The organism is Pedobacter sp. 22163 (assembly GCF_052045595.1).
Taxonomy (GTDB): Bacteria; Bacteroidota; Bacteroidia; order Sphingobacteriales; family Sphingobacteriaceae; genus Pedobacter.
This window is the reverse complement of sequence record NZ_JBQEPM010000002.1, coordinates 1-115,343: the sequence shown is the minus strand read 5'-3', so window position 1 is coordinate 115,343 and position 115,343 is coordinate 1. Positions and strand designations below refer to the sequence as shown.

The window sequence follows — 115,343 nt, the reverse complement described above, 5'->3', positions numbered from 1 at the left end:
GGAAAATTAGGTGGCGCAGCGATCGATTTGTATCAAAAACTGTTGGAACATTCGCCTATGATTAAACTGATTGCATCAGGTGGTGTAAGTTCAATGCAGGATATTTACGATCTGGCCAAGTACCCAATTAGAAGTGTAGTGGTTGGGAAAGCGATTTATGAAGACCGCATTACCATCGAAGAAATAAAAGAGTGGAACTTGAAAGCTTTGAGTTCGATCTAATTCAATAAATATTTATGTCATCCTGAAGAATGAAGGATCTGCCTACGACGAAAAAGATGCTTCGTTCCTCAGCATGACAACCAAACAAAATATGCTTTCGAAGAGAATAATCCCTTGTTTAGACGTTAAAGACGGTCGGACGGTAAAAGGTGTAAACTTTGTTGATTTACGCGATGCAGGTGACCCTGTTGAACTGGCGGCACAATATGCACAACAGGGTGCCGACGAATTGGTTTTTCTGGATATTACGGCTACCCATGAGCGTCGGAAAACGATGATTGAAATGGTTAAATCGGTTGCTCGTCAATTAAATATTCCTTTTACCATTGGTGGTGGAATAACCGAAATTGCCGATGCCGAAGCGTTATTAAATGCAGGAGCGGACAAAATCAGCATCAATTCTGCAGCAGTTCGGAATCCGAAATTAATTGAAGACCTGGCTAAAACCTTTGGGGTGCAGTTTGTAGTTTTGGCAGTCGACACCAAATATGTAAACGGTAAAAATATGGTCCACCTAAACGGAGGAAGACTAATTACCGAACTGGAAACCGAAAACTGGATTAAACAGGCAGAAGATTTAGGTGCAGGAGAGATTTTGTTAACTTCGATGGATCACGATGGCACCAAAGCAGGTTTTGATTGTGGATTGCTCAGTAAAGTAAACCAAATGATCAATATCCCAATTATAGCATCAGGCGGAGCGGGTAGTATGGCGCATTTTACAGAGGTTTTTCAAAAGGCCAATGTTGATGCCGCACTGGCAGCTTCAGTATTTCATTATGGCGAAATCCTGATCCCTGATTTAAAGCAAGAGCTGAAAAGGAATAATATTCCGGTAAGAATTTAATATAAGTCCGGAGTCGGCAGTCCCAAGTCATGAGTCTGTTTTTCCGAAATAAAAAAAATAAAATGACAATTGATACCAATTCCCTTGATTGGGAGAAAACAGAAGGTTTAATTCCTGTAATTATTCAGGATTACAAAACTTTAGAGGTTTTAATGCTGGGTTATATGAATGCTGAAGCACTGGAAAAAACGCAGGCAGAAGGCAAAGTAACTTTCTTTTCTCGCTCCAAAAACCGCCTTTGGACAAAAGGTGAAACCAGCAATAACTTTTTGTTTGTTAAAGAACTTTTTGTAGACTGTGATAACGACACCATTCTAATCAAAGCCGACGCTGTTGGTCCAACCTGCCATACCGGTAGTCGCAGCTGTTTTAAAACAGATTTTAACCAAAACTTCATTTTCGAACTAGAAAACATCATTAATGATCGATATGAAAACCCGGTTGAGGGTTCTTACATCAACAAAATGCGTAGCAAGGGGCTAAATAAAATTGCCCAAAAAGTTGGGGAAGAAGGTGTAGAAACTGTAATTGCTGCACTTGCTGAAACGGAAGAAGAACTCATTGGAGAAGCATCAGACCTTGTTTTCCACCTATTATTTTTATTGAAAGAAAAAGGTCTATCGATACAGGATATTGCGAAAAATTTAGAGAAAAGACATCAATAAGGTTTGAGGTAAAAGGCGTAAGGTTTAAGGTGCCAGATGCCTAACCTTACATCACAAATCCTAAACCCCTAAATCTCAAGAAATGCTTAAACACCTACAAACCCTTCCCGGTCACCAAAACCCTGTATATGCTTTAGCCAATTCGGGTGAAGATGATGTGTTTTTTAGCGCGGGTAACGATAAAGGTGTTGTAGAATGGTCGTTAAATACGATGGCTTTTGTAAAGGTTAAAATGCCGGTACAAAGTTCAGTTTATTGTCTGCATTATTACAACAATCAATTATTTGTTGGGGAAAGGAGTGGCGCTTTTAGTGTTTACGATTTCAAAGATCAGAAAGTAATTGCAAGGATCAATGCCCATACCAAACCCATTTTTAACATACAAACTGTAAAGGGTAAAAATGAGCTTTTAACCACTGGTGAAGATGGAACTGTTGCAGTTTGGTCACTGCGTGACTTTACAGAGATTTATCGTTTTCAGGTGGCTTATGATACGGTTAGGGCTATTGCAATTGCACCTAACGAAAGTGAAGTGGCCTTTGGTTGTAAGGATCACTTGATCAGGATTTATAACCTGGCTGATTATAGCCTCAAACAATCTCTGGAAGGCCATTCATTACCTGTAACTTCTTTGGCATATCATCCAACTGGTAAATACTTAATCTCGGGTAGCAGGGATGCGCAATTAAAAATATGGGATCTTCCAAGTTATGAGCTTAGGGAAACGGTTCCGGCGCATATGTTTACTGTTTACGATATTGCCTTTCACCCTAGCCTGCCTTATTTTGCTACGAGCAGTCAGGATAAAAGCATTAAACTCTGGGATGCAGAGAACTTTAAACTGTATAAAATATTAAGCTTAGAGAAAGCTGGAACCGGCCATACCCATTCGATAAATAAAATTATATGGAGCCATGATGGTAAATACCTCATTTCTACAGGAGATGATCGACAGGTAATAGTTTGGGAGATTGAACAGATTTAGTCTATCCATTTAACAGCTGGGCAATACGCTCTAAAAATGTAGGCTGATTAATAATGGCAAATCCACCTAAAATAGATTGATCCATCTTCATTTTCACAAAAATAACATCATTTTTATTGAGATTTACTTTTAGCTCTTTACTTTCAAATCCAATATACCTGATATCCAGAATTACTTTATCCTTAAACTGTTTTCTGTCCAACCTCAATTCAAACTCTCCATTTCGATCAGTAGTTGTTCCAATCTTTGAATTTTTAACCCTGATACTCACGGCAATTAACGGTAATTTATCACCTTTATCAATAACTTTACCTCGTATGGTAACAAAATCATCTTCAACGTTTTCTTTTAAAACATCATCTTTTAGAGATTTCTTATTATCCGTCTGAAAGGTTGGATATGAGGAAGAAATATTTGCACTAGCCAATTTTGGAAAGCTCAAAAAAGCCAGCAAAGATGCGGCAATCAGGTTTGGTTTAAATCTACTTAGTGTATAATTCTCTTTCACAAGGATTAAACGATCAAGCTGCTCAGGCTTAAATCTTCCACAACTATCTCCTTGATTCTGGTTAAACCAACGTTTCAGTTCAGTATCAGTAAAGCTTGTAAAGTCTATTACAGATTTCTGGCAGGAGCCGCAAAATTTCCCACCTGAATGGACTTGCATCCGTTCCCACTCTTCATGACAAGGATTTGAGATTTGAATTTTAAATTTAGATGGCATAAAAAATGTATCCTTTTATAATAGGATACATTTCCGGTTACTATTCCACAAAACGTTTAATAATTCTCAGCTTGTGCGAATATTTACCCAATTCTTTATTAAAAATCCCCTGATCATCAATCGGATCGATTTTCACTTTTGCTGAGGAATGGATAATTTCATTTGGACTCAGCATGATACCGACATGCGTAATTCTGCCTTCATCATTATCAAAAAAAGCAACGTCACCAGCCTTACATTCTGCCAGAAAGCCAACCAATTCACCTTGCTCAGCCTGTTGTGAGGCATCGCGGTTTAACTTAATGCCTAACATTTTAAATACGGTTTGTACAAAACCAGAGCAATCTAAGCCAAACAAATTCCTTCCTCCCCATAGGTACGGGATATTTTGAAAAAACTTTGCCGTTTCGGTAACTTTATCAGTAAAATCTACAGCACTATTGTCGTACGCTTCGAAATTCAGTTTAAATTTTTCCTCGCCAGCATAACAGAATCCATCTTTTAAAAAAGGAAGGTTGCTTGCCGGACTTAAATGATACGAACTTCCATCGGCCGCTGTTAGCACATTATTGAAACTTAATGGTGCAAGCAATTTACAATCGTGCATTGCTGTAAACTGGCTTTGGGTAATCGGGGCCAATTGCCTGAAATCCATCCAGCCTTGGTAACTATCGTAGCCATTTTGAATGAGCCACCAGCGTTCTTCCTTCTGAATAATTTCTACATGATCGCCGAATAAAAGTTGCGAAACAATTTCTGCTTTATCAGATGCATCAGCTCTTAAGGATGCTACAGCAACCCTACAAATACCGTATTGATTTTCCATTTAAATATGCTCGTGAAACTATTGTAAAACTAATAAAATACATCCATTGCCTAACATTTTACACACAAATTTGTTATTTTTATGATGATCACCCTTAAATATGCCCGCCATGAATTTTAAAAAAATATTAATTGCCGTTGATAACAGTACCTGCTCAGAAAAAGCGGCAAAAGCCGGTTACGACATGGCTGAAAAATTTGGAGCAGAAGTAGCATTAGTTAACATTATCGAGCCTATTCCGGCTAATGTAAATCCCGATTTAACCTTGGCGCCAGTGTTTTTAGAAACATATGACAATAGCGAAGAAAACAGCCACATTTTGCTCAAAGAAATGGAAACGAAATATAGCAAAGGTACAAAAACCACCTACTTAAGTGTTGTTGATACCGCAGCGCATGGAATTATCCAACAATCAGATGAATGGGGGTCTGATTTAATTGTAATAGGCACTTACGGCCGGACCGGATTATATCACTTTTTAATGGGAAGCGTTGCCGAACATGTGGCAAGAAAATCTGCTTGTCCGGTTTTGATTATTCCTAATAAATGTGATGTAGATTAGTTTAGGGTTTAGGGTTTAGGGTTTAGGGTTTAGGGTTTAGGGTTTAGGAGAAACTGAAGCCCGTAATAATCGTTTTCAGAAAATATATCGGACACTGATTTAAAGGTCCAATCTTTTCGAAAAGTAAATTCTTTTGTGCCCTTTAGGAAAGTTTTGTATTTCTCCGATTGATATATATCCATTTCTTAAATAAAACTCTTCTGCCTGAAAATCAAATGTATCAAGCATAGCAACAGTTGCTCCTTTGGCTTTTGCAATGTCTTCAACATATTTTAAGATGTGGCTACCTATTCCTTTCTTTCTATATTCATCTTTTACCCAAATAATATTAATTTCCAGCCCATTCCAATAACCTATACCAGCAAGAACCCCTCCTATTTCTTCTCCATTCTCATTTTTAGCTATATATTCCAATGGTGTCCATATATCTGAAAGGGCAGGAACCCTGTCTAAGTTATATTGGTTTATTCCATCAACAATTTTGCTTATGCTCTCCCTTCCACAAGGAACTATTGTGATTTTATCGGTCACGATTATATTTTTAGTCTATAAAAACTTCCTATAACTAAAAAAGTCCCACTTTAAGTAGGACTTTTTGTAAATATCTAATAAAGGCTTATCCTTCCTGGTGTAACCAAGCTTTCTTCGCTAATAATTCTTCTTCTGTTTCGCGGATATCTTCGTCATCTACGCAACAATCTACCGGACACACTGCCGCACATTGAGGTTCATCATGAAAACCCTTACACTCTGTACACTTATCGGATACAATGTAATAAACTTCGTCCGAAACTGCTTCCTGAGCTGCATCAGCTTCAATTTGTTGATTACCAAAATCAATGATACCATTTAAATTTGTACCATCAGAAAAACGCCATGCAGTACCGGCATCGTAAATTGCGTTATTAGGACATTCTGGTTCGCAAGCCCCACAATTTATACACTCATCTGTTATTTTAATCGCCATGTTTTCGTCTAATTCTTTTGCTTAGTTTACCTTTGCGCTGCAAATATAAGATATAATCACTTAATAATAATTCTAAATATGTCAGCATTAACTCAAGAAAAAGTAATAATCGCCTTCAACAAACTGGGTAAATTGCTTACAAACCCTACTGACATACTAGGAAATGCATTTTATACCGCTGAAAGCACTAATGCATGGTTTACTGCAGAAAACATAAAAAAATCTATTTTATCTTTTGCCGAAATGTTAAATGAGGTTGATTTGGCCATTTGGTTCGAATTGGTTAAGTTTAGTACAGCTCCAAAAAAGGTGGGTTTAATCCTGGCAGGGAATATCCCACTGGTGGGTTTACATGATGTTTTAAGTGTAATGGCCACAGGTAATATTGCTTTAATCAAACTTTCTTCGGCTGATGATAAATTAATTAAAGCTGTAATTGCTGAACTCGTTAAAATAGAACCTGCTTTTAAGGATAAAATAGAATATGTAGAGCGCTTAAAAGATTTTGATGCTGTTATCGCAACCGGAAGCAACAATTCATCTCGCTATTTCGACTATTATTTCAGTAAAGTGCCCAACATTATCAGAAAAAACAGGAATAGTATTGCAGTTTTAGATGGTTCTGAAAGTTTCGAGGATATCCGAAACCTAGGCAACGATATTTTCGATTATTTTGGCTTAGGCTGTAGAAATGTTTCTAAAATCTATTTTCCAAAAGGTTACGATATTGCAAATTTTTACGAAGGCATAGAAAGTTTTCAACCTATTATCAACCATTTTAAATACAATAATAATTACGATTACAACAAATCTATCTATCTGGTTAATGCGGCTAAACACTTCGACAATGGTTTCTTGTTATTGAAAGAAGATGAGCGCCTGACATCACCTTTGGCTGTTCTTTTTTATGAAGAATACGAGCAGCTGCAAGCGCTTGAAGATAAACTGAAAAAACAATCAGAAAACATTCAATGTGTGATAAGCAAATCGCCTTTAAGTTTAAACACTTTCGGTTTTGGCCAAAGCCAGCATCCCAAACTTTGGGACTATGCAGATAATGTAAATACAATTGAGTTCTTAAACAACCTAGATTGAATTTCTCTCCTTTAGTCTTTCAGCTTTCTCCTTTGGTCTTTCAGCTTAAATAGCTATTTTTGGGCACAATGTATATCGTTAAAGTTAAAGGCATAGCCAAAATTCCAGATTACGTACAGTTAAGAGATGACAAGTTTACACTTTTAGCTTATTTTAGGGTTGATAGGCCTGATAAATCGTTGGAAAAACTCGGACTTGGAGACAAGCAAGAATACATTATGGAAATGGTTAAAGATTTGCCTTTCGGGCAGATTGCAAAATTAGAAATATAATATGGCAGGCAACTCAGTAATTCATTTAAGCAACGTTGATGTTTTTCAACAGAAACATCTAGTCCTCTCAAACGTAAATTTACACATCGAAAAGGACGAATTTGTCTTTCTGATTGGTCAAACAGGTTCGGGTAAGAGCAGTTTGCTTAAAATATTATATGGCGACTTACATATTGGTAATGGCGAAGGCAATATTGCTGGTTTCGACCTTAAAAACCTAAAAGAAAGTCAGGTGCCGTTTTTACGTCGTAAATTGGGGGTAGTTTTTCAGGATTTTCAATTGCTTACCGATAGAACGATTGAAAAAAACCTTGAATTTGTGCTCAAAGCAACAGGTTGGAAAGACGAAAAACTAATTAACGAACGCATTAAAGATGTTTTAGACAAAGTTGGTTTGCGTTCGAAAATCAAAAAAATGCCACACGAAATTTCTGGTGGCGAGCAACAGCGTATTGTTATTGCAAGAGCTTTGTTAAATGATCCGGAGATTATTCTTGCTGATGAGCCTACAGGGAATTTAGATCCGGAAACATCAGAAGAAATTGTAACCCTTTTAAAACAAATTAGCCAGGCCGGAACTGCGGTTTTAATGGCAACACACGATTACCATATCATCCGTACTTTCCCTTCGCGTATTATTAAATGCGAGAATGGAGTTGTACACGAAGATGCACAAATCGTATAAAAAATTCTGACATCCGTCAGCTAATCAGCCAATCTGTTCAGATAAATACAAATAAATCTGACAGCTTGGCTGATTTCCGTTTATGGCAAAATAGTTGAGATTAACACAAAAAATTCAGCCCAGTATTATGTTTAATAAGAAGAAAAATAACGATAAAGAAGAAAATATAATGAATCCTGAAAATACATCAGAAAATACTGCTGAGAATGTAGAGAATACTGATGCTCCTATTGCTGAAACTGAGCAGGCGCCTGAATTATCTGCAGAAGAAAAATTGCAAGCGGAAGTTCAACAACTTAACGACAAATATTTACGTTTATACGCTGAGTTCGATAATTATAAACGTCGTACACAAAAAGAACGCGTAGAATTATTGCAAACGGCTGGTAAAGATGTAATTGTTTCACTTTTACCTGTTTTAGATGATTTCGACCGTGCATTAAAAGCAATGGAAACTGCTGCTGATGTTGCACCGGTTAAAGAAGGCATTTTATTGGTAAGCACAAAGCTAAAAAACACTTTGGCACAAAAAGGATTGAAAGATGTAGAAAGTATCAGTCAGCCTTTCAATACTGATTTCCATGAAGCAATTACCAATATCCCTGCTCCTAGCGATGATCTTAAAGGGAAAGTGATAGACGAAGTTGAAAAAGGTTATACCTTAAATGATAATGTAATCCGCTTTGCTAAAGTTGTAGTTGGAGCGTAAGAAATAATTATTGAATGATTGAATTTTGAATGATTGAATTAATATTCGCTCATTCCATCACTCAATCATTTAATCATTTTATAAAGAAGATGAGTAAAAGAGATTATTACGACGTATTAGGCGTAACTAGGGGCGCGGCCGCTGATGAGATAAAGAAAGCTTATCGCAAGATGGCGATTAAATATCACCCAGATAAAAATCCAGGAGATAAAGCTGCTGAAGATAAATTTAAGGAAGCTGCCGAAGCTTACGAAGTTTTAAGCAGTCCCGATAAAAAACAACGTTATGATCAATACGGTCATGCGGGTGTTGGAGGCGCAAGTGGTGGTGGCTATGGCGGTGGCGGCATGAACATGGACGATATTTTTAGCAATTTCGGTGATGTATTTGGCGGTCATAATCCTTTCGAAAGCTTTTTTGGTGGTGGTGGCGGTCAGCAACGTGGCGGTCGTCGTGTAGCCAAAGGCTCCAACCTACGTATAAAAGTTAAATTAACACTTGAAGAAATTGCACATGGTGCAGAAAAGAAAATCAAGGTTAATAAACTAATTGTTTGTAAAACCTGCGATGGCTCTGGTGCAAAAGATAAATCATCGGTAAGTACCTGTGGTACCTGCGGTGGCAGCGGCCAGGTACGTAGAGTAACCAATACAATTTTAGGCCAGATGCAAACAGCATCTACCTGCCCTACCTGTAACGGTAGCGGTCAGCAAATCACCTCAAAATGTACCGTTTGTCATGGAGACGGTGTTGTACGTGGCGAAGAAACCATTACTATCAATATTCCTGCTGGTGTAAGTGAAGGTATGCAGTTAAGCATGAGTGGAAAAGGAAATGCGGCACCTAATGGCGGCATCCCAGGCGATTTAATTATCTTAATTGAAGAAACACCACACGAAACCTTAAAACGCGAAGGCAACAATATCGTTTACGATTTACATTTAAGCTTCGTTGATGCTGCTTTAGGAATGAGCATTGAAGTACCAACCATTGATGGTAAAGCAAAAATCAAAATCGATCCGGGTACACAAAGCGGAAAATTATTACGCTTAAAAGGTAAAGGTTTACCAGAAGTGAATTCTTACCATAGAGGTGATGAGATTATTCACATCAATATCTGGACACCAAAAGCTTTAAGTAGCGACGAACGTAATGCTTTAGAGAAATTACGTGAATCGCCGAACTTTAAGCCTCAACCGGGTAAAAATGATAAGAGTTTCTTCGAAAGAATGAAAGAATACTTCGAGTAATTAATTAAATATAAATTGGAAAACCGATGTCGCAAGCATCGGTTTTTTTGTTTTATAAAGCATCATACCAAAAATCTATTTTAGCGAATCAGATGTTCCATCTGATTATAAGAACTTCCAATCTCACTAAATTATTTTTAGCGGCATGTATAACGGATAATAAACCTTTTTATTTATAGTCTGTTTTCTATGTATGAAATGGAGAATTGGTTGCTCAGGCTTCTATTACCGCGAATGGAAAGAGATTTTCTATCCTAAAGGTTTGGCACAAAAAGATTGGTTTAAATATTATTGCGAGCATTTTAATACAATAGAGATTAATTCTACTTTTTATAAAATGCCAACTCAAAAATCGTTTGATAAATGGTATAATGAAAGTCCGGCTGATTTTTTATTTACCATTAAGGCACCGCGGTTAATTACACATTACAAACAGTTCAATGAATGCGAACAACTCATAAATGATTTTTACGAGGCCATTCAAATCGGACTAAAAGAGAAATTGGGATGTGTACTGTTTCAGTTTCCACCAAAGTTCGATTATAGTGCAGAACGGTTAAACCTGTTGATCGAAAATTTAAGACCTGATTTTAAAAATGTAGAATTTCGCCATATCAGTTGGTTTGATGAAGAAATTTATAAAAACCTCGCTCAAAACAACATCACATTTAGCGGACAAAGCTATCCTTCTTCTCTACCTGATGATGCAATTCAGAATACAGAGACTCTGTATTACCGTTTTCACGGAAAGCCCGTATTGTATAAATCAGAATATGAAATAAATGCGATTACGGACTTCAAAAATCAAATTAAAGATGATGTTAATGACGTTTTTGTTTATTTTAATAATACATGGGGAGTTGGAGCATTGCATAACGCGAAACAATTGCAGGACTTATCAGTGCAGTCTGATGTTACCATCTGACTGCTTCGATCATATGGCAAATGAATACTGCTGAATGATTTTCGCTGTGACAGATGGTAACATCCGACACCACGAGAAAATAAAATAAACCTGATAGCAATGGTATTTCGCTCTACTACCCTTAATTTAGCACCCACAATAACGAGATTTAATGGATAGCAGAATACAGTTATAAAAGAACCACTGCAGAGCTTTCCAAACACCAAAATATAGACTATGCGCATTGCAGTTATCGACCTGGGTACGAATACCTTCCACTTGCTTATTGCTGAAAAAACAGAAAATCAGCCTGAAATTTTATATAAAACCAATGTGCCTGTTAAATTGGGTGAAGGAAGAATTAACGACAATATTATCATTCCTGCAGCCTTTGAAAGAGGTGTGAACTGCCTTGAAACGTTTAGCCATACAATGGCTGAATATCAGGTTAGAGAGGTGAGGGCTACTGCTACTTCGGCGGTTAGAAGCGCAGAAAACGGACAAGATTTTGTTGATGCTGTAAAAGAAAGAACCGGAATAAGCATCGAAACGATTAGTGGTGATGAAGAAGCTGAATTAATCTACCAAGGTGTAAAACTGAGTAAAGCCATTACAGAGATATCTTTGATTATGGATATTGGTGGTGGAAGCGTTGAATTTATCCTGTGTGATCCCGAAAAACTAATCTGGAAAAAAAGTTATAACATTGGGGCAGCGCGTTTAATGCAACAGTTCTTTAAATCAGATCCCATAGCCGACGATGAAAAGAATGCCATTTTATTTCACATTCAAAATCAACTGGCAGATCTTTTCGAAATCTGTGAAAAATATCATCCTGAAATTTTAATCGGATCTGCTGGGGCATTCGAAACATTTGCCGAGCTTATTATTAGAAAAAACAAGTTAAAAGCAGATATTAACACTGCCAAAACTTTCGCATTCAATTTCGACGACTACATTGCAACTTCGATCAAACTACTCAATGCTACGCATAAAGAACGGGCTGAAATGCCAGGTATGATTCCATTAAGGATAGATATGATTGTGATTGCCGCTCTAATTACCAACTATGTATTGGGCAGAGCAAAAATAAACCGGTTAACACTCTCTACCTATGATTTGAAAATGGGCGTTTTGGCCAGGCTGATATAAAAAATGATCCATACAGGATATGGATCATTGAGCGTTTAGCGTATATTAATTTAGGATTATTTCTTCTTAATTGAGGGAATTACCAATCCCATGATCATGGGCTCGGCCTTATTAAGCTTAAGGTTGCTTTGTTTTTCCTTAGAAAAATCAATGGTCAAAAAAGCCCTGTACCTCATGCTTTCAACCACTAATTTATTATTGTTTAGATCAAATTTGTTATCTAAAGCGATTTCATACCGTCCATTTTTATCGGTCAATGCAAAAAATTTGGTATCAAGAATGGCTAACCTTATTCCTGCTGCAGGTTTATTATCTGCGCCAATAACATAGCCATATATTTTTTTTTGTACAACTGCTTTTTTATCGTCCGTTTTGTTGTTTATACTTTTTGTTATTTCAATCGGCGTTTTCAAATTTTCTGCCCTGGCATCCATCACAAAAATGCTCATTCCTATAGCCAGTACGCCCAAATATTTCATCCAATTCCTATTTGTTGTTGGCACAATTGATAAGTGGTAGTTGAGCTGATTTAATTGAGTTTCGCTTAAGCGGCCACATACAGAAGAACTGGCGCCAGCCAATACGCTGATGATTTCGGCATTGGTATAACCCGAAAAGTCAATTACATTTTTGCTACAGGCTCTACAGAAATTAAAGCCTTCTCCTTTATCCATTTCATCCCAGTTCTGTAAACATGGCTCGGCTATGGTAACTTCGTTAATTCTCGTTTTCATCGTGGTTGTTTTTAGAGATGATGAAACTTTAAAGAGAATTCCACAAGGAGTTTTAAATAAACTTCAATAGTTCATTATATAGCATTTCTGTTGGCAAGCCCATTACATTAGTATACGAGCCTTCAATGCGTTGTACCACTACAATACCCCACCAATCTTGCACGCCATAACTTCCGGCCTTATCAAACGGTTTATAATTATCAATGTAGAAATCAATTTCGTCAGCTGTAACAGACTTACAGTAAACTTCTGTCCTATCGTGAAACGAATGAATTTTATCGCCTTTAACAAGTGTTACACCTGTAAAAACTTCATGTCTGCTTCCCGATAGTTTTTTTAACATTTCTTGTGCATGCGACCTATCTTCAGGTTTACCCAAAATTTCTCCGTTTAAAGCCACAATGGTATCAGCTGTAATCACTATTTCACCATTAGCAGTAAAAGCCTTAGCCTTCTGTTCTGAAATGTAAACAGCAATTTCTGCGGGGCTTAAATCCGATGGGTAGCTTTCATCTACATCTTTCAGTTCGACTTTAAAATTTAAGCCCATAAGCGTTAAAAGCTCTTGTCTACGTGGCGATTTAGATGCTAAAATAATGGGAGGGAAATTGGCAGGCATATTTTATTTTTCTGCTAAAATAAGAAAAGCGACATAAAGCCGCTTTTCTTATTTAATATTTTACCAAGATTAGTTATTTCCACCACCTTGTCTACGTTTTTCCATTTCAGCACGTTGCTCTTTTTGCCAGGCTTCGTAAGTTTTTTTCTGATCGTCTGTTAATACTGCTGTTACTTTTGCATCATTGTCAGCACGCATTTTTTGCATTTTCTCTCTCATCGCATCTCTATCGCCACCACCTTGCATTTCTTCACGCATTTTTTTCATGGTTTCTGCCTGCTCAGTAAATACAGTGGTTAACTTTGTTTTTTGATCATCAGATAACTTTAATTTTTCGTCTAACTGTTTTACACGTTCTTCAGGCTTCATCATCATTCTGCCTTGTCCACCACCTTGCTGCGCGTTAGCGAAACCAGCTATACCTAGCATTAATCCGCAAATCATCATTAATTTTTTCATGTTGTTTTTGTTGTTTTGGTTGAAAATTGAGCATGTTGGAGTGTGCAAAATGACGAAAGTTTAATCTGTAAATGTAACTTAGCTGTTGCAGATTAAACAGTTAATCTTTTAACAATAGAATAGGTGCATGTGATTTAATGGTTAACTTTTGAGATGCATTTTCATGCTATAAACCTAATCAGATATATTCCAAATTTTAATATCAGAGATTTATAGTGGTAAGATCATTCTAATATTTTGTCATTCTAAATGTAGTGAAGAATCTTTTGTAGCAGGAAAGATCCTGAAACAAGTTCAGGAAGACGGCTCTTGGTAGCTGTCGATTTGTTTAGAAAGACAATTCGCTTCGAGACTTCCTTCCAATGAACGAATGACTAATGAACTATTGAACTGATTTACATACCCGAATCGGCAGCATTTGGATTTTCATCGTGCCATCTGCCCTGTACTTTCATTACTTTTTCAATAATATCGCGAACAGCAGTTTTGCCTCCATTGTAAGGAGAAATGAATGTAGCTATCGTTTTTATTTCTTCTACGGCATCAGCCGGGCAGGTTGGGAGCCCTACCAGTTTCATTACTTTTAAATCAGGAATATCGTCGCCCATGTAAAGCACTTCTCCTGCAGTAATGTTTTTATTCTGAAGATATTGGTTAAAAATGGCCACCTTATCTCCTGCTCCGAGGAAAACATCGGTTACACCCAGATTGAAAAAACGCTTTCCCATGGCAATCCCATCTCCACCAGATATAATACAGATGTTATATCCTTTTTTAACCGCCAACTGCATGGCGTAACCATCTTTAATATTAAAAGTACGCAACGACTGACCATTATCAGTAACCTGAACGGATCCATCGGTAAGCACACCATCTACATCAAAAATGAAAGTGGTGATCTCTTTTAGTTTCTGTAAAAACATTCGCGCGTTTGGCGTTTAGGGTTAAGCACTCGGTGCTGAATCTGGGACTGAAGACTCCGAACTCAAGACTAATTACTGATTATCTCTCCACTCGTAAACCCAGGCAGATTGAATTTGCTCTAAATGGCCTTCACTGCTTTCTTCGCGGGTGCCTTTAAAATTTGGCAACGCTAAAACCCATTCTAAAAGTTCGGTAAAGCGGATACGGTAGATTTTGGCTTCTGTAAAATCATCACCAAATTTCTCGTATAAAGACATTGCAATATCTTCGTAATCGTTCCAATAAAAAGGTAAAGCAAATTTATCGTTATTCATGTTGTTTTGTTGGTTAATTGTTGAAATTGGTTAATCGGTTAACTGTTAAATCGGCTAATCGACTCCAGACTAACTAGTGTCCCATAAAGTCAGACTGATCTGGGATTGTAACTTCGATATCGCCGTTAATTACCACACATTGGCAACCTAAGCGGGAAGTAATTTTCGGACGAACAGCTCTATCGATAAAGTCTTCTTCTTTATCAGAAATCTCTTCGATATTATCCATACCTTTTGTTACGTATACATGGCAGGTACTGCAACCACAAACACCACCACAGTTGTGCTGTAATTCGATTCCGTTATCCAGACAAACATCTAAAACAGATTCGCCGGCTGCTATTGGTAATTCAATAGATTCGTGATCTGCTTCTTCAAAATTTATTTTTAGTTTAAAAATGCTCATAATTATTTTGCAAAAGTAAGAAGCAAAAGCCGTAATTATGCTATTTCAGCGTTAATTTTATGCTATCGCTCAATGTTTGATAAATGTTCTGCAATTCGGGCATATCGGTTAACATGCTCAAATGCTTATTCAAAGTGCTTTCGTCGGCCCTAACTGCTGGCCCAGTCTGCACATTTTCAGGTAGATTGCTCATTACCTTATCGGCGGTTTCGGCAATTAACGGCCTGATGATTTCGAAATCCAAACCGTTCTGACTTAAAATTTTATTTGCCAAAGCGTATAGGTGATTCGGAAAATTGCAGGCAAATACTGCTGCAAGATGTAATACTTTTCTTTTCTCGCCGCCTAATTCGTACACCTGACGGCTAATCTTAGTTGCCAGATTGTTTAAAATCGCCAATTGATTTTCATCGTTCGCTTCAATACAAAGCGGCATATTTTCAAATGAAACCTCTTTACCTTTCGAAAAAGTTTGCAAAGGATAAAAAACACCTGCTTTTTTTACCTGTGACGATAAAATACTAATATCGGTAGTTCCTGAAGTATGCACCACTAAACCGCTTACCTTTTTTAATGATCTGGATACGGTCTCAATAACATCGTCCTTTACCGAGATAATATATAAATCAGCATTTTGTTTAACCTCATTTAAATCGTTTACAGCTTCGGCCACTATTAAATCAGCCAATAACTTTGCATTATTAAGGTTTGGGCTGTACACCTGTACCACATCTTCACCTTTAGCTTTTAACGCTTTTGCTAAATGTGTGGCAACGTTTCCCGAACCTAATAAAACGATCTTCATGATTTTATGCGGTTTTGGCCTCTTTTCTTCTTCTGAAAATTGAAAGTAAGAAACCAACAACCATTACAATAGTACCTGCCCAATATAAATTGATGAAAGGAAATTCTATCGCTTTGAAAACTACCCAATCCTTAGCTTGTTGCGGTTTTTCGAAAATCTGAAGCTCCACTTTTTTCTCATCCGGCAATACCCTGGCAAAACGGAATTTCAAATCCAGTTCATCCACCTTACGGGCAAAATCGAAAGTATTATTCCCTTTGATCAAGAAAATAGGCTCAGTATTATAAATTTTACCAGCGGCATTAACCTCTAATGGTAAACCAACCGCATAATCTCCCTGGCCTAAAACCAAATCTTTTGCAGTAGGTTTTCTGTTTAAATCTTTAACCGTAACAATACCACTTGAAGTATGAATGGTATCCCCTACCGAAACCTTAACAATACGCGGTGCTTTATAATTTTCGTCATCAGAATGACCTTCGTGATCTTCATGCGATGTTTTTTTAATGGCAGCACTGGTAATGTGGGTATAAACATCATAAGTAAGATAATGCTTGGTATCAGGAGAGGCAATTAAGCCCATTTTTTCATTCTCCTGTACATGTGGATGTAAGTTAAAATCTTCTTTAACCTTACCTTCTTTATCTAAAACTTTAAAATTAAGGGTATAAATGGTATTGGGTGCTACAGTGGTATCGGCTACATACGTTACGGTGTACTTACCCATTTTCTTGGGTTCGTTTTTGTATAACATGATGTTCTCACCAGGTTTTTCTACTTTTTCAAAATCCTTTACCGGAATAAATTTAGTATCATTAATTGATAAAGGTTTGTTTGTAGCGGCAGAAATTAATGCACCTAATACCAAAAAAGCAAAACCAATGTGTGCAATTGCAGAACCAGCCAATTTCGCCTTGCCACCAAAAGCCTGATATAATACTGCAGCATTAGAAAGAACAGCGAACAAACAACTGAAGGTAATGAGGATGTACATGGTGTTGGTGTAAATCTCAGCCACATATACCAAACCTGCTGTTAACACAATGGAGAAAATAATTGCCGATACCAGACTGCTAAAAAATTTGCGTGGATCAGTCCTTTTATATTTTAAATATTGCGAGAAACCTGAAATCAAAGTAATTAATACCGCAAATGGTGCCTGCCACTGATTATAGTATTTTACAGCATCGATAGGAGGCGAAAAGTTTGTTCCAAAGGCTTTGTTAAATACAGGAACTGATGTAGAGAATATGACCTGGATACAAGCGATGGTTACCACTAGAGCCCCAATAAACATCCAGAATTCGCGCGAATAGGTTTCTTCATCCTTGGTGGTAATTGGCAATTCTTTCCACCTCAATACAATGAGCACAACCGCTAAAACAGCGAAAACTACATTGTATAAAATCAAGTGGCCAAACATCCCCATATCGGTAAAAGAGTGAACTGATGTATCACCTAAAATTCCGCTTCGGGTTAAAAACGATGCATAAAGCACCAATAAGAAGCTTAAGAATACTAAAGCAATTGCTGTAAAATAAGCATGACCTGTATTTTTATAAGCAATCATTACGTGTACGGCACCAATTAAGGTTAACCATGGAATTAAAGATGCATTTTCTACAGGATCCCAAGCCCAGAAACCACCAAAGTTTAGCGCTTCGTAAGCCCAGAAAGAACCCATAATAATACCTGTACCCAAAACCATCACCGCAAAAAGTGCCCAGGGCATAGCTGGTTTAATCCATTCTTTATATCTTTTTTGCCACAAAGCCGCAATTCCATAGGCAAAAGGCACAATCATACTGGCAAAACCTAAAAATAAGGTTGGCGGGTGGATAACCATCCAATAGTTTTGCAACAATGGATTTAATCCTCTGCCATCGGTAATAAATTTTAAATAATTAGCGAAGTTTTCAGGGTTTGCGAAAACTACAGGTGCCATTGATTTCAGATCAAGAGAGTCTCTTAATAGGATAAACGGAGAACTTCCGATGCGCTCACCCAAAATCTCTACACCCAAAAGCATTGAAGTTAAAAACACTTGAGAGAAGGCCACAACTGTCATTACAGGGCGCTCCCAGGTTTTAGCTTTCCAGATTAATAAAGTACCTAGAAACGATTGCCAGAAGGCCCAGAGCAAGAAACTTCCTTCCTGCCCTTCCCAAAAAGCAGAAATAATATAATGAATTGGAAGCTGTTTTGAAGAGTGCCAATAAATGTAACTGTATTCATTGTAGTGGCCCAGTACCAGGTAGAATAAAATTGCTCCGATACCAATTATACAGCCAAAATTAACCAAGAATCCAATCCGGCCTAAGTTACGCCAAGATTTATCTTCTAAATTTTTATCGCGACTGGCATAAAAGTATGCGATTGTTGAAAGTAATGATGCACTAAACGCCAGCACAATAAAAAACTGCCCGATTTTACCCGGTAGCAGGTTTTCGCCTACAAATTGAATATCCATTAAAATTAGTTATATTTTTTCTCGCCGTACTTACCTACCGTATCCACCTTACCGTCTTTATTAATTTCAACAAGGTTATCGTTATATTTAGATGGGCATTTCATTAAAATTTTCGACGCGTAAAATTTGTCTTTATCCATTTTACCGATAAGCACTAATTTTTCAGATTTTTCGAAATCCTGCGGTTTGGTACCTGCATAAATTACTTCTCTCACCTCACCCTTTTCATCTTTCATGTGGAATGAAAAATGGTTGGCATCTTTTACGGCATCGTAGTAAGTACCCATCGATTTTACCCAATAGCCCATAACATGTTCCTCTTTCTCAGAAAGAGCTGCCTGTTTGAAATTAGAGTAAGTATCAGTATTTGCGTTTAAGCTAAATAAAATCCCTACGGAAATTGCGATGGTAATTAATCCAATGATTGCACTTTTCTTCATGTTTATACTAATTGTAAAAGCTGGCAACAAAGATAGAAAAATCGGCTTAGCCAGCATTCTTTTACATTTTTCTTGTCTTTATATTGACAATTACCTGATTTTTGAAGGAGAAATATTTTTTCTGAAGCCCTATTTATAACCGATCTTAAGGAATATCTTAAATCGTTTAAAAATTTGGGCTGAAATTCTTAAGTTTGGCCTGTCAGATAATCATTCCTTTTTACATCCCACAGTAAAACATAAACCGGATTAACATGAAATTAAAGCAATTTTATAAGCTTTTGTTATTTATAGTTTTAATACCTTTTTTAAGCTCTTGTTTTGAAGTAATTGAAGAAATTGCTATGAAAAACGATGGAACCGGCGATGTAGTACTCACTATTAACCTAAGTCAGAGCAAAACAAAGGTAGCTTCGGTAATGCTTTTAGATAGCGTACAAGGCTATAAAGTGCCGAGCAAACAAAAAATTCAACAGGAATTAAATGAAGCAGTGGCTTATTTAAAAAAATCGGAAGGGATTTCTAATGTAAAAAGTACAAGCGATTTTAACAATTACATTGCAACCATTAGTTTTTCTTTTAAAGATGTTTCAAACATCAATAACATCACCAAAAACATTCTTTCCCAGCAAAAAATTAAGGCCACTAACACCTCTTCCTATACTTATAACAAGGCCAGCAAAACCTTTAGCCGAAAATATCAGGCAATAGGTACCGCTAAAACAGAATTCAATAAATTAAAAGCAAAAGACAAGGCTGTTTTTAACGGTGCAACTTACACCAGCATCTATCGTTTCGAATCTGTTGTAACAAGTAGTACCAATCCGGCATCAAATGTATCGAAATCTAAAAAAGCCGTGATGTTAAAAAGCAGCATCATGGATTTAATTAACGGAAAAATTAACGTATCTAATTCTATACAACTATCTAAATAAATGAAACCAAGTAATTCACGATCGTTTCATCTTCACTGAAAACAAATAATATCTAATGAAACCATCAGGAGCATATCGTTCACAAACCGAGATGAATATGCCCATGATAGCTTCATAACCGCTAAAAAACAAATTATATCTAATGAAAAAAATTCTAATTGCAATCGCTCTTTTCTTATCGTTTAACCTGGCCAAGGCTCAGGATCTGGTTAAGAAAATACCTGCAAATGCCTTCACAGTGGCCACCATTAAAGGCGATAACGTTTTTAAATTGATGTTTGTAAAAGATTTTAACGAATCTTTTGTAGGCAAGAAATTATTGACCGAAACTTCGAAATCACTTGATAAAAGCTTTACCAGCATAGAAGATTTCGGCATCAACCTGGAGAAAAACATGTATTACTTTAATCAGTTAAGCGATAGCATTACATATAACTGTTTTCTTATTCCGATAAAAGATGCTAAAAAATTTGAAAGTCTGATTGACAATAAAGAGAAAAAATTTACACAGCAGGGCGATATCCGTACGATGGTTTTGCCTGATAGCACGAGCATTATTAAATGGAACAACAACATGCTATATTTTGTAACCGGAAGCATAAAAGGATCTTTCTTTTCGGATTCAGTTAAATCTGCACGTTATGGGATTAAAGATATAAGGTTCCAAAGTGATGATACAATAATTGCTGATAGCGCGGCTGTGGCTGTAGATTCTACTTACGCAACCACCGATGAACCTATGGTAGAAGCAGTTGAAGCCCCGGTTGTTGAAAAAGTAAAAGCTCAGAAAAAATCGACGGCTAAAAAGAATACCAAAAAAACTGTCGGAACGAAAAAAACCGGTAAAAAGAAAACAGCCAAAAAATCTAAAAGAGTTGCTAAAATAGATTCAGATTTTGAAGAATCCAGAGAAGCAAGAGAATTCGCAGTCGATACTGCGAGCGCCATGACTCCTGTTCATGGTATTGTTGATGAACAATATGATACCTACCAACAAGAGCGTTTGGAACAAGATGCAAAGAAAAGGAGATTGGCTTTTACCTGGATGACCGTCCAGGCAGATCAGATTTTCAATGGTACTTACGAGTCTATCGAGAATAACAAATCTTATACAGCAAGTTTAGATAATAAAGCCATTGCAGAACTTTGGGTATCGAGTCTTCAAGATGTTTATAATTCGATTGCTCCAGAATTCGGCACTTATGGAAAGGCAGGACTGATGAAAGGTTATGGTGCATTAAATGCCAAACTTTTTATGGATGATAAAAGTTTCCGTATCTCTACAGGCTTAGAATTAGCGCAGGAACAGGCAGATGCGTATAAAAAAATCATGAATAGAAAGTTAAACAAAAACTTTTTGAAATATGTAAACAGTGAAAAAGCGCTTGGCTTTATGAGCTATTCGATTGATACCAAAGCTTATCTGGAAGAATTCCCTAAATTATTGAAACAAACCTATGGTTCTTTTTTGGGAGCTAAAATGGATGAAGAAATTGATCTGGGCGCTGATCTCTTCAGTCTTTTGCTGGATGAAGAAGCAGTAAGCAAGGTAATTAAAGGTGATGCATTATTCGTAATTAATGGATTAAACACCAAAGATGTTACTTACACCACTTACGAATATGATGATGATTACAAACAAAAAGAAATAGTTAAAACCAAGAAAGAAACCTTGCCTGATTTCCTTTTCATGTTTTCATCAGAAGATCACAGATTGATTAACAAATTGATTAAATATGGCGTAAACAAAAATTATGTATCTGTTGAGAACAACATTTATAAAATATTGGAAAAGAAAAGCCCGATTGATATTTACTTTATGATTAAAGATGGCATTGTATTTTTCGGTAATTCGTTAACTGAAATGCAGGGCATTAGCAACAATCAATATAACAGCAATAAATTAAGTAAACTGCACAAACAATTATTGAGCAAAAACAATTTCAGCTTTTTGTTTAATGCCAAAAACCTGGTTGACAAAGTACCAGATTCGGAAATAGGTGGTGAAGAAACTGCTAAGAAATTTAACAGCACTTTAGAAAAAATGGGCAATGTATATATGAAATCGAACCCGATTAAGGGCAGATTGGTTTCAGCAGATATTAGTGCTGAAATTCCGAACGGACATGAAAATGCATTGAAATATTTGTTCTCGTTAATTGAAAATGCAGCTAAGTAGTTTAGTTGGCAATTATCAGTCGGCAGTTTAAAGTTAACCGATTTAAACAGTTAACCATATTCCATGAAGAATTTTTTAAAAATAACAGCAGCAATAGTTTTATTGCTGCTTATTTGTTATTTCGGCTTTTTCAAATACAGGCAAATCCAGGCCAATAAAGCCACCATCCCTGTTTCTACCACCGCTTTACTTAAAATAAATGTGGATGAGCTTTACAAAACCATTGCGGTTAGTTATATAAAACATCCTAATCAATATTCGGGAGCAGATAAGAAAGGAATTAAAGAAAAGGTAAATGATTTAAAAACCGGATTGAAAATTCCGGCAAACGTTTATATATATAGTTTAAAAGGAAAAGCAAAAACAACTTTTTTTTCGAGCTTCGAAATAGCGGATACGCTAGCATTTAACCATTTTATCCAAAAAAAATCCTCCTTGCCATTGATTAAAAAAGATAGTAATTTCTTTCAATCCAAAGATTCGACCTTCTTTATCCTGTTTAACAAAACAACTGTCGCTTTTGCTTATACGCCACAAAAAGAACAAGTAAAAACTACACTTGAAGAAATACTGAACCGCAAAAACATGATTAAAGTTGGCGAGAGTCGATTTAACCAGCTTGTAAACCTTTCCGATCATATTTCGTTTCAAAATACCGGGAACTTTAGCAAAATTAATTTTACTGATGGAAAAATTAATTTTAGCAATGAATTCATAAACCAAATGATCGTGCCGGCAGCTAAACCGCAGCACCGGGTTCTAAATCCAGAAAGCACGGTAAGTATGTGGCTAAACGCAAAGTTTAAATCAGCATTACCTAAGAAAAATCAGACCGGAATCCCTTCTCTCCTTTCAAAGGATAGCTTTTTCAGATTCTACAAAGATTATGTAGATTTTGAATGGACAAACACCATTACGCAGGTAGATACTGTTGTAGGTTATGAATATAATGATGATTTTGAAAGGGTTGAAAAAAAAGTACTTCAGGACCGGAAGATTCCTTCTATTTCCATGAATCTGACTGCCAATGACCGCGAAGTAAGCGATTATCTTAAATCACTAGGTGTATTGGATCAAGCTACCGGAAAGATCAGCAGTTCGATGATTCCATTATACCAGGTGTATTTCAAAGGCAATAGTGGTAATATTCAATTAAGCACAGTACAAAACGCCAAACCCGATTTAAAAAGGACATCATCTGACGATTTTTTTTATTTTAAAGTAGATTTTAAAAAGTTGATTAAACAAACACCAATGCCCTTAATTGCAGATAAACTGGGTACTTTTAGTCAATTAGAGATCAAAGCAAAAAGCATAGGAAAAGACAAAATCAACCTGCAATCAGAACTTTTATTTTTAAACGGGGATGCCAACGCCCTCATCCAACTTTTAAAAACATTTAAAAATGGTTTCAACAGCTCACTAAATTTTAATTTTTCTGTTGATGTTCCGGTAAACAAGTAAAGTATTTCCCACAGATTCAAGTGGTTTAGGTAGATTAACTGTCCATTGTACCTAAACCTGATGGAACGGATGCCGATCCTTCATCGGCAGGAGTACAGCAGGGCCAAGCCAGTCCAATGAAATATAGCGCTTCATTTCTAAAATTAACAATATATTCATTATTTGGAGCGCACTGCCTGTACAAAACAAAAAGTTTCTTCCCGCTTTAAACTTTTACGCTTCGCTGCCTCGTACCTCGTTGCTGCAGGGTAACGCTGCAACCGGGGCTAAGCAGCTAAGGCAGTGTTTCATTTTTAGGGTTGCAGGGTGCACAGCCTCTGATTCTTAAACCCGATTGGAGCGGAATAGCCCGGAGCGTAGCGAGGACTATAAGCGAAAGCGGGGCAGTAACTGCCAAGAACCACAGACCAATCATTTCCTAATATCAAACAATCATGTTTCACTTGGCGCGCAAGCTCTATCAAACAAATCTCTCTCCGTTTCGCTTCAAGCCACTATAACGATCTTGAACATAAAAAAGCCCTGCAGTTTTAATCCTGCAAGGCTTCATAATAAGATTGCGATATCCCGATAAAGGATCGGGATTCGCAATGACGATTAGTCGATTATGGCCAAACGCCTAAATTCATATAAGAAACCGCAATTTTATCGATTGAATTTACAAAAGCAGCTGTTCTCAATGTTTGAGTTGCTGGCTTGTTCATTAACGTTTCGCGGATTTCGTGGTAAGAGTGGATCATGGTGTCTTCTAAACCAGAGTTAACCAATTCCATTTCAGATGCGCCTTTAACAATCATTAAACGGTGCTCAGGGAGGATCGTTTTACCGGTTAGGTTTTCTAAAGTATTGATCAGATTGGCATTTGAATTAGCTGCATAACGGTTCTCCATACGACCGAAGGCCACATGAGAAAGGTTTTTCAACCACTCGAAATAAGAAACCGTAACACCACCCGCATTGCAATACATATCAGGAATGATGATACCGCCCATTTCGGTAAAAATTGTTTCAGCTTCTGGCGTTGTTGGACCATTTGCACCTTCAGCAATAATTTTCGCTTTGATATTACGGATGTTAAGCTCAGTGAACTGGTTTTCTAAAGCTGCAGGAACAATGATATCGCAATCTTGCTCTAAACCTTCCATCGAATTTTTAAAGTCTTTAGCACCAGGGAACCCTAAGATCGAACCAGTATTTTTACGGTGTGCAAAAACCTCATCCACATTTAATCCATTAGGATTGTAAATAGCACCTTCAAACTCACATAAACCTACAATAGTAGCACCAAATTCTGCTAAGAATTTAGCCGAATGGTAGCCCACATTACCTAAACCCTGAACAATTACTCTTTTATCGCCTAAACCAGCTTTAAAGCCTATTTTAGCCATATCTTCTGCCACTTCAACACATTCGCGTACTGCATATGCAACACCACGTCCTGTAGCTTCCTTCCGGCCACGGATACCATGTAAAGCGATTGGTTTACCAGTTACACAGCCTAAAGCGTCTAACTGACCAGGGTTCATGGTCATATAAGTATCGGCAATCCAGCTCATTTCGCGTTCGCCAGATCCATAATCAGGAGCGGGAACATCGATACCTGGGCCAATAAAGTTTTTCTTAATTAATTCTGTTGTATAACGGCGGGTGATGGTTTCTAACTCGGCAACGCTGTATTGTTTAGTGTTAATTTTAATACCACCTTTTGCGCCACCAAATGGCACGTTAACAATAGCACACTTGTAAGTCATTAAGGCCGCAAGCGCCATAACCTCATCTTCGTTTACCATTTCACTGTAACGGATACCACCCTTGGTAGGGCTCATGTGGTGAGAGTGTTCTACACGCCAAGCATCAATTACTTCAAAACCGTTTCCGCGGCGGATTGGGAATTGGAAACGATATACACTATTACATGTTTTAATCTGGTTCAATAAACCTTCTGGATGATTGGTGAATTGAGCCGCACTGTCAAAGTTCTTACAAACATCTGCAAAGAACTTGTTCTCGTCTGCTAGATTAGCCATTATTTATTTTTTATATTGAATAAGTTTTCGGTGCAAAATTGCCTAAAAAAACTGCACATATCCAAATGCAAAAAGACTTAGTGTAAAGCAAACACCATTCCATTTTAGCCTAAAATGAGCTTTTACACCCGCTGGAGAAAACTGTTTAAAAACTATATCAAAACACGTTTAAACCCAGATATCTTAGTCAGTATACACCATAAAACGACTATTTTTATAGGCTTTATTACAGCTTATTTTGATCAAAAAAAAATTATAAAAAAAATATTCAAAACAGCCTTTTATTACAACACTCAACAAATAAAAGCTAAAAAACAGATCAATATTACGAATATTGCAAATACAAATAAAAAACTGGACATAAAAAAAGTGATCAATTGTGTTGATCACTTCTTAAAGTTAACCTAAATCGTCCCGTTGATTTAATTTATAACTAACCAAACTTGATCAATAAATAATCAAGAAACAATACTGTGATGTAGGTATTTTATGTGGTTACTGCGCTGTATTTTTAATTAGGGCTTTTAAAATTAGCAAAAACCTCTTTTACAACAAGATATACACAAAAAACTGATTAATTTAGTCTTAAAATACATCAATTTACCGACAATTAAAGCCAAATATGGTTTTAACCAGCATTCGTATTTACGCTATTATTTATCAGTTTGGTTTTCTTTTTCTATTTTCTTTAATCTTTTATCGATTGAGAAAAGATAGGCCAACAAACCTACAAGAATAATTACGATACATATTACCACAACATATATCTTTCCATTGCTACGAAGGCTATCAGCCATTTCTACGCCATTATCCTGCGCAAATAACTGCATGGTGGCCATCATTAATATCAGGGAGAAAAATATCTTCTTCATTTTAGTTATGTTGTTGTTTGTTTTCTATATTACGTATTCTGAAACGGATGGTATAAACCCAGTAACCGATTAATATCCAACCTAAACAAGCAGGATAAAATACCATTCGCATGCGGCTGTCTAAATCGTAGCTGTTAAAACCTGGGTTACCACCATTGCCTGGGTGTAATGAATCTTTTAAACGGGGCAAAACAAAAAGTAATACCACCATCATTGGAAAGGCGAAAATATTGTAAATGGCAGAAATCTTGGCTCTTTTCTGTTCTTCATCAATCGCATTGCGCAGAATGAGGTAGGCAAAATAGAGCAAAATTGAAATGGCAGCGAAATTCTGTTTAGGATCGAAGCTCCAGAACTGTCCCCAGGTATATTTAGCCCAGATAGCACCTGTTACTAAACCTAAAACGCCAAAAACTATCCCAGCGTTTACACTTTCTACGGCTTTAATATCATCAATTTCACTTTTGGTGCTCAATGATTTTATACTGTAAAAAACAGAGATCGAAAAGAGCACAATCATGGCAAACCACATCGGAACATGGAAGTACAGATTACGGATTGTTTCGTTCAAAATAGCCAGATGCGGTACCCCAAGCAATAAACCTGCTATTGCAGTATAAATTACCAAAACCGAACCTAAAATTTTCCACCAAGTTTTATTCATACCTATATAATTATTGAGTTTTGAATGACTGAATTAGTAAATGTTATTCTCTATTCTATCATTCAATCCATCTCTCATTCAATCATTTTTTAATCCCTCCAAAGGTAAGGAAATAACAATAAAGACGTTGCCACCATGAGTACATTCACCACCAGTAACATCGCTATTTCATCGTAACTATTTTCCCACGGCAAGCCGTCAACAGCATTTTTGGCCAGTTTAATTAACAGGATCAACACTGGAATAATAATTGGAAAGCTTAAAATAGCCATCAACATTCCTCCATTTCCCGCTTTGCTAGCAATTGCCGAAACCATTGTAAATACAGTAGAAAAACTGATGCTACCCAATACCACGGCGATGTAATACATTGTTAAATCGGGCGGGGTAAAAGAATCGAAAACCAGTGTATAAAAACCTAAAGCAATTGTAGTAAGCACCAACATAAGGAGCGTATTGTAAACCGTTTTAGAAATTAAAACCGCAGCTGGACTTGCCAAAATATAACTGTATAATTGTTGCCCTTTGGTTTCTTGCAAAAAACTTTTCGATACGCCATTAATTGAGGCGAAAAGCATGATGATCCAAAACAAGGCATTCCATGTTAATTTATCGCCCAGGCTAACAAAAGAGAGGTAACAGGTAAAAATGGTAGAAACTACATAAAGCAATACACCGTTAATGGTATATTTGGAGCGCCACTCTAACAATACTTCCTTGTGAATTAAATATTTAACCTCTTTGGCCAATTGCATAACCGCAAAGATACTTTTATTGATAAATATTGCATGCTTAAATTGTTGTATTGTTGTAATTTTGTTTAAAGTTTAGGTGGCAGAAAAAAGTTTCAAACCACAGATGAAGAGAATAAACACAGATGGCATTTTTTCGTAGCAGCACAAATGTTCTAAAAATCTAAATTAAGCGCGGAACACAAAAAATGTCCACAACAATCTGTGTTCATCCGTGAGAATCTGTGGTTAAAGTAATTATGATATGAACTACGCATCAGTTATCCCATCGCCTGTTGGCACAATAACCATCTTAGCTGATGACGATTTTGTACATGTAATTACTTTTGCCGAAAAGGATATTAAAGGGTTCTCAGAAAACGAACTTACGGTAAAGGTAGCCAACCAGTTAAATGATTATTTTAAAGGCGATTTAAAGGCTTTCGATTTTCCGATAAAGCAAAAAGGGACTGAATTTCAGCAGGAGGTTTGGCAGCATTTATTAACCATACCTTTTGGCGAAACCACTTCATATGCCAAATTTTCTGCACAAAATCCATTAGCTATACGGGCTATTGCCGCAGCAAACGGAAAAAACAATATTGCCATTGTAGTGCCATGTCATAGGGTAATTGGCAGTAATGGTAAACTTGTAGGCTATGCAGGTGGTTTATGGCGTAAACAATGGCTGCTACAACACGAACGTGAAGTTGCCCAAAAAGGACAAACTGAATTAAAATTTTAAAACCATACTTTATTTTGCAGATGAATACAGAGCAAGCTGAAACAACTAAAAATTATATAAAAGCCGTCCGTTTAATTAATATTGAAGATAACAAATGTGCTTTTGAAACGGGTACAATCCCTATCCGTCAGCATATTAATGCCAGTTATTTTTTCGCCCAAACCGATGTATCAACTTTAGAGAAGATCCCTCATCCCGCACCAAGGCGTCAATACGTAATTACGATTAAGGGTAAACTTCAGTTTACAGTAAGCAATGGAGAAACTTTTATTATCGAGCCGGGCATTATACTCATTGCCAATGATACGGCTGGAGAAGGGCACACATGGGAGGTTATAGAAGGTAATGAATGGGAAAGAATCTATATTCCCCTGGAAGATGATACCAACGATTATTTTATCGCAGATACTAAATTTTAAATTCTGCTCCTAAAATCTTCCTACATTTAAAATAATTTATATTTTTGGAAGATACCAAACGCTCAATGAACTACAATCCTGGCTTACATATTTTATCAGAGTTCTCGTCTGAAAAAACTGAACAACTTTCTTCCTTTCACGATTGTAAAGCACTTTTTAACAGCTTAATTGAGACAAATGGGCTGGAAAAGGTTGGCGAAGTTTACCACGATTTTCCTAATGGGGGTTTTACGGCCGTAATCTGTTTGACAGAATCTCACCTGTCTATCCATACATGGCCTGAATTTAAACTGGCAACTTTTGATATTTTTTTATCAAACTATCAAAAAGACAATACCCAAAAGGTTAAAGATATTTATGAAGCTGTACTCCATTTTTTTGAAGGGATAGAAATACAGAAAACTGAAGTTTTTCGCTAATGGAGAATTCAGTAAAATCATTTTTTAAATTATCAGAGACAATTACTTGTTCGATTTGCAAACAAGATATTGTGCTTTACGAGCCAGCTAAAAGCGAGTATATAGTTTGCCCATCTTGTTTCTCGTACCTACATATTTTTACCAGGGCAGAAACAAGGCTGAACAGAAAATTAGATCAACCGGATAAAGTTCTCGTATTAAAACTCGGTTCAACAGGAAATATTCATGGCACTGAATTCAAGGTAATTGCCTATCTCGAAAAAAAGGAAGCCAATACCAGCTATGCCTGGCGTGAATATATCTTAACCAGCCCCGATAAAGGTTATGTTACCTTATCAGAATTCGATGGCCATTGGAATTTTATCGCAGGCGAAGATTTTCTCCCTGATTATAAAGCGCCTATATCTTACGGATTAAGCATTGGTTATAAAGATGTTGAATACAAACTTTTTAACAGGTATACACCAATAGTTACAGCCATGCTTGGTGAAGTAGATTGGGATGTGGTTAACGAAAGGATTAAAGCTACCGAATACATCGCACCACCTTTTATGGTTGTAAAGGAGGTTAGTAAAGCAAATAACCAAACCAATTATTATATTGGCGAGTACCTCGATGCAGAAGTAATTGCCGATGCATTCAAAATTGATAAAAACGACTTACCCAAGCAGATTGGGATTGGTGCAAACCAGCCATCTAAGGCCTTTGACAGGTGGACAGCCTCATTAAAGATAACAGGCGCAGCTATTATCTTAGTGCTGCTTTTCCATTTACTGTTCAATGCAATAAAACCTGAAAAGGAGTTAATAAACGATGATTTTTTAATTGTTTACGATACTAAAGGTGGTCCTGATTCTTTCAGGTCGTTTATTACGCCGTCTTTTACGCTTGATGATGAATCATCAAATATTGAATTCGAAATCGCCTCGGCAGTTGATAATAACTGGCTGGAAACCACAATTGTACTGGTTAACGAAAGCGATAACAAAACCTGGGAAGTAAGTAAAGGGATCGAATATTATCATGGTACTGAAGATGGCGAAAGCTGGTCGGAAGGTTCTACAAAAGAATCGGTTGTGCTATCAGAAATACCTAAAGGAAAATACCATTTAAACGTGTATCCATCATCAGGAGATGTATTTAGAAATAACCTTTACATAAAAGCGGTGAGTAATGTAACCATGTGGGGCAATACGATAACCACCATATTATTACTTTGTATTTTTCCGGCCATCTGCTGGCTTTTAATGCGCGATTATGAAAAAAGAAGATGGAATAACAGCGATTTCTCACCTTTTGTAAATGGAGAATAAATGAATCTGAAACCGATAAAATATTATCTTATTTTACTGCTGGCCTTTATAGGTTTTTATGGCTACAGTGGTTTAAAAGGCCGTGCTTACTTCCCAGATAAAGTAGAAAAAAACACAGAATTTAATGGCAATAAAAGTCATTCTGGTCATGTAAATAGATTTTACCATAAATAAAAACATTATGAGTTTAAATGAATTAATTAACATCAAGTACATTATTGCGTCATTGGTTTATTCCGTATTGGGCATAATGGTTCTCTTTATAGCTTTTTGGATTATTGAAAAAATGACCCCCGAAAACCTTTGGAAAGAAATACTGGAAAAGCAAAACCTGGCATTAGCAATCGTTTTTGCGGCTTTTATTATTGCAATGGCAATTATTATAAGTTCAGCAATTCATAGTTAGCATGAACAAAAAGCTACCTGCACTTTTATTAATTTCTGTTTTTGTTGTTGCCACGTGCGGTCTCATTTACGAGCTGATTGCGGGTACACTTGCCAGCTATTTGCTTGGCGATTCAGTTACCCAGTTCTCTACAATAATTGGCGTTTACCTTTTTTCTATGGGTATAGGCTCCTGGATATCTAAGTATTTCGAAAAGAATATCCTCTCGTGGTTTATTCAGATCGAAATTTTAGTCGGCTTAGTTGGGGGTTTTAGTTCAACCGTTTTGTTCCTTGTTTTTGAAAGTATTGCTTCATTCAGGATTGTATTATATGGTTTTGTAAGCCTAACAGGTATTCTTGTGGGTTTAGAAATCCCATTGCTGATGCGCATCCTTAAAGACCGCTACGAATTTAAAGATCTGGTTTCGAAGGTTTTTACATTCGACTACATCGGAGCACTACTGGCCTCACTAATTTTTCCGCTCTTGCTTATCCCCCATTTAGGGCTGGTAAAAACAGCTTATATGTTTGGGATGCTCAACGTTGCTGTGGCTTTAATTGTGTGTTTAAGTTTCAAAAAAGAAATCAGGGCTTCCAAATATCTGCAGAGTGCATCTATGGTAAGCATTATTTTATTGCTGGTAGGTTTCGTTTACGCGGATAAAATCACCAGTTTCTCCGAAAGTCAGACCTATAGCGATACCATTATTTATTCAAAAAGCACACCTTATCAACGGATTATTCTGACTAAAAAAAATAAAGTTTTACGGCTTTTCTTAAATGGAAACCTCCAGTTTAGCTCTGATGATGAGTATCGATACCATGAAGCACTGGTACATCCCGGCTTGCAGGCATTGCCCTTTGCTAAACATGTGCTCGTAATGGGTGGTGGAGATGGCCTTGCTGTTAGAGAAATCTTAAAATACTCCAATATTGATTCGGTAACACTGGTAGATTTAGATAAAGGAATGACAAGCCTTTTTCAATCGAACAAGATCCTTTTAGCTTTAAACAAAAATGCACTCTTATCGCCAAAGGTTAAAGTAATTAATGCCGATGCTTTTAGCTGGATCAAAGCACAGCATAAAAAATTCGACTTCATTGTCATCGATTTTCCAGACCCCTCAAACTATGCTGTTGGCAAGCTGTATACCAACGCTTTTTACAACCTGGTCAAGGGTATACTTGCACCAAAAGGTTTAATGGTTGTTCAGTCAACTTCACCTTATGTTGCACCAAAATCTTTTTGGACGGTTAACAAAACCCTCGAAAGTGTGGGTTTAAAAACCATTCCATATCACAATTATGTACCTTCTTTTGGCGAGTGGGGTTACATTATGGCAACCGGTCCGGATAATATTTACAAAAAACCTCAGCAATATTTACCTGGTTTAAGGTTCGTTTCGAAAGAAAGTTTAGATCTTATGCTTTTCTTCCCAAAAGATATGGCCAAGGTAGAAACTGATGTAAATAAATTAAACAACCAGATTTTGGTGAAATATTTCGAAGATGAGTGGGCAAACGTTTTATAAAGATGATTTATCGGCATATTTAAAACGGCGTTCTTTTCTTTTGAGGATTGGATTGATAACAGGTGGCATTTTTCTGAACAGCTGTTATAAAAAAATCAGATCAACCAGATACAACATTAAAGGTACTTTACAGGGCCCAAATGCAAAAGCTGGTCATATTTTGCGCGATAAGATAAAATTACCAGCCCCAAATAACACCAGAAAGGTAAAAACACTGATTATCGGCAGCGGAATTTCAGGTTTATCGGCTGGCAGATGGTTAAAAAAGAATGGTGAGACGGATTTTGAAATCCTGGAACTGGAAAATCACACTGGCGGAAACTCTTATTTTGGCACGAATAAAGTATCCTCATATCCATTAGGTGCACATTATATTACCATTGCAAACAATGATGATAACCTGCTTATCGATTTTTTGCAGGAAATTAATGTAATTACTCATTTCGAAAAAGAACTCCCCTATTACAACGATTATTTTCTCACTTTTGATCCTGAGGAAAGATTATTGATCAATGGTGAATGGCAGGAAGGTTTGGTGCCCGATTTTGGCGTACCCACAACTGATAGAGAACAGATTAAGCGCTTTTTACAAGAAGTAGATCAGTTAAAAAACACCAAAGGAAAGGACGGAAAATTTTTGTTCAATATCCCACTAAGCTCTTCATCAAGCGATCCTGGCTTCAGAAAACTGGATAAGATTTCTTTTCGTTCGTACCTCGAAGAAAAAGGATACGATTCTAAATACCTATTGTGGTATTTAAACTATGCCTGCAAAGATGATTATGGGCAAAAGATAGATAAAATATCAGCCTGGGCAGGTTTACACTATTTCGCTTCGCGCAGAGGAAAAGCAGCAAATGCCGAACAGAATGCCATACTAACCTGGCCCGAAGGCAATGGCTGGCTCATGAAGCAACTTGCTAAGCAGCTAAAAGATCATATCAAAACATCAATCCTATGTTATGGTTTAAAATCGATGGCAAATGGCGATGTAACAGCTTCCATATATAATGTGCATACCAACACCACTGAGGAAATAATAGCCGAAAAGATTATTTTATGCACACCACAATTTGTAAACAATCGCTTACTCGGAAACTTTAACCGGAATATTGATTATAAAGCTTTTAACTATTCTCCATGGCTGATCGCCAATATTACCATTAACGAATTACCAGAATCGAAAGGTATAAATCTTTGTTGGGATAATGTGGCCTATAATACGCCCTCTGTTGGTTATGTAAATTCGGCGCAGCAACATTTAAAGCTCTCGGAGGATAAAAAAGTAATTACTTATTACCTGCCGCTGTGTGATTTTGAACCCGCAGTTGCACGGCTGGCAGCATATGCGAGAAGTTACGAACAATGGCTTGATATTGTTGTTCCTGAATTGGAGATGATCCATCCGGGAATTACAGATGCTATTGAAAATATCGATTTCTGGATTTGGGGGCACGGAATGATAGCACCTACCACAAATTTTGTTTGGAGTGAAAATTTGGAAAAAGCGAAAGCTCCTATCAATAATAAAATTTTCTTTGCCCACAGTGATCTGAGCGGGGTATCTATCTTTGAGGAGGCTTTTCACCAGGGTATTAACGCAGCAAAACAGGTTTTAAATGCTACCACATAAACAAACCCAACCCTGGCTTAATACTGCATGGAGTGATGTTATTTTCATTATATCGCCTGCATTTTTCTCTTTATTGCTGGTTTTGCTTTTCCCGGGTCAGTTTCAAAACTCATCAGGTATTCCATTGGCTTATTGGGTATTTTTAATTGTTTTTATAGATGTTGCACATGTTTACAGCACGTTATACCGAACCTATTTTAGTCCGGGTAATTTCAAAAGGCAGTATACATTGCTTATTTCTATTCCATTGGCCTGTTATGTTACAGGTGTTATACTTTACCGGTTCGATGGTTTATGGTTTTGGAGAATATTGGCTTATTTGGCCGTTTACCATTTTATCAGGCAGCAATATGGCTTTATGCGCCTGTATTCCCGTAACGAAAATTCAACCAAACTGTTCACTACAATTGATAAAATTGCCATTTATACCGCAACTTTATACCCTTTGCTTTTTTGGCATTTAAGCAGTGTCCGAAATTTCAACTGGTTTGTAGAAGGTGATTTTTTCACTTTTAAGAACGATATGCTATTAAGATACTCCGGCATGGTGTACGTCTTAATCATCGCCATCTATGCGGTTAAAGAAATTATATTGATCATCGGCAAAAAGTGGATTAACATTCCGCGCAACTTAATCGTAATCGGAACGTTTTTATCCTGGTATTTCGGCATCGTTTATTTTAATGGCGATATGGCTTTTACTACCTTAAACGTAATTTCGCATGGCATCCCGTATATGGCGCTCATCTGGTTTTTTGAAAAGAAAAAAATCGGAGATAAAACCGTTAAGAATAAAATCATGGATCTGTGCTTCGGAAAATTCGGGATATTTTATTTCTTATTGATTTTGGTATTATTTGCCTACCTGGAAGAGGGCCTCTGGGATGGTTTGGTATGGAAAGAACATCAATCGGTTTTCAAACCTTTTTCAAGCTTGCCGCAGGTTACCAATAGTGAGTTATTATCGCTTCTGGTTCCACTTTTAGCCTTACCACAGGCTACGCATTATATACTTGACGGCTTTATCTGGAAAGCAAAAAACAAATTCTAAAGAATTCGTCCGTTTATCCGTTTCGTAGGATAAATGTTGACTGCTGGATGATCGAACTTGCAGACGATTATTCTTAAATTGTGGTAAGTTATCCCGGTCATAAATTTTGTTCATCATGAGCTGTAATCAGACTATGCCGAAGAAAACTCATGATGAAATTGTAGCCTGATGTAAAGCTAAAGGATGTGAGGTAGGTAAATTAACCTCGCAATTCCACGAAAAGCTTAAGCCGTAATTTTTTCGCCACGTTTAACACTGAAAAGCATAAATATAACCCCAACTAAAAGTACAATCCAACCCCACTGGAAATGAACAACTTTACCTATAAGTTTATTGGCGAAGCCATATTTAGTATAATTATTTGCAGTAAAATAAACAGCAACTACCGCTAAAACATACCAGATAGCCATTACGAAACTCATAAACTTAAAGGCACCTACTTTTCTGATAAACAGAAACAACACCGAAATGGCGATAATGGCATATGTGATCAAAAACAAACGTGCATCTGATTGATACAAGTTCCAATTGCCTTTAATGGGCACTTTTAACATTGGGCAGAAACCTGCAATAACGCATAGCAAAATGCCTAACCAAGCCCTGAATTTATTTAATACTAACATAGTTAAGATGATTACACTGATTTTAGCGATTTCACTGATTGGTTAATTGGTTTAACGGGAGTTAATAGTTTATAGCTAACTTACTTGGCATTTTTTAATGACTAATGACTAATGACTAATGACTAATGACTAATGACTAATGACTAATGACTAATGACTAATGACTAATGACTAATGACTAATGACTAATGAACTATTGCCCCTCAATAATCCCCATCTTATCTGCAAAGTGGGCACAGTAATCACGTAAATCTTCAACAATCAAAGTTTCGTTTGTGGCTTTCAAAAAGCTATCGCCCATGGTTTGCAAGGTTTCGTAGAAGAAACGTTTCATCTCATCAACAGGCATATCTTTTGTCCAAAGATCTATCTTTAAAGTATTTTTATAATTGTGGTCCCAAACCGATAAAAACATAGCCTTTGCAGGCACTTTATCTGCGTTTCCAGAATCTGTACTCTCCCAAAGTATGTTATCGGGGTTATTGCCTTCATCTAACTCAACCGTTATTTTTATTTCTGCTTTTTTCATATTAATATTGATTTCACCGATAAAGAGACTACGTAAATTTATCTACTAATTTTTCCGGATGCAAAGATGCTTATTTAATTTGATTCCACAGATTGGTTGATTGCACCGATAAAGATTGTTGAGATATTTTTACGATTTAATTACGCTACTTTTTGGAGTATCAGCATCAAAACAGCCGCAATAACGATAAATATCAATTCTACCACCCAGATCCTTTTAATATCTTTCAACGTGAACCGGAAAATCATATCTGTAATAAAGGTTACAAGGATAAGGCAACCTAAAATCAGGAGATAAAAGCCGCTCATATCCACATGGCGTGGTACCGTGCTTTTCTCTGAAACTAAATTTACGGCCACTAATCCCAAACCAATGGCGCTAACGATATTTAAAGGCGTAATCCTAAAGTTCATCTGTGTTATTTATTTGTTTTCAATTGTCAGATGGAGCCTTTGACAATTGAAATAATTATTTAAAAAATTAATAATTATTTTAATTGTGTTGGGTTCATTACTTTTTCTTATCGAATTTTTTACCTTTTTTAAAACTCTTTACCTGTTTGCCGGCCTTTGCTTTGGCTTTTTCTCTTACCTTTTTCTCTATTGCAGCAGCATGCTTTTTCTCGTGGAAAGCGCCCTTAAAATCAGGATCTTCCTTACGTTTCTGCATATCGATTTCCTTCGCAATATGCTGGCGCTCTTCATAAGGCGTTTCATCAATGAAAACACCTTCCGGAATTTCGGCCACTGGAATATATTGGCGGATCAATTTTTCGATCTTGCGGATATAATATTTTTCGGCATCCGTAGCAAAAGTTATCGCGTCGCCTTTGGCAAAAGCCCTACCGGTACGGCCAATACGGTGTACGTAATCTTCTATAATGATAGGCACATCAAAATTGATCACATGACTTACATCACTCACATCAATACCCCTACTTGCCACATCTGTGGCCACTAGCACCCTGATATTACCCTCTTTGAAACTGTTTATTGAGTTAATTCTGGTGTTCTGCCCTTTATTGGCGTGGATTACACGAACATTCTCAGCACCATATCTGCGCTCAATAAAACTGTAAATATTATCAGCAACGGTTTTTGTTTTACAGAAAATGATCAGGCGGTTAAAAGCCTCATCATTCTTCAACAAATGCTGCAATAGGTTAATTTTCGTTTTAAAATTCGGAACGTAAAACAAAGTCTGCGTTACGTTTGCAGCAGGGGTTGCTTGCGCAGATGCCTCAATCACAAGTGGATTATTCAAGAAATCGCCTGCAATTTTCTGTACTAAATCGCTCATGGTTGCCGAAAACAACAAATTTTGGCGTTTACGCGGTACGATTTCCAAAATCCGGTGTATAGAGCCAATAAAGCCCATATCCATCATTTTATCCGCTTCATCCAGCACCAAAAATTTTAGGCTCTGTGTATTAATATCACCTGCCAAATATAAATCCAAAAATCTTCCGGGTGTAGCAATCAGGATATCAACCCCTTTAGCGATCTGCTCTTTCTGTGTTTTCGGACCGATTCCACCAAAAATTACTAAAGAACGTAAATCCGTATAAGTAGAAAATAACTTTACCTGCTCGGCAATCTGCATTGCGAGTTCGCGGGTTGGAGATAGAATTAAAGCCCTCGGATTATCGCCTTGAGCATATTTCAACTGCATTAAAATTGGCAGAACAAAAGCAGCGGTTTTTCCTGTACCAGTTTCGGCAATACCAAAAATATCCTGCCCAGATAATACTGGTGCAATTGCTTTTTCCTGTATCGGCGTGGCAACGGTATAACCTGCATCGGCAACTGCATTTAAAATTTGCCTGTTTAACTTAAATTCTTCGAACGATTTTGCCATAGCGCACAAAGATAGTGATTAAGGTTGACGGTTAGAAGGCGTAAGGCAGAAGGTTTTGATGCATTCTAAAATGCAAGATTCCTTTTATAAGAATTAGGTGTAAAGCAATTTCAATAATTCTTCGGTTAGGGCAGCCCTGCTATCCGTTTTATCCCGATAAAAATCGGGATGCCCACTACTATCAGGTTTATTTAACCAAAAACAGTAACATTAAACTCAGTTCAGCACCTTTCATCCGCCAAATTAGCGTGTCAAAATTCTCAAATCTCATATCTAACTTCTCAAATCTATTTTTACCTTTGAAACCATGAATACTTACCTGATAAAAGCTGCCACAATTGTAAATGAAGGACAAAAAATTGTTGCCGATGTATTGATAAAAGATGGATTGATAGCCAAAATCGGTCAAAATCTATCTGCTCCTGATGCGCAAGAAATTAACGCAGAAGGACAATACCTTTTACCAGGTATGATTGACGATCAGGTACATTTCCGCGAACCAGGTTTAACACATAAAGCCGATATTTTTACCGAAAGCATGGCCGCTGTAGCCGGAGGGATTACCTCCTTCATGGAAATGCCCAATACTGTACCCAATACACTAACACAGGGCTTATTAGCTGATAAATATGAAATTGCTTCCCAAACTTCGTTAGCGAACTATTCGTTTTACATGGGGGCCAGCAACGACAATATTGAAGAGGTTTTAAAAACCGATCCTAAAAACGTTTGCGGTATTAAGGTTTTTATGGGTTCATCAACCGGTAATATGCTGGTGGACAACGAAAAAACCTTAGAAAACATTTTTAGTAAGGCGCCGATATTAGTGGCTACCCACTGTGAGGATGAAGCAACTATCCGCGAAAACTTAGCCAAGTTTAAGGCGCAATACGGTGAAGACCTGACCATTGATATGCATCCTCTAATCCGCAGCGCAGAGGCTTGTTATAAATCATCATCACTAGCGGTCGAACTGGCTAAAACTTATCAAACCAGGTTGCATATCTTACATATTTCTACAGCAAAAGAAATAGCACTATTTGACAATATTACGCCTTTAAAGGATAAAAAAATTACTGCAGAAGCTTGCGTACATCACCTTTGGTTTAACGATAAGGATTACGCTTCAAAAGGAAATTTCATTAAATGGAACCCTGCGGTAAAAACCGAAGATGATCAGAAAGGAGTGCTTAAAGGTGTTCTTGAAGATTATATTGATGTAATTGCAACAGATCACGCTCCACACACATTGGCAGAAAAGCAGCAGCCTTACGCCCAAGCCCCATCTGGTGGTCCATTGGTACAGCATGCCTTACCAGCACTGCTAGAAATGCATTTACAGGGTAAAATCTCTTTAGAGAAAATCGTAGAAAAAACAGCACACAACCTGGCCATCTGTTTTGATATCGAAAAACGTGGTTTCATCCGCGAAGGCTACTGGGCAGATTTGGTTTTGGTAGACCTGAAAGATTCCTGGACAGTAACCAAACTTAATAATTTCTATAAATGTGGTTGGAGTCCGTTCGATGGAGATACCTTCCAGGCAAGCATTACCCACACTTTTGTATCAGGGAATCTGGCTTATCAAAATGGCAAATTCACGACCGATCAGATCGGAAAACGCCTAACTTTTGCCAGATAGATTTGTTATATTTGTTTAGCTTAATGAATTAGCGATGACAGACTTGCAATTATTTTCGGAAATTTCATCACTCCCGTCAAACATGAAGAAGGAGGTTTCGGATTTTGTTGCTTATTTGAAAGAAAAGGAGAAAAATAAAAGCATAAATCCTACAGATCAAGTTGAAGAACCTGCCGTTAAATACGGTGTTAAATTTTCAGATATCCTATTAAATGGCCCCGTCTTCTCTGAGGCCCAAATTGAAAAAATCGAAGAAACAAGAAAATCCATAAATGAATGGCGGACCAAATAATAATGGTTGATACATCTATTTTGATTGATTATTTCCGTAAAAAGGACAAATCACAAACGAGGTTGTTTATGCTATCTCAAAAGTCTCAAAACTTATGCATTTCTAGCATCACAGAATTTGAAATTTATACCGGGGCAAGAGGTGAACAGATTGAATTCTGGAAAATAATGTTATCGAATTTGGTTGTATTTCCATTTGATAGTGCCGCAGCTTTAGCAGCTGTAGACATTCAGAATAACCTTAAAATACTTCGCAAAAGCATCGATAAGGCTGATTTATTCATTGCAGCAACTGCTGTTGCTCACAATTTATCGTTCGATACACTTAATCAGAAACATTTCGAAAGCATTGAGGATTTGAAACTACTTAAAAGATGACTACTTTCAATCATCCTATCAAAGATAGAACAACAAAACAACTTTTGCAGATCGTAAGTTCTCCTGAAGATTGGAATGAAATTGCCTTGATACAGGCAGAAGAGGAACTCAAGTTGAGAAATATACCTGAGGGTGAAATAAACCAAAGTAAATTTTATACTCAAAAAGAAATACAAATCGGAAATTTTAAGCTTGCAAATGAGTCATATTATATCATAGATTTCATATTTAGTCCGCTAACAACACTTTTTGAGATTATAGTTTCTTGGGAATTAAGGAAAGATGGATACCTTAGAAAAGCAGACCAACAACAATTACTAAGGCCAATATTCATATTGGTGATTATTATGATGGTCATTATTTTCAACTGGTAATACAAATGCAAAAAAATAAATCTATCTACTCAAAATTTATCGTTGTTTTAGTAATTGCGCTGCTAATTTATCTATTTGGTTTCTTCCCAACCCTTGTTCAAAAATATTATTCAACGGGCTTTTATCTTTATATTTCTTCAATATTAAGATTTATATCATCTATTTTTCCTTTCGCCATTGGCGATATCATTTACGCCTTATTGATTGGTTTTGTACTTTATAAGATCGTTAGATTTTATAAACAACGAAAATCGCTAAAAAGACAGGATAGAATTCTTGTTCCTTTACAGGTCCTCAGCTTCTTCCTGCTGCTCTATATCATATTCAAAATTGTATGGGGTTTAAATTACAGCCGGCCAAGCATTAGTGAAGAACTGGGTATTGGCAATGAAAAATATAACGTTAAAGAATTAGTTATTCTTGGCGATTATTTTATCCAAAAAACCAATAATCTAAAACTGAAGCAAGGCAAAATTCCAGCTTACACGATCAAAGAAATGGAATCAAAATCCGCAGAAGCCTATTCGCTTATGTTGCGAAAAAATAAATTATTCCAATATCAAAACCCTTGCTTAAAATCTGTTTTAAATTCATGGATGATCAGTAAAATTGGCATCGAAGGTTATTACGCACCGCTTTCTGGCGAAGCCAATATGAATATGAATTTACCAGATTTCGTTAAACCTTATGTAAGCTGCCACGAAATAGGCCATCAACTGGGCATCGCTTATGAAGACGAAGCCAATCTTTTGGGTTATCTCACTGCAAGCAACAGCGTTGATGTAAATTATCAATATTCGGCCAATTATGAAATGTTACGGTATATTTTATTCGAGATCAGAATGAAATCTCCTGATGATTATAAATTGCTTTATTTGAAACTCTTACCACAGGTTTTAGCCGATTTTAAAACCGAAAAAGAATTCTGGCGAAAATACAACGGCGATATGTTCGGTTATATGGATGCCGCATTCGATAGCTTCTTAAAACTGAACAATCAAAAAAAAGGAATCGATAGTTATCAGGATATTGTAATTTGGCTGTGGAATATACATAAAAAGGAGTTAACAGTTACCAATTAACAGTTGATGATGAAAACTGCAAACCGAAAACTGAACTATCCGTGTATCGCTTCTTTAGTTCCAAAACTTTGTATCAGTTCCCCTTCAAAATCTAACCATTCTTTCCATCGTTTGTCTACATCAACATCAATACTGTATTTACGCGCAAAATTTAAAAATGTGGTATAATGCCCGGCTTCTGAGACCATTAGTTCATGATAAAACCTGGCCAGTTCCTGATCTTTTATATTTAACGAAAGTACCCTGAAACGTTCGCAGCTTCTAGCTTCAATCATTGCTGCAAATAATAACCTGTCAATAAAAGCCATATTCCGGCTTCCATCCTTTTTACTAAATTTCACCAAACGACCAACATAGTCATCTTTCCGCTCGCGACTTAAAGTATAACCCCGTTTTTTTATAATTTCAATTACCATCTGGAAATGCTGCATTTCTTCGATGGCAATCGCTGTTAATTCATCTACAAGATCCTGATGTTCTGAATTTTGAGTAATTAAAGTAATGGCATTGGTTGCCGCCTTTTGTTCACACCAGGCATGGTCAGATAAAATTTCTTCTAAATTCGATTCCGCAATATTTGCCCAACGTGGGTCTGTCAATAATTTTAATCCTAACATGTAGTGCTTGTAATTGAGCCGCAAAATTAAGAATATTTAAGATACGTTTAATATCCCCCACACATTTAAAAGATTATACAGATTTACATTTCATCCTGTGAAAATCACATTTATCTGTGGGAGCCAAAAAAAAGAACTTATTTTGCAGGTAAATGGAAACAACCGCTAAGAAATTATTAATTATTGGATTTGTTTGGCCCGAACCCACTTCATCAGCAGCGGGTACGAGGATGATCCAATTGATTGATTTATTTCTATCTAAAGGTTATCAGATCACTTTTGCATCAGCGGCATCAAAAAGCGATTTCAGTTATGATTTTAGTAAGACTAGCGTTGTTGAGCAACAAATCAAACTAAACGACCAAAGTTTCAACCTATTTCTGGAGGAATTAAATCCAGAAATGGTACTGTTCGACCGCTTTATGGTAGAAGAGCAATATGGTTGGCGGGTTCAGCAGGAATGCCCTGATGCAGTTAGGATTTTAGATACCGAAGATTTACATTGCCTGAGAAGTGCACGCCAACAAAGCGACAAGAAAAGACAGGTTTTAGATTTATTTTCGGACACTGCAAAAAGAGAAGTTGCTTCAATTTTACGCTGCGATTTATCTATAATGATTTCAGAAGTGGAGATGGATATACTGAAAAATCAATTCAAAATTGATCCTTCACTAATTTATTATTTACCATTTCTCGAAAAAGAAATCGATCTGCAGGTTGTCGAAAAATGGATTCCCTTTGAAGATCGGGCAGATTTTGTTTTCATTGGCAATTTCCTTCATGAGCCCAACTGGAATACCGTTCAGGTTTTAAAAACCAAGATCTGGCCAATACTCAGAAAAAGGCTTCCAGGTGCAAACTTGAATATATTTGGATCTTATGCCTCGCAAAAAGTGCTTCAGTTGGATAACAAAAACGAAAAATTCTTAATTAAAGGAAGAGCTTTAGACGCAAAAGAAACCATTGCTAAACATCGGATATTACTTGCCCCTATTCAGTTCGGCGCAGGCGTAAAAGGGAAATTTATTGATGCCATGCAAGTAGGTACCCCATCGGTAACCACATCCGTTGGTGCAGAAGCCATGAAAGGCGATTTAGATTGGAACGGTAGCATTGAAGATAATTTAGCGTTATTTATTGATGAAGCCGTAAAACTCTATCAGGATAAAAATGCCTGGCAAGTCGCACAGCAAAATGGCGTAAAGATTATTAACCAAAGGTATTCTGCTAAATATTTTACAGATCAATTCATTAAGGACGTTGAAAGATTAGCTTCAGATTTAATGGCACACCGACAAAATAACTTTTTTGGACAGCTATTAAATCACCATACGGCACAGAGCACTAAATATATGTCGTTGTGGATTGAGGAAAAGAATAAGAGATAGTCCAGAGTCTTTAGTCCGAAGTCGGGAGTCCGAGGCCCGAAGATATAGTAATATCAATAAAACTCCCAACTTTCGAACCTCCGACCTCGGACTTTTTCAACTAAAACTTACAACTTAACAACAATTTTAGCACAACATTATTGTAAATTTGCAGCCATGGCAAAAATATCAATTAACCTTGCTACAGGTTCGTTTCAGAAGGAAGAAATTATAGTTGGAATAGATTTAGGTACTACCAATAGTTTGGTGGCGTTTATCAATCCAGATAAGAATCCGCAGGTAATTAACGATGCAGGTAAAGGAATATTGGTACCATCGGTGGTATACTTTAATGGACAGAATGAAGCCGTTGTAGGTAACGAGGCTAAAGAATACTTAACCACCGATCCTTCAAACACCATTTTTTCAGTTAAAAGATTACTTGGCCGCTCTTACAAAGATGTAGCCGAACACGCAGCTATTTTTTCTTACAAAATTATTGATGATGATAGCGATGCATTGGTTAAAATCCATGCTGGCGACCGTTTCTACACACCGATCGAATTATCGGGGGAAATTTTGAAGGAGCTTAAAGCAAGAGCAGAACACGCGCTAAAAACTCAGGTTAACAGAGCTGTAATCACTGTTCCGGCATATTTTAACGACAGTCAGCGTCAGGCCACAAGAGATGCCGGGAAACTGGCCGGCTTAGATGTGATGCGAATTGTAAATGAACCTACCGCAGCAAGTTTAGCTTACGGAATTGGCTTAGATCCCTCACAACAAAAAACAATTGCAGTTTACGACCTAGGAGGAGGAACATTTGATGTTTCTATTCTACAGATCCAGAATGGAATTTTCGAGGTATTGGCCACAAACGGCAATACTTATTTGGGTGGCGATGATTTCGATCGGGCCATTTTAAATTACTGGCTGGAGAGAAACAACCTAGATGTAGCAGTAGTTGCTCAGGATAATATTTTGATGCAAACCTTACGTCTACAGGCTGAGGCGGCTAAAAAAGCGTTATCAACCCAAAATTTATACAACGAACAGGTTGGCGAAATCTGGTGCACACTTGATAAACAGACTTTCGAGCAGTTAATTGCAGCAAAGGTTGAAGAAACCATCACCGCTTGTAAAAATGCATTAAAGGATGCAGATTTATCAGCCAGCGATATTGATGAGGTCATTTTAGTGGGTGGTTCTACCCGTACGCCCTTTGTAAAACAGGCTGTAGAAAATTTCTTTGGTAAAAAACCACAGGATAATATCAATCCTGATGAGGTAGTAGCACTTGGCGCAGCCATTCAGGCCGATGTTTTGGCAGGAAACCGTTCTGACATCTTGTTATTAGATGTTACGCCACTTTCTTTGGGTATCGAAACCATGGGTGGCCTGATGGATGTAATTATTGCCCGCAACAGCAAAGTACCTACTAAAGCTGGTCGCCAATACACCACTTCGATAGATGGACAGGTAAATATGAAAATCTCTGTTTATCAGGGAGAGCGCGATTTAGTGAAAGAAAATAGAAAGCTGGCTGAGTTCGACTTAAAGGGAATTCCTGCAATGCCTGCGGGTTTGCCGAAAGTAGACATCAATTTTTTACTGAATGCCGATGGAATTTTAACTGTTCAGGCGATAGAGTTACGTTCGGGTGTTAAACAAGAGATCGAAATTACACCAAGTTATGGCTTAAGCGACGATACAGTAGAGAAAATGCTGCTTGATAGCATAGAACATGCTAAAAGTGATGTGGAGCAACGTATGCTTATTGAAGCAAGAAGCGAAGGCGAACAATTGCTTTATACCGCTGAACGTTTTATCGAAAAACATGCCGAGCATTTAACCGAAGGAGAAATTTCAGATACTAAAGTACACATCGAAGCACTTAAAACGGCGTTAGCTACTCAAGAAAAAGATACCATTTTGAAGAAAGCAGATGAGCTGAATGAATTTACCCGTCCTTTTGCCGAACGTGTAATGGATGCGGCGATTTCTACTGCCATGAAAGGTAAGAAGATAGAGTAGTTTTCGGTTTTGGCAATTGGCAGTTTTCAGCCTCAGTACGTCATCCTGATCCGATAGCTATCGGATTTATTTCAGGATCTTTCCTGCTATTGAGGCCAATATATTTGTTTTTTGTTTTGGAAAGCAAAGGCAATGCTTATCGGGTTCCGATACTCCCGCTTTTGTTTCTGCCGATGAAAAATCGGCATCCACGCCAATCGGGTTTAGCTAACTTAGGCCAGTATAAAAAACTCAGGTTGCAGTGTGCATAAACTAATCCAAATAATTATCTTCGGTTTAGGGTCATGGCATATACTATTCTCACCTTTAAACAATGCATAAATTTAGAATCTTAATTGGCTTTCTTTTCATTTTCATAGCTTATTATGGTAGCGTTTCCGCCCAATCAGATACATCTTTAATCAAATCACATTTAAAAACCTTAACCAAAACACCTGGATTTCGTAACCATAATAATATCGATCAACTCAATCTGACAGCCGATTATATCAAAACAATCTTTGAAAAATCATCAGATAGCGTTTCTGTACAAGAATATAATATCGGTCAAAAAACTTTTAAAAATATTATCTGCTCTTTTGGTACTGAAAATAAAAAACGGATCATCATTGGTGCACATTACGATGTTTGTGGTGATCAGGAAGGTGCAGATGATAATGCCAGTGGCGTTGTGGGTTTATTAGAGCTCTCCAGGTTATTGCAAGGCAAAAAATTAGAATACCGTATCGACCTCGTTGCCTATACCTTAGAAGAGCCTCCATATTTTAGAACCGAATTCATGGGCAGTTATATCCATGCCAAATCCTTAAACGAGGCTAAAGCCGATATTTATGGAATGATTTCACTGGAAATGATCGGATACTTTAAAGATGAAGAAAAATCTCAAGACTATCCCTTGGGTATCTTATCCGTAAAGTATGGAAATAAAGGAAATTACATCACAATTGTTAAAAAATTTGGTTCAGGTGCTTTTGTAAGTCAATTTTCTAAAAGTTTTAAATCCACAAAAAATATTCTTACCAAAACCTTTTCAGGCCCACCCGCATTATCAGGCATCGACTTTTCAGACCATTTAAACTATTGGAAATTTGACTACGATGCCTTAATGATCACCGATACTTCTTTCTATCGGAATAAAAACTACCATCAAAAAACCGATACTATGGAAACGCTAGATATTCCAAGAATGAGTAAGGTGATTGATGGTGTTTATAATGGAATCATTTCTCTGAAGTTGTAAAAATTGAATCAATGATTACCTCGATAAAAGTTAAAGACAATGGCAACATATTTATTATGATTTATATCTTCTGCATGTTCCCATTATTATTTATTGCACCGATATTTATGTTTAATCTAAGTTATGCTCAATCTGCTTTAATTACAATGTCGATATTGACAGTATTTTTCATATTCTATTTCAGGAATCTAATCTCCAAACAAGAGGAATATGCTATCATAGCCAATGAAAATGAAATCATATTGTTAAAACTGGGAAATTTTAAGTGGAATGAAATTAAAACAATAAAAGCTATTGATGATGAGTCATTTGGGCGTAGAAGATATTCTTTCATTAGCATTGTTTTACAAAATGGCAGAAAGTTTAAAATTGAATCTACAAATTTCGATTACTCCAACCACGAGCTCGAAACCATTTTAAACAAGCTAGGTAAACTTACAGGTTAATAATTTTCATAATATTTCTTACCATACATCAAAAGCTACTTTCCGCCTATCCATTAACTTTGTTAAAATTATTTTAACATTATGGAATTAGGCATCGGTATGTTTGGCGATTTGCAGATTAATGCAAAAGGAGAAATTCAACCCGCTCAGCAAAGACTTCAGGAAATTATAGCAGAAATTAAACTAATGGACGAGGTTGGTTTAGATTTTTATGGAATTGGCGAACATCATCGCCCTGATTACGCCGTATCGAGTCCTGAAATTATATTGGCCGCGGCAGCTACAGTAACCAAAAACATTAAGTTAAGCAGTGCAGTTTCGGTTTTAAGTTCATCCGATCCGGTTAAATTGTATCAAAATTTTGCCACAATAGATTTAATTTCGAATGGCAGGGCCGAATTAATGGCTGGTCGTGGAAGTTTTATCGAGTCGTTTCCGCTGTTTGGTTATAACCTTCAAGATTACGACGAGCTTTACGAAGAGAAGTTAGAATTGCTCCTTAAAATAAACAAGGAGCCCAAAATCAGCTGGAAGGGTAAATTCAGACCAGAACTGAATAACCAGGAAATATTACCAAGAGCCGTAAACGACAATTTAAAAATATGGGTAGCCGTTGGTGGAACACCAGAATCGGTAGAACGCGCCGGGAGATTAGGTTTACCTGTAATGTTTGCTATCATCGGCGGTCAGCCGATACAGTTTAAGCCACTTTTCGATTACTACAAAAGAGTTTACGAAGCGTATGGACATGACAAGAGTAGATTTGAAGTAGGTGTGCATATGCACGCTTTATTTGGCGAAAACAGTAACGAAGTTGCAGATTACTACTACCCTCTTTATTCTGCTCAAATGAATAGGATCGGTAAATCACGTGGTTGGGCACCTTATCAACGCAATCAGTTCGACGCTGGCCGAAACAGTAGTGGTGCTTTAATTATTGGCGATGTAAACGAATCTGTAGAGAAGATTTTAGCCATGGAAGAAACCTTTGGTTTAACACGTTTCTCAGCACACATGGACGTAGGAGGTCCATCTCACACAGCCTTAATGAAATCAATTGAATTATTCGGAAGCAAAATTGCACCAAAAGTACGCGAGGCTTTAAAGAAATAAATTAAGCCTCATTCTTTTTAGTGAAAATCTGCAAAAAAGAATAAATATAACAACCAACACAGATGGCGAATAAGCTTTCTAACAAAGCGAAAACGATCATGATGGAGGTAAAAATCAGCGCTGCATTATAAAGATCAAACAGAAATACCGCGGTAATCAAAAGGCAGAATCCAAAGCCTAAGGTTGCCGCGAACTTTTTTGGGGCCAGATCCTTCATTTTCGGCGAAAGCGAAAGCCCGTCAGCTATTTTGATGGCGATAAATTTCAACAAACTAAATTTACCTATAGTAAATGCCCTTAAAGCAAAATCAAACAGCAGGAAAACGATTGCCCAGTAATTTGAAAACACGATACAAGCAATTGCAATCGCAGCAACCATAAAGGCAATAATCCTAACTACATTTTCATTTATTCTTTCTGCTGATACCGGGCAAGATAATTCCATAGGGGCTAATTTTGCCCTAAAATTAGCGAATTAATTTAATCAGCCAATCATAAAGCTACCCACTATAATGTCATTTAACTAGGAACTAAGCTGAAAGGTGTATTGTCAATCACAGATAAAAGAATGCACACAGATAAACTCAAATACAAATCTGTGTTTATCTGTGTACATCAGTGGTAAAAAACGCCTGAATACATTCTGCAAGGGATGGTAAAAGCATTGCCTTAATTCATCCACTCAAATTTTTCACCTCGTTCTAAAATACATTCCTATATTTAGTAAAGTAAAATAACGCACTACAAAATACAGAATGGATAATTCAGAAAAATTAAACCTGCTATTAATTAAGCTGGAAAACCTGTTGCTCAGGCAACAAGGCTTTGAAGCAGAAATTCAAGCTTTAAGAAACGAGGTTAAGGCGCTGCAATCACCAGGTTCAGTATCTAAGCCTCCAACAATAAACCCCGAGCCAATCATTTCAGTACCACCAAGAAATACACCCCCGAGCTTTGTCGTACAACATTCGGCTGTTCCTCAACCTACCCCTGCGCCTATTCCTTCTCCGACAACCCAAACGCAACCTAATTTTGCCGAGAGATTTAAACGCGAAAACATGGTTAAATCTGATTTCGAAAAATTTATTGGAGAAAACCTGATTAGCAAAATTGGAATCCTGATTTTAATCATTGGTGTGGCTATTGGTGCTAAATATGCCATTGACCATGATATGATTAGTCCACTTACCAGGATTGTATTGGGTTATACCGTTGGAGCAAGTCTAATGGCTTTTGCAATAAAACTTAAAGCCAAATACGAAAATTTTTCAGCCGTTTTGGTTAGTGGTGCGATTGCCATTATGTATTTTATTACTTATGCAGCTTACGATTTCTACACCTTAATTCCTCAGGCATTGGCCTTTGCCTTAATGGTTGTATTCACCTCATTTACGGTTGTTGCAGCAATTAAGTATAACAAACAGGTTATCGCCCATATTGGTTTAGTTGGCGCTTATGCCGTGCCTTTTTTACTGAGCGATGGTTCGGGCAAGGTCGGCATTTTGTTTACCTACATGGCCATTATCAATATTGGCATCCTCGTGCTCAGTTTCAAAAAATACTGGAAGCCTTTATTCTATGCATCTTTTGGCTTAACATGGATCATCTTTTCTGCCTGGCGCTTAGATTTAAGTAACACAAACAATTACTTTAGCCTCGCATTATTATTTTCTACCCTATTTTTCCTTATTTTTTACATTACCAACCTGGCCTACAAAGTAAGCAAGAAAGAAGTTTTTGGCTTTAGCGACGTAATCATCTTACTTTTAAATTCATTTGTATACTACGGAATAGGTTATATAATATTATCAGACAATAAGAACAGCACTGAATTATTAGGCTTGTTTACGTTGGCAAATGCCGTGATCCACTTTGTGGTGAGCTTAATTATTTACAAGAAAAATCTTGCAGATAAAAATCTCTTTTACCTCATTTTGGCAATGGTGATCACCTTTATTACCATGGCTGTTCCTGTTCAGTTAGATGGCGGTTGGGTAACCATTTTCTGGGTTGTAGAGGCCGCTGTATTATTCTATTTAGCACGGATAAAAAAGATTGTTATTTATGAAAAACTTTCCTTCCCACTAATATTTCTGGCCTTTTTTAGTCTGCTGGAAGATTGGATAACTTATTATGATAGCTATAACGGAAATGCAACCGTAATCACACCAATCCTTAACGTTGGCTTTTTAACCGCATGCATATTTATTGCCTGCTTCTTCTGGATGTTCAGCATCAGCAAAAAAGAAAGTGAAGAACCCATAGCATGGGGCTGGATGAGACAGATACTCAGTTATTCCATTCCCGCTATTTTGGTTTTTGTAATCTACATTACCTTTAGGATCGAGATTTCTAAATACTTTAATAACCTCTTCGAATTGAGCAAAATCAACACTACTCCAAAAACCAGATTTTACGATTCAATCAGTGAATACAACTATAATTACAAGACCTTAAAAACAGCGTGGATTTATATTTACACCCTACTTTTTGCTGCTGCATTAAGTTATCTGAACATTAAAAAGCTAAAAAACAGCAAACTCGCTATCACTAACCTTATTATTAACATCTGGGTTATTATAGTATTTCTAACTTTTGGACTCTACAAACTAAGTGAGCTTAGGGATGCCTATTTAATTCCCGAAAGTAAATATTTCATTATTGGTTCATTTAATATTGGCATCAGGTATGTAGCAATCGCTTTTTTTGCTTTATTGATTGTACAATGCTACCAGTTGCAGCGTTCAGGATTATTAAAAAAAGATTTGAAAACCATGTTTGATTACCTGCTTTATCTTTCCCTCTTGTGGATCATCAGCAGCGAATTGATCAATATTTTAGAACTATCACATTCAGAAGGAAGTTATAAACTGGGATTGAGCATCCTTTGGGGCATATTCTCATTATTCTTAATTAGCATGGGCCTGGCCAAAAACAAAAAACACCTGCGTATTGGTGCCATGGTTTTATTTGGGATAACGTTGATCAAACTTTTCTTTTACGACATCTATTCTTTAAGCACGATCTCCAAAACCATAGTTTTTGTGTCATTAGGTGTGTTATTGCTCATCATTTCTTTCCTTTATAACAAATACAAACATTTAATTATAGACGATGCTAAAATTGAAAATTAACCTATTCACCTTGCTTTTGCTTTGCGCCACCATGGCAAATGCACAAACCAATACTTACAAATTTAAGCGGAGTATAACGGGTGTTAATTCTGTTTGGCATAAAATGGCACTGCCAGATGATTTGTATAAAAAAGCAAATGCAGGTTTCGAAGATTTAAGGATTTTTGGCATCAATGGAAAAGATACCACAGAAGTTCCTTACCTGTTAAAACAGCGTGCCGATAAGGTAACTACAAACGATATTGCATTTAAACAGATTAACCAGAGTGCCAACCCAAATGGTTATTATTATACTTTTCAATCGCCCGGAATAAATTTAATCAACCAGATTAATTTGGCTTTTAAACAAGAAAACTTCGATTGGAAACTTACCATCGAAGGTAGTAACGATAATAAAGAATGGTTTTCGATCTTAACCGACTATAGAATTCTTTCGATTAAGAACAACGATACAGATTACCAATTTACCAAATTGAATTTTCCTGATTCGAAATATCAATATTATAGGATTGCGGTAAAAAGCCCAATGCAGCCCGAATTATTGGAAGCAAAAATTTCGAAAACAGATACTATAAAGGGAATCTATCAGCAGGTTAAGTATCAATCTTTTGATCTTAAAAACGACGTATCCAAAAAGGAAACAGTTATTGATGTAGCCTTGACCAATCCGGTCCCCCTATCCTATTTAAAGTTGAACGCGCAAAGTGATTTCGATTTCTACCGTTCCATCAAAATTGAATATGCAACGGATAGTTTTAAAACCGACCAAGGCATTCAGTACAATTATGCGGATCTTTATGAAGGCACGATAAGTTCTCTGGAAGAGCCAGCATTCAATTTCCCTAATACCATTACGTCCAGATTAAAAATCACAATCCAAAATAACGACAATAAGCCGTTACGTTTAAGCGGCTTACAGTTAAAAGGAAATATTTATGAAATTATTGCCAGGTTTGACGAACCAAAAGATGAATATGCCTTATATTATGGCAATGAAAAAGCTACAGGTCCGGTTTATGAAATTGAAAAATTTGAAAGTAAGATCCCTACAAATCTAACCAGTGTAAACATTGGAGCAGAACAGCAAAACCCTGCCTATTCCGTTAAAATAGAAAAACCATTATTTGAAAACAAAGCATGGCTTTGGGTATTAATGGCGGTGATTATTGCGCTATTGGGCTGGTTTTCATTTAAAATGTTGAGGAATTAAGATTTATAATTAAAGATGAGTTTATTAAAAAAGTTATTTGGACAAAAAGAAGAAGCGATAAAATCAAATGAAGATTTCTGGACCTGGTTCAAGAAAAATGAAAAAGATTTTTTCAAGGTGGTTAAAACACATGGAGACTTTGAAAAAGACTTCTTCAATAAACTTTCACCAAAATTGGCCGAATTGAAAGATGGTTATTTCTTTTTAACAGGAATGATAAACGATACTACTGCTGAGTTGGTTCTTACAGCAGATGGGAATATTAAAAATATCGTTTTTGTAGAAGAACTAGTTGCTGCAGCACCAAAAATTGAGGGCTGGACCGTTACCGCACTAAAATCACCCTTAGCTATAGAAAATGTAAACATAAACATGGGTAATTATCAGTTTAATAGAGAAAATTTAAAATTTTATTATACCGAGCACACAAACTTTCCGGATGAAATAGATGTAACCATTGTTCACGACGATTTGAACGAACAAAATTCCAAGGCGATCACTAACGGTGTATACATTTTTCTTGATAATTACCTGGGAGAGCTGAACTTCGCAACTACAATCGATCGTTTAAAGATAGTTGGAAAAGAACAGCTGCAAAAAGAACTTATTCCGATAGAAAAATTAAAAGATTTTTTGATCTGGCGTGAGAAAGAGTTTATAGAAAAATACGATGGTATAAGGCATAGTACTGAAAATGATAGCTATAACATGTTGGAGGCCCAGTTAGAAAATGGAAATCCATTGATTGCTGTTGTAAATACCGACTTATTATCATGGGAGGATAAAGCGTCGCACCCGTGGATTTTAAATATTGAAATTAGATTTTCTTCTGACGGGAATGGTTTACCCGCTAAAGAAGAGTATGATCAATTAAATGATCTGGAAGATGAAATCTTAATATTACTAAAAGATATTGATGGATATTTAAATATTGGCAGAGAGACTGCCAATGGCACAAGAGAAATCTTTTACGCCTGCAAAGAATTTAGGAAACCCTCAAAAATAATGCACCAGATCATCGCAAAATATGCCGACAGATTTCAAATATCTTACGAAATTTACAGAGATAAATATTGGCAATCATTTAATAGATTTATAGGCAACTAAACAAACCATGAAGAACATTTTCCAACCCGCAGTAACGAGCGAAATTATTGAAAGAATTAACAAGCTTACTCCAGCTACCACTCAACTTTGGGGTAAAATGAACGTTGCACAGATGCTGGCACATTGCAATGTAACTTACGAAATGGTTTACGATGATATTCATCCAAAACCGGGGCCAATAATGAAGTTTATCCTGAAAAAACTAGTCAAAAGCAAAGTAGTAAGCGAAAAGCCTTATCCTAAAAATAATCAGACAGCCCCTCAATTTATTATTAAAGACGAGAAAGATTTTGAAAAAGAGAAAATGCGTTTAATCGGTTACATTAATCAAACCCAACAACTCGGCGAAAATCATTTCGACGGGAAAAAATCACATTCATTTGGCCCATTAGCAAAAACGGAGTGGAACAATATGTTTTATAAACACCTGGACCACCATTTAGCACAATTTGGGGCTTAGCCAGGAGCATAACCGCAAATTATTGTCCAAATTGCCCCCTTAAATCGTCACTTTTAAACCTTACACAGACTAAAAATCTTGCCTAACTTGTGGTAACACAAAAAAATTTATATAAATGGCAAAACCACTTGTAACATGCCTTTGGTTTGACGGACAAGCCGAAGCAGCAGCAAAATACTATTGTACAGTTTTTAAAGATTCCAAAATTACACAAGTAATCCCTATGGTAGTTACTTTCGAATTAAACGGAAATAAATTTATGGGCCTTAATGGCGGTCCACAGTTTAAATTTGATGAAGCTATTTCTCTTATGGTAAACTGCGACAGTCAGGAAGAAATAGATTATTATTGGGATACTTTCTTAAATGACGGGGGCACAGAAAGCGTTTGCGGATGGTTAAAGGATAAATTCGGACTTTCATGGCAAATTGTTCCGTCAAACATCGGTGAGCTGATGGCAACGCCCGAAAGAGCAAAAAGAGTAATGGACGCCGTTATGAAAATGAAAAAGCTTGATATGAAAAAAATGGAAGAGGCATAATTTTTAACTTCTACACCATTTGAGTTACAAAGAAAATTACTTATCTTAGATTATATGAAAAGATTAACGATTTTAACCGCGTTAATCATCCCTATATTTCTTTGTACCTCCTGGGGGTTCTTTGCACATCAAAGGATAAACAACCTTGCTGTTTTCACTTTGCCTTCTGACATGATCGGTTTCTATAAAAGGAATATCAAATACATTACTGAACATGCCGTTGATCCCGATAAACGCAGGTATGCTGATACGCTCGAAGCACCACGGCATTACCTCGATGTGGAGAACTATGAGAAAAATATAGATAGTATACCCGAAAAATGGGATGATGCCCTAGCTAAATATGGCAAAAAAAAGCTGAACACCGATGGTATTATCCCCTGGCAAATACAGCGTAGTTATTATGCTTTAGTTAAAGCCTTTAAAATGCGTGATTCGGTAAAAATCCTAAAATATTCTGCAGACCTGGGGCATTACATTGGTGATGCACATGTTCCTTTACACACTACTGCCAATCACAATGGCCAACTTACCAATCAGGTAGGTATACATGCCTTTTGGGAAAGCCGTTTGCCCGAATTATTTTCAACTCATTACAATTTTGTTGTTGGCAAAGCAGATTATATTGAAAATCCATTACAAGAAATCTGGAAAATACTTAAACACACGCACAGTTTGGTTGATACCGTATTAACTTTCGAAGCTGAACTGAACGCATCATTTCCTTCCGACAAAAAGTATAGCTTTTCTGAAAGGAATAATACTGTAATGAAACAATACTCCACAGCCTATTCAAAAGCCTACGATACTAAAATGAATAACATGGTAGAAAAGCAAATGCGTGCTGCCATATTAAAAACTGGATCATTCTGGTATTCTGCCTGGGTTGATGCTGGCCAGCCAAGGCTTAAAAGCCTGATTAAAACAGCGTTATTACCTGATGAGAAAATAGAAAGTGAGGTGGTAGAAAAGAAATATCAAAATGGTTCCCTAATTGGTAGGGAACTATAATTATGCTTTTGTATCCTCTCCTTCAATAATTGCCTCAATCTTTTTAGGCTGAAAACGGCTCCTAACAGCTGCCCAGACGGCGGGAACAAAAGTTACAACAGCGATAAAAATAATAACCAATTCGAAGTTGTTTTTAATTACCGGAATCTGTCCTAATAAATAACCGCCTAACAATAATGCAAATATCCAGGCTACTCCACCAATAATGTTATAATAGGTAAAACGACCAAAAGGCATTTTGGCTATTCCAGCTACAAATGGTGCAATTGTTCTGAAAATTGGCAGAAACCTACTCAACATAATGGCCTTACCGCCATGTTTCTCAAAAAATTCGTGAGATTGATGATAATATTTAAGCTTCAAAATCTTATTTTTTTCTTTAAATACACCTGCACCTAAAACACTCCCGAGTTTGTAGTTAACTGTATTCCCTAAAATTGCTGCTACAATTAAAATAACAAGCATGATCCAGATATTTAAACCAGTTTCATGTTCGCCAGCAATTAAAGCGCCCATTGCAAAAAGCAACGAATCACCAGGCAGGAATGGTGTTACCACAAAACCAGTCTCGGCAAAAATGATCAGGAATAGAATGAGGTAAGTCCAGGTACGGTATTCGTTAACAATTTCAGCTAAATGTACGTCTATATGAAGAATAAAATCTATAAGCTGCTGTAGTAGTTCCATTTATCTAATTTTGGGCAAAAGTATGAATATCAAAGGGATTAAATGCTAGTGTATTGCAATAAAATTAGTTGGCAGAGATGATTCGATTTTTAAGTTCTCCCTTTTTATCGCCATCAAATAATATAAGGTAAACTCTACCATTATTAATATTAAGAGAATCTAAGCGTGGTACCACAGGCGGTGGGTTTGTCGCAGTAGGACTCGTTAATTTAAAGGCAAATTTCATGTTTTTATTAACTTTAACCTTTAAAGTTTTAATCGCTCCATACGCAATTGTAGATTCTACAGGTTTGGCCGTATTTGTGCTATCGGTAATTACAACACTAGAGCCTAGTGTGTAACCAAGGTTTAAAAAAGTTAATTTAGCTGAATCAAGATCTGGTTTTACATCATCGGTATAAACTTTCAGTTTTGCAGGATCACCAGTTTTTTCTTTATAGTAAAACACAGAATAATTCTGCCCGATTTTAAATGTTTGATCTCCTAATAAAGCTACGTCAACACCTGTATTTATATTTCGTGTGGTTATATTATAAGCAGCATCGCCAGCAACGACTACATAACTTGTGTTTGTATTGTAAGCAACAGGTGTTCCTATTTGTATTCCATTTAAATAGAAACTTTGCGTAGTGTCAGTCGAAGCGGCATGAAAGAATCGAACTTTGGCATCACCTTCAATTAAATTATCGTTTTTGATGCATGAACTGATTAAAACGGCAAGTATAAGAAGTAGAAATATTTTAGGAAACAATACTTTGTTTTTCATAATTAATCGCTGATGCTAATAAAACGTAAAGATAGCAGAAAGCATATTAAACTTTGAAATTAATTATCGGTAATGATATGTGCTTCTAAGGTTGCTGCTGTTGTACCGCTAAACCAAATGGTATATATCTTCCCCCCTTCTAAAGCTGTACTTTGTATGGTTTTAACATTACCAGAGCCTACTACATTATATCTTAAATTGAATCCGGTATCTACTGTAAAGTAGCTTGATGCTTCTTTAAAAGCCAATCCATTAACAAACTGGGTACCGCCCTGTACCATAACGTTTATGCCCGTGGCAAAATTTGGCGTCAGATTAATCAGTTTGATTTTAGCTTTATCTGACTCGTTATTACTTAAATTATCTTCATAACTTACTATTTCCATCTCCCCTTTTTTATTGGTAACCAAAAAAGTAGTGTAGGTAATAGATGGCGTAAAGTTTAAAGAGGTATCTGTAGTTGTACTGTTTGTTCCGGCATAAGAAACGCTTCTATTACCAGAAGGTATTTTTACATAATCGCTGGTTTCGCCAAAGGCTAAAGCAGCAGTAGTTAGTTTTTCATTATCTAAATAAACATCCTGATGCACATCGGCCTGCGATGCATTGACCATTTTTACCTTGGCCTGGCCTTTTACTACCTCATCTGGATTCTCCTTTTTACAGGATGATAGGCCTATAATACATAAAACGGTGAGCAAAATCAGTGATTTCGAGAGATTGTTATAGATTTTCATTGGTTGGGTTAGTTGATTATAAACAAAAATGGCTCGGTCAAAAACCAAGCCACTTTGTCAATAAAACTAATAAATTAGTTTTTTATTAATAACTATTATTTAGCATAACAGGCATCACCAACATTAAAACGTCCTCATTTTCATCATTGGTTTGTGGAATTAAAAGACCTGCTCTGTTCGGTGTCGAAAGTTCTAAAGTAACTTCGTCACCGCTTAGGTTACTTAACATCTCGATCAAAAAGCGTGCATTAAAGCCTATTTCAAGGTCTTCGCCGTCATACTGGCAACTTAAACGCTCGTGTGCTTCGTTAGCAAAATCTAAATCTTCTGAAGAGATATTTAATTCGCTTCCGCTAATTTTCAGTCTTACCTGATGTGTCGTTTTATTCGCAAAAATTACAACCCTACGAAGTGTATTTAAAAACAAACTTCTATCGATAATTAGCTTGTTAGGATTATTTGTTGGAATTACCGCCTCATAATCTGGATAGCGCTCGTCTATTAAACGACACACTAAATTGATATTTTCGAACTTAAAGAAAGCGCTTGTTGCATTATAATCTACTGATACATTAATATCAGTAGAAGGTAAAGCAGCCTTCAAAAGTGTTAAAGCTTTTTTAGGGAGAATAAATGAGGTTGCTTTATCTGCCTTGCTATCCATACGGCGGTATCTCACCAATTTATGTGCATCGGTAGCTACAAAGGTAATGTGCTGAGGGGATAACTGACAGAATACACCTGTCATAGCCGGGCGCAACTCATCGTTACTTACTGCAAAAATAGTTTTTGTAATGGCTTCCGTTAAAACAGACGCAGGTAGGTTTACAGAAGACGCGTTTTCCACTATTGGAATCTTCGGAAAATCGTCACCATTTTCACCACTTAATTTATATTTACCATCTCCGGCACTGATCTCGATCGCAAAAGTACTATCATCGATATTAAATGCGATGGGCTGATCTGGCAATGTTTTAAGTGTATCTAATAAAATTTTAGATGGAACAGCTACTTTACCTTCTTCCTTTGATTCTACAGCCAAAGCAGTTGTCATGCTGGTTTGCAGATCGGTAGCAGAGATAGTTAAGTTTCCATCTTTAATTTCGAAGAGAAAATTTTCTAATATAGGCAAAACCGTACTGCTGCTTGATGCACCATTTACGGTTTGTAAATGTTTTAATAGAGTTGATGTGGATACAATAAATCTCATGATATTATTTAGTCTTCTTCAAAAATATAAAAATTATTTAGCGTACTTGTATTTGCGGTGATAATGTTGAAAAATCGCAAAGAATATTAACAATAGCAAGGGTGCCACCACATTTATAAATTGCCATTTCGTTTTTTTGAGTTTAATTTTGGCTTTATCCAACAATCTAATTTTTACTTCTTTATTCCGTAGCGCAATTAAGTTGTCATTATCTGTAAAATAATCAACAATATTGAGCAATAAGGCCTTATTACCAAAAGTACGCTGCGAATAACGGTCGAAACCTAACGGAAAGGGGGTTCCATTTTGCTCCGATACCTGATTTTTAAAAATATCGCCATCTCCTATCACAATCATTTTAGCCGGTTTGCTTATCCTTTCTAAGGTATAAGGTTGTGTAATGGTAGCTGGCAAAGGTCGCCCGGCAAAAACCGAAGGAAAATTACCTTCCAACATTAAACCAACATGCTGTGGTTTACTTTGGAAAGACCGCGGATCTAACTGTTCACTTACCATTTGCAAGCTAAACAATTTCGGCACATTATACACTTTATTATAAGGAGATGTAGCTAAAATATACGATTTTTTTAAGCCTTTAACACCAATAGTATCTACTGTACTGGGAAATTCAGATTTTACACCATCCAGCTTTTTCACAACACTTTCTACAGTATCGGGCAATAAAATTGGGTAATAGATCCATGGCACCAATTGCATTTGGTTCTGCCCGCCTACAACTCCTGTAGAAACTGGGATTTCGGCACTGTTTGCCGGATCGGCAATAATATTATAATTAATCCTTGCGCCATACATAAAAAGCATATCATCAAGGTTCAAGTTACTGTTAACAGCCATCTGCCCACTTTTTCCGCGCAGGCTATCCAATTCGGCATTTACCTGATCAATGCTCCAAAGCACTCTTCCACCGTTCATTACGAAATAGTTGATTTTGTATTTCTCCGTTTCAGTAAAAGGTTTTTTGGGTTTGGCGATAATCAACATTTTCAATTTATCAAGCCCTGCTTTATCAATACTATTTAAATCAATACGGCCAACCAGATAGCTGCTAGATAGGGTGTGAATGGCATCAGCCAATTGTAAATCGGAAAGTTCGCCATTTGATTCCGAAAAACCAATCCGGGGGTTATCACCCGAAAGTACTTTCTTTAAACTCGAAGTAAAAATATATTCCAGGTTTTCAATAGAGCGGTTTATATTGTCTTCATAATTTCCGCGGGTATCTAAATTTTGAAAGAGTTTGATGGGAAATTCTCTTCCTTCGCTTTCCATCATAGCCATCGGAAATACGAGTTTCTGCGTTAATCCATTTTCAGTTTTAACACTTAAATTGGTTGCTTCTATACCTCTTTCATATAAATTATTGATCACGGTATCTTGATCAGCCTGATTAAGTCCCGCTATCGGATCAACAAACGCCACCTTAACCTCGGTTTTAGCATAGGCCTGGTAATCAGATAAAATATCCGACACCGCAGCCTGCAGTCGTTTAAAAGCAGGTGGTAACTCTCCCGCTAAAAATACAGTAATGATTACCGGTTTTTTATTTTGCTCCAATAAAAATTTCGTTTTATCACTTAAAGTAAAACGTTTATCGGCAGTAAAATCAAAACGATGAAAAGCGTACTGACCCGCGATATTTAAAATAATTAACACGGCTATAACGATGATAGCATTAAGCCATTTATTCTTCAGCTTCATTATCGTTTCCCTCCTATTATTAATTTGGTGAACAATAAAAACAGCACAGAAAATGAAATAAAGTAAATCAGATCTCTGGTGTCTAAAACACCACGGCTTATCGAAGTATAATGTTGATTAATCCCTAAATTACTAATGATGTTCTCCATACTTTGAAATGCAGCAAGCTGACTGCTGTAATCAAAACCTAAAAAAGCGAATGCACATAATGCAGCACTGATCACAAAGGCAATTACCTGATTTTTAGTCAATGCAGAGGAGAAAATGCCCATGGATGTAAACGCAGCACCCAGTAAAAATAAACCGATATAAGATCCAATAACCGATCCTGAATCGATATTTCCTTCAGGAAAACCCAGCTTTGAAATGCTATAGTAATAAATTAACGTTGGGATTAGGGCAAAAAGTACCAGAACTAAACTCGCTAAATACTTTGCCACAACAATCTGCCAGATTTGGATGGGCCTGGTAATTAAAAGCTCATAGGTTCCCTCTCTCCGCTCTTCGGCAAAAGAGCGCATGGTAATGGCCGGAATGAGAAACATGAAAAGATAAGGCACCAAACTGAAAAAACCATCAAGTTCGGCATAACCATAATCAAGTACCGAGGTATCAGGAAAAAACCAAAGTAACAGACCAGAAACCAATAGAAAAATGCCAATGGTAATATAAGCAACCATCGAACTTAAGAAACTGAATAACTCGCGTTTAAAAACTGCGTACATGTGCTATTAAAACGCCGAAGTTAACCATTTATTCCTGCAAATTTAAAAGGAATTGATTAAATACGGCCATTATCAAATCGGCAATAATTAAATTTAAAAAGAGGCTGTATCATAAATTTCGAATTGTCATCCTGGGAGATAATTTATTGTATAAAATCAATACGGATGACAGGTGAATTTTAAAGAGTTGAGTCGATTAGAAGTATCGTCATCTCGACCGTAGTGGAGAGATCTTTTAACATAGATCCAAAGATCTCTCCACTACGCGGTGCTTCGGTCGAGATGACGATCATTCTATTTAAGTCTGTCAATAGCAGCCTGTCGAAGCACTTAGTTAAATAACCTTATTATGTGTTTCGACAGGCTCTCCGTAGGCGTTCTTTGTACAACATGACAAAATCTGAGGAGAAATTGTCTTTATAATACATCCTCTTCTTATTTTCCGGTTTGGTTTAGAAAGAAAAGCCTACTCCTACTGAGAAAACTTTATTTTTAAAAGTAATCTCGTCCGAGAGATCAGAATCTGCTATACTACTTAATCCCAATCCGTAACCTGCATGAATATTAAAGCCATTGTTTAATTGATAACCAGCCAGAAAGTTTAAGCCAAAATCAGTCCGTTTAAATTCTGATTCTGCTTCACCAAATTTGATATCTTCTTTTATCGAGCCATATTTACCATTTGCGCTTAAGGCGTAAGCAAAGTACGGTCCAGCACCCAGAAACACTTTACCAGCGCTTCCAACTTTAAAATTCGCCAATAAATTTACCGGTAGCTCCAGATATTTAAAGTTTAATGTTGCCTCTTCAGTTGTTGCAATGTCATTCTCTTCAAAGTTAATGTCCCCGCTGGCCAGTTTAGTTCCTTTGTTTATAAAAGTTAAACCGGGTTGAATCGAAATTACATCAGACAGCACAAATTCGGCCGTACCGCCAACATAATAAGATGTTTTTGCATCAAAACTTACCGATGCGTTTCCTGATGATATGGTCATGTTTGGAAAGGCTACCCCTGCTTTCACGCCAAAAATTACAGGTTTGTTTGTTTGAGCTGAAGCTGCAAGGCCTAAACCTGCAACTGTTAATAAAGATAATACTAATTTTTTCATCTGATTTTTTTGAAAATTGTTTTTTTAGTTTCCCTGCCCTTGCCTATTTGGCAAAAACAGTACAATGATAAACAAACTAACTTGATAGTTAAAATTATTTTGTAACCGATGAAACCTTAAATAGCTGATAAACAACAAAGCCCCCAATTTCTTGGAGGCTTTGCAATAAATTAAGGTTTTTATTACAAACCGAATGCGAATGCAGCGCGGATACCAATAAACGATGAGGTAGAGCCATTTCTCGCCCAACCTTCATAACGTATTCCTAAATCAATACTTGATTTATCAGCTACCGAAAAAGATGCACCTAAAGTTGGGGCATACGCAAAAGCTGTACTTGATCCCTCTCCAGTACCAAAAGCAGCACCTAATTCACCAGCGCCATAAAAATTGCCACCAAAATAATATTTAGCACCAACCTTTACTGGGATAGCACCTTCATTCTTAAGGTCTGCACCTAAGGCTTTAAAAGCATCCTTATACTCTTTTTTGTAAGAGAAAGACAGATATCCAGCAGAACCTGTTAAATTTAAGGATTTAGCAACATTTAACTCACCTTGAACTGAACCGCCAAAGCCTAAATTATAAACATCCCCAAAATCTCCAATTGGCAATGCGAACTCTGGTCCAACACTAATTTTGTTAACTGCTCCTTCTGTTTGAGCTGAAGCTGCAAAACCCAGGCCTGCAACCATTAATAAAGAAAGTAATACTTTTTTCATGTGATTTTTATTTATTGTTCGTTAATTATTTTGCATTTATAGACAAGCATGATGCCAAAAACGTTACAAACAAAATAAAAAAAGCAAAAATAGACACACAAAATACTGACTAACAAATTGTTATACACATTAAAAATTTATTCCAAAAAGTTGTAAATCCTAACTTGCGCTTATATACTGTAGGCTTTGATGAACAAATTGAAGAAAGGAAAAAATAATCTTAAGTTATTGGCTATAGTCCAAAAACGTAAGCAAATCTGATTCCAACAAAACCTTTGGTATTTGTCTTATTTAAATCGGATAACTCATTTTTACCCGTCCATGCTTCATATCTGATCCCTAAATCGAGTTTATTTTCGCCAGATAGCTTAAATTGATTTCCTATACCAGGCGACCAAACAAATAAAGTTTTTTGTCCATTATTTAATGGCAATGCTGCCCCTAACTGCCCTTCGGCGTAAAAACTTTCTCCCAGCTGATATTTCAAGCCGGCTTTAACTGGTATAAAGGTTAAATCCTGAACCTTAAAAAGCTGGTTTCGCTTACCAAAAAAATTCATAAAACCTCCGTTTAAGGATATGGCAAAATCAGCAGCTATTGGGAAATTGGCTTTTATTGATGCGCCTAAACCTATACCAGATAAATTAACGAAGTTACCCGACGGCAAACCTATTTCGGCACCAATACCAATATTAGGGGTATTCTGGGCTTTCAATATAACAGGTGTTAAAAATAGAAGAACTATTAAGGCGTTTTTTATTTTTTGGCAAAGCATGAATTAAGCAGTAAGTTTTCTAAAAATATCTTCTAATGATTGTTGTTGGTGCATTTTTTTTAGGCCTTCAAGCGAATCTTTCGCTACAATTTTACCTTTGCTAATGATGATGATGTCATCGCAAATGGCTTCCACCTCTTGCATAATGTGGGTAGAAATGACAACCGTTTTAGCTGCACCTAATGTTTTGATGAGCTGTCTGATATCAACCAATTGGTTCGGGTCTAAGCCAGAAGTAGGCTCATCTAAAATTAAAACCGCCGGATTATGGATCATCGCCTGGGCCAAACCTACCCTTTGACGATACCCTTTAGATAACATGCCGATTTTTTTATGCTGCTCTGGTGTTAAGCCTACCATTTTGATGACTTCATCAATCCGCGCAGGCAAATTGGCAAGTTTATAGGTTTGACCAACAAAATTTAAAAATTCCTTTACGTACATATCAGCGTAAAGCGGCGTATTTTCAGGCAGGTAACCAATATGCTTTTTAGCTTCAAGGGCATCAGAAAAAATACTTTTACCAAAAATTTCGGCCTCACCTGAGGTAGGTTCTAAATAACCTGTAAGCATACGCATGGTAGTAGATTTGCCGGCTCCATTAGGGCCAAGAAAACCCAAAATACGACCTGGCCTGGCTTCAAAGCTAATTGAATCAACCGCCTTTTGCTTATCGTAATGTTTAGAAAGATTTTTAACTGAAATACTCATTTTGTGTTTTTTACGACAGATTTGTACAGATAAACACAGATTTTATAATTGGTAAACCGATCTGTATTCATCCTTTCCATTTGCGGTTAGTTTATATGCGCTGAACTTAACTTTTTATTATACCTAAACTTATCCAGTTCTTCTGATGCCTGTGGTAAATTATCGCCCGACAAAATATCGGCACCGTTATTAACCAAATGATAATAAACATTTTTTACAGGACTGGCAATGGCACTCCTGTCGATATTCCCCATAGTGCCTAAAATAGTGGTAATGCCCTTGTTGTGCAGGTATTGGTACAATTCTTTATCTGGAGCAGAAACACCGACGAAAGCTACAATACGGTTATTGGGAATACCCAAGCTATTTAAACGTTTCAATTCTGCTTTCTTTTGAACGGAAGCCGAAATCATGAGTTCGGGTGCCAATTGATGCACCTCCTTGGCCTGGTTGGCAGTATAAGTAATGATTATTGAATTACTTTCTACTTTATATTGTCTTACCTTTTCGATCACTTTGGCATAAGAAACACCTTTTTTCAAATCGATGGTTAATAAAACTTTCCCTTTGCTCCAGCTTAATACACTATCTAAAGTAGGAATTTTAAATTTTGTTTCTTTGCCCCCATTGTCTTTAAGATTGAAAGCCTTCAGTTCCTCATAAGTATAATTGCCAATCGGTCCTTTCCCGGTCGAAGTGCGATCGAGCTTATCATCGTGCATAATCACCATTACCGAATCTTTACTGTAAGCAATGTCGAATTCGATAATTACTGGATTATAGGTGGTGGCATTATCAAATGTTTCGATGCAGTTTTCAGGGAAACCAGGCATCGGGCCACCACGATGGGCACTGATTAATGGAAAACGGTTTTCTGGAGACCATTTTAAGAATTGATATAACTCCGTGGTTGTATTAAACTTAATATATTGATGGCTTTTTTCTTCTGGTTTGCATGAGGTAAAAACTGCAACCATAACCAAAAACAGCAAATGATGGAATTTCATGCTTCAAAAGTAAGGTTAATTGGTTAATTGTTGAAATCTGGTAATCGCGCTATCATATCAGTTTACCATTCATACTTTTAAATAATTAACCTTTACGCAAAGCCATTTTTGATGGCAAAAACAGCCAGTCCAACCCGCGTTTTAAGTTCGAGTTTTTCGCATAACTGATCGCGATAGCTTTCAACAGTACGTGGGCTACAGAACATTTTATCGGCTATTTCCTTATAATTAAGCTCGGTAACGGTGTATTTTAAAAACTCTTTCTCCCGATCTGAAATTTTGATCTCAACATCTTTGGTTTTATTTAGGCTGGAGAAAATGATTTTTGATGCCCAGTCAGGATAAAAAAATCCATTGATATTCAACTTTGTAAGCGCGTTTTCGAGCTCTACCGGATGTGCATTTTTTAAAAGATAGCCTTTAGCACCGTTGCTAACCATTTTAATCACACTTTTTTCTTCGCCCTGCATACTCAGGGCCATTACTTTTACTTCCGGATGGTGTGCAGTTACCCAGGTTACAGTTTCAAAACCATCCATAATGGGCATACTAATATCCAAAAGCAAAATATCGGGGATTTTATTGCTGTTTTCGAAGTTTTTAATCAGCTCTTTTCCGTTCTCACAAACATACATCACCTCAAAGGCTGCAAAATTATCTATAATGCCCTGAAGCGCTTTTGCAATCAGGATATGATCATCAACAATAACTATAGTTTTTTTCATGCCGGGCCATTTAAAATAATAGTAAGTGTAGTGCCTAAATCGGGTTTGCTTTCTAAATTAAATTGTCCACCGATAATTTCGGCTCTTTTTTTCATGTTTTTTAATCCTATACCATCAGAAGAGACTTTAGTATAATCAAATCCTACTCCATCATCCTGTATTTTTAACGCTAAAAAAACTTCAGGAAAAGAGTTTAGCTGGATTTTGATATTGCTACAATGCGCATGCTTTAAGCTGTTTTGGAGAAATTCTTGTGTTATCCTTAACAATACATTCTTTTTCACAAACTCCAGATGTATACTTTCGCAATTGTATTGAAAGGTTACCTTACATTTTTTCAAAGCATTGAGGTTGTTTACTTCTTCCTGTATTAAAGTTACAATTTCATTTTCACTTATATTATCGTTCGTTAAGTTTTTCGACAAACTCCTTAAGTCTTGCAAGGATGAATTAATGATCTGGTAAATCTGCTCAATTCTTTTACTTGCCTGAGGCACTTTGTTTTCGTGCACCAGTTGTTGAGTATAAAGACTCACCAATGTTAATTTTTGCCCGATATTATCGTGTAATTCGCGGCCGATCTGCTGCATGGTGGCCTGTTGTATTTCTAACTGGGTAGTTAAAAGTTCCTTCTGGTGTATTTCGTTGGTGATTTTGATTTCATTCAGATATTCCCTTTTCCGTTCTTTATATTTTTTAATATAAACCATAATGGCCACTACAAAGAGCACGAAAAACAGGTTAAAAAGGATAATGGTAATTAAGAGTTCTGTTTTCCCCATATGAATGAAATTGAGAATAATACATACATTACAATATTAGAAATCAAAAAATAATCAAAATAAATGTTCCAAATTTGAGTATAAGCCCTCAAAAGAGAATAAAATGTTAAAAAAGGAAGGGTGCCAATATAGAATAAGGTGACACCTAAATTAATATAGAACATTCTATTTTTATTAAAATTAATGATATCTGAAGATGTAATTTGTTTATAATATTCCATTACAACCAAAACCATTAAAATAAGGCATCCAAAAGTATAGTTAAATGAAAATATTATTCTTCTTTCTTTAAAGTAAAGTGCGCTGAATATAAATGAGAATACATACAACGCAGTAATGGTCCAAAATAACATTTTATTATTAAAGGATTTTGCACCATATAACCAGTAAAAAAATATAAACTGGAAGGGGATAATGATATAATTATAATATTTTGTTTTTGAAAAATTAATATACTGTCCTCCCCATTTCCCAATAACTTCACTGATAAAAATAATGATCAGATAATAGATAAAATATCTCCAATATTGCTCCTTTAATCGTTTAAAGTAGCATAGCGCTATCAGTGCAGCCCCTCCTTCAATCCAGAGAAAACTGTCACTTAGAAATTGTTGAGAATCGCTCATCAAAATAATGCATTAATAGTTCTGCATAGCTGAATCAGCAGGAGGAATAAGCTGCCCGTGATTTTGAGCCATTACCTCACGCGATTGAGTATCACTACTATCCGAACTCATGGCCATTAAGGTAATTGGTTGCTCTTTTTCTCTTTCTTTTAGTGGGAAAGTAGACCGATCTAAAGGATTGAAGTCATAGTCCCGGTAACTTCCATCACTGATCTTTTTCTTTAAAGTAGGGATCATCACAAGTGTATGTTTTTGAGCATAATTTTTTCCTATCGATTTTTCAGCTTCAAAACCATTCCATTCGTTCTCCTTTGGATAAGCAGCATAGTAGAAACGGATACCCAATGCACCATCAACAATCCGCGGGTCTACTTTTTTGCTCAAAAATTCGATATCAGCAATGAATTTTTTTAGGGTTTTTAAACCGAAAGAAACAGAATGCGAATCGTTTATTCCCAATGCTTTATTAATTGCTGCTAAATGGTTATTCCGGTAACCATCTACCATTTGTTGAATTATAGCCGGATCCATGGTATTTGGATGTCCCCGCCTTTCGTTTGTTTTCATAAGATCGATTAATTTTAGTAACAGATAACATGCTAGTGCTCCGCATAAAAATACGATAGCATAGCTAGGTAGATGTTGCATTTCCATAATTTTTGAGTTTTAATTAAAGTTAACTTTTATTCCCAAATGTGATAAAACTTTTATAGATAACAGATGGGGTTTTCCCCATATTTTATTGTTGTTTTTACCGCTTTTTATTTTGTTGCTTTTACGATTGATTTATAGGGGTTTACCTAAGGTTTTCTAGCGCCAAATGTTTCAACTTTGGTTTAGTGTTTAACAACAAAAACACCAATTGGAATAAGCCGAAAATCCTAAATAGAGTAGGCAAAACTTAAAAACTTAAACCATGTCAAAAACCTTGAAAAAAGAAGAAAAAGTAGAATACACAGGAAGATACCTGGTACTTCTACCAGAAGGATCCAACACCTCCGATTCTATTAACCAGATCAATTCTATTAGCGGATTGAACTTAAAAAGCTCTTTAGAATTTGAAAACGAGTTTTTCACAGATAAAGACCTCGCTAAAACAGATGGCATTATACTAGACAAGCTGGGAATCGCTATCGTAAACGAAAAACCAAAAATTGAAAATTCAATCAGCAGTTTAGGCGAAAGTGAAATGATTGTAGAAAAGGAAAGAGTAGTTTATGCTATTGGAATGCTGGATGAAAGTACCCAAAATTATGTAGAGGGTTACAGAGATGCGGTAAACCAAATGACCAATGTATTGGTTGGAAGCGAAACAGAAGATTACAATTATGAAGAGCAAGAATCGGAAGTAGAATCTGTTGGCGCTACCTGGGGATTAAAAGCAACCAATGTTGTACCAACCAGCTTTTTAAGATACAACCCTTACAATGGTGCAGGCATTAAAGTTGCCATATTGGATACAGGATTTGATTTCCATCATCCTGATTTTGCTGGCCGTCCTGTTGTTCATCAAAGTTTTATTAGCGGAGAAAGCACACAGGATGGACATGGCCACGGTACACACTGTACGGGTACTGCCTGTGGTCCTTCTAGCTCGCCATCCGCAACAGAAAGATACGGTATTGCTTATGCCGCCAGTATTTATATCGGAAAAGTTTTAAGCAATGGTGGTTCTGGTGGAGATGGAGGCATTCTTGCCGGCATTAACTGGGCAATTGCCAACCGTTGTGATGTGGTAAGCATGTCGTTAAGGGGCTTTGTAACCGGCGCAGGTTATTCTGCTGTTTTTGAAACCGCTGCCGCCCGTGCTTTAGCACAAGGTACTTTAATTATTGCTGCTGCAGGAAACGATTCGGCAAGGCCAGGCACTGTAAGACAGGTAATGCACCCTGCAAATTGCCCATCAATAATGGCTGTGGGTGCTGTAGATGTAAATATGAACGTAGCTGCTTTTTCTAACGGAGGTCTTTACCCAACTTATGGAGCTGTAGATATTGCTGCTCCAGGCGTTAACGTATATTCTTCTACAAAGCTGCCTACCAAGTATGCAAGCTGGAACGGAACCAGTATGGCTACCCCACATGTTGCCGGTATTGCCGCACTATGGGCGCAGGCATCGGGTCTGAGAGGAATTAATTTGTGGAGAAAATTAACCTCAACTGCAAAAACGTTACCTTTACCTGGCAGAGATGTAGGTGCAGGACTAGTACAAGCGCCTACAAAAACAAGATTGATAAAATACCCAATTGATAGATTCCCAATTGATAAATTCCCGATTTTAGTTAATCCGAAATTCCCTATCGATCCAATTGGCCCAATTAAAAAAATTATAAGATGAAAACAAAATGGTTAATATCTGTAAAGGATGGAACTATAAACCAAGTAGTTAACGAGTTAAGCAAAATAGGTATCAAAGATACAGAAGCTTTAGATTCAATTGGTGTAATCGTAATTGTTCCGGGCAATCATAAAATTGCAGATATCAAAAAAATTGATGGCGTACTAAGTGTTGAGGAGGAAAGGGACATCAGCATTTAAGCCAACAAAAACCTAATCACTTACTTAATTTTAAAAATCGGTGTGACATTTAGTTGCACCGATTTTTTGCGCCCTATATTTAAACATAATAGTTTCACATTTCCAGCCACCTAAACCTGATCCGATAGCTCCTATGTTTAATTTAGTAACATAAAGTGAAAAGGATTGAGAGTAGACCGATGGCTAAATAACTCACGAAGTATATTGACCGATAGATACTACCTCTTTCCTTTTTATCTCTTAGAGTTTGAACAGAATGTAAGGAATTATGCATGTCATAATATCCAGGATATCCAACCAGGAGAAAAAACGAAGGGAGATTCATCACTTTATAATTAAACTTAAAATGATGAAAAAAGTATTAAAGGAAGTATTGGGTGTAGATGTTGCACAAAAGGAACTGGTAGTTACCGTTGGGAGAATGTTCGATGATTTGAGTATTGATCTTTATGCCCATAAAGTTTTCAAGAACAATGAGGCTGGTTTTATGGCTTTACTGGATTGGATAAAAAAACTTGCAAGCAATGAGCTTAAAGTTCGTTTTGTAATGGAAGCTACCGGTATCTATCATCAAAAATTTGCCTTTTACCTATATGATCACGGCCGTGAAGTAACTATCGTTCTACCAAATAAAATCAGCAATTACATTCGGACACTTGAAAACAAAACCATAACAGATAAAAGCTGTTCTGAGGCGATCGCACAGTTTGGTCTGGAAAGAAATCTTGATCAATGGCACAGGCCTAAGAAAATCTTTCATATGCTTCAACAACTTACAAGAGAGCGTGATCAGGTTGTAAGTGAACGGGTTATTGTAAAGAACCAGGTCCATGCCGAGAAGTCTGAAGTGGAGCCGAATGAACGCAGCCTGCAACGACTTAATGAAAGGATTCTTCTGTTGAATAAGCAAGAAAAAGAAATAAAAGCCGATCTGGGGATGATTGTTAATGGTGATGCTAATCTAAACACAGAAATAAAACGCATTTGTAGTATAACAGGCATTGGGAAACTTACCGCAATCATTGTTTTGGCTGAAACAAATGGGTTTGAGCTGGTCAGAAACAAAAAGCAACTTACAAGTTATGCCGGTTTGGACGTAAAAGAAAAACAATCGGGAACATCTGTAAAAGGAAAGCCAAAAATATCCAAGAAAGGAAATAGGCATCTTAGAAAGGCAATGTATCTACCTGCCTTGGTAGCCGTTAAGCATGATAAAAACTTTGGAGAAATCTATCTTAGAATAGTTTCAAGACATGGAATTAAAATGAAAGCACTCGTAGCAGTTCAAAGAAAGCTATTAGAAATGGTATATGTGATTTATAAAAGCAAACAGGAATATCAAAAAGAATACTCCGTTTTAAAAGAAAGTAGCGCACTAAACCTAAAGGATCAGCACGCTACACTGGCTAGTTCTTGACTGCCTATGAAACAAAAATAAAATATTTTATTTGGAAATTAACACAGAATCTATCGGATGCAGCGAGTACGGGTGTAACGGAGTAAAGCGGAATGCAGGAGCTCCGAAACCGACTAGCACAACTATTGCTTTCCTAATTATTTTGAACCATATAAGAGATTTAAGGGCATAGGCTTACTGGTAAGATACCTTTCGTCTGTTTCCGACCACCTAAGACACCTTATAATACCTAAGTTAAGTGCCGAAATTCTAAAATCTGCAGTTACTTTACCATTGATCAAAAACCTTCAGCCTTATACCTTTAAACCCTCCACCTTTTTATTATCTTTGCTGCATTATGGCTCAAAAGAATAACGACGAACAGTTTAAAAATGTAATATCACACGCCAAAGAATACGGTTTTGTATTCCAGAGCAGCGAAATATATGATGGCTTAAGCGCCGTTTACGATTACGGCCAATTGGGTGCCGAGTTAAAAAACAACATTAAAACCTACTGGTGGAAAGCCATGGTACAAATGCATGAAAACATTGTAGGGATTGATTCTGCAATTTTTATGCACCCTAAGGTTTGGAAAGCCAGCGGACACGTTGATGGTTTTAACGACCCAATGATCGATAACAAGGATTCAAAAAAACGTTACCGTGCCGATCAGTTATTAGAGAATAAAATTGATGAGCTATATTCGGAACTGGCCAATTTCAGCACAGAAAACAAAGCAAAATTCGAGGCATTTCAACAAGAAATATTAGGTTTAAGTGATGAAGGCCAGGCGAGCTGGGTGCCAACATTTAAAGATGAGGAAACGATTTTAGATCACAGTAAATATCCTTTTGTTGAAGAAGCGAGCTGGAGATTTGTTAAAAAGGGTTTAACACTTGAGGTAGAAATGAACCTTGCGCTTAAATCTGAAAATTTAGCACAGCTGAAAGATTTAATCGTTGATTATAAGGTAATCTGCCCGATTTCTAAAACTTCCAATTGGACTGATGTGCGCCAGTTTAACCTGATGTTTAGCACACAATTTGGCGCAATGGCTGAAGGAAGCGATGAGGTTTATCTTCGTCCGGAAACAGCACAGGGCATTTTCGTAAACTTTTTAAATGTTCAAAAATCAGGAAGGATGAAAATTCCTTTCGGTATTGCGCAGATTGGTAAGGCTTTCAGAAATGAAGTAATTGCCCGCCAGTTTATTATGCGTATGCGCGAATTTGAGCAAATGGAAATGCAATTTTTTGTGCGCCCCGGTGAAGACAAAAAATGGTTCGAATACTGGAAAGAAGCACGTTTGAAATGGCATAAAGCTTTAGGTACTTCGCCTGAAAAATACCGTTACCATGACCACGTAAAATTAGCACACTATGCCAATGCGGCTACTGATATTGAATTCGAATTCCCATTCGGATTTAAAGAGGTTGAAGGGATCCATAGCCGTACCGATTTCGATTTAACACAACACCAGGAATATTCTGGCAAGAAAATGCAATATTTCGATAACGATTTAAATGAAGAAGGTAAACCTTATGGCAACTACGTTCCTTATGTTATCGAAACTTCTATCGGTTTAGACCGTATGTTCTTGTTAACTATGATTAATGCTTTTGAAGAGCAGGATTTAAGCACCGATGATAAACAGGATAGCCGTACATTATTGCGTTTACATCCAGCTTTAGCGCCGTACAAAGTGGCTGTTTTCCCATTGACCAAAAAAGATGGTTTACCTGAAAAGGCCCGTGAGATCATGGATACTTTGAAATTTGATTTTAACTGTATTTATGAAGAGAAAGATGCTATCGGTAAACGTTACCGCCGCCAGGATGCTGTTGGTACACCTTTCTGTATCACCGTTGATCACCAGAGTTTAGAAGACAACACGGTTACCATCCGCCACCGCGACAGTATGGAGCAAGAGCGTGTAGCCATTGCCGATTTAGGAAACATTATCAGCTCGGCAGTAAGTTGGAAAACTTTGTTGGCATAAAAAAGCATCGTTCTTTAAGAAATCAGATATGATTCAAAATCGTTGGAATAGCGATTAAAGATCATAAAATCTTCATTTAGAGGGATGTGGAAAGTATTTGAGAAAACCTGCCTTTGTAGATCTCTCCATTTCACTACGCTTCAGTCGAGATGACGACCGTTTTATCAAGTCGCAGGTTTAACCCTGCGACTTTTTTGTGTACAAAAAATGAATTTAGCCGAGCATTACCGTAAACTTTATAATGAATCAATTGCAAAGATATCTGCCGGAAATTATGAAACAGATCATTTAATTGATTCGGATACCGATCAGCGTTTTGGAATCACACTGGTAATCAGACCAGATGCTGCAGCGAAAGGTAGAATCCAGCAGTTTTTAAGTGAAGCAAAAGCAATTGAGCCAGATCAATATTATTATCAGAATGCTGACATACACATTACCCTGATGTCTATCATTTCCTGCTATGAAGGCTTTGATTTAAAGGATATCAGTATTCAGAATTACATTCAGCTCATCCAAGAGGTTTTAGCCAGACATAAGCGTTTCAAGATTCAGTTTAAAGGACTTACGGCATCGCCATCCTGCATTTTAATTCAAGGCTTTTTAACCGATACCTTAAACGAAATCAGAGATGATTTGCGGGCAGACTTTAAAAATTCAGATTTGCAACAAAGTATCGATAAGCGTTACGCCATCCAAACCGCTCATTCTACGGTGATCCGTTTCAGGTCTGAACTCGAAAACAAAAATGCCTTGGTTCAGCTTATCGAAAAATATAGGGATTTTGATTTTGGCACTTTTGAGGTGAAGGAAGTAGAATTGGTTTATAACGATTGGTACCAGCGGGAAAGATTTGTAGAAAAATTGCATCAGTTTTGTTTATCTTAGCATATTAATTAATCCAAACAAATTAACGCTCGTGAAATTACCTTTCAAATTATCGCTATTGGCAGTAGTATGCCTTTTAATAACGTCATCTTGTAAAAAAGAAATAGATTACCATCAGGAATGGGATTTATCTACCATGAGCGCTAAAGTTGATGGCGTTTTATTGCAATGTACATTAGCTACCGCCCAGGTTTATGATGTCGGCGGAAAAATAAGTGCACAAATTTCGGGTTTTAAAGGCACCACAGCATTTACCTTGGTGATCAGCGATTTTAAAGGCGTTGGAACTTATGCCTTATCCGACTACAATTTGGCAACTTATCTCACAGGCACATCCTTCTTTCAGGACACTTACATAGGCAGTACATCTGGAACAATAAAGATAACCAGTTATTTAGCAGATAAATACATTAAGGGTACTTTTGAGTTTAAAGGAGAAAATCAATCAACTGCAACAAGCAAAACCATTAGCGATGGGCAGTTTATGATCAGCTTAGTACCAGCTAAAATCCCCGAATCTAATAACAGCACAAACAATTTAAATGCAAAGGTAGACGGTATACCAACTGGCTTTACTGGTGAAGCAGCATCCATAACCTCCCCTCTTGGCAAATTATTAACGATTACTACTGTAAATGGCGATAAACGTCTAATCATTTCAATTGTTGGCTATAACGGTGTTGGAACTTATGATATTGCAAAAGATGGAACCGGAGTTTACATGAAAGATCAAGGCCAAACAGGTTCGTTTTATGCAGAAACTGGAACTCTAATAATTACCAGCGAAGCCGGCAATAAATTAAAAGGAACATTTTTCTTTAGTGGCCCCAATCAGAACGGCACTATAAAAACATCAGTAAATATTACAGATGGCACTTTTGATTTGCCTTTTAGTAAATTATAACAATTAAATTTTAAAATAAGCCGTTGGTCTAAAAATCAGCGGTTTTTTCATTTAATAATTGTTTGGTCACAAATAGCTTTCAGATTTTATATTCATTTATCAGGATGTTATATTTGTTTAAATAGCAATCGCTTTAATATGAAAATTCCGCAGAAGTTTTTTGCCCGTCAACACGAAATCGCAGCCGATTTTTTGAAAGAGCTGGACAAACATTTAGACGATGTAGTATCGGGCAGGGCAACTGAAATGTTCGAAGTAAGAGATTTTGCCGAGCTTATCCACGTTCACCCTACACACTTAAGCAATACCATTAAATCGGCGACAGGCCACTCACCTTGTTATTTCTTTGAAGAACGTTTAATGGAAATTTCGAAATCGATGTTACAGAATGTAAGTATGCCTATTGCCGAAATTGCAAGGACACTAACTTACGATCCATCTAACTTTACCAAGTTTTTTAAACACTTCTCTGGCCAAACACCCAAACAGTACAGAGAAGCTTATTTCCAGTCTTTGGCCACAAATAAGGAAATTGTCACCATATAAAACTTAAACAGTCACCATTTTTACTTAAGCTGTCACCATTTTTATAGCTGGTTTCCATCTAACTTTGTTTAACAAATTAAAAGAAAATGGAAACACAAAATAAAATTGCGCTAATAACCGGTGGCAGCCGCGGATTAGGAAAAAATGCTGCTTTAAAAATTGCGGCAAAAGGACTTGGTGTAATTGTTACTTATCAATCTAAAAAGGAAGAAGCAGAAGCTACTGTTAACGAAATAAAACAGCTGGGGGTACAGGCTGCCGCGGTACAGTTAAATGTAGCCGACACCAAAACTTTCGATGCTTTTTTCGTAGAAGTTAAAGCTGTACTGAAATCTGTTTTTAATGCCGAAAAATTCGATTTTTTAGTGAATAATGCAGGAATCGGCATTCATGCATCTTTTGCCGAAACGACCGAAGAACAATTTGATACTTTGGTAAACGTCCATTATAAAGGAGCTTTCTTTTTAACCCAAAAGGCTTTAACATTATTAAATGATGGCAGTGGGATTATTAATCTTTCTACTGGTTTGGCACGTTTTGCTACCCCAGGCTACGCAGCTTATGCATCGATGAAAGGTGCTATGGAAACCTTAACAAGGTATGAGGCCAAAGAACTAGGTGCAAGAGGAATCAGAGTTAATATTATTGCCCCTGGTGCTATTGAAACTGATTTCGGAGGTGGTGTAGTGCGCGATAACGAGCAAATAAATGCAGGAATCGCTTCGAATACAGCCTTAGGCCGCGTAGGTTTGCCAGATGATATTGGTGGCGTGGTGGCTTTTTTATGTACTGAAGATGCCAGGTGGATTAATGCGCAGCGCATTGAAGCATCAGGCGGTATGTTTTTATAAGCTTCAAATTAGTTAACCACCAAGGCACAAAGAACACTAAGGAAAATTAAAAACTTAGGAAGCTTCGTGCCTTTGATAGATTCCTATAGAAAGCTCGTCATCTCGACTGGAGTGCAACGGAATGGAGAGATCTTTGAACCAAATTATTAAAATAAAATTTAAAAATTTTGCTTTGCAGAGCCTTCGGGTTCTCCACTACGGTCGAAATGACGAGCTTTCAAGACCTATCATTTCCTTAAAATCCCGTATCATTGATATTTAAAAATAGATTAACCCTCAACATAAGATTAAAAAGTTCCATACCAGTTATGTCGATCAATCCTTGTAATTTCGGACGTGCCAATCCGGTTCAGAAATCGTTTAGCACTAATCAGGGTTTTGCTTTCACGTTCATCAAAGTTAGCTGCATCTGGTTTTAAACTGTTAATCCTAACCATTCCAGCTGATTGAATAAACTCGCCATCGCCCATATAAATAGCAGTATGTGTTATTCTTCCTACAGATATTCCTTTCAATTTTGCCGCAGCAAAAAACAATAAATCGCCAGCTTTTAAATTTTTAAGGCACTTAGTGAGGTTAATCGAATCTCCTTCTAAAACAGGTATGTCTTCACCAACCAAAGCTTGTTGCGAGGCATCTCTCGGAATAATGATTCCATTCAGGAAATAGCTTGTTTTGGTAAAACCACTACAATCTACCCCTTTGATAGATGTACCTCCCCAAAGATAGGGCACACCAATTAATGTTTTTGCAGTTGTCAAAATAGCTTCCGCATTTGGATTAGGCTTTTTCAACCAATTCGAAAACAATTGTGCATCAGTTTTTTTTATATAGCCTGTTCGCTTATCAGGAAAAGTTACTCGATAATAAGCTTTTTCTTCGCCCGTTAATACTAAGATATTTCCATTTACTAAATCGGAAACACGTGAAGAGTTCATATCTGCTTTGCTAAAAGCATGACCAAAATCGGAAGTGAAAATAATCCTTTTTGATTTTTTCCATTCCTCAAAGGCCGTTTTATCCATTACACTTACAGCGGTAGCATCAGTCCATGACAGGTAACCATCGGGTGTACGTACCAAATAATAGCCGCCTTGTTTCTTTAATACTTGCACAGGTGTGCCCAAAATCATCTGCGTCATCATTTCTGCTGCATTTTGAGGAGCTGCTCTATTGTTACAGACCGAAAGATTGGCTAATCCATATTCCATTCCTGACAGTTTGTTTGAAGGAAGGAGTGTATTTATTTTAACGACACCTTTAAAATCTTTGCTTTGGTTATTTAGCGCCTCGAGCACTTGCGCCGAGGTACTTTCTGCAAAAACAGTATCTCCTTTAAACTGAATATTAAAATAAACAGACCGTTTATCTGGGGCAAATTCTTTCTTTATCTGATTCGAAACCGTTCTAATTGCTGCCGTATCAACCTGCGCCTTTAAGGAAACTGCAAAATTTAATAAGCAGCCTAATATTAATATTCTTTTCATCATCGTTTTCTAAAACTAAAATTACGAATATTCATGTTGCGTTATCAGGTAAAGGCTGTAACTAATTGCTTACGCGATATTATTTTTAAACAGCCGAGAAATAAAAAAAATTAAAAGACGTTATCATGAAAATCATCCTATGTATAAAATACTTCTACCTACCCTATTATTCTTGATTTTTTCCGGCCAGGTTAATGCTCAAAAGTGGACTGATGCCGAATTCCGCAAAGCCAATACCGCAGCGAATGCCTCTTATTTAAGCAACGAAGAAAAAAATATTGTGATGTATATAAACCTGATCCGCATAGATGGCGAAAAGTTTTATTATACCTTTTTAGAAGACTACATCAATAATTATAATGCTAAAGTGCGGAAGTACAGAAATTACAATGAACTCAGGATTACCAAAAATAATTCTTACTACACTTCTTTGCTTAAACATTTGCGTGGCGTAAAAAACCTGCAGATGTTTTATCCTGATGATAAATTAACTTCATTAAGCCGGAACCATGCACAGGATTTAAACAGGAATAATCTAGATACACATGAAAGCAGTAACGGAGATAAATTTTCTAAACGGTTATCCAGATATTTCCCTAACAAGGCCATGAGCGAAAATATCGATTTTGGTTACTCCAACAGTTTAGATATTGTTTGCCACCTGTTGTTAGATTGTGGCGTGCCTTCTCTTGGCCACCGCTTTAATTTACTCGATCAAAAATACAAGCTCAATACCGTTGGCGTAAGCATACAGCCACACCCCTCTTATACCTGGTGCGCAGTAATTGATTTTGTGGCACAACCTGCTTCTTATGCTAATAATCAGTAAATCGATAAATTATCTCATTACCGTAGCAATAAAAATTTAATTGTAAATTGCGCCCAGTAATAACGGTTGCATAACAAATCGCATATTTCAAGGCCACCACATCCTGCTGAACTCGTTTCAGCATCTTTATCGCAGGAAAGATCCTGAAATAAATTCAGGATGACGACCGCTTATGCAATTTGGTGTGGCCCAATAATAACAACGAACAGTTTTAAGTAATGCGCACAGTAATTTTAGCCGTAATAGATTTTTTTTACCCTCCTTTTAAAAAATTTATTTCCTTACATAATTTCAGATATCTGGCCACTGGTGGCGGCACTTTGCTGTTAGGGATTTTAAGTTATTATTTTGCTTACTTTTTCATTTTTAAAACCGAAGAAGTAGATTTTGGGGTAATTGTACTTCAGAGAGAAACCGCATCGCTATTGGTCGATTATGCCGTTGCTATTCCAACCAGTTTTTTGCTTAATAAGTATGTGATATTTACCCATAGCGAATTAAAAGGGAGGGTTCAGCTTTTTAGGTTTTTAAACCTTCAATTCATTAACATACTGGCCAACTATGTTTTATTGAAGTTTTTGCTGGAACTTTTAAGAGATTATCCAACTTTGGCAATGCTTTCGAGAATACTGGTTTCGGTTTTAATGGCACTTTTCAGTTACCTCTATCAACATTACTTTACGTTTAGTGTTAAAAAAATCGGGGGTAAAAAGGAGGAGAAAAATCCTTAATTCAATTTAACGACATAAGTGTTTTTGCCACGGAAACACGGAAGGCACGGAATTAATTATGGCAGATGGCAAAAAAACTAAGTTCATCAGTCAAGGCCTAAGTAACTAAACGGGATGGAAGCGGTATCCTTTTGCTGTCAGCCTGAGCGGAGTCGAATGGCAGCAAAAGATATAGCGCACAGCCCGGCCGAAGCTCGCCGATGAAATACAACAGCACCTTTTCTAATGATTAAGCCATCATTTTACCCGCCTAAAACCTTTATTACTTTCGCCTGTTAATTTATCCAACCACTTTCTTGATAAGATAAAAACAACATCCTAACTTAGCTGCCGACCAACTTATTTTCAGATTAACCATGAGCCATTTTAATGATTTTAATAATGCGCAGGTAGCAAAATTGCCCAATCATTTAAAGCAATTTATTGTTGCCCAGAATTACGAAAAATACACACCCATTGATCAAGCGGTGTGGCGTTACGTAATGCGACAGAATTATAGCTATCTTAAAAATGTTGCTTACTATCCTTACATAAAAGGCTTACAACGAGCGGGTTTAAGTATCGAACACATTCCCGACCTTCAAACAATGAACGATAACCTGGGCAAGATTGGTTGGGGCGCCGTAACTGTTGATGGCTTTATTCCGCCAGCTGCTTTTATGGAATATCAGGCCTACCGTGTACTCGTTATTGCTGCCGACATCCGCCAGATTAATCACATTGAATATACACCTGCACCAGATATAATACACGAAAGTGCCGGCCACGCACCTATTATTGCCGATACGGATTACAATAATTACTTAAGTTATTTTGGCTCAATTGGTGCAAAAGCCATGTTTTCGGCAAAGGATTTTGAACTTTACGAGGCTATTAGGAAACTATCGATTCTGAAGGAAGCTGTAGATGCAGACGAGGTTCAGATTGCCAAGGCAGAGAAAGAGCTGCGCTACATCAGCGAAAACATGGGCGAACCTTCTGAAATGGCTTTACTTGGTCGCTTGCACTGGTGGACGGTTGAGTATGGACTGATTGGTACTTTAGAAAACCCAAAAATTTATGGTGCCGGTTTACTTTCTTCTATCGGTGAAAGTGCAACCTGTATGCAAAATAATGTGGAAAAAATTTGGTACAACATCGATACGATTAACTACGCTTACGATATTACCAAGCCACAACCGCAGCTTTTTGTAACCGAAACATTCCAAAATCTGATTGATGTTTTGGAAACCTTTGCCAATACCATGGCCTTTAGAAAAGGTGGCACAGAAAGCATTATGAAAGCAATTTCCTGTAAAAATGTAGCCACAGCAGTTTATAGTTCGGGCTTACAGGTAAGTGGTGTATTTACCGACATTGGTGTGGGTACAAAAGATGAGGTAACGTTTATTAAAACAACCGGTGCTTCGGCATTGGCTTTTAACGGAAAACAATTGAGCGGCCATGGGAAAGATTACCACGCTGATGGTTTTTCATCGCCCGTTGGCCGGTTAAAAGATGCTGCAAAAGCACTGGAAGATTGTAGCACTGCTGAATTACAGGCTTTAGGAATAATTACAGGTAAAAAAACTGAACTTGTATTTGAAAGCGGCATTAAAGTAATTGGTGTGGTTAAGGACATTATTACGGAAAGCAACAAACTCCTTTTAATTGCCTTTAAAGACTGTACCGTTACAGAGCGCAATGGAAATATCTTGTTTAAACCCGAATGGGGCATTTATGATATGGCCATAGGCGAAACCATTGTTTCAGTTTTTAATGGGGCTGCCGATAAAGACGCTTATGAAGAGATTACGTTAATTAGCAACGAGAAAACGCATCAGATTGCTTATGATGATAAAACCTTAAAACTGCACGGTTTATACCAAACAGTTAGAGAGATTAGGGAAAGTGGCGAAGGTTTGGATAAGCTTGCCGAAATTTTTGCACAACTAAAATCGAACCATAGGCAGGATTGGCTTTGTGCATTGGAAATTCTGGAGATTATCTACCACAAAAAGATTTATCATCAGTTAGAAAAGGAAATTCAGGTTTATCTGGAAATAAAAGCTGGCAGGGAGCTTGATCATACGAAATTGATCAGCGATGGCTTACATGTAATTAAAAACCCGGTGAGCCAGCTGATTACAGAGGATTGATTTATCTCTTTAATTTCATTAACTTTACGTTATGACAACCATCACAGTACAAGTAGATAACGAACAAAATGCTGCGCTTCTCGAAAAGATGCTTAAGGCATTATCTTTTGTAGAAGATGTTGATATAAAAAACCATCAGCCAAATATGGTGGAAGAGCCAAAAGGATCGTATCAGAAATTAAAAAAGGCAATTGATAATACTGAAGGCAATATTATGTTTAAAGATATTAAAGATCCGTCTAAATGGCAAAGTGATTTAAGAGATGAGTGGGAAATTAACTGATAGGTTGCAATTATGAAGGGGTTAAAAGCTGGTCGTCACCCTGAATTTATTTCAGGGTCTTAATGCAAAATAGATGCTGAAATAAATTTACTTCGTAGCTTTCCGCTTCAGGTCAGCATGACGAACTTATCGTTCAAATATCTTAAATTAATTATTAATTCTAATCATCCTTATTTATAACGAGGACGACTGATAACCACATTTGCAACATAATGTGTAAATCAAGTGATGTAATCGCTATGCTCTAATCCTTGCAAACATGGTTCTAGTTGACTCACTCTTTTTTTCCTAACTTTGATTTCATCAGGTTCGAACATTTAAACCTTTTAACTTTACAACAATTTTTAACTTTTTTTAATGAACATTATAATTACAGGTGCAAGTAGTGGAATCGGTTTCGAAACGGCTTTAGAGTTTAGCTTACAGAAAGAGAACAAAATTGTAGCCATTGCCCGATCGGCAGATAAACTACGTAAACTCTTAGAAATTGCTAAAGGCATTAATCCCGACTGTACACTTTTACCAGTAGAATTCGACATTGTAAATGATGATTACGCTGCATTAGTTCCATTTTTAAAGGAACGATTAGGATCTGTTGACATCTTAATTAACAATGCAGGGGCCTTAATTAATAAACCCTTCTTAGAAACTACTGAAATTGATCTGGGTGAAATGTTACAGAGCAATGTAATCTCACACTTCAGGATGATTCAGCATATTTTGCCTTTAATGCAAAGCGGAAGCCACATTGTAAATATCGGTAGCATGGGTGGTTTTCAAGGGAGCGTTAAATTCCCAGGACTTTCGGCTTACTCGGCAAGTAAAGCAGCGCTGCACACCTTAACTGAATGTTTGGCGTTCGAATTGGCTGAAACAGGAATCAAGATCAATTGCCTTGCATTAGGATCGGCACAAACGGAAATGCTAGAAGCTGCTTTCCCTGGTTACCAAAGCCCGGTTATGGCCTTCGAAATGGGGAAATATGTTACCGATTTTGCTAAAACCGGACATAAATTCTTTAATGGAAAGATTTTACCTGTTGCGGTTACCACGCCATAATATCCATATTATTTAGTAATTTACGTGCTAAATCGAAAAACTAAAAAACCTATGGAAACAAACTCACCTTTTAAAACAGCCGATAATGGAAAAAGTGCCGCAATAGTAAGCTATTTTTGGTTTATTGGATGGTTAATTGCTCATTTCGCCATGTATAAAGATAATCAAACGGAATTGAGCAGATATCATTTAAAACAAACGCTTCTGTTCCATCTGGCATCAACCGTTTTGAGCTGGGGTTTAAGCTTATTTTTAATCCCTTTAATTTTTGCTACCGGCTTTTTAGATGCTGTTTATATACTCCGGATTGTTCAAATTGGATTATTCGTATTGTGGATTATCGGATTAATTGCTGCAATCCAGGGAGAAAAAAAACCTATTCCATTAATTGGTGAAAGAGCACAATCCATGTTCCCAAGTATTTAATAGAAAACAAATATTTTAATCAGAAGTCCAGGCATATTGTTTGGACTTTTTTATTTGCACTCATTTTCAACATTTTAATCGACTTTGGATATTTTTTATATCTTTGGTTCCTACATATGAAGAAAATAATAGTCCCGATTGCGTTTTTCATTTTGTCTGCCACGGCAGGAAAAGCCCAAACCATCATACCTGCACAGTACCAGGAGTTAGTTAAAAAGCTAGTTGCCAGCCTCCCTAAAGAGGATAAATTATCAAACAATTCGTCGGCTAAGCAATCTGAAAGTTTAATCGATTTTGCCAAAAGCATGTTAGGTATCCCTTATCGTTATGCAACAAGCAATCCTAAAGTTGGTTTCGATTGCTCTGGTTTTGTAAGTTATGTATTCAGCAATTTTGGTTTTAAGGTCCCACGTTCTTCACGCGAGTTTAGCTATGCGGGTAAAGAAACCAGCCTGGAAAACGCAAAAGTAGGCGATGTATTGATTTTTACAGGCAGTAATTCAAGAATAAGAAGAATCGGTCATGTTGGGATTGTTTATTCTATTGATGAAAACGGGATCAAGTTTATCCATGCCTCTTCGGGTAAAGTGCATCAGGTAACCATTACGGATTTTGATGGCCATTATAAGGCCCGTTTCATGAAAATTGTAAGTATTATATAACTTACTTTTTATATTTCCACATTCTTGTTTTACCTTCTGCGAGCCACTCTAGTGTGGTATCCAGTCGTTTTTGTTTAGTTGCCTCTGTTTTTGCTTCCTCAAGCCACATTACATACTCCTTTTTATTGGATAGACTAAAATTCTGAAATACAGCTAAGGCCTTAGGATCATCTTTTAATGCTTCGATAAAATATTCGGGTATAATCAGTTCTTTTTGGGCTGTAGATTTCGGTTTCGCAGGCAATTTTACATCATCCTCATTTAATTTAATTGCCTGCTGTATGTAGGCAATCAGGATCTCATCTGAGGGTAAATCTTCCAAAGATGTTATTTTCCCTAACAAACCCATTGCTTCAGACCGTTCTTTAAAAATGCCGTACTCGTCTTGCATTAACGATCCCTTCCAAAAACCAAAGGCACAATGGTGTTTAAAGGATGCCATATGGCAAACCGTACCTTTAAAATCAAAAAACGGCATACTCCACTTCATTTTCTCTTCAATCCGCGCATCTGCTTTATGAACCAGATTTCTTAAATGATCTAAAATGGGAATGGCAAATTCTGCCGAATTAATGATATACTGATCTACCTGAACAATTGTATGCATAGCTTAAAAATTACCTTAATAAATTTAAAGTAAAACTACCTTTAAAGCAAGCTCTACCGCTCCGTTATGAAGAAACTTTTTTGCCAGTTCGTGCAGCTCTCTTTCGCGGTTGGTTACATCGCCTATAGTAGCATCGAGCACTTCTTTTACTTCTGGATGGGTATTGACCAGGTCGATTTCTTCGTCGCTTGGTAAATGTTCAACGTTTCCTAACATGCCCAAATCATTTCCCGATAATACTTTAGAAAAACGGACAGAATGCGGTAAACGGTCTACGCCTATACCCAATTTAGCCAAGGGTTTAGCTACTTTAAATAAATTGTCGTTGGTAACCCTACAGTACCAATCGCCACCTAAACGGGCTACAAGATCGATTTTATGCTGATCAATCCGACCATTTTCATCTAAAATAGCTTCATTAATATGGATTACTTTTATTTCAGCCAGCACGAGGTTTCCTGCACCATGATGATTACCTAATGAAATCACCTCATTTACAACACATTCAAACTGCACTGGTGCTTCGGCAACTCTTGGTGGCTGAACCAGCTCAGATTTCAACATGGTAAATCCCGCTTTCTCAAATTCGTTTACGCCTTTGGCATATTCTGTACTGGCCAAACTCATTTGCTGTACCATATCGTAATTTACAATATTGATGACACATTCTTTAACCTGCAGTACATTTTCCAAGCTATGTTTGGTGGTATTATCACGCACCCTCCTTGATGGGGAAAAAATACAGATCGGAGGATTTGTACTAAACATATTAAAGAAACTGAAGGGGCTTAAATTAATATTCCCTTCGGCATCAATAGTTGAGGCAAAGCAGATGGGTCGCGGAGCGATAGCATATTGCAAATAATTTTGCAGTTCTACGGGAGTTAAATCTTCGGTTTTAAGTGATACCAAAACTTTAAATGATTAAATTTTATAATTATGTTTTTGGAAAACAAATGCAGTGGTTAGTGGGAAACAGCAGTCCTGCTATACGCTATATTCCCGATGAAAAATCGGGAGATAACGCTACCATCAGGTTTAGTTAACAAGGTTAGCCTAAGTAATTTAAACCAAAATCCCTTTTGATGATATTGTTTCTTTGGGTTTTTCGCAACGGTCGTCATGCTGAACTTGTTTTACAAGTAGAAGTAGCATTTTCAATTGTCTTGTAGCTACTACGTGGTCAGTATCTAATCAGATAGATCCTGAACTGAATCCGATAGCTCTCGTATCAGGATGACGACCGCCTTAATAATTTAGCACTAAATAAATTAATTTCTAAATAGGTACAATCAGTTTAAAGAACCTTTTTATTTCTTCAATGCCAAAATCGAAAAATCGGTATCTGCTTTAGTAATCGTATTGGTTAAAGCACCAAGGCCTGTTATTTCCATTTCCACAACATCACCTGGCTGTAACCACTGTACTTTATAATTTGGATCGTTAAGCAAACCAGTTCCGTTTAATTCTAAGAAACAACCTGTACCTACTGTTCCTGAACCAATTACGTCGCCTGGAAGGATATCTACACCATAAGCACAACGTTCTATAATTTCAGCAAAAGTCCAGTCCATATCAGCAGCATTTCCTTTCGAAACTTCGATGCCATTTACCCGGCAGGTCATTTTAAGATCGTATGCATTACCCACATGTCCTTCTTTAGGCGCAACTTTATATTGCAACAATTCATCAGGCGTTACCAACCATGGGCCAATCACGGTAGAAAAATCTTTTCCTTTTGCAGGGCCTAAATTCAACAACATTTCCTCCATCTGCAAGGTACGGGCACTCATATCGTTCATTACCATGTAACCGGCAATGTATTCATCAGCCTCAGCAGCTTTAATATTTCTACCTTTTTTACCAATAACAATAGCAACCTCTAATTCGAAATCCAGTTTATCAAAATGATCCGGCATACATTCAATTTCGCCAGTACCCTGAATAGCGTTGTGGTTGGTGAAATAAAAGATCGGGTACTCGTCAAACTGAGGGATCATATCAACCTTTCTGTTTCTACGCGCCGCAGCAACATGCTGCCTGAAAGCGTATCCATCACGACAACTGGTAGGATGTGGAACAGGAGCTAAAATCTCGTAAAAAATTTCTTCTTTAGCAGCTAAACTACCATCTTTTATTTGATCGTCTATCCTTTTTGCTCTTTCCATTAACACCTCGCCACCTTGCAAAAACGTACTCATATTATCTGGAAGCAATTTATCGCAACTATTTAAGTTATAAATATGCCCGTTGATAAATATACCAAGATGCTCCCTGTCTTCAGTTTTATAAGATACTAGTTTCATATATGATTTGGTTAAATACGCGGTAAAGCTAAGAAATTAGGCCATTCAAAATAAAACTTAAACATTATTATTTTAATACGGTATATTTCTGAAGGTTCGATTTAATTAAAGGAAAATCCTTTGCCTGAAGTGCTTTATAATGTTTTTTGTTGGAGAGTAAACCACCAATTAACATTCCACCCGATACGCCAACAGGTACACCCGCAGCAATAAGCACTACCGACTCGACCAATTTATCACTTTTTGCGGCCAATACAAAAAATGTTAAACCTCCGGCAATGGCCAGCGGTGCGGCTATCCCTTTACGGTGAATGTATAATGCACTGATACTATCGGCACTTAATTTTACGGTATCCTTCCGGTTTCTGATAATTGTTAAACCATCATCGGCTGCAGCGTAAAAAGAACCCCTTGTTGCTTTTCCACTTCGGTCTATAACCCTAATGGTGTACTTGGCTTTTTGTTGCGCAAAAGTGGCATAGCTCAAGGCTAAAAAAAATAAGCATGTAAAAATAAATTTCATCGGGATGATTATATAGTAAGTAATTAAAGGTAATTAAAATTTCAACTTTTAAATAAAATACTTACCTTGGTGCCATTAAAACCATGATCTTAAAAGCATTACATATTAATTTAGTAAACGACGCCATTGCGGCCCGTCGCTATAAGATGCTATCCAAGCTGATCATGGCTCAATATTCTCTGTAATTTTCACTTCCCTTTCTTTTTAATTGAAACGCATTACCGTTTTGATTGTTAACCCATTAGGATTTTTTCTTTTCTAACCATAACATCATTTATTATGCCTATTTATCATAAATTGGGGCAGATTCCAGCTAAACGTCACACGGTTTTTCGTAAACCCGATGGAAATCTGTATGCCGAAGAATTGGTATCAACCGAAGGTTTTTCAAGTTTATATTCATTGGTTTATCATTGTCACCCACCTACCATTGTAAAACATTTGGGCGAAGCGTACAGTGTTGAGCCAAAAATTGCACGCGAAAAACACCTGAAACACACAAGTTTAATCGGTTTCAATATTAAACCAGAAGATGATTTTCTAAAAAGCAGAAAAGCCGTTCTGGTAAACAGCGATCTACACATTATTTTAGCAGCGCCGAGAAAATCGATGACGGATTATTTCTACAAAAACAGCCAGGCCGATGAAATGATCTTTGTGCACGAAGGTTCTGGAAAGCTGAAAACAGGATTTGGAGAAATTAAGTTTGCTTATGGTGATTATCTGATCATCCCCAGAGGAACCATTTACCAGATGGAGTTTGATACTGAACAAAACAGGCTGTTCATCGTAGAAAGTTTTAGTCCGTTAAGACCACCAAAAAGATATTTAAATCAGTTTGGACAGTTAATGGAACACGCGCCTTACTGTGAGCGTGATTTAAGACTGCCCGAAAACCTCCAAACCTTTGATGAATACGGCGATTTTAAAGTGCTGATTAAAAAACAAGGCTTAATTTATCCATATACCTACGGTACACATCCTTTTGATTATGTAGGCTGGGACGGTTATCATTACCCTTATGTTTTTTCTATCCACGATTTTGAGCCGATAACGGGCCGTTTGCACCAACCACCTCCGGTTCACCAAACTTTCGAAGGACACAACTTTGTAGTTTGTTCTTTTGTTCCCCGCAAATACGATTATCACCCTGATTCTATTCCTGCACCTTACAACCATAGCAATGTAGATAGCGACGAAGTACTTTACTATGTAGATGGTGATTTTATGAGCCGTAAGAGCGTGGTTAAAGGGCAAATTACGTTACACCCAGGAGGTATTCCACATGGGCCACACCCGGGTACCGTAGAAAAATCGATCGGAAAAGAAAAAACAGATGAACTGGCGGTAATGATCGATCCTTTTAAACCTTTAATGCTTACACAGGATGCCCTGGATATTGAGGACGAAAATTATCACAAAAGCTGGCAGATTAACATAGAATAAAATTTAGTCGGAAGTCGGGAGACCGAGGTCCGAAGATTGATAACTAAAACATAAAACCTCTGAAGTCGGACCTCCGACCTCGGACTTATTAATAACAACAACAATGGAAACACAAACATTCGCAGAAAAAATATCAAAAGCACCAGATTTTCTGCCTATTAACGGAACAGATTATATCGAATTTTATGTAGGTAACGCTAAACAAGCAGCTCACTACTACAAAACTGCATTTGGGTTTCAAAGCCTGGCTTATGCCGGACCAGAAACTGGCGTACGCGATCGTTCATCGTATGTATTGCAACAGGGTAAAATCAGATTGATCTTAACAACAGCATTAAAATCAGATCATCCGATAGCAGAGCATGTAAAAAAACATGGCGATGGGGTAAAAGTATTGGCCCTTTGGGTAGACGATGCCTACAGCGCCTTTGAAGAAACCACAAAACGTGGCGCGAAATCCTACCTTGCTCCTCAAACTTTAACTGATGAAAATGGTGAGGTTCGGATGAGCGGTATTTATACTTATGGCGAAACTGTACACATGTTTATTGAGCGTAAAAATTATAACGGAACCTTTATGCCGGGTTACCGTGTATGGGAAAGCGATTATCAACCTGCCGATGCTGGTCTTTTATATATCGATCATTGTGTGGGTAATGTAGGATGGAACCGCATGAATGAAGCCGTACAATGGTATGAGGATGTAATGGGCTTCGTAAATATCTTATCTTTTGATGATAAGCAGATTAATACCGAATATTCTGCTTTGATGAGTAAGGTAATGAGTAATGGAAATGGCTATTCGAAATTCCCGATTAATGAGCCTGCTGAAGGCAAAAAGAAATCGCAGATTGAAGAATACCTGGAATATTATGAGGGTGAAGGCGTTCAGCACATTGCTGTGGCCACTAAAGATATTGTTAAAACAGTTAAAGAACTGAAAGCACGTGGCGTTGAATTTTTAAGTGCACCACCAGAGGCCTATTACGATATGATGCCGCAACGTGTAGGTAAAATTGATGAAGAAATATCTTTACTGGAAAGCCTGGGCATTTTGGTTGATTGTGATGAAGAAGGATATTTGTTGCAGATTTTCACTAAACCGGTTGAAGACCGCCCTACCCTTTTCTTTGAGATTATTCAGCGTAAAGGTGCACAGAGTTTTGGAGCGGGTAACTTTAAAGCATTATTCGAATCGTTAGAGCGTGAGCAGGAATTAAGAGGCAACTTATAATATTATCACTAACTAAACTTAGGGCAATCAGTAATCTGGTTGCCTTTTTATTTACTCATTTTTAGGTATGTATTTAGCGAAAAAAATGATTAAATTTAGTTACACACAAATATTTAAACCTTAATTATTATGAGAACAAAATTAACGCTGGTTTTATTACTGGCTGCATCATTCAGTGGCTTCGCACAAACAAAGGCCGAAATTGTTAAAAACATCAATCAATTACTGGCAAAAGCCATCGGCGGAACCGATATTACCTTACATAGTGGCAAGGAAACTAAATTTAAAATTACAGCACATTCATTCTCTATTGATGAAGAAATGAATTTCGGGATTTTCACCATCGGAAAAACATTTTCCAGTTCAGATCATGCCAGGATAGAAAGCTCCAATAAATCGCAAATACAGCATTGGAAAGGCTTTAAGGTTAGTCCTGAACAGAATAGTACAACCCTTAAATCAATTTATCCTGTTTTCGAAAAGCGAGAAAACGAACCTGACAATGATAAAAATGGAATTAAATATTATTGTTTAGCTGGTGATGAAGATAAATTGATCGTGGCACTCATGCATCTGCAAAATCTTTATTCGAAGAAATAATTCATTGAAGAGTCAAATCAGAGTTCGTCATTTCGAGCGAAGTACAAGTCTATCGAGATAGATCTCTCCATTACACTGCGCTTCAGTCGAGATGACGATCTTTTTATTGGATTTGCGGGCTAATTAATATTAACTACCTCTTTTCCTTACAAAACTTCCCCCAAATGTTTATAATTTGATTTTATTGTATCCATAACCTCACTCATTTTTCCACCCAGCATTAACTTGGCCATCGATTCAGTCATGCCTTTTATTTGAGCCCATTCTATTTTTGGAGGCATTGCTAAAGCGTTGGGATTGGTCATGATATTCAATAGAACAGGGCCATTTTCATTAAGTGCATGACTGATTGCTGTTTCCACTTCTTCAGGCTTGGCTACTGTTATCCCCTTAAAGCCCATGGCCTGCGCAACCACTGCAAAATCAGGGTTAATCATATCTGTTTCATTATCGGGCAATCCATCAACTTCCATTTCCAACTTAACCATTCCCAAAGCCCTGTTGTTAAAAACGATTAACTTAACTGGCAGGTTATATTGTTTAATGGTTGCCAGATCGCCTAAGAGCATTGATAAACCACCATCGCCACAAAGGGCAATTACCTGTTTTTCGGGATGTGCCAAGGCAGCCCCTATAGCCATGGGCATAGCGTTTGCCATCGAGCCATGATTAAAAGATCCGAGCATTTTACGCTCCCCTGTACCATCAATAAAACGTGCTCCCCAAACACAACACATGCCAGTATCAACGGTAAAGATGGCATCATGTGCAGCTAAGCGATTAAGGGTTTCAGCCACAAATTCAGGCTGAATTTTATTTTCTTCGCCCTGATCGTTTACATAAACCTGTTGTCTTTCTTTAACCTTTTGATAGAACTCGAGTTGGGTTTTCAAGAAATTTTCATCTTTCTTCTCTTCCAAAAGTGGTAATAATGCTTTAATTGAATCAGTTATATTTCCGCATAAACCCATCGTTAGTTTTGCCCTTCTACCTAACCGTTCCGGTCTCTCATCGATCTGAATAATTTTGTTTTTTTCGGGCATAAAATTTACATATGGAAAATCCGTCCCCAATAACAGTACCACATCAGCTTCGTGCATGGCATGGTAACCCGATGGCTGACCTAAAAGACCAGTCATGCCAACTTCGTAAGGATTATCATATTGGATGCCCATTTTACCACGGAACGAAAATCCAACTGGTGCTTTTAATTTAGCCGCAAGTGCTACCACTTCATCATGTGCTTCAGCTGCCCCTATTCCACAATAAAGCATAATTTTCTTTTCACTGTTCAGTAGCGAAGCCAAACCATGTAGTTCCAGATCGGAAGGGCGGATGACCGGCCTATTATTAAACAGTTGCATGGAAGTTACACTTTCCATGGCATCCATTTGGGCTACATCACCTGGCAGACCAAAAACTGCGACTCCTTTTTTATGAATGGCATGCTGAATGGCCGTTTGGAACATTCTTGGTACCTGTGCCGCGGTGGTGGCTACCTGGTTGTAATAACTGCAATCATCAAATAACTTAATGGTATTGGTTTCCTGAAAAAAATCCATTCCGAATTCGCCTGTTGGGATAGTTGAAGCAATAGCAATTACGGGAACATGAGAACGGTGCGCATCATAAAGCCCATTAATCAAATGAACATGGCCCGGACCACAGCTTCCGGCACAACAGGCTATTCCATCAAGTTCAGCTTCTGCTGCTGCCGCAAAGGCTCCAACTTCTTCATTGCGCACGTGGATCCACTTGATTTTGCCGTTTCGCCTTACCGCATCGTTAAAATAATTTAAACTGTCTCCAGTAACGGCGTAAACTCTTTTTACACCAACTTCAACCAGCATTTCAACCAGTTGTTCTGCCACATTTTTACTCATGAAGGTATTTTTTTAATCAGGATTGTTTATTGTTACTTTATAAATAGATGAAGCACTTATATTGTTTTGAATAACAGATAGAAATAAGCCAATCTGACTTACTGAAGACTTTCATCAGAGCGGTTGTAACAGAAGTATCGCAATATGGAATGGATGAAGTTTCTTCACTAAAACTTCATAAATGAAGTGCACCTTTGAAATAACAAAACACGAAGCGATTTCAATTTTGTTAAATTCTAAAAACTCATAATTAGTTTTTTAGTTTTCCGGTTACCCTTATCTGATACCTCATGTATTGCAAAATACATGAGGTTTTTTTTATGCAAATTATTCGGTACTTTCTTTAAGCATCTGATAAAGATCTGTTGCCCCTCCATCAAACTTAGTTCCGTTTACATAAAACGAAGGCGTTCCGTTTACGCCACTTCGCACACCACTATCAAAATCATCTTCTATTTTGCTTTTGATTTCTTCGGAAGTGCTGTCTTGCTGGAACTGCTCCAGATCTAAACCAATCGTTTCAGCCAGTTCGTCGAAAAGCTCACCACTTAAACGGTATTGATTTTCGTACAGTGCATCGTGCATTTCCCAAAACTTACCTTGTAAACCTGCCGCTTCTGCAGCAATGGCAGCCGGAAAAGCAAACTCATGGGTATTTGCCAAAGGGAAATGGCGGAAGATAAATTTGATCTGATGCCCGAATGTTTCTTCAATTTCCTTCATAATCGGGTAGGCATTACCGCAATATGGGCATTGATAATCGCCAAATTCGACAATGGTTACACTCGCCGAATCATCACCTTGAATGTGATCTTTATTATTTATTTCAGGTTTTAAAGTACTCATAGCTTATTTCTTGTTTAATTCCTCTAATGCGTCTAAAATTCCGTCAGCGCCAGGGTTAACGGCTATTGGCGACAAATAACTCCAGGCAATTTTCCCTTCTTTATCAATTACAAAAAGTGCCCTTTTACTTTCACCAAGTTCTTCATCGTATACGCCATAAGCTTTTGACACTTCGCCTTTTGGCTCAAAATCGGCCAAAAGCGGAAAATGCAGTTTTCTATTTTCCTGGAAAGCGAGGTGGCACCAAACACTATCAACAGAAACACCAAAAATCTGTGCATCATTCTTATTAAAATATTTTAGCATTTCGTTATAAAGTGCCATTTGGTCGCTACATACGGGACTCCAATCGGCAGGATAAAAAGCCAGGACAACATTTTTACCTTTAAAATCTTTAAGTTTTATTTTCTGGTCGGGAGTAGCATTCAATTCGAAATCTGGTGCTATAGCGCCTTTTTCTAACATATTAAGGAGTTTAAAATTTAAATCATTTATTAAACAATGCTGAATCTGTGTTGTTTGCAACAAATTTTAGCCTAATTTTTGCCTTTTGATCAAGTAAGACTGAAGGACAGGGTAAAATCCATCGTTCATATCGGCATCAATTAAGTCGATTTTATATTGGGCGCATTTTAGCGCAATCTGCTGTCGATACAAGGAAACTGCTGCTGTATAATTTTCCTTTACCTGATTGGTATGTACTTTAATCGTTTCACCGGTTTCCATATCGATAAACTGGTACGGGCGGTTTTCAAAATTAAAATCGACTTCTTTTGATTTATCTACCACGTTAAAAACCACCACTTCATGTTTGTTGAATTTTAAATGCTGCAAGGCATCAAAAAACTCGTCCGTTTTATCTGTGCTGGTTTGGGTATTAAAAAGATCACTGAAAACAATTACCAATGAACGTTTATGAATCAGTTCGGCCACCTGGTGCAAAGCTTCGCTTAAATTAGTCTGTGCATTTACCTTGGGGTTATGTAACAGCTCTTCTAATTGTGTAAACAAATATTTCTGATGTACGGTAGTCGACTTTGCTGGCGAATTCAACAGTATTTCATCTGTAAATAAGCTTAAACCAAAAGCATCACGCTGTTTCTTCAACAGATACATCAAAGATGCGGCAGCCTGTATGGAGAAAATCAGTTTGTTATTTTTGGGTTCAGGAAAGTACATTGATGAGGAAACATCAATCACAAACTGGCAGCGCAAATTGGTTTCTTCTTCGAAACGTTTACTATAAAGTTTATCGGTTTTGGCGTATAGTTTCCAGTCTATATTTTTAACATTATCGCCATTATTATACTGACGGTGTTCTGCAAATTCGACCGAAAAGCCATGAAATGGACTTTTGTGCAGCCCGGTAATAAAACCTTCTACCACTTGCTGTGCAAGCAATTCTAAATTACCATAGCTTGTTTCGTTTTCATAGTTTACAGCCTGCATATGGTAAAGCTAATAAAAGATTTATTAAAAAAAATTAAAAAACTACCCAAGACTTTCAAAGTTTCAAGGTCTAAGCACCGGCTAACTACAAACTGTGAATTGCAAACTGCAAATTGATATGGGCGTTCCCCAAGCTACGCAAGGGGCGGGCTTTCCAGGGCTGCGCTACGCTCCGGTACCGATGAAGGATCGGTACTAAACCCTTACAATCCCTAACGCTAACCACCCCGCCATGTGGGCACCCCTCCTTAAAACGAGGAGGTGATAATCAACGTTAGAAAGGCAACCAGCCCAAGTACCGCCAGACCAAAGCAATTTAAACCTGATGGCAGCGGCAGCGCCGAAGTATGAGGGCTACAGCGAACAGCAGGACTGAACAAACCGAAGCAAACTAAAGCACCTTTCCGAATAAGTTTATATTATTTTAACCACCGCTACAGTCCTCCTTAAAACCCCCGATGAAAAGCAGAACCCCACATTTCCAAAACACTAATAATCCGAATAAACAAAAAATCCCAAACTCAATAAATGAATTCGGGATTAATATTTTAAAAAACCTATCAGGTTTTCGAAACGTAATAGGTTAAAAATTAATTACTTCTTAGCTATTCTAAACAAATGACCATTATCGGTTACCGAATAAAGTGCTCCGTCTTTTCCTTGTACCATATCGCGGAAACGTTCGCCTTTACCTTCCAGCAAACGCTCCTCACCAACAATTTTATCATCTTTTATCACCAATCTGATAATATGTGAACCACCCAAACCACCTACAAATAAATTCCCCTTCCATTCAGCAATGCTGTTACTATTGTAAAACGCGATGCAGCCGGGCGAAATACTTGGATTCCAATAATAAACAGGTTGTTCCATGCCATCTTTCTGCTGAATACCATCGCCTACTTTTTTACCACTGTATTCTGTCCCGTAGGTAATAATTGGCCAGCCATAATTTTTGCCAGGTTTAATAATGTTCACCTCATCACCACCTTTAGGGCCAAATTCGGCTTCCCATAAATCACCGGTCAAAGGATTAATGGCTAAACCATCTGGATTCCGCAATCCATAGGCATAAATTTCTGGTTTTGCATCTGCTTTACCAGCAAATGGTCCATTCGCAACAGCTTTGCCATTAGGGGTAAGGTGTAAGATTTTACCCAAAGACGAATTTAAATACTGCGCCTGAATTCTGATATCGTTACCAGAACGTTCGCCAGTGCTTACAAATAAATTACCATCCTTATCGAAAACAATTCTCGAACCGTACTGAAGTTTACCGCCGTAAGCTGGTGTAGCGCGATAAATAACGGTTTGGTTCTCTATCGTAGTTTCATTAGCTGCTAATTTACCTTTGGCAATAGCTAATAAAACGCCTTTATCCTGAGGCTCTGAATAAGCCCAATAAATCATTCTATTTTTAGCAAAGTCTGGATCTAAAGTTACATCCAATAAACCTCCCTGGCCAGATGGGTCTACCTTGGGTAAACCGGTTATCTTTTTGCTTAATTTCCCGTCAGGAGTAAGGATCACCATTGTGCCCTGTTTTTGTGTAATTAAAAAACCACCATTTGGAAGAACTGAAATGGCCCATGGATTTTCTAATTTTTCGTTAATAATCTTAATATCCAAAGGGGTTTTAGTCTTTACACCCCCAATTCGGGTCTGCCCGGCAAATGCTGGCTTATAATCTGCTGAAGGTTCGTTCGTTTCAACAGGGTTTTGCGCCGATACACATGCAATATTTGCACAGTTTAGGGCTAAACCTGCCAATAAAACACCTAAAGTTTTATTGTTAAATAGGTTAATAGACATGATTGTTAGTTTTTTATTAAAGAAACAAAAATAAGTTTGCAATAAAAAACCCAAATCCATCAAATGAACTTGGGTTTTAAATATGTTACAAGCTTTAAGCTTTGTTTTCTGTTTTGAGCTTAAACTAAGCCAATTGCTTATTTAATTTTTCTGCTAATACTGATTTTGGAACAGCACCAACCTGTTTGTCAACAACCTGACCATCTTTAAAGTATAATAAAGCAGGGATGTTACGGATACCAAACTGCATTGAAATTTGAGGATTGTTATCAACGTTTACTTTTCCAACTACCGCTTTTCCATCATATTCTTTAGCGATTTCTTCAACTACTGGACCAACCATGCGACAAGGGCCACACCATTCTGCCCAAAAATCTACTAATACGGGTTTATCTGATTTTAATACAAGCTCCTCGAAGTTTGCATCTGTGATTTCTAATGCCATAATTATTTTTTTTATGTTCAAATATATGTATTCAATTGTAATGCCAACCCATCTGTAGTGTCAATTTGACATTATTTTGGTAAAAGCAGAGGGCGATGGTCGAAGAGCAGGGAGCTTAGGGCATAGCATCAAAGCGAAAATTAGAGCCGCTATGTACTAAACGCCATGCGCTATGCTAATTCAATTTATAGTTTACAACATTAAGCCCGAGTAATTGTTCTAAAAACTTATTGTTTGGATTTATTTTAAGATTTTTTGATGGCATATCCAACATAATCTCCTTTTCCCGATCAAAAATAGCGAAGTTAAGTTGGCAGTTTTGTTGCTCGGAGTTTGCCTTATTGTCTGCTAATATGGCTTCAATCTCGCGCATCAGTTGATCGTTAACCCGCTCAATTGGCACCTGGATAGTTAAACTTTTAGCTAATTTATCCCTCAGTTCAGACATTAAGTTAATTGAAGTAATTTTAAACTCCCAATCGCCGGCTTTACCAAAACGTTCACCAACCCTGCCTCTAATCTGTAAGAAATATCCTTCTGTTAAAAACGATTTAAATTTTAAAAAATCTTCTCCGAACAAGGCCATTTCACTTGCATCCTCATAATCTTCGAAAACAAAAGTACCAAATGGCTTACCTGTTTTGGTAATCCGTTGTGATGCGGTTACCACGAGTCCGCCTACACAAAGCTCACGGTTTTTCAGCTTTTCGAATTCGGCCAAAATCTCTTCATTATTATCGCCCATACGTACCTTATTGATGATACTCAACTGTTTAACGCCATGGGTACAGAATTTATCGAGTTCGAGTTTATAATTATCTAAAGGGTGGCCAGAAAGAAAAATCCCAATAGCATCTTTCTCGTACTTTAACCTGTCCATTAATGCCCACTCTGGCGAAACTGGCAAACTTGGTTCTAAAATAAGATCGGCTTTAGAGCCCCCGAATAAGGAAGCTTGTGACGTACTTTCATTGTTCTGAAAATCGTTGGCATATTTGATAATCTTTTCAATACCATTCATTTTATCGTTCGGGCCGATATAAAAATACTGCGCCCTGTGCCCACCAAATGCATCGAAAGCGCCGCTATACACAAAACTCTCGTAAGCTTTTTTATTTACAATGCGCGTGTTGGAACGCTTGGCAAAATCGTACACATTACTGTAAGGCCCATTTGCCAATCTTTCTTCAATAATACTTTCCACCGCCTTTTCACCCACACCTTTTACGGCCGACATACCGAAGCGGACTTCGCCCTTAGCATTTACCGAGAATTTGAGGTCAGACTCGTTCACATCGGGACCTAATACCGTAACACTCATCTGGCGACACTCTTCCATAAAGAAAGCTACCTGTTTAATATCACTCATGTTGTTAGACAGTACCGCAGCCATATATTCGGCAGGGTAATGTGCTTTTAGGTATGCGGTTTGATAGGCAATCCATGCATAACAGGTAGAGTGCGATTTGTTGAAAGCATAGGATGCAAATGCTTCCCAATCTTTCCATATTTTTTCTAAAGTTGTGGCATCATGGCCTTTTTCGGCCGCTTGTTTCACAAACTTTGGTTTCATTTTATCCAGAACGTCTTTCTGTTTCTTACCCATCGCCTTACGCAGCACATCGGCCTCACCTTTGGTAAATCCGGCCAGTTTCTGCGATAAAAGCATTACCTGCTCCTGGTAAACGGTAATTCCGTAGGTTTCTTTCAAATACTCTTCGCAGGCATCCAAATCGTACTTAATTTCTTCTTCGCCATTTTTACGGCGAACGAAACTTGGAATATACTCCATTGGGCCCGGGCGATATAATGCGTTCATCGCAATTAAATCATCAAAAACCGTTGGTTTCAGCTCCTTCATGTATTTCTGCATGCCCGGACTCTCGTACTGGAAAATCCCGATGGTTTCACCACGCTGGAAAAGCTCATAGGTTAATACATCATCAATTGGGAAATTATCCGGATCGAGATCAATACCAAATCGTTTTTTAACCAGTTTTACGGTATCCTTTATCAGGGTAAGGGTTTTTAAACCCAAAAAGTCCATCTTTAATAAACCCGCGCTTTCTACAACCGAGTTATCAAATTGGGTAACATATAAATCAGAATCTTTTGCGGTAGATACGGGAACGAAATTGGTTATATCGCTTGGCGTAATAATTACTCCACAGGCATGAATACCGGTGTTCCGTAAAGAGCCTTCTAAAATCTGTGCCTGTTGAATGGTTTCGGCACTCAAATCTTTTAATGCGCCAAGGTTTTTCAATTCAACAACGCGTTCATATTCATCAGGGCGCAAAGCTTCTTTCAGTGTTTTCTCATCCAGCGTAAAGATTTTTGCAAGCTTCATATTTGGGATCAGCTTGGCAATCTTATCAGCTTCAAAAAGTGGCAAATCCAATACCCTGGCTGTATCGCGGATGGAAGATTTGGCTGCCATGGTTCCATAAGTGATAATCTGCGCAACCTGGCTGGAACCGTATTTGCCAATTACGTATTCCATTACACGGCCACGGCCCTCATCATCAAAATCGATATCAATATCGGGCATGGATACACGATCGGGATTTAAGAAACGCTCAAAAAGGAGATCGTACTTAATGGGGTCGATATTCGTGATCCACAAACAATAAGCCACCACCGATCCGGCTGCAGAACCACGGCCTGGTCCTACCGAAACATCCCTGCGACGGGCTTCAGCAATAAAATCCTGTACAATTAGGAAATAACCCGGATAACCGGTTTTTTCAATGGTCTGTAATTCGAAATCTAAACGTTCGATAACCTCAGGGGTTAACGTGCCATAACGTTTTTTGGCTCCTTCGTAAGTAAGATGGCGCAAAAATTTATTTTCCCCGCGTTTCCCTCCATCGGCCTCATCTTCTGCCACTAAAAATTCTTCTGGAATATCGAATTTAGGTAAGAGTACTTCGCGGGCAAGTTTATAGATTTCAATCTTATCTACAATTTCTTTAATATTTACAATCGCCTCCGGCAAATCAGCAAAAAGCGATTTCATTTCATCACCAGATTTGAAATAATATTCTTGATTAGGCAAACCATAACGGTAACCCCGACCACGGCCAATTGGTGTGGCCTGTTTTTCGCCATCTTTTACACACAACAAGATATCGTGCGCATTTGCATCCTTCTTGTTAATGTAATAGGTATTATTTGTAGCTACTAATTTAACTTCGTGTTTGCGCGCCAAAGCAATCAGCGATTCGTTTACACGGTCTTCATCTTCCTGGTTGTGACGCATTACCTCCACATAGAAATCATCTCCAAACATGTTCTTCCACCAGATCAGCGCTTCTTCAGCCTGGGTTTCACCCATGTTTAAAATTTTGTTCGAAATCTCTCCGGATAGGTTGCCCGATAAAACAATAATATCATCTTTATATTGTTCAATTACCTCCCTATCGATACGGGGCACATAATAAAAACCTTTGGTATAAGCGATAGAAGACATTTTAGCTAGATTGTGATAGCCTTTTTTGTTCTTCGCCAACAGTACCATCTGGTAACCGTTATCTTTTGCTGTCCGGTCTAAGTGATTATTACAAACAAAAAATTCTACCCCAACAATCGGTGTCATTACCACTTCCGTAGGGCGCTCGCCTGCCTCAATTGCAGCGGCATTTTTTGCTTCGGCAGCTTTATTATGGTTTAAAACATGGTTTACAAAGTGGAAAGCCCCCATCATGTTTGCATGATCGGTCATGGCTACCGCAGGCATTTTTTGTGCTGCCGCAGCTTTTACCAGATCGGGAATACTGATGGTACTTTGTAATACAGAAAACTGGGTGTGGTTGTGTAAATGTACAAAGGTTGCTGCAGCAAGTTCCTGTTTGTTTCCAGCAAGTTCCTGTTTCGAAATCCCTCCGCCCTCAGCTTTTTGTAAACGTTTTCGGATTTCATCAGAAGCAGCTTTTAAATTGATGTGTTTTAAACCAACTCCTTCAATCGTAGCCGGGTTTACCTCTCTAAAACGAGGAAAATATTCTACATCAACCTGTAATTCTTCTTTTTTAAAAACCTCTCTTTTTACCAATTCCAAGAAACAACGTGTAGTTGCTTCCACATCGGCAGTTGCATTGTGGGCTTCGCTAAAAGGAACACCAAACAAATAAGAATGTAGCTCGGTTAAGGTTGGCAGTTTAAACCTTCCGCCCCTCCCCCCAGGCAATTGTAAAAGCTGGGCGGTAACTTCGGTACAGGTATCTAACACAGGCATCTCGGCCAAACGGTTAGCTACACCAAAACGGTGGAACTCACAGCCCATAATGTTTACGTCGAAACCAACATTCTGGCCGACAATAAACTTGGCTTTATTTAAAACTTCATTAAACTTGGCCAGCATTTCGTCGAAACCGATACCTTGTTCGGCAGCGAGTTCTGTAGAAATACCGTGGATCCGTTCTGCATCATAGGGAATATTAAACCCCTCTGGTTTAACCAGATAATCCTGATGTTCAACCAATCTCCCCATCTCATCATGCAGTTGCCATGCAATCTGTATACAACGCGGCCAATTATCCGTATCGGTAATAGGTGCATTATAATTACGTGGCAAACCAGTGGTTTCAGTATCAAAAATTAAGTACATATTGTGCGGCAAAGGATTAACCGTTGTAGAATAATAACGGTTCTTCAAAAATAAGGAATTTGAGGGTTGAAGTTGTCAGGATTTTATCAACAAAATTTGACGAACAAACCTATCCGGTTTTAAAAACCTAAGCGTTCTTTTAAAGCATTAATTCCGAACTCATTATCATTTTGTTCTTTTTAACGCTTTATTTTTAGAAATGAGACGTAAACAAAAGACGTAAGAAAGCAGGTTTCGATACAACAGTTGAAGAGAACACCAAGCGATTTGGTTTTGCGTATAAAGCATATACGCTAGACGAGATCAAGAAAATTATAAAGCCATCTAACTAAAAAAACAATCAGGTTTTTTGTATCCTGTAGCTTTAATGAGGTAATGTTGTAAGGGTGAAGCAATCTTTTATTAAAAAAGAAATTTAAATGATTTGAAGATCAGTAACAGTAGCATTTCGGTTCCTTCAAGCAAGCACACTGTAAAAAAAAATAAAAGAATAGTGCTTTTTAGGAGTCTTTCCCTGTCACTCAGATTTAAATTGCAAAAACCTGTAGCTTAAGCTTCGATAAAACATCTAAGATAAATATTACATTAGCATATCTAAATCGATCATCTTATGAAAACTTACATCAATAGATTAATTGTACTTTCTAGCTTTTTCCTGTTAGCCAGCAGCTTTGTCGCAAATGAACCCCTTGTAAACAAAAACAATCCAGAAAGTGAAATCTGTAATAAAACCATTAAGTACACCACCAATAAACTGCTAGGTCCAAACGGTGAAGAAATAACTGCATCAACAGAAATAACGATTAACCCAACTACAAAGATTATTACCTTAGAGAGCGCTCCACCAGAGCAGGAAAAAGTTTTGTTCGAAACGCAGATTGAAAGTATTGAATGTTCTTTTAGCAAAAACCTATTATCAGGTAAAGCTTATTATAAAGGTTATATTCTACAACAAGATGGGAATAAAAGCCCTGCCGAAATTGTGTTGGAAGCAAAAGACGGGAAAGTGAGCCTTACTTCTTATGATGAAGAAAAGAGAATTGGACTGAGAGCGATCTTTAATAAATGGGAAATAATCGAAAATAAAGAAAAACCTTAAACTAGTTGTCTTTTGCAATTTGGATGAGATAAGCCGCCAAATAACTTCATCTACAACACAAATGCTATCAATTTGTAAAGTAATGTAATGAACACCATTTGCCTTCAAAGGCCTTGTGGTCGATATTCGAAGCGGGCTTATTTTACATAATGGGTTTTGCTTTTATGCTTCTGCTTTTGAACATAATAAGTAAACCATCATCAAATTATAAAGTTTTGAAAAGCATTTTTAAACCTTATATTTATTTCTACCTTCGATTAATATTTAACGATACGCAAACCATTAAAATAAAATATATGAAAGTAACGGTTGTTGGCGCAGGCGCAGTTGGTGCCACTTGTGCAGATAATATTGCCCGCAAAGAATTAGCGAACGAACTTGTCCTGTTAGATATTAAAGAGGGTTTTGCCGAAGGCAAAGCGATCGACATGATGCAAACCGCAACCCTTTTGGGTTTCGACACTAAAATTACCGGTGTAACTGGCGATTACAGCAAAACCGCTGGTTCTGATGTGGTGGTAATTACCTCAGGCTTGCCCCGCAAACCAGGGATGACCCGCGAAGAACTGATCGGCATTAATGCTGGTATTGTTAAGGGTGTTGCCGAAAACATTTTAAAATACTCTCCAGAAGCTATCTTCATCGTGATCAGTAACCCAATGGATACGATGACTTATTTAGCCTTAAAATCGTTAGGTCTACCTAAAAACCGTATTATCGGTATGGGCGGAACGTTAGATAGCTCTCGTTTCAAATTTTATTTATCGCAGGCTTTAAATTGCAACCCTAACGATTTACAGGGCTTTGTAATTGGCGGCCACGGCGATACCACCATGATTCCTTTAACCCGCTTAGCTACATACCAGAGTTTACCGGTTAGTAATTTATTGGATAAAGCTACCCTTGATAAAGTTGCAGCCGATACCATGGTTGGTGGTGCTACTTTAACAGGCTTAATCGGCACTTCGGCCTGGTATGCACCAGGCGCTGCCGGCGCTGCATTGGTTGAAGCGATTTTACGCGATGAGAAAAAACTCTTTACCTGCTGCGTTTCTCTCGAAGGCGAATACGGACAGGAAGATATATGCTTAGGTGTACCCGTAATTATTGGCCGTAATGGCTGGGAGAAAATCATCGATTTTAAATTAACCGATGATGAGCAGGCCGCATTTAATAAAAGTGCCGATGCCGTAAGGAACATGAATAACGTACTGGCAGAAATGAAATTGGTTTAACACTAATTACATCATTATTTTTTTGCCACGGAAACACAGAAGCACAGAATTAGATTTATATTCTGTGTATTCCGTGCTTCCGTGGCATTTTTCTTACATTTAGATAAGTTGTCACCCTGAGCGTAGTCGAAGGGCAGTAGACATAAATAAACAATGAAATCAATTTCAATCCCACTAAAACTGATAAATTTACAAGACGACGGTTTCCACCTTTTGATGGAAGTTGTTGTTTTTAAGGAAAAACATTTTGCTGTTTTAGATACCGGTGCCTCGCGAAGCGTGTTCGATAAATCGTTGATTGAGCAACACCTATCAGAAACCCTGCAGGTATCTGACGAAATTAATGCAGCCACCCTTTTTACTTCGACCACTACCATTCAGGCAACTATTCCTGAGCTAAAAATCGGATCGTTAAAGATCAAAAACTACGAAACAGTGGCTTTCGATCTGCAATCGGTTAGTGAAACCTACCAACAGTTTGGTCATCCGCCTATTATGAGTATTATTGGTGGAGATATATTAATGCAGTATAAAGCCGTTATTAATTACGACAAAATGATTTTAAGGCTTTATAGATAAATGTAATTTTACTTTATGACTTTAATCATTTTTATTAAGCTATTTTAAATGATATTTGAACCTAATGAAAAAGTTAATCACAATCTTTTGTGTTATTTTCTGGGCAGGTTTAATTGGTGGAATTAGCTTTTTAGAAGCCCCATTAAAATTCCAGGCCCCAGGAATTACGACCCCACTTGGTTTAGGCATCGGACAACTGGTTTTTCAGGCACTCAATAAAATAGAGATCGTATTGGTTATCATCATTTTAGCCTGCTCCCTACCCGCACCTTTAAAAAGCTTTCACAGTATTTTACTTTTCTCTATTACCATTCTTTTAATGGCAGATACTTTTTGGCTATTGCCAATACTCGATGAAAGGGCAAAGCTGGTTTTGGCAGGCAACGTAACTGCTAAAAGTTATCATCATATTTTGTACATCATTGTCGATACCATCAAATTCCTATCGTTGATTGTTCTGGGTTTTTTAGGTTTAAAATCACTGCATCATGAAAAAAGATATTCATAATAGAGAAGATATTATGCTTTTAGTGGATACATTTTACAAAAATGTTGCGCTTAATAAACAGATAGGCCCAATATTTACCGATGTTGCCAAAGTAGACTGGTCGTACCACTTACCTAAAATGTACGATTTTTGGGAAAGTATCCTTTTCGGAAAAGCAATTTACAAAGGCAACCCCATGCTTACCCATTTTGCCTTGAATGAACAAACACCATTGCAAACTGAAGCATTTGAAACCTGGAAAAACCTGTTCTTCCAAACTGTCGACGATCTTTTTACAGGAGACAATGCAGATCTGATTAAACAAAAAGCGCAATCTATTGCCGATTTAATGCATTTTAAGATCAATTCGCCTCAATCTAAGATCAAAATTGTTTAGTGAACTTTACTTTGATTTAAGCTGGTTTCTTTATAAATTTAGGTAACCAAACTAAATTAATTATGAAATTCCTCAAAATCTTACTTGGCATTATTGTCGTATTGGCAATTATTATTATTGGAGGTAGTTTTTTTTTACCAAAAAGCTACTCTGTTAATCGGACAATAACAATTAATGCTCCAGATAGTGTAATCTATAAAAACATTGCCGATTATAATGAATTTTATAAATGGAACGCGTGGTCTAAAATGGATCCACAAGCTAAGGTAACCATTACAGGAAATATCGCCCAACCTGGTCACCTATACCAATGGAATGGAGAAAAAAGTGGTAACGGACAAATGAAAATAAATACGGTTGAAATCAATAAAATGGTTGATATGGAATTGAAATTCATCAAACCTATGGAAAGTGTTGCAGATACCCGTTTCGATATTGAAAAAGAAACTAATGGAAATAAAGTTACCTGGACCATGAGTGGTGAAAGTAAAGGAATAATAAATAAATGGTTTTGTTTATTTATTGACAATATGATTGGTAAAGATTTCGAAGACGGATTAAAGTCTTTAAAGGAAAAATCGGAGAAAGGAAGTTAAAGCGCTGTGTCATCCTGAACGGAGTCAAAGGATTTGCCATGGAGGCACAGAAAGCACGAAGTATTATCATTCTGGGCGCAGTGAAGAATCCGACAGCTATGCAAAGAAAATCTTTTAAAGATGGAAGCCTAAAGCGCAAGAAAAACCTTCGCGGACGCTGTGACTTTCCTCCGTTCGCTCTGTGGTTAAAACATAACTGGCCTCTCACCCGAGAGGCTTTTTTTTGCGTCAATTTGCAACAATTCAAACAATTGTGTCGGCTTTGCGTTAAAAAAGCATTAAAAATCAACTAACCAGCGATTAATATTTTGTAATTCCCTATTTTTTAGATTACTTGCCAGCAAAATGAATTTATTACTTGTAGAAGATGAACCGAGCGTTGTATCTGTAATTTCGAGGGGCTTAACCGATGAGGGATTTAGCGTGAGTATAGCTCCTGATGGTTTAATCGGAAAACAGATGGCTATAGAAAATCAGTTCGATCTGATTATTCTCGATATTATGCTACCTGGAATAAATGGTTTGGAACTTTGCAAAATCATTAAAGAACAAAAACCAAATACACCTATTATTATGCTTACGGCTTTAGGTACTACCGAAAATGTAGTAAACGGGCTGGATAATGGTGCGGATGATTATCTAATAAAGCCATTTAAATTTGCTGAACTTTTTGCAAGGATTAGAATGCTGTTGAGGCGATATCATGGTGTGGTTTCGCAAGATCAGATTATCTCTATAGCAGATCTCCAGCTAAATTTAAGCGCAAAAACAGTAAAACGAAACCAACAGGAAATTATACTTACGGCAACAGAATATCGCCTCATCGAGTATATGGCCAAAAACAAAGCAAAAATTTTATCGCGTATTGATATTTTAGAAAACGTTTGGGATATAGACTTTAACCTCGGCACCAATGTGGTTGATGTTTATGTTAATTATCTTCGCAAAAAAATAGATAAAAATTCCGTCCAGAAACTCATTCACACTGTGGTAGGCCTAGGCTATATATTAAAAGAAAAATAATGGAAATAGCCAAGAAAATCACCTTACTTTTTGCCATTTTATCGGCAATCATTATCTCTTTATTAAGTGGTTTTGTTTGGTATTTTTCTAACGATTTCGCCTTTGAAGATTTTTATAAACGTTTAGAGGCGCGGGTTAATATCGCTGCTCAGATTAAATTATACGAAGACGAAAACAATAAGGTTTACGCTAAAATGCGTAATCAATACCTGGAGCGTCTGCCTTCAGAAAAAGAGTACATAATAGAAGCTGGAAAACCAACGAATAAATTGGACCGAGAGCTACCAGCTAGTTTTTATAACCGCATAAATGCCGGATATGTAGCACGCTATCGTGTTGAAAATCACTTTTATGCAGGAAAATTCTTTAAAAATCCACATAAAGGATATATCGTAATAGTTTCGGCAAATGATCCTTTTGGTTTTCGGGAGTTAAAAGATCTTCAAAGAATCTTAATAATCGGTTTTTTCCTTTCTGTTATTTTATCTTTTGTTGTTGGCTGGAAATTTTCCAATTACATGTTAATGCCCCTAAGAAATATAATTAAGAGCGTAAAAAAGATAAAAGCAGAAAATTTGCACTTAAGACTGGATGTAAAAGAAGGGAACGACGAAATGTCGCAGTTGGCCCAAACCTTTAACAATATGCTTAACCGTTTAGAAACGGCTTTCGAAACACAAAACAACTTTATCAGCAATGCTTCGCACGAATTAAGAACACCATTAACCATTATTAGCGGCGAGGTTGAACTGGCGATGAAAACCGTTGAGGATAACCCTAAACAGCACAAAGCCTTATCTAAAATTAAAGACGAGGCAGAAAGATTAGAGCATATCTTAACCAGTTTACTGGGGCTGGCACAATCTGGATTTAATGGCAAAAACCAACCCTGGGAAGAGGTACGGATGGACGAACTGTTATGGGAAATTAAAGAATCAGTTAATCAGGTACATCCCAACAGTAAAATAGAAATCGACTTTACCAAACTTCCTGATGATGATGACTTACTAACCCTGCGGGTAAACAAAAACCTGATTAAGCTTGCCATCAGCAATATTGTAAACAATGCCTGTAAGTACTCAAATGAGAATCTGGTAAGCATTAGTATCGAAAGCAATGCCAATATGCTCTCAATTGCTGTAACAGATAGAGGAATTGGAATACCGCAAACAGATATACAGCATATATTTGAACCTTTTTACCGTGCATCTAACACCAATGATTTTAAGGGATATGGCGTTGGCTTACCGCTTTCATTGAATATTATCCGTTTACACCGGGGTAGTATTGCTATTAAATCGCAGGAGGGAGTTGGCACTGAGATTAAGGTTTTATTGCCGACGAAAAGTTAGTTCACTAATGGTTAATTGTTTAAATCGTTAAAACTGGTTAACTGTTACTACTCTAATGGTACAATTAACCGATTAACCAGTTTATACAGTTAACCAAACCTATAGCCACTCCAAAAGGGAGTACACTCTAATCTCATTCTAATCTTACTCTTATTTCGCTATAATAACATCAAGCTAAACTTGTATAAATAATTTTTCAATTCATTTAAACAAGATATAGCGATGAAAACAGTATTAGTACCAACCGACTTTAAATTAGAAAGCATTAAAATTATTGATGCACTTGTTCAACATCAAAAAAATGAAACCTTAAACATCATTTTTGTACATGCCTTTAAATTATCGGATTCTATAACCGATATGTTAATGTTGAGTCGCCGCAGCCGCGATTACGAAAATGTTAGCGACGAATTTTATCAACAGTTAAATCAGGCCAAGGCAAAATACCCTAGTCAGATCAATGCCATTGGAATCGAATATTTTTACGGAAGTACTGTAGCCGCTTTCAAAAACTTTATCGAAGCTTTTGATGTAGAGCGCATTGCCTACTTAAAAGAATATAATTTTACACCGATCAACAAATATAGCGTCGACCCTAAAATATTAACAGCACGTGCAGGCTGTGAAGTAATTCAATTAAATACACTAACTGTTCATGCTAGTGAAAATTTAATCGATACAAAAATACACGAAACACAGTTGCAGGAAGCAAACGCTTAATAATCACATTTTAAACTTTATATTATGCTGTTACGAAATAATATTCCGCTCACTTATATATTCGGAAAGATCAAAAAAGAACTCCTGTTTGTTATTGGCTACTCCATAGGCATTGTGGTGTTGTATGAAAACTTTCATGTTACACGCATTTCCATTCCTGTTGCAGTACCCGCGCTATTGGGAACAATCATTTCACTTCTATTGGCATTCCGGTCTAACCAGGCCTACGATAGATGGTGGGAAGCCAGAATACTCTGGGGTGCCATTGTCAACGATTCTAGAACCCTGTCTCGCCAGATATTATCTTTTGTAGAAAATCCTTATGGCTTAGATGAGGTTGAGGCATTTAAAGAACGTTTTATAAAAAGGCAAATTGCCTGGTGTTATGCCTTAAGTCAATCGCTAAGAGGTTTTAACCCACGCAAAGGTTTGGAAGAATACCTGTGTGCAGAGGAAATCGCTTTTATTAAAAAACGTAAAAATGTAACTACAACGATATTGGAGTTACATGCCATGGATTTAAAAAAGGCATTGCAAGAAGGCTGGATCAATAAATATCAGCAAATAGAAATCGACAAAACCATTACAGCTTTATGTAACCACATGGGCGGATCGGAAAGAATAAAAAACACCGTTTTTCCGGTTACTTATAGCAAATACATTAACATGTCTATCCATCTATTCATCGTGTTACTGCCTTTTGGTTTAATTGAATATTTTGGTTACATGGAAGTTCCATTAGTGGTTGCCATAGCTGCCTTCTTCCTATTGGTAGAAAAAATGGCGGTGCATCTTCAGGATCCTTTTGAAAATAAACCTACAGATACACCAACCACAACGATCTGCAGAACTATTGAACGCGATCTTTGTCAGATGCTGGATGATAATAAAATATACGAGGACAAACCTCAAACCGAATTGGCACCTGTAGGGTCATATTACATCCTGTAATAATCATTGCCATAAAATAATCTCATCCATTGAGATGGTTAGTTAATCAAAATGTATTTGCACTGGATAGCACAAATCTTTTGAAAAGTTTATAGTGATACAAAGCCATTCGTAAACCGAATGGCTTTGTTTTTATATTGCTAAATTAATTTACAACTACAGTGTGTGTTCCATCTGGATTAACAATTATTGATGTGCTTCCATTATTAATTACAGTAGAATGTGTTCCGTTAGAATTTACTATAACAGATGTACTCCCATTATTGATCACAGTAGAATGTGAACCATTTGGATTAACAATAGTAGATGTGTTGCCATTTTTGATGACCGTTGAATGCGTATCGTCCGGATTAACTATTGTTGCCACATTCCCGTTATTCACCACAGTTGAATGGGTTCCATTGGCATTAACAATGGTAGGAATATGTCCGGGGCTACTAAAAGCTGAATGTGTAACATATTGATGCATTGCTATTGAGGTCTTACAATCCATTGAAGATTTAAGCTTAGGATTAACCTTCAATTTCCACAATTGAGCCGCTGGACGCATTTTTTGACTTTTACGCTGTGACTGCGCACTAACTATTATCGAGTCCGATAATAGCAGTAAAATAATTCCTGTTTTTTCATTTTGATTTTATTTGTGTGTAAATAAATTTACAAAATAAAAAACGACACATTCATAATATAGCAATAATTAATAACCTATTTTCGGGTGGAGTCAGCTGTTTCCATCTGACTTATGACAATTAAATTCATCCAAACTAAAAAATTCAATATGGTGTAAGATGGTAACGCTTACACCACGATCCAACAAAAAACCCTCTCCAAGACTTAACTTGAAGAGGGTTCATATCTCGAAGTCCCCTTTAGGGGATTTAGGGGTTAAGCATCAATTTTCGCATATTTTGCATTGCGCTCAATAAACTCTCTACGTGGAGCAACCTCATCGCCCATTAACATAGAGAAAGTATGATCGCATTCTGCAGCACTTTCAATAGTAGCCTGTAATAAAGTACGTGTAGCAGGATTCAACGTGGTATCCCAAAGTTGTTCAGCGTTCATCTCACCCAAACCTTTGTAACGCTGAATGTGTACACTATCTTCTTTACCATTACCTTTAATACGTTGTACAGCGGCATCACGTTGTACATCATTCCAGCAATATTCGAAATCCTTACCTTTTTTAACCTGATAAAGTGGTGGAGATGCAATGTAAACATAACCGGCCTCGATTAATGCCCTCATATAACGATAGAAGAATGTTAAAATCAAAGTGGTAATGTGAGAACCATCAATATCCGCATCCGTCATAATTACGATTTTGTGGTAACGTAATTTTGTTAGGTTTAATGCTTTATCATCTTCTGGTGTACCAATACTCACACCGATAGCGGTAAACATGTTCTTGATCTCATCGTTCTCATAGATTTTGTGCTCCATCGCTTTTTCTACGTTCAAGATTTTACCTTTTAGTGGTAAAATAGCCTGAATGTTTCGATCCCGACCTTGTTTAGCGGTACCACCCGCCGAGTCTCCCTCTACCAGATAAATTTCACATTTTTCAGGATCGCTATCTGAGCAATCGGCTAATTTTCCTGGTAAACCAGAACCACCCATTACACTCTTACGTTGAACCATCTCACGCGCCTTACGTGCTGCAGCACGGGCCGTAGCAGCTAAAATCACTTTGTTAACGATCATTTTAGCCTCTTTCGGATTTTCCTCCAAATAAGCACCTAAAGCTTCGCCAACAGCAATATCAACCGCACCCATTACCTCGGTATTACCCAATTTGGTTTTGGTTTGGCCTTCAAATTGAGGCTCTTGTACCTTAACCGAAACCACAGCTGTTAAACCTTCTCTAAAGTCATCACCAGTGATTTCCATTTTCAGGTTTTTCAATAAGCCAGATTTATCGGCATAACTTTTCAGTGTACGTGTTAAACCTCTACGAAAACCTGCAATGTGTGTACCTCCTTCGTGTGTGTTGATGTTGTTTACATACGAGTGCACATTTTCTGAGTAGCTATCGTTGTACTGAAAAGCCAGCTCAACCGGAACGCCATTTTTAATACCATCGATATAAATTGGTTCTGGTAAAAAAGATGCACGTGTTCCATCCAAAAATGTAACAAACTCTTTTAAGCCACCTTCTGATTCAAAAACTTCTGATAAAAAAGTACCATCATCCAATTTCTCGCGCTCATCAGTTAAGGTTAATCTAATTCCTTTATTCAAGAAAGCCAACTCACGTAAACGACCTGCTAAAGTATCGTATTTATATTCAGTAGTTTGTGTGAAAATGGTAGCATCCGGACTAAAAGTTACGATAGTACCGCGTTTATCAGTAACACCAGTTTCCTTTACATCATATAAAGGTTTACCGATATTGTATTCCTGCATCCAGATTTTGCCTTCACGGTGAACTTCGGCTTTCAAATGTGTAGATAAGGCGTTAACGCAACTTACCCCCACACCGTGCAAACCTCCAGATACTTTGTAGGTATCTTTATCAAATTTACCACCTGCGTGCAAAACCGTCATTACGATTTCAAGCGCCGATTTATTTTCTTTTGTATTAATTCCTGTCGGAATACCACGACCGTTATCTTCAACCCTGATGGAGTTACCCTCTAAAATCCTAACATCGATCGTATTTGCATGACCAGCTAAAGCCTCATCAATTGAGTTATCTACAACCTCGTAAACCAAATGGTGTAAACCTTTTACACCAGTATCACCTATATACATTGAAGGGCGCTTACGCACCGCTTCCAAACCTTCTAAAACCTGTATATTATCTGCCGAATAATTTGACTTTAAATCCTGTTCTTCGCTCATATTTTAATTAAAAACAATAAGTATCAAAAATACGGAAATTTTGGCATTTAAACTAATATGTGGATAAATTTTGAGCTGTTAAGAGATTACAGTTAAAGCGATTAAAACAGCTTTAAATCAGGTTTTGGAAAGCAAAACCAGCATTCCAATCCATGTCTCTTCCCGCTTTCCATTATAAGTCCCGCAGAAGAAGCGGGAGCCTTCCATTTCAATCGGGTTTAGGTGGCCACAACCTGCAAATATTATAGGATTATCGCACCAGCCCCACCAAACGTTCCGACGGAACGAAAACGCCAATTATTCAATTGGCTACCCACGAAACGTCCCTAAGGGGACGCTAAGGATTAACATTTCTAATCCGCAAACCCGTTCCAGAGGAAAGCCTCATACCTCATTTTTAAGTCTCCCATGAACATTAAAAGTGAACATTTCTAATCTGCCAACCCGTTCCAGAGGAAAGCCTCATACCTCATTTTTAAGTCTCCCATGAACATTAAAAGTGAACATTTCTAATCTGCCAACCCGTTCCAGAGGAAAGCCTCATACCTCATTTTTAAGTCCCCCATGAACATTAAAAGTGAACATTTCTAATCCGCCAACCCGTTCCAGAGAAACCCTCATACCTCATTTTTAAGTCTCCCATGAACATTAAAAGTGAACATTTCTAATCCGCCAGCCCGTTCCAGAGAAACCCTCATACCTCATTTTTAAGTCTCCCATGAACATTAAAAGTGAACATTTCTAATCCGCCAGCCCGTTCCAGAGAAACCCTCATACCTCATTTTTAAGTCTCCCA

120 protein-coding genes (1 of these 120 running past the window's edge) are annotated in these 115,343 nt (G+C 37.2%); 69 read left to right on the top strand and 51 right to left on the bottom strand.

What is annotated here, in order from left to right; genetic code table 11:
* The 4 genes from hisA to ACTJKN_RS04945 form a co-directional block, all read left to right on the top strand.
* Nucleotides 1-222: the 3' end of a 1-(5-phosphoribosyl)-5-[(5-phosphoribosylamino)methylideneamino]imidazole-4-carboxamide isomerase gene (hisA, locus tag ACTJKN_RS04960; RefSeq protein ID WP_167293480.1), read on the top strand. It extends 528 nt beyond the left edge of the window; only the last 222 of its 750 coding nucleotides appear in the window; its start codon lies off the left edge, out of view; the stop codon is at nt 220-222.
* Nucleotides 223-313: 91 nt separating this feature from the next.
* Complete coding sequence (gene hisF, locus ACTJKN_RS04955; protein ID WP_440824061.1) at nt 314-1,069, top strand: imidazole glycerol phosphate synthase subunit HisF; 756 nt, start codon at nt 314-316, stop codon at nt 1,067-1,069.
* A gap of 62 nt (nt 1,070-1,131) precedes the next feature.
* On the top strand, nt 1,132-1,734 hold the full coding sequence (hisIE, locus tag ACTJKN_RS04950) for a bifunctional phosphoribosyl-AMP cyclohydrolase/phosphoribosyl-ATP diphosphatase HisIE (RefSeq protein ID WP_440823193.1): 603 nt from the start codon (nt 1,132-1,134) through the stop codon (nt 1,732-1,734).
* Nucleotides 1,735-1,816: 82 nt separating this feature from the next.
* A complete protein-coding gene (locus ACTJKN_RS04945; protein WP_440823191.1) occupies nt 1,817-2,719 on the top strand; it encodes a WD40 repeat domain-containing protein in 903 nt (300 codons plus the stop codon).
* A gap of 1 nt (nt 2,720) precedes the next feature.
* Here the strand turns inward: ACTJKN_RS04945 and ACTJKN_RS04940 are convergent, their stop codons facing one another.
* Both ACTJKN_RS04940 and ACTJKN_RS04935 read right to left on the bottom strand, forming a co-directional pair.
* On the bottom strand, nt 2,721-3,443 hold the full coding sequence (locus ACTJKN_RS04940) for a carboxypeptidase-like regulatory domain-containing protein (protein ID WP_440823189.1): 723 nt from the start codon (nt 3,441-3,443) through the stop codon (nt 2,721-2,723).
* A 40-nt stretch (nt 3,444-3,483) separates the two neighbouring features.
* Nucleotides 3,484-4,269: a C40 family peptidase gene (locus ACTJKN_RS04935; RefSeq protein ID WP_440823187.1), complete on the bottom strand. Its 786-nt coding sequence runs from the start codon at nt 4,267-4,269 to the stop codon at nt 3,484-3,486.
* 109 nt (nt 4,270-4,378) lie between these two features.
* Between ACTJKN_RS04935 and ACTJKN_RS04930 the strand changes: the two genes are divergently transcribed.
* Nucleotides 4,379-4,831: a universal stress protein gene (locus ACTJKN_RS04930; protein ID WP_440823185.1), complete on the top strand. Its 453-nt coding sequence runs from the start codon at nt 4,379-4,381 to the stop codon at nt 4,829-4,831.
* Between the two features lie 99 nt (nt 4,832-4,930).
* On the opposite strand, the gene ACTJKN_RS04925 is transcribed toward ACTJKN_RS04930, so the two are convergent.
* Together ACTJKN_RS04925 and ACTJKN_RS04920 are read right to left on the bottom strand one after the other, a co-directional pair.
* Nucleotides 4,931-5,362, bottom strand: a complete 432-nt coding sequence (locus ACTJKN_RS04925) for a GNAT family N-acetyltransferase (RefSeq protein WP_440823183.1) — start codon at nt 5,360-5,362, stop codon at nt 4,931-4,933.
* Between the two features lie 85 nt (nt 5,363-5,447).
* Nucleotides 5,448-5,798, bottom strand: coding sequence for a 4Fe-4S dicluster domain-containing protein (locus ACTJKN_RS04920; RefSeq protein WP_025143125.1), 351 nt, complete (start codon nt 5,796-5,798; stop codon nt 5,448-5,450).
* 78 nt (nt 5,799-5,876) lie between these two features.
* Here ACTJKN_RS04920 and ACTJKN_RS04915 point away from each other — a divergent pair, with 78 nt between their 5' ends.
* The 7 genes from ACTJKN_RS04915 (at nt 5,877) to ACTJKN_RS04885 (ending at nt 11,865) form a co-directional block, all read left to right on the top strand.
* Nucleotides 5,877-6,893: an acyl-CoA reductase gene (locus ACTJKN_RS04915; protein ID WP_440823181.1), complete on the top strand. Its 1,017-nt coding sequence runs from the start codon at nt 5,877-5,879 to the stop codon at nt 6,891-6,893.
* A gap of 68 nt (nt 6,894-6,961) precedes the next feature.
* The gene (locus tag ACTJKN_RS04910) at nt 6,962-7,165 is read left to right on the top strand and encodes a hypothetical protein (protein WP_057932355.1); all 204 of its coding nucleotides are present in this window, start codon (nt 6,962-6,964) and stop codon (nt 7,163-7,165) included.
* Nucleotide 7,166: 1 nt separating this feature from the next.
* Nucleotides 7,167-7,850, top strand: a complete 684-nt coding sequence (locus ACTJKN_RS04905; protein ID WP_029278680.1) for a cell division ATP-binding protein FtsE — start codon at nt 7,167-7,169, stop codon at nt 7,848-7,850.
* Nucleotides 7,851-7,977: 127 nt separating this feature from the next.
* Nucleotides 7,978-8,559, top strand: coding sequence for a nucleotide exchange factor GrpE (locus tag ACTJKN_RS04900; RefSeq protein WP_029278681.1), 582 nt, complete (start codon nt 7,978-7,980; stop codon nt 8,557-8,559).
* An 89-nt stretch (nt 8,560-8,648) separates the two neighbouring features.
* Complete coding sequence (gene dnaJ / locus ACTJKN_RS04895; RefSeq protein WP_029278682.1) at nt 8,649-9,809, top strand: molecular chaperone DnaJ; 1,161 nt, start codon at nt 8,649-8,651, stop codon at nt 9,807-9,809.
* 193 nt (nt 9,810-10,002) lie between these two features.
* Nucleotides 10,003-10,734, top strand: coding sequence for a DUF72 domain-containing protein (locus ACTJKN_RS04890; protein WP_440823178.1), 732 nt, complete (start codon nt 10,003-10,005; stop codon nt 10,732-10,734).
* A 216-nt stretch (nt 10,735-10,950) separates the two neighbouring features.
* The gene (locus tag ACTJKN_RS04885; protein WP_440823176.1) at nt 10,951-11,865 is read left to right on the top strand and encodes a Ppx/GppA phosphatase family protein; all 915 of its coding nucleotides are present in this window, start codon (nt 10,951-10,953) and stop codon (nt 11,863-11,865) included.
* Between the two features lie 56 nt (nt 11,866-11,921).
* Here the strand turns inward: ACTJKN_RS04885 and ACTJKN_RS04880 are convergent, their stop codons facing one another.
* The 9 genes from ACTJKN_RS04880 to ACTJKN_RS04840 all read right to left on the bottom strand — a co-directional run bounded on the left by ACTJKN_RS04880 (nt 11,922) and on the right by ACTJKN_RS04840 (nt 19,036).
* On the bottom strand, nt 11,922-12,599 hold the full coding sequence (locus ACTJKN_RS04880; RefSeq protein WP_440823174.1) for a hypothetical protein: 678 nt from the start codon (nt 12,597-12,599) through the stop codon (nt 11,922-11,924).
* A gap of 52 nt (nt 12,600-12,651) precedes the next feature.
* Nucleotides 12,652-13,218, bottom strand: a complete 567-nt coding sequence (locus tag ACTJKN_RS04875; protein WP_440823172.1) for a Maf family protein — start codon at nt 13,216-13,218, stop codon at nt 12,652-12,654.
* A gap of 69 nt (nt 13,219-13,287) precedes the next feature.
* Nucleotides 13,288-13,677: a Spy/CpxP family protein refolding chaperone gene (locus tag ACTJKN_RS04870; RefSeq protein WP_086545265.1), complete on the bottom strand. Its 390-nt coding sequence runs from the start codon at nt 13,675-13,677 to the stop codon at nt 13,288-13,290.
* A 395-nt stretch (nt 13,678-14,072) separates the two neighbouring features.
* Nucleotides 14,073-14,600, bottom strand: a complete 528-nt coding sequence (locus ACTJKN_RS04865) for a KdsC family phosphatase (RefSeq protein ID WP_440823169.1) — start codon at nt 14,598-14,600, stop codon at nt 14,073-14,075.
* A 72-nt stretch (nt 14,601-14,672) separates the two neighbouring features.
* Nucleotides 14,673-14,915, bottom strand: a complete 243-nt coding sequence (iscX, locus tag ACTJKN_RS04860) for a Fe-S cluster assembly protein IscX (RefSeq protein ID WP_057932363.1) — start codon at nt 14,913-14,915, stop codon at nt 14,673-14,675.
* A gap of 73 nt (nt 14,916-14,988) precedes the next feature.
* Entirely contained in the window at nt 14,989-15,321 is a 333-nt protein-coding gene (locus ACTJKN_RS04855) for a 2Fe-2S iron-sulfur cluster-binding protein (protein ID WP_029275355.1), read from the bottom strand.
* Nucleotides 15,322-15,361: 40 nt separating this feature from the next.
* Nucleotides 15,362-16,126 (bottom strand): Rossmann-like and DUF2520 domain-containing protein, encoded by a 765-nt coding sequence (locus ACTJKN_RS04850; RefSeq protein WP_440823167.1) that lies wholly within the window; start codon nt 16,124-16,126, stop codon nt 15,362-15,364.
* A gap of 4 nt (nt 16,127-16,130) precedes the next feature.
* A complete protein-coding gene (ccsA, locus tag ACTJKN_RS04845; RefSeq protein WP_440823165.1) occupies nt 16,131-18,596 on the bottom strand; it encodes a cytochrome c biogenesis protein CcsA in 2,466 nt (821 codons plus the stop codon).
* Nucleotides 18,597-18,601: 5 nt separating this feature from the next.
* A complete protein-coding gene (locus tag ACTJKN_RS04840; RefSeq protein ID WP_167293379.1) occupies nt 18,602-19,036 on the bottom strand; it encodes a cytochrome c maturation protein CcmE domain-containing protein in 435 nt (144 codons plus the stop codon).
* Between the two features lie 254 nt (nt 19,037-19,290).
* Here ACTJKN_RS04840 and ACTJKN_RS04835 point away from each other — a divergent pair, with 254 nt between their 5' ends.
* The 3 genes from ACTJKN_RS04835 to ACTJKN_RS04825 all read left to right on the top strand — a co-directional run bounded on the left by ACTJKN_RS04835 (nt 19,291) and on the right by ACTJKN_RS04825 (nt 23,614).
* Nucleotides 19,291-19,971 (top strand): hypothetical protein, encoded by a 681-nt coding sequence (locus ACTJKN_RS04835; protein ID WP_440823162.1) that lies wholly within the window; start codon nt 19,291-19,293, stop codon nt 19,969-19,971.
* A gap of 142 nt (nt 19,972-20,113) precedes the next feature.
* Entirely contained in the window at nt 20,114-22,150 is a 2,037-nt protein-coding gene (locus ACTJKN_RS04830) for a hypothetical protein (RefSeq protein ID WP_440823160.1), read from the top strand.
* A 63-nt stretch (nt 22,151-22,213) separates the two neighbouring features.
* The gene (locus ACTJKN_RS04825; RefSeq protein WP_440823158.1) at nt 22,214-23,614 is read left to right on the top strand and encodes a hypothetical protein; all 1,401 of its coding nucleotides are present in this window, start codon (nt 22,214-22,216) and stop codon (nt 23,612-23,614) included.
* 605 nt (nt 23,615-24,219) lie between these two features.
* Here ACTJKN_RS04825 and ACTJKN_RS04820 read toward each other — a convergent pair.
* The 4 genes from ACTJKN_RS04820 to ACTJKN_RS04805 form a co-directional block, all read right to left on the bottom strand.
* The gene (locus ACTJKN_RS04820) at nt 24,220-25,641 is read right to left on the bottom strand and encodes a Glu/Leu/Phe/Val family dehydrogenase (protein WP_057932370.1); all 1,422 of its coding nucleotides are present in this window, start codon (nt 25,639-25,641) and stop codon (nt 24,220-24,222) included.
* Between the two features lie 653 nt (nt 25,642-26,294).
* Nucleotides 26,295-26,513 (bottom strand): CcmD family protein, encoded by a 219-nt coding sequence (locus tag ACTJKN_RS04815; RefSeq protein ID WP_029275364.1) that lies wholly within the window; start codon nt 26,511-26,513, stop codon nt 26,295-26,297.
* A 1-nt stretch (nt 26,514) separates the two neighbouring features.
* A complete protein-coding gene (gene ccsA / locus ACTJKN_RS04810; protein WP_440823156.1) occupies nt 26,515-27,177 on the bottom strand; it encodes a cytochrome c biogenesis protein CcsA in 663 nt (220 codons plus the stop codon).
* Nucleotides 27,178-27,266: 89 nt separating this feature from the next.
* Nucleotides 27,267-27,932, bottom strand: a complete 666-nt coding sequence (locus tag ACTJKN_RS04805) for a heme exporter protein CcmB (protein WP_440823154.1) — start codon at nt 27,930-27,932, stop codon at nt 27,267-27,269.
* Nucleotides 27,933-28,173: 241 nt separating this feature from the next.
* On the opposite strand from ACTJKN_RS04805, the gene ACTJKN_RS04800 reads away from it, so the two are divergent.
* From ACTJKN_RS04800 to ACTJKN_RS04760, 9 genes are read left to right on the top strand one after another with little or no spacing between them, the layout of a single operon-like run.
* Nucleotides 28,174-28,653: a methylated-DNA--[protein]-cysteine S-methyltransferase gene (locus ACTJKN_RS04800; RefSeq protein ID WP_440823152.1), complete on the top strand. Its 480-nt coding sequence runs from the start codon at nt 28,174-28,176 to the stop codon at nt 28,651-28,653.
* Between the two features lie 20 nt (nt 28,654-28,673).
* On the top strand, nt 28,674-29,072 hold the full coding sequence (locus ACTJKN_RS04795; protein ID WP_440823150.1) for a hypothetical protein: 399 nt from the start codon (nt 28,674-28,676) through the stop codon (nt 29,070-29,072).
* Nucleotides 29,073-29,116: 44 nt separating this feature from the next.
* On the top strand, nt 29,117-29,491 hold the full coding sequence (locus ACTJKN_RS04790) for an S-adenosylmethionine decarboxylase family protein (RefSeq protein WP_440823148.1): 375 nt from the start codon (nt 29,117-29,119) through the stop codon (nt 29,489-29,491).
* Nucleotides 29,491-30,804 (top strand): DUF4178 domain-containing protein, encoded by a 1,314-nt coding sequence (locus ACTJKN_RS04785; protein ID WP_440823146.1) that lies wholly within the window; start codon nt 29,491-29,493, stop codon nt 30,802-30,804. Before ACTJKN_RS04790 ends, ACTJKN_RS04785 begins: the two co-directional genes overlap by 1 nt.
* The gene (locus ACTJKN_RS04780; protein WP_440823144.1) at nt 30,805-30,978 is read left to right on the top strand and encodes a hypothetical protein; all 174 of its coding nucleotides are present in this window, start codon (nt 30,805-30,807) and stop codon (nt 30,976-30,978) included.
* Nucleotides 30,979-30,985: 7 nt separating this feature from the next.
* A complete protein-coding gene (locus tag ACTJKN_RS04775; protein ID WP_230143628.1) occupies nt 30,986-31,210 on the top strand; it encodes a DUF350 domain-containing protein in 225 nt (74 codons plus the stop codon).
* 1 nt (nt 31,211) lies between these two features.
* The gene (locus tag ACTJKN_RS04770; RefSeq protein ID WP_440823142.1) at nt 31,212-32,723 is read left to right on the top strand and encodes a polyamine aminopropyltransferase; all 1,512 of its coding nucleotides are present in this window, start codon (nt 31,212-31,214) and stop codon (nt 32,721-32,723) included.
* Nucleotides 32,701-34,356: an NAD(P)-binding protein gene (locus ACTJKN_RS04765; RefSeq protein WP_440823140.1), complete on the top strand. Its 1,656-nt coding sequence runs from the start codon at nt 32,701-32,703 to the stop codon at nt 34,354-34,356. Before ACTJKN_RS04770 ends, ACTJKN_RS04765 begins: the two co-directional genes overlap by 23 nt.
* On the top strand, nt 34,343-35,407 hold the full coding sequence (locus ACTJKN_RS04760) for a hypothetical protein (protein WP_440823138.1): 1,065 nt from the start codon (nt 34,343-34,345) through the stop codon (nt 35,405-35,407). The genes ACTJKN_RS04765 and ACTJKN_RS04760 overlap by 14 nt, the downstream gene beginning before the upstream one ends.
* A 224-nt stretch (nt 35,408-35,631) precedes the next feature.
* On the opposite strand, the gene ACTJKN_RS04755 is transcribed toward ACTJKN_RS04760, so the two are convergent.
* The 4 genes from ACTJKN_RS04755 to ACTJKN_RS04740 all read right to left on the bottom strand — a co-directional run bounded on the left by ACTJKN_RS04755 (nt 35,632) and on the right by ACTJKN_RS04740 (nt 38,416).
* Nucleotides 35,632-36,030, bottom strand: coding sequence for a hypothetical protein (locus ACTJKN_RS04755; protein ID WP_440823136.1), 399 nt, complete (start codon nt 36,028-36,030; stop codon nt 35,632-35,634).
* A gap of 193 nt (nt 36,031-36,223) precedes the next feature.
* Nucleotides 36,224-36,559 (bottom strand): gliding motility protein GldC, encoded by a 336-nt coding sequence (gldC, locus tag ACTJKN_RS04750; RefSeq protein ID WP_029275370.1) that lies wholly within the window; start codon nt 36,557-36,559, stop codon nt 36,224-36,226.
* 140 nt (nt 36,560-36,699) lie between these two features.
* Nucleotides 36,700-36,972, bottom strand: coding sequence for a hypothetical protein (locus tag ACTJKN_RS04745; RefSeq protein ID WP_440823134.1), 273 nt, complete (start codon nt 36,970-36,972; stop codon nt 36,700-36,702).
* Nucleotides 36,973-37,069: 97 nt separating this feature from the next.
* Nucleotides 37,070-38,416, bottom strand: a complete 1,347-nt coding sequence (locus tag ACTJKN_RS04740; protein ID WP_440823132.1) for a DEAD/DEAH box helicase — start codon at nt 38,414-38,416, stop codon at nt 37,070-37,072.
* Between the two features lie 307 nt (nt 38,417-38,723).
* On the opposite strand from ACTJKN_RS04740, the gene ACTJKN_RS04735 reads away from it, so the two are divergent.
* The 5 genes from ACTJKN_RS04735 (at nt 38,724) to ACTJKN_RS04715 (ending at nt 42,183) form a co-directional block, all read left to right on the top strand.
* Nucleotides 38,724-40,058 carry a dihydroorotase gene (locus tag ACTJKN_RS04735; RefSeq protein ID WP_440823130.1) on the top strand — a complete coding sequence of 445 codons (1,335 nt, stop codon included), beginning with the start codon at nt 38,724-38,726 and terminating at the stop codon, nt 40,056-40,058.
* 82 nt (nt 40,059-40,140) lie between these two features.
* A complete protein-coding gene (locus ACTJKN_RS04730) occupies nt 40,141-40,350 on the top strand; it encodes a hypothetical protein (RefSeq protein WP_440823128.1) in 210 nt (69 codons plus the stop codon).
* Nucleotides 40,335-40,727 (top strand): type II toxin-antitoxin system VapC family toxin, encoded by a 393-nt coding sequence (locus ACTJKN_RS04725; RefSeq protein ID WP_440823126.1) that lies wholly within the window; start codon nt 40,335-40,337, stop codon nt 40,725-40,727. Before ACTJKN_RS04730 ends, ACTJKN_RS04725 begins: the two co-directional genes overlap by 16 nt.
* On the top strand, nt 40,724-41,101 hold the full coding sequence (locus ACTJKN_RS04720) for a hypothetical protein (RefSeq protein WP_440823124.1): 378 nt from the start codon (nt 40,724-40,726) through the stop codon (nt 41,099-41,101). Before ACTJKN_RS04725 ends, ACTJKN_RS04720 begins: the two co-directional genes overlap by 4 nt.
* A 5-nt stretch (nt 41,102-41,106) precedes the next feature.
* Nucleotides 41,107-42,183 (top strand): DUF3810 domain-containing protein, encoded by a 1,077-nt coding sequence (locus tag ACTJKN_RS04715; RefSeq protein WP_440823122.1) that lies wholly within the window; start codon nt 41,107-41,109, stop codon nt 42,181-42,183.
* A gap of 35 nt (nt 42,184-42,218) precedes the next feature.
* On the opposite strand, the gene ACTJKN_RS04710 is transcribed toward ACTJKN_RS04715, so the two are convergent.
* Nucleotides 42,219-42,800 carry a tRNA-(ms[2]io[6]A)-hydroxylase gene (locus ACTJKN_RS04710; protein WP_440823120.1) on the bottom strand — a complete coding sequence of 194 codons (582 nt, stop codon included), beginning with the start codon at nt 42,798-42,800 and terminating at the stop codon, nt 42,219-42,221.
* 152 nt (nt 42,801-42,952) lie between these two features.
* On the opposite strand from ACTJKN_RS04710, the gene ACTJKN_RS04705 reads away from it, so the two are divergent.
* The 5 genes from ACTJKN_RS04705 (at nt 42,953) to ACTJKN_RS04685 (ending at nt 49,000) form a co-directional block, all read left to right on the top strand.
* Entirely contained in the window at nt 42,953-44,188 is a 1,236-nt protein-coding gene (locus ACTJKN_RS04705) for a glycosyltransferase (protein ID WP_440823118.1), read from the top strand.
* 156 nt (nt 44,189-44,344) lie between these two features.
* The gene (dnaK, locus tag ACTJKN_RS04700; protein WP_440823116.1) at nt 44,345-46,201 is read left to right on the top strand and encodes a molecular chaperone DnaK; all 1,857 of its coding nucleotides are present in this window, start codon (nt 44,345-44,347) and stop codon (nt 46,199-46,201) included.
* 313 nt (nt 46,202-46,514) lie between these two features.
* The gene (locus tag ACTJKN_RS04695) at nt 46,515-47,441 is read left to right on the top strand and encodes a M28 family peptidase (protein WP_440823114.1); all 927 of its coding nucleotides are present in this window, start codon (nt 46,515-46,517) and stop codon (nt 47,439-47,441) included.
* 11 nt (nt 47,442-47,452) lie between these two features.
* Nucleotides 47,453-47,887, top strand: coding sequence for a hypothetical protein (locus tag ACTJKN_RS04690; protein WP_440823112.1), 435 nt, complete (start codon nt 47,453-47,455; stop codon nt 47,885-47,887).
* An 81-nt stretch (nt 47,888-47,968) separates the two neighbouring features.
* Nucleotides 47,969-49,000 carry an Atu2307/SP_0267 family LLM class monooxygenase gene (locus ACTJKN_RS04685; protein ID WP_440823110.1) on the top strand — a complete coding sequence of 344 codons (1,032 nt, stop codon included), beginning with the start codon at nt 47,969-47,971 and terminating at the stop codon, nt 48,998-49,000.
* A gap of 1 nt (nt 49,001) precedes the next feature.
* On the opposite strand, the gene ACTJKN_RS04680 is transcribed toward ACTJKN_RS04685, so the two are convergent.
* Nucleotides 49,002-49,445, bottom strand: coding sequence for a DUF4395 domain-containing protein (locus tag ACTJKN_RS04680; protein ID WP_440823108.1), 444 nt, complete (start codon nt 49,443-49,445; stop codon nt 49,002-49,004).
* 310 nt (nt 49,446-49,755) lie between these two features.
* Between ACTJKN_RS04680 and ACTJKN_RS04675 the strand changes: the two genes are divergently transcribed.
* The 6 genes from ACTJKN_RS04675 (at nt 49,756) to ACTJKN_RS04650 (ending at nt 56,463) form a co-directional block, all read left to right on the top strand.
* Nucleotides 49,756-52,134 (top strand): DUF2339 domain-containing protein, encoded by a 2,379-nt coding sequence (locus ACTJKN_RS04675; RefSeq protein WP_440823105.1) that lies wholly within the window; start codon nt 49,756-49,758, stop codon nt 52,132-52,134.
* Nucleotides 52,115-53,344 carry a DUF3999 family protein gene (locus ACTJKN_RS04670; protein ID WP_440823103.1) on the top strand — a complete coding sequence of 410 codons (1,230 nt, stop codon included), beginning with the start codon at nt 52,115-52,117 and terminating at the stop codon, nt 53,342-53,344. Before ACTJKN_RS04675 ends, ACTJKN_RS04670 begins: the two co-directional genes overlap by 20 nt.
* Before the next feature lie 15 nt (nt 53,345-53,359).
* Nucleotides 53,360-54,451, top strand: a complete 1,092-nt coding sequence (locus ACTJKN_RS04665; RefSeq protein ID WP_440823102.1) for a DUF695 domain-containing protein — start codon at nt 53,360-53,362, stop codon at nt 54,449-54,451.
* A gap of 7 nt (nt 54,452-54,458) precedes the next feature.
* Nucleotides 54,459-54,911 carry a DUF1569 domain-containing protein gene (locus tag ACTJKN_RS04660; RefSeq protein ID WP_440823100.1) on the top strand — a complete coding sequence of 151 codons (453 nt, stop codon included), beginning with the start codon at nt 54,459-54,461 and terminating at the stop codon, nt 54,909-54,911.
* Between the two features lie 115 nt (nt 54,912-55,026).
* Entirely contained in the window at nt 55,027-55,452 is a 426-nt protein-coding gene (locus ACTJKN_RS04655) for a VOC family protein (protein ID WP_440823099.1), read from the top strand.
* Nucleotides 55,453-55,506: 54 nt separating this feature from the next.
* Nucleotides 55,507-56,463, top strand: a complete 957-nt coding sequence (locus tag ACTJKN_RS04650) for a zinc dependent phospholipase C family protein (RefSeq protein WP_440823097.1) — start codon at nt 55,507-55,509, stop codon at nt 56,461-56,463.
* On the opposite strand, the gene ACTJKN_RS04645 is transcribed toward ACTJKN_RS04650, so the two are convergent.
* The 14 genes from ACTJKN_RS04645 to ACTJKN_RS04580 form a co-directional block, all read right to left on the bottom strand.
* Nucleotides 56,464-57,150, bottom strand: coding sequence for a DedA family protein (locus ACTJKN_RS04645; protein WP_440823095.1), 687 nt, complete (start codon nt 57,148-57,150; stop codon nt 56,464-56,466).
* Between the two features lie 64 nt (nt 57,151-57,214).
* The gene (locus ACTJKN_RS04640) at nt 57,215-57,916 is read right to left on the bottom strand and encodes a DUF4397 domain-containing protein (protein WP_440823093.1); all 702 of its coding nucleotides are present in this window, start codon (nt 57,914-57,916) and stop codon (nt 57,215-57,217) included.
* A gap of 59 nt (nt 57,917-57,975) precedes the next feature.
* Complete coding sequence (locus ACTJKN_RS04635) at nt 57,976-58,653, bottom strand: DUF4397 domain-containing protein (protein ID WP_440823092.1); 678 nt, start codon at nt 58,651-58,653, stop codon at nt 57,976-57,978.
* Between the two features lie 85 nt (nt 58,654-58,738).
* Nucleotides 58,739-59,863 (bottom strand): DNA polymerase III subunit beta, encoded by a 1,125-nt coding sequence (dnaN, locus tag ACTJKN_RS04630; protein ID WP_055914665.1) that lies wholly within the window; start codon nt 59,861-59,863, stop codon nt 58,739-58,741.
* Between the two features lie 33 nt (nt 59,864-59,896).
* The gene (gene gldG / locus ACTJKN_RS04625) at nt 59,897-61,582 is read right to left on the bottom strand and encodes a gliding motility-associated ABC transporter substrate-binding protein GldG (protein ID WP_440823090.1); all 1,686 of its coding nucleotides are present in this window, start codon (nt 61,580-61,582) and stop codon (nt 59,897-59,899) included.
* Nucleotides 61,582-62,307, bottom strand: a complete 726-nt coding sequence (gldF, locus tag ACTJKN_RS04620; RefSeq protein ID WP_440823088.1) for a gliding motility-associated ABC transporter permease subunit GldF — start codon at nt 62,305-62,307, stop codon at nt 61,582-61,584. The genes gldG and gldF overlap by 1 nt, the downstream gene beginning before the upstream one ends.
* 452 nt (nt 62,308-62,759) lie before the next feature.
* A complete protein-coding gene (locus ACTJKN_RS04615; RefSeq protein WP_440823086.1) occupies nt 62,760-63,416 on the bottom strand; it encodes a porin family protein in 657 nt (218 codons plus the stop codon).
* Between the two features lie 182 nt (nt 63,417-63,598).
* A complete protein-coding gene (locus ACTJKN_RS04610; protein ID WP_440823084.1) occupies nt 63,599-64,138 on the bottom strand; it encodes a hypothetical protein in 540 nt (179 codons plus the stop codon).
* Nucleotides 64,139-64,370: 232 nt separating this feature from the next.
* A complete protein-coding gene (locus ACTJKN_RS04605) occupies nt 64,371-64,853 on the bottom strand; it encodes a hypothetical protein (protein WP_440823082.1) in 483 nt (160 codons plus the stop codon).
* A 63-nt stretch (nt 64,854-64,916) separates the two neighbouring features.
* Nucleotides 64,917-65,624, bottom strand: a complete 708-nt coding sequence (locus ACTJKN_RS04600; RefSeq protein WP_440823080.1) for an ATP-binding cassette domain-containing protein — start codon at nt 65,622-65,624, stop codon at nt 64,917-64,919.
* An 86-nt stretch (nt 65,625-65,710) separates the two neighbouring features.
* Nucleotides 65,711-66,631 (bottom strand): glycerophosphodiester phosphodiesterase family protein, encoded by a 921-nt coding sequence (locus ACTJKN_RS04595; protein ID WP_440823078.1) that lies wholly within the window; start codon nt 66,629-66,631, stop codon nt 65,711-65,713.
* A 92-nt stretch (nt 66,632-66,723) separates the two neighbouring features.
* Nucleotides 66,724-67,356 carry a response regulator transcription factor gene (locus tag ACTJKN_RS04590; protein WP_440823076.1) on the bottom strand — a complete coding sequence of 211 codons (633 nt, stop codon included), beginning with the start codon at nt 67,354-67,356 and terminating at the stop codon, nt 66,724-66,726.
* On the bottom strand, nt 67,353-68,138 hold the full coding sequence (locus ACTJKN_RS04585; RefSeq protein ID WP_440823074.1) for a sensor histidine kinase: 786 nt from the start codon (nt 68,136-68,138) through the stop codon (nt 67,353-67,355). Before ACTJKN_RS04585 ends, ACTJKN_RS04590 begins: the two co-directional genes overlap by 4 nt.
* A 638-nt stretch (nt 68,139-68,776) precedes the next feature.
* Nucleotides 68,777-69,331 (bottom strand): hypothetical protein, encoded by a 555-nt coding sequence (locus tag ACTJKN_RS04580; protein WP_440823073.1) that lies wholly within the window; start codon nt 69,329-69,331, stop codon nt 68,777-68,779.
* Nucleotides 69,332-69,680: 349 nt separating this feature from the next.
* Between ACTJKN_RS04580 and ACTJKN_RS04575 the strand changes: the two genes are divergently transcribed.
* From ACTJKN_RS04575 to ACTJKN_RS04540, 8 genes are all read left to right on the top strand, one after another.
* The gene (locus ACTJKN_RS04575) at nt 69,681-71,102 is read left to right on the top strand and encodes a S8 family peptidase (protein WP_440823071.1); all 1,422 of its coding nucleotides are present in this window, start codon (nt 69,681-69,683) and stop codon (nt 71,100-71,102) included.
* Nucleotides 71,099-71,302: a hypothetical protein gene (locus ACTJKN_RS04570; protein WP_440823069.1), complete on the top strand. Its 204-nt coding sequence runs from the start codon at nt 71,099-71,101 to the stop codon at nt 71,300-71,302. The genes ACTJKN_RS04575 and ACTJKN_RS04570 overlap by 4 nt, the downstream gene beginning before the upstream one ends.
* Before the next feature lie 349 nt (nt 71,303-71,651).
* Entirely contained in the window at nt 71,652-72,719 is a 1,068-nt protein-coding gene (locus tag ACTJKN_RS04565) for an IS110 family transposase (protein WP_440823067.1), read from the top strand.
* A gap of 337 nt (nt 72,720-73,056) precedes the next feature.
* On the top strand, nt 73,057-74,700 hold the full coding sequence (locus ACTJKN_RS04560; RefSeq protein ID WP_440823065.1) for a glycine--tRNA ligase: 1,644 nt from the start codon (nt 73,057-73,059) through the stop codon (nt 74,698-74,700).
* A gap of 207 nt (nt 74,701-74,907) precedes the next feature.
* Nucleotides 74,908-75,588 carry a 2'-5' RNA ligase family protein gene (locus tag ACTJKN_RS04555; protein WP_440823063.1) on the top strand — a complete coding sequence of 227 codons (681 nt, stop codon included), beginning with the start codon at nt 74,908-74,910 and terminating at the stop codon, nt 75,586-75,588.
* 31 nt (nt 75,589-75,619) lie between these two features.
* Nucleotides 75,620-76,492, top strand: a complete 873-nt coding sequence (locus ACTJKN_RS04550) for a DUF6252 family protein (RefSeq protein WP_440823062.1) — start codon at nt 75,620-75,622, stop codon at nt 76,490-76,492.
* Nucleotides 76,493-76,630: 138 nt separating this feature from the next.
* Nucleotides 76,631-77,038, top strand: a complete 408-nt coding sequence (locus tag ACTJKN_RS04545; RefSeq protein WP_131028662.1) for a helix-turn-helix domain-containing protein — start codon at nt 76,631-76,633, stop codon at nt 77,036-77,038.
* Nucleotides 77,039-77,124: 86 nt separating this feature from the next.
* Nucleotides 77,125-77,889, top strand: a complete 765-nt coding sequence (locus ACTJKN_RS04540) for an SDR family oxidoreductase (RefSeq protein WP_440823060.1) — start codon at nt 77,125-77,127, stop codon at nt 77,887-77,889.
* A gap of 287 nt (nt 77,890-78,176) precedes the next feature.
* Here the strand turns inward: ACTJKN_RS04540 and ACTJKN_RS04535 are convergent, their stop codons facing one another.
* Nucleotides 78,177-79,376, bottom strand: coding sequence for an NlpC/P60 family protein (locus ACTJKN_RS04535; protein ID WP_440823058.1), 1,200 nt, complete (start codon nt 79,374-79,376; stop codon nt 78,177-78,179).
* A gap of 139 nt (nt 79,377-79,515) precedes the next feature.
* Between ACTJKN_RS04535 and ACTJKN_RS04530 the strand changes: the two genes are divergently transcribed.
* From ACTJKN_RS04530 to ACTJKN_RS04500, 7 genes are all read left to right on the top strand, one after another.
* A complete protein-coding gene (locus tag ACTJKN_RS04530; protein ID WP_440823056.1) occupies nt 79,516-80,205 on the top strand; it encodes a CAP domain-containing protein in 690 nt (229 codons plus the stop codon).
* A gap of 218 nt (nt 80,206-80,423) precedes the next feature.
* Nucleotides 80,424-80,936, top strand: a complete 513-nt coding sequence (locus tag ACTJKN_RS04525; RefSeq protein ID WP_440823054.1) for a GtrA family protein — start codon at nt 80,424-80,426, stop codon at nt 80,934-80,936.
* Between the two features lie 356 nt (nt 80,937-81,292).
* Complete coding sequence (locus tag ACTJKN_RS04520; RefSeq protein WP_440823052.1) at nt 81,293-83,074, top strand: aromatic amino acid hydroxylase; 1,782 nt, start codon at nt 81,293-81,295, stop codon at nt 83,072-83,074.
* Between the two features lie 31 nt (nt 83,075-83,105).
* Entirely contained in the window at nt 83,106-83,357 is a 252-nt protein-coding gene (locus tag ACTJKN_RS04515) for a hypothetical protein (protein ID WP_029275411.1), read from the top strand.
* A gap of 357 nt (nt 83,358-83,714) precedes the next feature.
* Entirely contained in the window at nt 83,715-84,416 is a 702-nt protein-coding gene (locus ACTJKN_RS04510) for an SDR family oxidoreductase (protein WP_215125811.1), read from the top strand.
* 51 nt (nt 84,417-84,467) lie between these two features.
* A complete protein-coding gene (locus tag ACTJKN_RS04505; protein WP_440823050.1) occupies nt 84,468-84,842 on the top strand; it encodes a DUF4870 domain-containing protein in 375 nt (124 codons plus the stop codon).
* Nucleotides 84,843-84,958: 116 nt separating this feature from the next.
* Nucleotides 84,959-85,504, top strand: coding sequence for a C40 family peptidase (locus tag ACTJKN_RS04500; protein WP_440823049.1), 546 nt, complete (start codon nt 84,959-84,961; stop codon nt 85,502-85,504).
* Nucleotide 85,505: 1 nt separating this feature from the next.
* On the opposite strand, the gene ACTJKN_RS04495 is transcribed toward ACTJKN_RS04500, so the two are convergent.
* From ACTJKN_RS04495 to ACTJKN_RS04480, 4 genes are all read right to left on the bottom strand, one after another.
* Nucleotides 85,506-86,111 carry a YdeI/OmpD-associated family protein gene (locus tag ACTJKN_RS04495; RefSeq protein WP_440823047.1) on the bottom strand — a complete coding sequence of 202 codons (606 nt, stop codon included), beginning with the start codon at nt 86,109-86,111 and terminating at the stop codon, nt 85,506-85,508.
* Nucleotides 86,112-86,135: 24 nt separating this feature from the next.
* A complete protein-coding gene (locus tag ACTJKN_RS04490; protein WP_440823045.1) occupies nt 86,136-87,023 on the bottom strand; it encodes a flavin reductase family protein in 888 nt (295 codons plus the stop codon).
* Between the two features lie 398 nt (nt 87,024-87,421).
* Nucleotides 87,422-88,417 carry a fumarylacetoacetate hydrolase family protein gene (locus ACTJKN_RS04485; RefSeq protein WP_108200769.1) on the bottom strand — a complete coding sequence of 332 codons (996 nt, stop codon included), beginning with the start codon at nt 88,415-88,417 and terminating at the stop codon, nt 87,422-87,424.
* Between the two features lie 67 nt (nt 88,418-88,484).
* Nucleotides 88,485-88,940 (bottom strand): hypothetical protein, encoded by a 456-nt coding sequence (locus ACTJKN_RS04480; protein ID WP_440823043.1) that lies wholly within the window; start codon nt 88,938-88,940, stop codon nt 88,485-88,487.
* 279 nt (nt 88,941-89,219) lie between these two features.
* Between ACTJKN_RS04480 and ACTJKN_RS04475 the strand changes: the two genes are divergently transcribed.
* The 3 genes from ACTJKN_RS04475 to ACTJKN_RS04465 all read left to right on the top strand — a co-directional run bounded on the left by ACTJKN_RS04475 (nt 89,220) and on the right by ACTJKN_RS04465 (nt 92,220).
* Nucleotides 89,220-90,386 (top strand): homogentisate 1,2-dioxygenase, encoded by a 1,167-nt coding sequence (locus tag ACTJKN_RS04475; RefSeq protein ID WP_440823041.1) that lies wholly within the window; start codon nt 89,220-89,222, stop codon nt 90,384-90,386.
* 103 nt (nt 90,387-90,489) lie between these two features.
* A complete protein-coding gene (gene hppD, locus ACTJKN_RS04470; protein WP_440823039.1) occupies nt 90,490-91,620 on the top strand; it encodes a 4-hydroxyphenylpyruvate dioxygenase in 1,131 nt (376 codons plus the stop codon).
* A gap of 129 nt (nt 91,621-91,749) precedes the next feature.
* A complete protein-coding gene (locus ACTJKN_RS04465) occupies nt 91,750-92,220 on the top strand; it encodes a hypothetical protein (protein WP_440823038.1) in 471 nt (156 codons plus the stop codon).
* 146 nt (nt 92,221-92,366) lie between these two features.
* Here ACTJKN_RS04465 and ACTJKN_RS04460 read toward each other — a convergent pair whose 3' ends face one another.
* The 7 genes from ACTJKN_RS04460 to dnaE all read right to left on the bottom strand — a co-directional run bounded on the left by ACTJKN_RS04460 (nt 92,367) and on the right by dnaE (nt 103,264).
* A complete protein-coding gene (locus ACTJKN_RS04460) occupies nt 92,367-94,103 on the bottom strand; it encodes a thiamine pyrophosphate-dependent enzyme (RefSeq protein WP_440823036.1) in 1,737 nt (578 codons plus the stop codon).
* Nucleotides 94,104-94,430: 327 nt separating this feature from the next.
* Nucleotides 94,431-94,949: a DsbA family protein gene (locus ACTJKN_RS04455; protein WP_440823034.1), complete on the bottom strand. Its 519-nt coding sequence runs from the start codon at nt 94,947-94,949 to the stop codon at nt 94,431-94,433.
* A 3-nt stretch (nt 94,950-94,952) separates the two neighbouring features.
* On the bottom strand, nt 94,953-95,414 hold the full coding sequence (locus tag ACTJKN_RS04450) for a redoxin domain-containing protein (protein WP_440823032.1): 462 nt from the start codon (nt 95,412-95,414) through the stop codon (nt 94,953-94,955).
* Nucleotides 95,415-95,480: 66 nt separating this feature from the next.
* Entirely contained in the window at nt 95,481-96,398 is a 918-nt protein-coding gene (locus tag ACTJKN_RS04445; protein ID WP_440823030.1) for a DUF58 domain-containing protein, read from the bottom strand.
* Between the two features lie 594 nt (nt 96,399-96,992).
* Nucleotides 96,993-98,210, bottom strand: coding sequence for a PQQ-dependent sugar dehydrogenase (locus ACTJKN_RS04440; protein ID WP_440823028.1), 1,218 nt, complete (start codon nt 98,208-98,210; stop codon nt 96,993-96,995).
* Nucleotides 98,211-98,334: 124 nt separating this feature from the next.
* Nucleotides 98,335-98,655: a thioredoxin gene (gene trxA, locus ACTJKN_RS04435; protein ID WP_029275428.1), complete on the bottom strand. Its 321-nt coding sequence runs from the start codon at nt 98,653-98,655 to the stop codon at nt 98,335-98,337.
* 175 nt (nt 98,656-98,830) lie between these two features.
* Nucleotides 98,831-103,264 carry a DNA polymerase III subunit alpha gene (gene dnaE, locus ACTJKN_RS04430; RefSeq protein WP_440824059.1) on the bottom strand — a complete coding sequence of 1,478 codons (4,434 nt, stop codon included), beginning with the start codon at nt 103,262-103,264 and terminating at the stop codon, nt 98,831-98,833.
* Nucleotides 103,265-103,874: 610 nt separating this feature from the next.
* On the opposite strand from dnaE, the gene ACTJKN_RS04425 reads away from it, so the two are divergent.
* From ACTJKN_RS04425 to ACTJKN_RS04375, 11 genes are all read left to right on the top strand, one after another.
* Nucleotides 103,875-104,363: a hypothetical protein gene (locus tag ACTJKN_RS04425; protein ID WP_440823026.1), complete on the top strand. Its 489-nt coding sequence runs from the start codon at nt 103,875-103,877 to the stop codon at nt 104,361-104,363.
* Nucleotides 104,364-104,659: 296 nt separating this feature from the next.
* Nucleotides 104,660-105,598: a malate dehydrogenase gene (gene mdh, locus ACTJKN_RS04420; RefSeq protein WP_440823024.1), complete on the top strand. Its 939-nt coding sequence runs from the start codon at nt 104,660-104,662 to the stop codon at nt 105,596-105,598.
* A gap of 153 nt (nt 105,599-105,751) precedes the next feature.
* Nucleotides 105,752-106,177 carry an aspartyl protease family protein gene (locus ACTJKN_RS04415; RefSeq protein ID WP_440823022.1) on the top strand — a complete coding sequence of 142 codons (426 nt, stop codon included), beginning with the start codon at nt 105,752-105,754 and terminating at the stop codon, nt 106,175-106,177.
* A 64-nt stretch (nt 106,178-106,241) separates the two neighbouring features.
* The gene (locus ACTJKN_RS04410) at nt 106,242-106,685 is read left to right on the top strand and encodes a hypothetical protein (protein ID WP_440823020.1); all 444 of its coding nucleotides are present in this window, start codon (nt 106,242-106,244) and stop codon (nt 106,683-106,685) included.
* A complete protein-coding gene (locus ACTJKN_RS04405; protein WP_440823018.1) occupies nt 106,666-107,061 on the top strand; it encodes a group III truncated hemoglobin in 396 nt (131 codons plus the stop codon). The genes ACTJKN_RS04410 and ACTJKN_RS04405 overlap by 20 nt, the downstream gene beginning before the upstream one ends.
* 62 nt (nt 107,062-107,123) lie before the next feature.
* On the top strand, nt 107,124-107,657 hold the full coding sequence (locus ACTJKN_RS04400) for an SRPBCC family protein (RefSeq protein WP_440823016.1): 534 nt from the start codon (nt 107,124-107,126) through the stop codon (nt 107,655-107,657).
* 38 nt (nt 107,658-107,695) lie between these two features.
* Complete coding sequence (locus tag ACTJKN_RS04395; protein ID WP_440823014.1) at nt 107,696-107,950, top strand: hypothetical protein; 255 nt, start codon at nt 107,696-107,698, stop codon at nt 107,948-107,950.
* A 52-nt stretch (nt 107,951-108,002) separates the two neighbouring features.
* A complete protein-coding gene (locus ACTJKN_RS04390) occupies nt 108,003-108,680 on the top strand; it encodes a response regulator transcription factor (protein ID WP_440823012.1) in 678 nt (225 codons plus the stop codon).
* On the top strand, nt 108,680-110,032 hold the full coding sequence (locus ACTJKN_RS04385; RefSeq protein WP_440823010.1) for an ATP-binding protein: 1,353 nt from the start codon (nt 108,680-108,682) through the stop codon (nt 110,030-110,032). Before ACTJKN_RS04390 ends, ACTJKN_RS04385 begins: the two co-directional genes overlap by 1 nt.
* Before the next feature lie 222 nt (nt 110,033-110,254).
* Entirely contained in the window at nt 110,255-110,752 is a 498-nt protein-coding gene (locus ACTJKN_RS04380) for a hypothetical protein (protein ID WP_440823008.1), read from the top strand.
* A gap of 24 nt (nt 110,753-110,776) precedes the next feature.
* Nucleotides 110,777-111,703 carry a bestrophin family protein gene (locus tag ACTJKN_RS04375; protein ID WP_057932456.1) on the top strand — a complete coding sequence of 309 codons (927 nt, stop codon included), beginning with the start codon at nt 110,777-110,779 and terminating at the stop codon, nt 111,701-111,703.
* Nucleotides 111,704-111,848: 145 nt separating this feature from the next.
* Here the strand turns inward: ACTJKN_RS04375 and ACTJKN_RS04370 are convergent, their stop codons facing one another.
* Both ACTJKN_RS04370 and gyrB read right to left on the bottom strand, forming a co-directional pair.
* Entirely contained in the window at nt 111,849-112,196 is a 348-nt protein-coding gene (locus ACTJKN_RS04370; protein ID WP_440823006.1) for a hypothetical protein, read from the bottom strand.
* A 392-nt stretch (nt 112,197-112,588) separates the two neighbouring features.
* Nucleotides 112,589-114,547 carry a DNA topoisomerase (ATP-hydrolyzing) subunit B gene (gyrB, locus tag ACTJKN_RS04365; protein WP_440823004.1) on the bottom strand — a complete coding sequence of 653 codons (1,959 nt, stop codon included), beginning with the start codon at nt 114,545-114,547 and terminating at the stop codon, nt 112,589-112,591.
* Between the last annotated feature and the right edge of the window lie 796 nt (nt 114,548-115,343).

What these genes read in the sequence shown, in the direction of transcription:
- hisF (WP_440824061.1), top strand. Translation starts at nt 314, where the DNA reads ATGCTTTCGAAGAGAATAATCCCTTGTTTAGACGTTAAAGACGGTCGG.
- hisIE (WP_440823193.1), top strand. Translation starts at nt 1,132, where the DNA reads ATGACAATTGATACCAATTCCCTTGATTGGGAGAAAACAGAAGGTTTA.
- ACTJKN_RS04945 (WP_440823191.1), top strand. Translation starts at nt 1,817, where the DNA reads ATGCTTAAACACCTACAAACCCTTCCCGGTCACCAAAACCCTGTATAT.
- ACTJKN_RS04940 (WP_440823189.1), bottom strand. Translation starts at nt 3,443, where the DNA reads ATGCCATCTAAATTTAAAATTCAAATCTCAAATCCTTGTCATGAAGAG.
- ACTJKN_RS04935 (WP_440823187.1), bottom strand. Translation starts at nt 4,269, where the DNA reads ATGGAAAATCAATACGGTATTTGTAGGGTTGCTGTAGCATCCTTAAGA.
- ACTJKN_RS04930 (WP_440823185.1), top strand. Translation starts at nt 4,379, where the DNA reads ATGAATTTTAAAAAAATATTAATTGCCGTTGATAACAGTACCTGCTCA.
- ACTJKN_RS04920 (WP_025143125.1), bottom strand. Translation starts at nt 5,798, where the DNA reads ATGGCGATTAAAATAACAGATGAGTGTATAAATTGTGGGGCTTGCGAA.
- ACTJKN_RS04915 (WP_440823181.1), top strand. Translation starts at nt 5,877, where the DNA reads ATGTCAGCATTAACTCAAGAAAAAGTAATAATCGCCTTCAACAAACTG.
- ACTJKN_RS04910 (WP_057932355.1), top strand. Translation starts at nt 6,962, where the DNA reads ATGTATATCGTTAAAGTTAAAGGCATAGCCAAAATTCCAGATTACGTA.
- ACTJKN_RS04905 (WP_029278680.1), top strand. Translation starts at nt 7,167, where the DNA reads ATGGCAGGCAACTCAGTAATTCATTTAAGCAACGTTGATGTTTTTCAA.
- ACTJKN_RS04900 (WP_029278681.1), top strand. Translation starts at nt 7,978, where the DNA reads ATGTTTAATAAGAAGAAAAATAACGATAAAGAAGAAAATATAATGAAT.
- dnaJ (WP_029278682.1), top strand. Translation starts at nt 8,649, where the DNA reads ATGAGTAAAAGAGATTATTACGACGTATTAGGCGTAACTAGGGGCGCG.
- ACTJKN_RS04890 (WP_440823178.1), top strand. Translation starts at nt 10,003, where the DNA reads ATGAAATGGAGAATTGGTTGCTCAGGCTTCTATTACCGCGAATGGAAA.
- ACTJKN_RS04885 (WP_440823176.1), top strand. Translation starts at nt 10,951, where the DNA reads ATGCGCATTGCAGTTATCGACCTGGGTACGAATACCTTCCACTTGCTT.
- ACTJKN_RS04880 (WP_440823174.1), bottom strand. Translation starts at nt 12,599, where the DNA reads ATGAAAACGAGAATTAACGAAGTTACCATAGCCGAGCCATGTTTACAG.
- ACTJKN_RS04875 (WP_440823172.1), bottom strand. Translation starts at nt 13,218, where the DNA reads ATGCCTGCCAATTTCCCTCCCATTATTTTAGCATCTAAATCGCCACGT.
- ACTJKN_RS04870 (WP_086545265.1), bottom strand. Translation starts at nt 13,677, where the DNA reads ATGAAAAAATTAATGATGATTTGCGGATTAATGCTAGGTATAGCTGGT.
- ACTJKN_RS04865 (WP_440823169.1), bottom strand. Translation starts at nt 14,600, where the DNA reads ATGTTTTTACAGAAACTAAAAGAGATCACCACTTTCATTTTTGATGTA.
- iscX (WP_057932363.1), bottom strand. Translation starts at nt 14,915, where the DNA reads ATGAATAACGATAAATTTGCTTTACCTTTTTATTGGAACGATTACGAA.
- ACTJKN_RS04855 (WP_029275355.1), bottom strand. Translation starts at nt 15,321, where the DNA reads ATGAGCATTTTTAAACTAAAAATAAATTTTGAAGAAGCAGATCACGAA.
- ACTJKN_RS04850 (WP_440823167.1), bottom strand. Translation starts at nt 16,126, where the DNA reads ATGAAGATCGTTTTATTAGGTTCGGGAAACGTTGCCACACATTTAGCA.
- ccsA (WP_440823165.1), bottom strand. Translation starts at nt 18,596, where the DNA reads ATGGATATTCAATTTGTAGGCGAAAACCTGCTACCGGGTAAAATCGGG.
- ACTJKN_RS04840 (WP_167293379.1), bottom strand. Translation starts at nt 19,036, where the DNA reads ATGAAGAAAAGTGCAATCATTGGATTAATTACCATCGCAATTTCCGTA.
- ACTJKN_RS04835 (WP_440823162.1), top strand. Translation starts at nt 19,291, where the DNA reads ATGAAATTAAAGCAATTTTATAAGCTTTTGTTATTTATAGTTTTAATA.
- ACTJKN_RS04830 (WP_440823160.1), top strand. Translation starts at nt 20,114, where the DNA reads ATGAAAAAAATTCTAATTGCAATCGCTCTTTTCTTATCGTTTAACCTG.
- ACTJKN_RS04825 (WP_440823158.1), top strand. Translation starts at nt 22,214, where the DNA reads ATGAAGAATTTTTTAAAAATAACAGCAGCAATAGTTTTATTGCTGCTT.
- ACTJKN_RS04820 (WP_057932370.1), bottom strand. Translation starts at nt 25,641, where the DNA reads ATGGCTAATCTAGCAGACGAGAACAAGTTCTTTGCAGATGTTTGTAAG.
- ACTJKN_RS04815 (WP_029275364.1), bottom strand. Translation starts at nt 26,513, where the DNA reads ATGAAGAAGATATTTTTCTCCCTGATATTAATGATGGCCACCATGCAG.
- ccsA (WP_440823156.1), bottom strand. Translation starts at nt 27,177, where the DNA reads ATGAATAAAACTTGGTGGAAAATTTTAGGTTCGGTTTTGGTAATTTAT.
- ACTJKN_RS04805 (WP_440823154.1), bottom strand. Translation starts at nt 27,932, where the DNA reads ATGCAATTGGCCAAAGAGGTTAAATATTTAATTCACAAGGAAGTATTG.
- ACTJKN_RS04800 (WP_440823152.1), top strand. Translation starts at nt 28,174, where the DNA reads ATGAACTACGCATCAGTTATCCCATCGCCTGTTGGCACAATAACCATC.
- ACTJKN_RS04795 (WP_440823150.1), top strand. Translation starts at nt 28,674, where the DNA reads ATGAATACAGAGCAAGCTGAAACAACTAAAAATTATATAAAAGCCGTC.
- ACTJKN_RS04785 (WP_440823146.1), top strand. Translation starts at nt 29,491, where the DNA reads ATGGAGAATTCAGTAAAATCATTTTTTAAATTATCAGAGACAATTACT.
- ACTJKN_RS04780 (WP_440823144.1), top strand. Translation starts at nt 30,805, where the DNA reads ATGAATCTGAAACCGATAAAATATTATCTTATTTTACTGCTGGCCTTT.
- ACTJKN_RS04775 (WP_230143628.1), top strand. Translation starts at nt 30,986, where the DNA reads ATGAGTTTAAATGAATTAATTAACATCAAGTACATTATTGCGTCATTG.
- ACTJKN_RS04770 (WP_440823142.1), top strand. Translation starts at nt 31,212, where the DNA reads ATGAACAAAAAGCTACCTGCACTTTTATTAATTTCTGTTTTTGTTGTT.
- ACTJKN_RS04765 (WP_440823140.1), top strand. Translation starts at nt 32,701, where the DNA reads ATGAGTGGGCAAACGTTTTATAAAGATGATTTATCGGCATATTTAAAA.
- ACTJKN_RS04760 (WP_440823138.1), top strand. Translation starts at nt 34,343, where the DNA reads ATGCTACCACATAAACAAACCCAACCCTGGCTTAATACTGCATGGAGT.
- ACTJKN_RS04755 (WP_440823136.1), bottom strand. Translation starts at nt 36,030, where the DNA reads ATGTTAGTATTAAATAAATTCAGGGCTTGGTTAGGCATTTTGCTATGC.
- gldC (WP_029275370.1), bottom strand. Translation starts at nt 36,559, where the DNA reads ATGAAAAAAGCAGAAATAAAAATAACGGTTGAGTTAGATGAAGGCAAT.
- ACTJKN_RS04745 (WP_440823134.1), bottom strand. Translation starts at nt 36,972, where the DNA reads ATGAACTTTAGGATTACGCCTTTAAATATCGTTAGCGCCATTGGTTTG.
- ACTJKN_RS04740 (WP_440823132.1), bottom strand. Translation starts at nt 38,416, where the DNA reads ATGGCAAAATCGTTCGAAGAATTTAAGTTAAACAGGCAAATTTTAAAT.
- ACTJKN_RS04735 (WP_440823130.1), top strand. Translation starts at nt 38,724, where the DNA reads ATGAATACTTACCTGATAAAAGCTGCCACAATTGTAAATGAAGGACAA.
- ACTJKN_RS04730 (WP_440823128.1), top strand. Translation starts at nt 40,141, where the DNA reads ATGAAGAAGGAGGTTTCGGATTTTGTTGCTTATTTGAAAGAAAAGGAG.
- ACTJKN_RS04725 (WP_440823126.1), top strand. Translation starts at nt 40,335, where the DNA reads ATGGCGGACCAAATAATAATGGTTGATACATCTATTTTGATTGATTAT.
- ACTJKN_RS04720 (WP_440823124.1), top strand. Translation starts at nt 40,724, where the DNA reads ATGACTACTTTCAATCATCCTATCAAAGATAGAACAACAAAACAACTT.
- ACTJKN_RS04715 (WP_440823122.1), top strand. Translation starts at nt 41,107, where the DNA reads ATGCAAAAAAATAAATCTATCTACTCAAAATTTATCGTTGTTTTAGTA.
- ACTJKN_RS04710 (WP_440823120.1), bottom strand. Translation starts at nt 42,800, where the DNA reads ATGTTAGGATTAAAATTATTGACAGACCCACGTTGGGCAAATATTGCG.
- ACTJKN_RS04705 (WP_440823118.1), top strand. Translation starts at nt 42,953, where the DNA reads ATGGAAACAACCGCTAAGAAATTATTAATTATTGGATTTGTTTGGCCC.
- dnaK (WP_440823116.1), top strand. Translation starts at nt 44,345, where the DNA reads ATGGCAAAAATATCAATTAACCTTGCTACAGGTTCGTTTCAGAAGGAA.
- ACTJKN_RS04695 (WP_440823114.1), top strand. Translation starts at nt 46,515, where the DNA reads ATGCATAAATTTAGAATCTTAATTGGCTTTCTTTTCATTTTCATAGCT.
- ACTJKN_RS04690 (WP_440823112.1), top strand. Translation starts at nt 47,453, where the DNA reads ATGATTACCTCGATAAAAGTTAAAGACAATGGCAACATATTTATTATG.
- ACTJKN_RS04685 (WP_440823110.1), top strand. Translation starts at nt 47,969, where the DNA reads ATGGAATTAGGCATCGGTATGTTTGGCGATTTGCAGATTAATGCAAAA.
- ACTJKN_RS04680 (WP_440823108.1), bottom strand. Translation starts at nt 49,445, where the DNA reads ATGGAATTATCTTGCCCGGTATCAGCAGAAAGAATAAATGAAAATGTA.
- ACTJKN_RS04675 (WP_440823105.1), top strand. Translation starts at nt 49,756, where the DNA reads ATGGATAATTCAGAAAAATTAAACCTGCTATTAATTAAGCTGGAAAAC.
- ACTJKN_RS04670 (WP_440823103.1), top strand. Translation starts at nt 52,115, where the DNA reads ATGCTAAAATTGAAAATTAACCTATTCACCTTGCTTTTGCTTTGCGCC.
- ACTJKN_RS04665 (WP_440823102.1), top strand. Translation starts at nt 53,360, where the DNA reads ATGAGTTTATTAAAAAAGTTATTTGGACAAAAAGAAGAAGCGATAAAA.
- ACTJKN_RS04660 (WP_440823100.1), top strand. Translation starts at nt 54,459, where the DNA reads ATGAAGAACATTTTCCAACCCGCAGTAACGAGCGAAATTATTGAAAGA.
- ACTJKN_RS04655 (WP_440823099.1), top strand. Translation starts at nt 55,027, where the DNA reads ATGGCAAAACCACTTGTAACATGCCTTTGGTTTGACGGACAAGCCGAA.
- ACTJKN_RS04650 (WP_440823097.1), top strand. Translation starts at nt 55,507, where the DNA reads ATGAAAAGATTAACGATTTTAACCGCGTTAATCATCCCTATATTTCTT.
- ACTJKN_RS04645 (WP_440823095.1), bottom strand. Translation starts at nt 57,150, where the DNA reads ATGGAACTACTACAGCAGCTTATAGATTTTATTCTTCATATAGACGTA.
- ACTJKN_RS04640 (WP_440823093.1), bottom strand. Translation starts at nt 57,916, where the DNA reads ATGAAAAACAAAGTATTGTTTCCTAAAATATTTCTACTTCTTATACTT.
- ACTJKN_RS04635 (WP_440823092.1), bottom strand. Translation starts at nt 58,653, where the DNA reads ATGAAAATCTATAACAATCTCTCGAAATCACTGATTTTGCTCACCGTT.
- dnaN (WP_055914665.1), bottom strand. Translation starts at nt 59,863, where the DNA reads ATGAGATTTATTGTATCCACATCAACTCTATTAAAACATTTACAAACC.
- gldG (WP_440823090.1), bottom strand. Translation starts at nt 61,582, where the DNA reads ATGAAGCTGAAGAATAAATGGCTTAATGCTATCATCGTTATAGCCGTG.
- gldF (WP_440823088.1), bottom strand. Translation starts at nt 62,307, where the DNA reads ATGTACGCAGTTTTTAAACGCGAGTTATTCAGTTTCTTAAGTTCGATG.
- ACTJKN_RS04615 (WP_440823086.1), bottom strand. Translation starts at nt 63,416, where the DNA reads ATGAAAAAATTAGTATTATCTTTATTAACAGTTGCAGGTTTAGGCCTT.
- ACTJKN_RS04610 (WP_440823084.1), bottom strand. Translation starts at nt 64,138, where the DNA reads ATGAAAAAAGTATTACTTTCTTTATTAATGGTTGCAGGCCTGGGTTTT.
- ACTJKN_RS04600 (WP_440823080.1), bottom strand. Translation starts at nt 65,624, where the DNA reads ATGAGTATTTCAGTTAAAAATCTTTCTAAACATTACGATAAGCAAAAG.
- ACTJKN_RS04595 (WP_440823078.1), bottom strand. Translation starts at nt 66,631, where the DNA reads ATGAAATTCCATCATTTGCTGTTTTTGGTTATGGTTGCAGTTTTTACC.
- ACTJKN_RS04590 (WP_440823076.1), bottom strand. Translation starts at nt 67,356, where the DNA reads ATGAAAAAAACTATAGTTATTGTTGATGATCATATCCTGATTGCAAAA.
- ACTJKN_RS04585 (WP_440823074.1), bottom strand. Translation starts at nt 68,138, where the DNA reads ATGGGGAAAACAGAACTCTTAATTACCATTATCCTTTTTAACCTGTTT.
- ACTJKN_RS04580 (WP_440823073.1), bottom strand. Translation starts at nt 69,331, where the DNA reads ATGAAAACAAACGAAAGGCGGGGACATCCAAATACCATGGATCCGGCT.
- ACTJKN_RS04575 (WP_440823071.1), top strand. Translation starts at nt 69,681, where the DNA reads ATGTCAAAAACCTTGAAAAAAGAAGAAAAAGTAGAATACACAGGAAGA.
- ACTJKN_RS04570 (WP_440823069.1), top strand. Translation starts at nt 71,099, where the DNA reads ATGAAAACAAAATGGTTAATATCTGTAAAGGATGGAACTATAAACCAA.
- ACTJKN_RS04565 (WP_440823067.1), top strand. Translation starts at nt 71,652, where the DNA reads ATGAAAAAAGTATTAAAGGAAGTATTGGGTGTAGATGTTGCACAAAAG.
- ACTJKN_RS04560 (WP_440823065.1), top strand. Translation starts at nt 73,057, where the DNA reads ATGGCTCAAAAGAATAACGACGAACAGTTTAAAAATGTAATATCACAC.
- ACTJKN_RS04555 (WP_440823063.1), top strand. Translation starts at nt 74,908, where the DNA reads ATGAATTTAGCCGAGCATTACCGTAAACTTTATAATGAATCAATTGCA.
- ACTJKN_RS04545 (WP_131028662.1), top strand. Translation starts at nt 76,631, where the DNA reads ATGAAAATTCCGCAGAAGTTTTTTGCCCGTCAACACGAAATCGCAGCC.
- ACTJKN_RS04540 (WP_440823060.1), top strand. Translation starts at nt 77,125, where the DNA reads ATGGAAACACAAAATAAAATTGCGCTAATAACCGGTGGCAGCCGCGGA.
- ACTJKN_RS04535 (WP_440823058.1), bottom strand. Translation starts at nt 79,376, where the DNA reads ATGAAAAGAATATTAATATTAGGCTGCTTATTAAATTTTGCAGTTTCC.
- ACTJKN_RS04530 (WP_440823056.1), top strand. Translation starts at nt 79,516, where the DNA reads ATGTATAAAATACTTCTACCTACCCTATTATTCTTGATTTTTTCCGGC.
- ACTJKN_RS04525 (WP_440823054.1), top strand. Translation starts at nt 80,424, where the DNA reads ATGCGCACAGTAATTTTAGCCGTAATAGATTTTTTTTACCCTCCTTTT.
- ACTJKN_RS04520 (WP_440823052.1), top strand. Translation starts at nt 81,293, where the DNA reads ATGAGCCATTTTAATGATTTTAATAATGCGCAGGTAGCAAAATTGCCC.
- ACTJKN_RS04515 (WP_029275411.1), top strand. Translation starts at nt 83,106, where the DNA reads ATGACAACCATCACAGTACAAGTAGATAACGAACAAAATGCTGCGCTT.
- ACTJKN_RS04510 (WP_215125811.1), top strand. Translation starts at nt 83,715, where the DNA reads ATGAACATTATAATTACAGGTGCAAGTAGTGGAATCGGTTTCGAAACG.
- ACTJKN_RS04505 (WP_440823050.1), top strand. Translation starts at nt 84,468, where the DNA reads ATGGAAACAAACTCACCTTTTAAAACAGCCGATAATGGAAAAAGTGCC.
- ACTJKN_RS04500 (WP_440823049.1), top strand. Translation starts at nt 84,959, where the DNA reads ATGAAGAAAATAATAGTCCCGATTGCGTTTTTCATTTTGTCTGCCACG.
- ACTJKN_RS04495 (WP_440823047.1), bottom strand. Translation starts at nt 86,111, where the DNA reads ATGCATACAATTGTTCAGGTAGATCAGTATATCATTAATTCGGCAGAA.
- ACTJKN_RS04485 (WP_108200769.1), bottom strand. Translation starts at nt 88,417, where the DNA reads ATGAAACTAGTATCTTATAAAACTGAAGACAGGGAGCATCTTGGTATA.
- ACTJKN_RS04480 (WP_440823043.1), bottom strand. Translation starts at nt 88,940, where the DNA reads ATGAAATTTATTTTTACATGCTTATTTTTTTTAGCCTTGAGCTATGCC.
- ACTJKN_RS04475 (WP_440823041.1), top strand. Translation starts at nt 89,220, where the DNA reads ATGCCTATTTATCATAAATTGGGGCAGATTCCAGCTAAACGTCACACG.
- hppD (WP_440823039.1), top strand. Translation starts at nt 90,490, where the DNA reads ATGGAAACACAAACATTCGCAGAAAAAATATCAAAAGCACCAGATTTT.
- ACTJKN_RS04465 (WP_440823038.1), top strand. Translation starts at nt 91,750, where the DNA reads ATGAGAACAAAATTAACGCTGGTTTTATTACTGGCTGCATCATTCAGT.
- ACTJKN_RS04460 (WP_440823036.1), bottom strand. Translation starts at nt 94,103, where the DNA reads ATGAGTAAAAATGTGGCAGAACAACTGGTTGAAATGCTGGTTGAAGTT.
- ACTJKN_RS04455 (WP_440823034.1), bottom strand. Translation starts at nt 94,949, where the DNA reads ATGAGTACTTTAAAACCTGAAATAAATAATAAAGATCACATTCAAGGT.
- ACTJKN_RS04450 (WP_440823032.1), bottom strand. Translation starts at nt 95,414, where the DNA reads ATGTTAGAAAAAGGCGCTATAGCACCAGATTTCGAATTGAATGCTACT.
- ACTJKN_RS04445 (WP_440823030.1), bottom strand. Translation starts at nt 96,398, where the DNA reads ATGCAGGCTGTAAACTATGAAAACGAAACAAGCTATGGTAATTTAGAA.
- ACTJKN_RS04440 (WP_440823028.1), bottom strand. Translation starts at nt 98,210, where the DNA reads ATGTCTATTAACCTATTTAACAATAAAACTTTAGGTGTTTTATTGGCA.
- trxA (WP_029275428.1), bottom strand. Translation starts at nt 98,655, where the DNA reads ATGGCATTAGAAATCACAGATGCAAACTTCGAGGAGCTTGTATTAAAA.
- dnaE (WP_440824059.1), bottom strand. Translation starts at nt 103,264, where the DNA reads ATGTACTTAATTTTTGATACTGAAACCACTGGTTTGCCACGTAATTAT.
- ACTJKN_RS04425 (WP_440823026.1), top strand. Translation starts at nt 103,875, where the DNA reads ATGAAAACTTACATCAATAGATTAATTGTACTTTCTAGCTTTTTCCTG.
- mdh (WP_440823024.1), top strand. Translation starts at nt 104,660, where the DNA reads ATGAAAGTAACGGTTGTTGGCGCAGGCGCAGTTGGTGCCACTTGTGCA.
- ACTJKN_RS04415 (WP_440823022.1), top strand. Translation starts at nt 105,752, where the DNA reads ATGAAATCAATTTCAATCCCACTAAAACTGATAAATTTACAAGACGAC.
- ACTJKN_RS04410 (WP_440823020.1), top strand. Translation starts at nt 106,242, where the DNA reads ATGAAAAAGTTAATCACAATCTTTTGTGTTATTTTCTGGGCAGGTTTA.
- ACTJKN_RS04405 (WP_440823018.1), top strand. Translation starts at nt 106,666, where the DNA reads ATGAAAAAAGATATTCATAATAGAGAAGATATTATGCTTTTAGTGGAT.
- ACTJKN_RS04400 (WP_440823016.1), top strand. Translation starts at nt 107,124, where the DNA reads ATGAAATTCCTCAAAATCTTACTTGGCATTATTGTCGTATTGGCAATT.
- ACTJKN_RS04395 (WP_440823014.1), top strand. Translation starts at nt 107,696, where the DNA reads ATGGAGGCACAGAAAGCACGAAGTATTATCATTCTGGGCGCAGTGAAG.
- ACTJKN_RS04390 (WP_440823012.1), top strand. Translation starts at nt 108,003, where the DNA reads ATGAATTTATTACTTGTAGAAGATGAACCGAGCGTTGTATCTGTAATT.
- ACTJKN_RS04385 (WP_440823010.1), top strand. Translation starts at nt 108,680, where the DNA reads ATGGAAATAGCCAAGAAAATCACCTTACTTTTTGCCATTTTATCGGCA.
- ACTJKN_RS04380 (WP_440823008.1), top strand. Translation starts at nt 110,255, where the DNA reads ATGAAAACAGTATTAGTACCAACCGACTTTAAATTAGAAAGCATTAAA.
- ACTJKN_RS04375 (WP_057932456.1), top strand. Translation starts at nt 110,777, where the DNA reads ATGCTGTTACGAAATAATATTCCGCTCACTTATATATTCGGAAAGATC.
- ACTJKN_RS04370 (WP_440823006.1), bottom strand. Translation starts at nt 112,196, where the DNA reads ATGGATTGTAAGACCTCAATAGCAATGCATCAATATGTTACACATTCA.
- gyrB (WP_440823004.1), bottom strand. Translation starts at nt 114,547, where the DNA reads ATGAGCGAAGAACAGGATTTAAAGTCAAATTATTCGGCAGATAATATA.